This is a genomic window from Variovorax sp. KBS0712 (genome assembly GCF_006323185.2).
Classification (GTDB): domain Bacteria; phylum Pseudomonadota; class Gammaproteobacteria; order Burkholderiales; family Burkholderiaceae_C; genus Variovorax; species Variovorax boronicumulans.
This window is the reverse complement of sequence record NZ_VCCD02000001.1, coordinates 1,128,571-1,240,031: the sequence shown is the minus strand read 5'-3', so window position 1 is coordinate 1,240,031 and position 111,461 is coordinate 1,128,571. Positions and strand designations below refer to the sequence as shown.

The window sequence follows — 111,461 nt, the reverse complement described above, 5'->3', positions numbered from 1 at the left end:
TGATGCCGATGATGATGCCCAGCATGGTCAGCGCCGTGCGCATGCGGTGCGCCATCATCGAGCGCCAGGCCATGCGGAAGGCTTCGGAGAAACGCGCCCATCCGGTGCTGAAGCGCGCGATGCCCAGCGTGGGGCGCGTCATCGCGGGCGGCGTGGGGGTGTCGTCGCCGACCGTCTGCGCGGGCGCGGCCACGGTCGGCACGTTCGGCCGGTCGCCCACGATCACGCCGTCGGCGATCTCGATGATGCGTTCGGTGCAGCGTGCCACCTGCATGTCGTGCGTCACGATGATGATCGTGTGCCCCTGCGCATGCAGCTCGCGCAGGATGCCGATGACCTCCTGGCCGCTCTTGCTGTCGAGCGCGCCGGTGGGCTCGTCGGCCAGGATGACCTGGCCGCCGTTCATCAGCGCGCGCGCGATGCTCACGCGCTGCTGCTGGCCGCCCGAGAGCTGGCTCGGCCGGTGCTCGGTGCGGTCTTCCAGGCCCAGGCGCGCGAGCAGTTGCCGCGCCCGCGCGTCGCGCGCCGAGCCCTCGGTGCCGGCATAGACGGCGGGCACCTCGACGTTGCCGGTAGCCGTCAGGTGCTGCATGAGGTGGTAGCGCTGGAAGATGAAGCCGAAGTGCTCGCGCCGCAGCGCAGCGAGCGCGTCGCTGTCGAGCGTGCCGACGTCCTGGCCCGACACGGTGTAGGTGCCGGTGCTCGGCCGGTCGAGGCAGCCGAGGATGTTCATGAGCGTCGACTTGCCCGAGCCCGAGGCGCCGACGATGGCCAGCATTTCGCCGTGGCCGATGTCCAGGTTGACGTCTTTCAGCACCTGGACTTCCTGCTCGCCCGAGGGAAAGCTGCGGCCGATGCCGCGCAGGGTCAGCAGCGGCTGCGTCACTGGCGCGGCCTCCGGCTGCCGCTGTCATTGCCGTCGGTCTTCTCCAGCGCCGAAGCGTCGCCGGTGATGACGCTGTCGCCCTCCTTCAGGCCTTCGAGCACCTGCGCCTGGAAGTTGTTGCTGATGCCCACGCGCACCTGCCGCTTTTCCACGCGCTGGTCGGGCAGGAGCACGCGCACTTCGTGGCGGCCATCCTTGTCGCGCGTGCCGAGCGCGGTGAGCGGCACGGTCAGCGCCTGCTTGGCCTCGCCCAGCAGGATGGCGACCTGCGCCGTCATGTCGACGCGCAGCGTGCGCTCGGGGTTGGGCACGTCGAACAGTGCGTTGAAGAACACGGCGTTGTTGATCTTCTCGGGCGACGGCTGCACCGCGCGCAGCGTGCCGTGGTAGCGCGTGTCGGGGTCGCCCAGGATGGTGAAGTACACCGGCTGGCCCGCCTTCACGCGCACCACGTCGGCCTCGGACACTTGCGCCTTCACGGTCATGGTCGACAGGTCGGCCAGCTTCATCAGCGTGGGCACCTGGAACGAGGCCACCACGGTCTGGCCTTCGAGCGTGCTGATGGACACCACGTCGCCGTCGATGGGCGCGACGATGCGGGTGTACGACAAGTTGGTCTGCGCCGAGGCCAGGGCCAGCTTCTGCTGGCGGATCTGCGCGTCGAGCGAGACGGCGTCGGCGCGCAGCGCGCGCAGCTCGGTGTCGGCGCCTTCCAGGTCCTGGCGCGCGGCGGCGTCCTGCGCCAACATCTCGCGCTGGCGCGCCCAGGTAAGCTCGGCCTGCTTCACGCGCACTTCCTTGGCGAGCTTCTGGGCTTGCAGGTTCTCCAGCTTGGCCTGCTCCTGTGCGAGCGTGTTCTGCGAGATGACGGGGTCGATCTCGGCCAGCCAGTCGCCCTTCTTCACCGTCTGGCCGAGCACCACCTTCAGCGACTTGAGCTGACCGGACACCTGCGCGCCCACCTCGACCTGCTTGAGAGCCTGCAGCACGCCGGTGGCGAGCACCGCGTTCTCCAGGTCGCTGCGCTGCACGGTGGCGGTCAGGTAGTCGCTTTTCTTCGGCGGGCTCAGCCAGAAGAAGGCCGCGATGGCCAGCACGACGAGCAAGGCCAGGCCGACAAGGAACTTGCGCGATCGTCGCGAAGGAGTGGTGGGCATGCAGTGAAGAAGTGGGATGAATCGGGCGGCAAGGCCCGGGAAGGGATGCGATTGATCCTAGCCCCGGTTGCTGAAGGGCTGCTAAAGCATGCGTTTCGGCGGGCTTTTTGCACGGGCCTGCGCAGCGCCCCATGAAAAACGGCGTGGCCCGCTGCCCTCGAAGGACAGCGGGCCACGCCGCAAGAACTACTGAAAAAGAACTCAGCGCGCCGTGCGCCGGCGCAAGAGCAAGGTGAGGAGCAACAGCGCCAGCACCGTGAACGCGATGAACGACCAGTTCGCCAGCGTCAGGCCGAACAGCGACCAGTCGATCTTGGAACAGTCGCCGCCGCCGCGGAAGATCATCGGCAGTGCGCGCTTGAGCGGGAAGGTCTCGATCATCCCGTACAGGTCACGCCCGCACGAGACGATCTCGGGCGGATACCACTGCAGCCAGCTCTGCTGCGCCGCCGTGTAGGCACCGCCCACCGCCGCCGCCAGCGCCAGCACCCCGCCCGTCACCTGCAGGCCGCGGCTGTTGAACAGCGCCGCCAGGCCGGTGAACAGCGCCACCAGCATCAGCGCATAGCGCTGCACGATGCACATCGGGCAGGGTTCGAGCCCGACCACGTGCTGCAGATACAGCCCGAAGGCCAGCATGAGGACACAGGCCAGGCAGATCAGCCCGAGCGCGCGGCGCGGCGCGCCGAAGTACCAATGGATCAAGGAGATACCCAATCTTCTTCTACGAACACCCTGGCCTTGCGGGGGTTGGCGACGACGGTGTCGCCTTCCTTCAAGCCCAGGTCGCGGAACTGTTGCGCAGGGAGTTGCGCTTCGATGATGGTTCCGGAGCCCGGATTATCTGGATTCGTTTCGGTGGGCTCAAGTTCCAGCCGCGCGATCGGTCCGACCACGATCGCGCGCGACAGGGTGGCGACGATGCCCGTGGCACCCGACACGTAGCGTGTCACATCGAGGTCATGCGGGCGCACGTAGGCCAGCGCCTTGGCGTCGCGCGCGCTGCTGTGCTCGGGCGAGTCGATGCGCATGCCGTCCAGTTGCACGGCGCCGTTGTCGGCCCGGCCGTGGAACAGGTTCACGTCGCCCAGGAAGCCGTACACGAACGGGCTCGCGGGCTTGTCCCACACGTCCTGCGGCGAGCCGACCTGTTCGATGCGGCCCTTGTTGATGACCACCACGCGGTCGGCCACTTCGAGTGCTTCTTCCTGGTCGTGCGTGACGAAGATCGAGGTGACGTGCAGCTCGTCGTGCAGCCGGCGCAGCCAGCGGCGCAGTTCCTTGCGCACCTTGGCGTCGAGTGCGCCGAAGGGTTCGTCCAGCAGCAGCACCTTGGGCTCCACCGCCAGCGCGCGGGCCAGCGCGATGCGCTGGCGCTGGCCGCCGGACAGCTGCGACGGGTAGCGGTCGGCCAGCCAGTCGAGCTGCACCAGCTTGAGCAGGTCGGTCACCTTGGCCTTGATCTGCGCGTCGCTCGGGCGCTCCTTGCGCGGCTTCACGCGCAGGCCGAAGGCCACGTTCTCGAACACGGTCATGTGGCGGAACAGCGCGTAGTGCTGGAACACGAAGCCGACCTGGCGTTCGCGCACGTGCACGTCGGTCGTGTCTTCGCCCGAGAAATGGATGCTGCCGGTGTCGGCCGCTTCCAGGCCCGCGATGATGCGCAGCAGCGTGGTCTTGCCGCAGCCCGAGGGGCCGAGCAGCGCGACCAGTTCGCCCGACTCGACGTCGAGGTTCACGTTGTTCAGCGCGCGGAAGTCGCCGAACTGCTTGCTGATGTTGCGGATTTCGATGCTCATGGTCTTGTTCTCTCGTCTTCTCAGGCCGCCGAAGGCTCGGGGGGACGCTCGGGCGGCAGCTCGGCGATGGCTTTCATTTCGCGCTCATGGCGCCACTCGATGACCGACTTGATCACCAGGGTGACCAGCGCCAGGATCGCCAGCAGCGAGGCCACCGCGAAGGCGGCCACCGACTGGTATTCGTTGTAGAGCACCTCGACGTGCAGCGGCATCGTGTTGGTCTGGCCGCGGATGTGGCCCGACACCACCGACACCGCGCCGAACTCGCCCATGGCGCGCGCATTGCACAGGATCACGCCGTACAGCAGGCCCCACTTGATGTTGGGCAAGGTCACGCGCCGGAAGGTCTGCCAGCCGGTCGCGCCGAGCACGATGGCGGCCTGCTCTTCGTCGGTGCCCTGCGCCTGCATCAGCGGAATGAGTTCGCGCGCAATGAAGGGAAAGGTCACGAACACGGTGGCCAGCACGATGCCGGGCACGGCGAAGATGATCTTGATGTCGTGCTCTGCCAGCCACGGACCGAACCAGCCCTGCGCGCCGAACACCAACACGTAGATCAGGCCCGCCACCACCGGCGACACCGCGAACGGCAGGTCGATCAGCGTGGTGAGAAAGGCCTTGCCGCGGAACTCGAACTTGGCAATGGCCCAGGCCGCGGCCACGCCGAACACGAGGTTCATCGGCACCGCGATGGCGGCGGTGATCAGCGTGAGGCGGATGGCGCTCCACGCATCGGGTTCCTTCAGCGCCTCGAGGTAGGCATTGAGGCCCTTGCGCAGCGCCTCGACCGCCACGGCCGCCAGCGGCAGCACGAGGAACAGGAACATGAACGCCAGGGCGATGCCGATCAGCGTCCAGCGGACCCAGGCCGACTCGGTGGTGCCGGCCTGCGCGCGGCGGATGATTTTCGAAGGTGCGCTCATGTCAGGCTCCTGCGCGCTTGCGTTGCCAGGCTTGCAGGCCGTTGATGACCAGCAGCAGGATGAACGACAGCACCAGCATCACCAGCGCGACCGCGGTGGCGCCCGTGTAGTCGTACTGCTCCAGCTTGCCGATGATGATGAGCGGCGTGATCTCGGAAATCATCGGCATGTTGCCGGCGATGAAGATCACGGAGCCGTACTCGCCGATGGCGCGTGCGAAGGCCATCGCAAAGCCCGTCAGCAACGCGGGCGCGATCGACGGAAAGATCACCTTGGTGAAGGTCTGCAGGCGCGTGGCGCCCAGCGAGGTGGCGGCTTCTTCGAGTTCCTTCTCGGCGTCCTCGAGCACCGGCTGCACCGTGCGCACCACGAAGGGCAGCCCGATGAAGATCAGCGCGATCACGATGCCCGCCGGCGTGAACGCCAGCTTGATGCCGTGCGGCTCGAGCAGCTGCCCGATCCAGCCGTTGCCCGCGAGCAGCGCCGTGAGCGAGATGCCGGCCACGGCCGTGGGCAGCGCGAACGGCAGGTCGACCAGCGCATCGACGATGCGCTTGCCCGGGAACTTGTAGCGCACCAGCACCCAAGCCACGAGCAGGCCGAACACCGCGTTCACCATGGCGGCGATCAGCGAAGCGCCGAAGGTCAGGCGGTACGAGGCCATCACGCGCGGCGCGGTCACCGACACCCAGAAGTGCTCCCAGGTCATCGTGAAGGTCTTGAAGACCAGCGCCGACAACGGGATCAGCACGATCAGGCACAGATAGAAGACCGTGAAGCCGAGCGTGATGTGGAAACCGGGCAGCACGCGCTTGGCGCCCCCTGCCCGGTTGGCACGTGAAAAAGGCGCTCCCGCTGCCGGGAGCGCCGAAGAAGCAGCGCCGCTCATTTACTTCGCGCCAGGGGTGTACAGCTTGTCGAACTGGCCGCCGTCATTGAAGTGCACCTTCTGCGCTTCGCTCAGGCTGCCGAACAGTTCCTGCACCGTGAACAGCTGCAGCGGCTTGAAGGTCGAGGCGTACTTCTTGAGCACGGTCTGCGAACGCGGGCGCAGCGCATGCTTGGCGGCGATTTCCTGCGCTTCTTCGGAGTACAGCCAGTCGAGGTAGGCCTTGGCCAGCTCGCCCGTGCCCTTCTTCTTGACGGTGCGCTCGACGATGGCGACCGGGTTCTCGGCCACGATGGAGATCGACGGGTAGACCGAGTCGACCTTGCCGGTACCGAATTCGCGGTCGATCGAGACCACTTCGGATTCGAAGGTGATCAGCGCATCGCCGATGTTGCGTTGCAGGAAGGCGGTGGTCGCGTCGCGGCCGCCGCGTGCCAGCACCGGCACGTTCTTGAACAGCTTGCCGACGAACTCGGCAGCCTGGGCGTCGGTGCCGCCCTTCTTCTTGATGTAGCCCCAGGCGGCCAGGTAGGCGTAGCGGCCGTTGCCGCCGGTCTTGGGGTTGACGATCACGACCTGCACGCCAGGCTTGACCAGGTCGTCCCAGTCCTTGATGCCCTTGGGGTTGCCGTTGCGCACCAGCAGCAGCATGGTCGAGGTGGTGGGCGATGCGTTCTCGGGGAACTTCTTGTTCCAGTCCTTGGCGACCACGCCGGCGTTGGCCAGGAAGTCGATGTCGGTCGAGGTGTTCATGGTCACCACGTCGGCATCGAGGCCGTCGGCCACGGCGCGCGCCTGGGCGCTGGAGCCGCCGTGCGACTGGTCGATCTTGACGTCCTTGCCCGTGGCCTTCTTGTAGTTCGCCACGAAGGCCGCGTTGTAGTCCTTGTAGAACTCGCGTGCCACGTCGTACGAGGCGTTCAGCAGCCCCGTGCCTTGTGCGAAGGCGGTGCTGCCGGCGAGTGCGGAGGACGCCAGCGCGAGCACGGCGACGAAGGTCTTGATTCTGGAAGTCATGTGGTTGCCAGGTTTTCTGAAAATTCACGTCCCGCCGACCAGGCGGCGGGTTCGTCGGTCAACGATTGCAGCAGGGCCAGGCCGAGCGGCCAGTCTCCGTGCCCCGAATCGATGTTGATGTGCCCCGCATTCTGCATGCGCACGAACTCGCTGCCCCAGGCGCGCGAATAGGCGCCCGCCAGGCGGATCGGGCAATAGGGATCGTTGCTGCTCGCCACCACGATGCTGCGGTACGGCAGCGCCGCGTAGGGCACGGGTGCGAAGTCGGACAGCACCGCGCGGCGCTCGGGGTCGGCCGGCGCCACCAGCAGCGCGCCCTGGATGCGGGCGGCGGCCTCGGGCGGCAGGTGGGCCGTGGCGATGCAGCCCAGGCTGTGCGCCGCGATGACCACGGGGCCTTCGCTTTCGAGCACCAGCTTGGCCAGCGCAGGCACCCAGGCATCGCGCTTGGGCGAGGCCCAGTCGTCCTGCGCCACCCGCGCCGCGCCCGGAATGCGTTCTTCCCACAGGCTCTGCCAATGGCCGGGCCCGGAGTCGCGCCAACCGGGCACGATGACGACACGAGTCTGCATGACGGCGCGGTCCTGCGGCTTCTTACTTGTTGGGCTGCGGCGTGATGCGCAGGTAAGGCTTGACGGCCTTGAAGCCCTTGGGGAAGCGCTCGGCCAGCTCGGCCGGGTCCTGGATGCTCGGCACGATGACGACGTCGTCGCCGTCCTTCCAGTTCACGGGCGTGGCGACCTTGTGGCTGTCGGTGAGCTGCAGCGAGTCGATCACGCGCAGGATCTCGTCGAAGTTGCGGCCGGTGGACGCCGGGTAGGTGATGGTGGTGCGGATGACCTTCTTGGGATCGATGATGTAGACGCTGCGCACCGTGGCCGTGGTCGAGGCGTTCGGGTGGATCAGGTCGTACAGGTCGGCCACCTTGCGGTCGGCGTCCGCAATGATCGGGAAGTTGACGGTGGTGTTCTGCGTCTCGTTGATGTCGCCGATCCACTCCTTGTGCTTGGTGGCCGGGTCGACGCTCAGTGCGATGGGCTTCACGCCGCGCTTGGCGAACTCGCCCGACAGCGCCGCCGTCTTGCCGAGTTCGGTGGTGCACACGGGCGTGAAATCGGCCGGGTGCGAGAAGAACACGATCCACGAATCGCCGGCCCACTGGTAGAAGTCGATCGGGCCTTCGCTGGAGTCCTGGGTGAAATTGGGGGCGGTGTCGCCGAGTCGCAGGGTTGCCATGGTCGCTCCAAGGAGGGGGTGAAGCCCTGGATTGTGCGAACCGCTGCTTCAATGGCAAACGAATATCTGTTTGTTTGGATATGACGTTTTTCGCATATAGAACCTGCGAAGACCCACTATGGCGCTATCTTTTAGATAGCAATCTGCCTCAAAACATCCGCATCTGCTCGCTTTGCAGGTGCTCGGACAGGAAGTCGATCAGCCGCCGCACCGCCGGCACCAGCGCCCGCCGCGCCGGAAACACCATGTGCGCCACCACCGGCGACGGCCCCCAGCCGGGCAGCACCCGCACCAGCCGGCCCGCCTCGATGTCGGCGCTGCACATGTAGTCGGGCAGCAGGGTCACGCCGACGCCGCCCAGCGCGCCGAACTGCAGCGTGGCCAGGTCGTCGGCCACGTAGCGCGGCGTGTGCACATGCACGTGGCTGCGGCCTTCCGGGCCTTCGAGCCGCCACTCCGAGCGCCCTTCCCCGTTGACCGACATGGCCGCCGTGGGCAGCTTCGCGAGGTCGGCGGGCGTGTCGACCGGGCCCTGGCTGGCCAGCAGCGCCGGGCTCGCGACCAGCACGCCGCGGCTGTGGCCGAAGGTCTTGGCCACCAGCACCGTGCTGTCCTCGATGGTCGGGCGCACGCGCAGCGCGATGTCGATGCCCTCCTCGATCAGGTCCACCGGCCGGTTGATGACGCGCATGTCGACGCGCACCGCCGGGTGGCGCGCCATGAACACCGGCATCAGCTGCGCCAGCCCGCTGTGCGAGATGGTGACCGGGCAGGTCAGCCGCACCAGCCCGCTCGGCTCGGTCTGCACCTGCGCCACCGCCTCGGCCGCCGCCTGGGCCGCGTCGCGCATCGCCGAGGCATGCCGCAGGTAGATCTCGCCGGCCGGCGTGAGCGACAGGCGGCGCGTGCTGCGCTGCATCAGCTGCACGCCCAGCCGTTCCTCGAGCTCGGCCACGCGGCGCGACAGCCGCGATTTGGGGATGCCCAGCGCCCGGCTGGCGGCGGCAAAGCCGCCCCGCTCGGCCACCTCGGCGAAGAACACCATGTCGTTGAGGTCTTGCATGGCTTTATTGTCCTACCAACAGAACGATCTGATCAAATTTTGGCTACTTATCAGTCACTCACATCAAAAATAGAATTCTCCCAACGCCGGCCACTTCTCAGCGCCGACACCTTGCACAGAAAGTGATTGACTGACATGAAGCTGCTCCACATCGACTCCAGCATCCTCGCCGCCGGCTCCACCTCGCGCCAGCTGACCGCCGAAACCGTCGCCGCCTGGCGCGCCGCCCACCCCGACACCCAGGTCGAGTACCTCGACCTCGCCGTGGACGCGCCCTCGCACTTCGGCGTCGACGCCCTCGGCATCAAGACCGGCGTGCAGGCCCAGCCGACCGAAGCGCAACTGCGCGAGAACGCCCTGTCGGAAAAGCTGGTGAGCCAGTTCCTGGCCGCCGACGTCGTCGTGATCGGCGCCCCGCTGTACAACTTCACCATCCCGACCCAGCTCAAGGCCTGGATCGACCGCCTCGCGCAAGCCGGCCGCACCTTCAAGTACACCGAGAAGGGCCCCGTCGGCCTGGCCGGCGGCAAGACGGTGATCGTGGCTTCGAGCCGCGGCGGCATCTACTCGACCTCCGAAGGCGGCCAGGCGGCCGAGCACCAGGAGAGCTACCTGAAGGTGATCTTCGGCTTCTTCGGCATCACCGACGTGCGCTTCGTGCGCGCCGAAGGCATCGCGATGGGTGACGCGCCCAAGGCCGCCGCCCTGGCCGCCGCCCGCGCCGACATCCTCGTGGCCACGACCGAAGCTGCGAACCAGAAGACCGTCGCGCAAGCCGCCTGAGCCTTCCGCCGCCGGAACGAAAAAGCCGCCCCGTGGGGCGGCCTTTTTCATGGGCGATTGCCTTGCGCTCAGGCTGCCGAGTGCGCCTTGACCCAAGCCACGTACTTGTCCATCCAGCCCTGCAGGAATTTCTGCGTGCCTTCGTTGCCGATGTGGCCCTTGTCGTCGAACAGGCCTTCCTTGGCCTGCAGGAAGACCTCGGGGCCGCCCATCGTGGGCGCGTCGAGATACGCCAGGATGTTGCGCAGGTGCTGCTGGGCCAGCGCTGTGCCGATGGCGCCCACCGAGATGCCGAGCACGCCGGTCGGCTTGCCGGCCCACACGCTCTGGCCGTAGGGTCGCGAGGCGTGGTCGATGGCGTTCTTCAGCACGCCGGGGATCGAGCGGTTGTATTCGGGCGTGACGAACAGCACGCCCTGCGCGGCGGCCACTTCGCTCTTGAGGCGCTTCACCTGGGCGGCCTGGTTGCCGTCGTCGTCCTGGTTGTACAGCGGCAGGTCGTCGATGCGCAGGGTCTCGAACGTGAAGTCCGACGGCGCGAGGTGCGCCAGGGCCAGGGCCAGCTTGTGGTTGAACGAATCCTTGCGCAGGCTGCCGACGATGACGGCGATCCGGGTCTGTGCCATGGGTGGAACTCCTTGAAATGGAAAAGGCTGTCGGAATGACCGGGACGATTATGCGAAGCGCTCAAGACCTTTTCCAGAAAAGTTCATGACAACCGGCGCACCCGCCTGCGCGCGGCGCACGACCCCGTGGGCCAGCCGGTCCAGCCCGGTGCACAGCAGCCAGTAGATCGCGCCCACCAGCACGAAGATCTCCGCCGGATAGACCATGGTGCGCGCGTTCACCTGCGAAGCCACGAACGACAGCTCGCCCACGCCCACCACGTAGGCCAGCGAGCTGTCCTTCACGAGCGTGACCCACTGGTTGACGAACGACGGCAGCATCATCCGCAGCGCCTGCGGCAACACGACGTGGCGCAGCGTGCCCCAGCGCGTGAGCCCGAGCGACAGCCCCGCCGCCCACTGCCCCGCGCCGATGCCGCGGATGCCCGCATGCACCGCGTGCGCCAGGTAGGCGCCGCCCACCAGCGACAGCGCGCACATCACCGACAGCACGCCCGGCACGCTCACGCCCAGCGCGAACGGCAGCAGGAAGTAGGTCCAGAAGATCAGCATCAGCACCGGTATCGCGCGCAGGAACGCCAGCCCCAGCGTCAGCACGTGCTTCAGCGGCCCCCGCGCCATGGCCAGCCCGATGCCCCACGCCAGCCCCAGCAGCGCCGACGCGATGCCCGAGCCGGCGCTGAGCAGCACCGTGAGCGCCGCACCGCCCAGTTCGCCCTGCGGAAAGGCGCCCCACAGCAGGTACGTCAGGCTGTCCCACAGCATGTGCAGCGCATCGCTCATGCCGTCGCCCTCCCCGGCAGCTGCGATTGCCGACGCGCGGCCCACGCAGCCAGCAGCTCGATCGCGCCGACGGTCACGATGTAGAGCAGCGTCGCCACGCCGAAGGCCTGGAAGGTCTTGAAGGTTTCCGCCTCGACCTGGCGCGAGGCGTACGACAGCTCGACCAGCCCCACGGCCATCGCGAGCGAGGTGTTCTTGACGATGTTCATGTACTGCCCCAGCAGCGGCGGCAACGCAATGCGCAGCGCCTGCGGCAGCACCACCTGCGCCAGCACCTGTGCGCGCGTGAAGCCCAGCGCCTGCGCCGCCAGCGTCTGCCCCACGGGCACGCCGCGGATGCCCGAGCGGATGTCCTCCCCCACGTAGGCCGCCGCATACAGCGTGAGCCCGAGCAGCGCCGACAGAAGCTCGAAGGAAATGAAGCGCCCCGCCAACAGCCCTTCGCGCAGCGCCTCGGGCAGCAGGCTGGGCGCGCCGAAGTACCAGAAGAAGAGCTGCACCAGCAGCGGCGTGTTGCGAAACAGCGAGACGTACGCGCCGCTCGCGCGCAGCCACGCGGGCCGGTTCGACGAGCGCCCCGCCGCCACGACGACACCGAGCAGCGTGGCGCCCGCCGCCACCAGCAGCGAAGCGCCCACGGTCACGAGCCAGCCGTCGAGCAGCCAGCCGAGGTAATGGGGCGCGAGCAGGTGCTTGCGCAGGAAATCGCTCAAGGCCGCATCGATCCGGTCGTTGCGTGCCTCATCAGTTGGCGGCCACGCGCTGGTCGCCGATCTTCAGCAGGCGCGGCAGCGGCGCCTTGCTGTTGGGGCCGAACCAGGTGTCGTAGATCGCCACGGCGCGGCCGTTCTTCTCGCTGTCGACCAGCCAGGCGTTGAGCGTCTCGAGCAGGCGCGTCTCGCCCTTGGCCACGGCCGCGCCGAGGTACTCCTTCGACACCGTGATCGCCGGGATCTCGTACTTCTCCTTGTCGGGAATCGCGTTCCACTGCGCCGTGAGCTTCACGCCGTCGTTGGTGATGGCCTGCACGTTGCCGTTGCGCAGCGCGGCCAGCGCAAAGGGCGAATCGTCGTAGAGCACGACCTTCGCGTCGGGATAGTTCTTGCGCAGGTTCGACTCCATGGTCGTGCCCTTCTCGGTGCCGATGCGGATGTCCTTGATCTGCGCGGCCTCCTTCAGCACGCCCTTCTTCGCCAGGAACTGCTGGCCTACCAAGAAGTACGGCGTGGTGAAGTCCACCGCCTTGGCGCGCTCGTCGGTGATGGTGAAGCTGGCGAACACCACGTCGGCCTTGCCCGAGGTGAGCAGTGGGATGCGGTTGGCCGGGTTGGTCGGCACCAGCTCGATCTTCACGCCCAGGCTCTTTGCGAACTCGGTCGCCAGGTCGATGTCGTGGCCCACCTGCTTCTTGCTGGCCGGGTCGATGTAGCCGAAGGGCGGGTTGCCGTCGAACGCGGCCACGCGCAGCACGCCGGCCTTGCGGATGTCGTCGAGCTTGTCGGCCCAGGCGATGTTGCCCAGGGTGGTGAAGGCGCCGAGGGCCAGGGCCAAGCTGGTCACGGTGAGATGTTTGATGTTGCGGGTCATGCCTGCGCTTCGCTGGAAGTGGAAAAAGAGAGCGCGACTCTAGGCAGCGCCGCGTGCGGCGCCAACGAAGCAATTTCCGCTTGCATATGCAGCGACGAGTTGCGCATGAACAAATGACAAAAGCTTCGTGGCGCGCGAAGCCATCGGTCCCTAGAGTGGCCAGCCTCTGCCTTCCGACTGACTGCTTTTTTCTTCTTCGGCCGCGCGACGCGGCCCCGCTCTTCCCATGCACTTCCCACGCTCTTCCTCGCCCGCCGTCTCCCGGCGCCTCCTGCTTCGCGCCGGCGTCGGCGCCGCCGCCGTGGCCGCCTCGGCCCCGCTGTTTGCCCAGACGCGCGCCCGCACGCTGCGCATCGGCTACCAGAAGTTCAACACGCTCAACATCCTCAAGGGCACGGGCCAGCTCGAGAAGGCGCTCGCGCCAGCCGGCGTGAGCGTCGAGTGGCGCGAGTTCCTCGGCGGCAGCCAGCTGTCGGAGGCGCTGGCGGCCGGTGCCATCGACTTCGGCCACGCCTCCGACGGCATCGGCGTGTTCCAGCAGGCCAGCGGCAAGGGCCTGGCCTACCTCGCGGCCGAAAGCCCCTACCCCGGCGGCGTCGGCTTCCTGGTGCCGCGCGACTCGCCGATCCGCAGCGTGCGCGACCTCAAGGGCAAGAAGGTCGTCACCGGCCGCGGCTACAACACGCAGTACGTGCTGATCCGCGCACTCGAGGCGGCCGGCCTACGCTACGAAGACATCGAGCCGGTCTACATCGTCACGGCCTCCGACACCGTGGCCGCCTACCAGTCGGGCAGCGTCGCGGCCATCGGCCTGTGGGACCCGTTCCTGGCCGGCGCGCAGGTGGCGACCGAATCGCGCCTGCTGTTCGACGGCACCGGCCTGAGCGGCAACCGCACCTACCACTTCGCGCAGCCCGCCTTCGCGCGCGCCAACGCCGACACGCTGCGCACCGTGTTCGCCGAACTGCGCAAGGCCAACGACTGGGCCCAGGCCCACCCCGGCGACGTGGTGGCCACACTCGCGCCGCAACTGAAGGTCGAGCCCAAGGTGCTGGCGCTGGCGACCGAACGGCGGCACTATGGCGTCGTGGCGCTCACGCCCGCCATCGCCCGCGAACAGCAGGGCCTGGCCGACGTGTTCGCGCAGCTGAAGCTCATTCCCCAGCCCATCGCGGTGAAGGATGCGTTTCTCGACCTGAACCTTGTGTGACGACGAAACCTCTCGCCTCGTGACCCGTTCTCCTACCCACTACGACGCAATCGTCATCGGCCTGGGCGCCCTCGGCGCGGCCTCCCTCTACCAACTCTCGCAACGCGGTGCGCGCGTGCTCGGCATCGACCAGTTCGCGCCGCCGCACGACCGCGGCTCCTCGCACGGCGATTCGCGCATCACGCGGCTGGCCGTCGGCGAAGGCGACGAGTACGTGCCGTTGGTGCACCGCTCGCACACCATCTGGCGCGAGCTCGAGGCGCGCACCGGCCGGCCGCTGATGACCACCACCGGCGGCCTCATCCTCGCGCCGCGCGACCGCGTGGCCGAACACCACGGCAAGTCCGACTTCGTGCGCCGCACCATCGCCTGCGCCGAGCGCTTCGACATCGCGCACGAGGTGCTCGACGCGGCCGGCATCCGCGCGCGCTACCCGCAGTTCCACCTGCAGGGCGACGAGATCGGCTACCTCGAACGCGACGCCGGCTTCGTGCGCCCCGAAGACGCCATCGCCGCCCAGCTCGCCGTGGCCCGCGCCGACGGCGCACAGACCCGCACCGGCGAGCGCGTGCTGGGCGTCGAGCCCGTGGGCAACGGCGACACCGTGCGCGTGCGCACCGAAACCGCGAGCTTCACCGCCGACCAGGTGGTGGTCGCGGCCGGCGCCTGGCTGCCCGCATTCCTCGGCCGGCAGGCGCGCACCGACTGGCAGGCCCACTTCTCGGTGCACCGCCAGGTGATGCACTGGTTCGATACCGGCCCCGCCGCCGCGGCCGACTTCGCGCCCGGGCGTTTTCCCATCTTCATCTGGATGTTCGGCGACGCGCAGGAAGACTACATGTACGGTTTTCCGGCCTCCGATGCGTCGCAGCCCGCGCTGAAGGTCGCCACCGAGCAGTACGTCGACGCCACCACGCCCGACGCGCTCGACCGCGAGGTGAGCGCCGAAGAAACCACCGCCATGTACCGCGACCGCGTGGCCGGTCGCTTTCCGCAGATCGCGGGGCACGCGCTCAAGGCCCGCGCCTGCATGTACACCGTCACGCCCGACCGCCGCTTCGTGATCGACGCGCTCGACGGCCTGCCGAATGTGCTGATCGTCTCGGCCTGCTCCGGCCACGGCTTCAAGCACTCGGCCGGGCTGGGCGACGCCATCGCCGACCGCGTGCTGGGCCGCGAGAGCGCGCACGGCCTCGACCTGCGGCCCTTCGCCCGCGAACGGCTGGCGACCTCGCAACACCCCTGAGGCGCCCGCGCGCGATCCGGGGCATCATCGCTTCCGATCTTCAGTTTCTTCGGAGGCAGCGCGCGATGCGATTCCTGATGGTGGGTGCGGGAGCACTCGGTGGTTACTTCGGCGCACGCCTGCTCGCGGCAGGCCGCGATGTGACCTTTCTACTGCGTCCCGGCCGCGCGGCCCGGCTGGCCACGACCGGACTCGTGGTGCGCAGCCCCTTCGGCGACCTCGACCTGCCCACGCCGAAGCATGTGCTGGCCGAGCAGATCGGCGGCCCGTACGACGTAGTCGTGGTCGGCTGCAAGGCCTACGACCTCGACGCCACCATGGATTCGTTCGCGCCCGCCGTCGGACCCGACACCGTCATCCTTCCGCTGCTCAACGGCCTGGGCCACATCGACCGGCTGGTTGCGCGCTTCGGCGAGGCGCGCGTGCTCGGCGGCCTGTGCATGATCTCCGCCACCCTCGACGACGAGGGCCGCGTGCAGCACCTGAACGACATGCACAGCCTGAGCTACGGCGAACGCGCGGGCGGGCGCTCGCCGCGCATCGACGCCATCGCGGCCCAGTTCGCCGGCGCGAACTTCAACGCCACCGCGAGCGAGACCATCGCGCAGGACATGTGGGAGAAGTGGGTCTTCATCGCCTCGGCCGCGGGCCTCACGAGCCTCATGCACGCCTCCATCGGCGACATCGTGGCGGCAGGCGGCGAAGACGTGGCGCTCGCGATCTTCGACGAGTGCTGCGCCATCGCCGCCCACAACGGCTTTGCCCCGCGGCCCGGCGCCATCACGCGCGGCCGCGCGGTGGTCACGACCGCCGGCTCGCCCATGACCGCCTCCATGTACAAGGACATGGCCCGCGGCGCGCGCGTCGAGGCCGACCACATCCTGGGCGACCTGCTGGCCCGCGCACCGCGCACCGCCTCGGCCACGCCCTCGGTGCTGCGCACGGCCTACGTGCACCTGAAGGCCTACGAGTTCCGGCGCGCCCGCGAGGCCGGTTGAACGGCAGCCACGTCATGGCCGACACGCTCGCCTTCCTCCATACCACGCAGGTGCATGTGCAGACCTTCGGCAGCCTGGCCCGCGAGATCGCCCCCGAGCTGCGCGTGCAGCACCTGGTGATGGAAGAGCTGCTCGCCGATGCGCGCACCCTGGGCGTCGACCACGCCGGCCTGGTGGCGCGCGTCCACGAAGCCATGCGCGACGCCGCCTCGGACGGCGCCTCCGTGGTCGTGTGCACCTGCTCGACCATCGGCGGCATCGCCGAAAAGACCGCCACCGGCGGCGCCTTCGCCGCCCTGCGCATCGACCGCGCCATGGCCGACCGCGCCGTGCGCAACGGCCCGCGCGTGCTGATCGTCGGCGCCGTCGAAAGCACCATCGACCCGACGCTGTCGCTCGTGCTCTCCGCTGCCCGGCAGGCCGGCGTCGGCATCCGCGCCAGCACGCTGCTCGTCGAGGATGCCTGGGTGCATTTTCAGTCCGGCGACATCGCGCGCTACGTGGCCACGCTGGCCGAATCGATCCGCGCCGCAGCCGACGGCACCGACGTGATCGTGCTGGCGCAGGCGTCGATGGCGCCGGTGACGGGGTTGCTGGCGGACCTCAAGGTTGATGTGCTCAGCAGCCCGCAGTTGGGGGTTGCACATGCGGTGGCGACGTTGCGCGCGTCGAACACCGCGTGGGCATCCGCCCGTACCGGCCTGACGGGCTGGTAGCCCTGCGGCGCGAACCCGCCTCTGGGCGCGCCTAGTCCGACTTGAGGATCGTCTCCCCCTTCAACGCCCCCATGTCGCGAATGTTGAAGCGGTGGCGCTTCCAGCCCGCCCAGGTGCGGCGGAAGTTGGCGAGGGAGATGCCGTAGTACAGCACCTTGAACATGCGCAGCGCGCCCCACATCGGCGTGCCCTTGTAGATGTCGCCGGCCAGCAGCGACATCAGCGCCTCCTTCACCCGGAACGGGTTGCCGGGGTACATGAACATGTCGCGGATGGTCGGGTTGGTCACGCGGTAGATGAACCACGAGTACTCGCGCGGCCCCTTGCGCATCATGGCCTCGAAGCCTTCGCGGGCGCGGGCCAGCTCGGCCGGCTGGTCGAGCGCGGTGGCCACCAACTCGGCGCCGTCGAAGGCGCTGTGCATCGCCAGGTACACGCCCGAGGAGAACATCGGGTCGATGAAGGTGAAGGCGTCGCCCAGCAGCAGGTAGTTGTCGCCGGTGGCGTGCGTGCTCGAGTACGAGAAGTTGCCCGTGGCGTGCACGGCGTCGTCGACCAGGGTGGCGTTCTTCAGGCGGTCGGCCAGCACGGGGCACAGCGCGATGGTGTCGTAGAAGAATTCCTTCAGCGATTTTTCGCGCGTCTTCAGGTAGTAGGGCCAGCACACCGCGCCCACGCTGGTCGTGCCGTCGGCCAGCGGAATGAACCAGAACCAGCCGTGCGGAAACCAGCAGATGCTGATGTTGCCTTCCTTCTTGCCCTCGAGCCGCTCGGCATTGGTGAAGTGGCCGAACAGCGCGGTGCTGTTGTGGTCGGGGTTCTTCTGCTTGCAGCGGAATTTGTTGGCCAGCAGCGTGTCGCGGCCCGTGGCGTCGATCACGAAGCGCGCGCACCAGCTGCGCTTGGCACCGTCGTCCATCACGGCCTGCACGGTGGCGCCGTCGGCGTCGAAGGCCACGTCGCGCACCTTGCAGCCTTCGAAGGCCTGGGCGCCGCGCGTGGCGGCGTTGCGGAACAGCAGCTCGTCGAGCTCGGAGCGGCGCACCTGCCAGGCGGAGTCGAGCGACTTGTCCCAGCCTTCGGCGAACTCGACGTAGCTGCGGTGCTCATGCTCGGGCGAGACGAACTCGATGCCGAACTTCGGCATGCCGATCTTCTCGACCTGGTCGCGCACGCCGAGCCTGTCGAACAGCTCGACGTTCGCAGGCAGCAGCGATTCGCCGATGTGAAAACGCGGGTGGTGCTCTTTCTCGACCAGCACCACCCTGCGCCCCTGCTGCGCCAGCAGCGCCGCGACGGTCGAACCCGCGGGGCCGCCGCCGATCACGAACACATCGCAGGCATCGCTGACAGAAGAAGGGGCACCGGAAGAAGAAACCTGAGGCTGGGACATGCGAAGACAAGCAGCGTGATGGACAGCGACAGAGCATAGCGCGCCCGCATCGCACGACGCAAAACGGGCTGGCGGCGCGGGGCCGGAGGCGGCACACTGGCGGCCCGTTCAGCCCTCGACCCCTCGCGCACCATGACCCTGCATCGCCTTGCCCTGCTCGCCGCCCTCTGTGTGTCTGCCGCATGGAGCCATGCGGCGGGCTTCAGCTTCGTCGAAGTGCCGGCCGACAAGGATGGGCCGGCCTTGGGCGGTGCGGTGTGGACGCCTTGCGAGGCGGCACCCGGCGAGATCGCGTTCGGCCTGATCGCCGTTTCGGCCACCAAGGACTGCCCCGTCGCCGGCACGGGCCTGCCGCTGGTGCTGATGTCGCACGGCTCGGGCGGCTCGTTCCTCGGGCACCACGACACGGCGGCGGCGCTGGCCGACGCGGGCTTCGTGGTCGCCGCCATCAACCATCCGAACGACAACTTCCAGGACATGGAACGCCGGGGCCATCTCTCGACATTTGCCGCGCGGCCCGTCGACATGCGGCGGCTGGCGGATCACATGCTGAACGCCTGGCCCGGACGCGCGAAGATCGCCACGGAGCAGGTCGGCTTCTTCGGCTTCTCCCGCGGCGGCTACACCGGCCTCGTCGCAACGGGCGCGGTGCCCGACTTCAAGCGGGGCCTGCGCTTTTGCACGCCGGCATCGACGATTCCGTTCTGCGGCCAGATCCAGCGCCAGGAACTGCCCGCGCCGCCGGTGCGCGATGCGCGCATCAAGGCGGCGGTGATCGTCGATCCGTTGAGCTTTTTCGATGCCGAGGGGCTGAAGCAGGTCACGGTGCCCGTCCAGCTCTGGGCCTCCGCGCGCGGCGGCGACGGGGTGACGCTGGACGACGTCGAAGCGGTTCGCCGCAACCTGCCTTCAGCGCCGGCCTGGTATGTGCCCGCGAACACCGCGCACTTCGCCTTCCTGGCGCCCTGCGCGCCAGCCATGGCCAAGGCCTTGCCGGAGATCTGCAGCGATGCGGGCGGCTTCGACCGCGTCGCCTTCCACGCCGACTTCAATGCCAAGGTGCTCGCCTTCTTCAGGCAGCACCTGGCATCGAAACCCTGACCCGGCTCAGCGCGTGCGCCGCTGGCCGGCGAGCCGCCGCACCACCGTCACCAGCCGATCGACCTCGTCGAAGGTGTTGTAGAACGCCAGCGACGGCCGCACCGTGGTCTCGACGCCGAAGCGCCGCAGGATCGGCTGCGCGCAGTGGTGCCCCGTGCGCACCGCGATGCCTTCGTCGTTGAGCGCGTGGCCCACCTCTTCGGTGGTGTAGCCGTCGAGCACGAAGGACATCACGCTCGCCTTGTCGGCCGCCGTGCCGATCAGCCGCACGCCGGGGATCGCGCCCAATTGCGCCATGCCGTACACCAGCAGGTCGTGCTCGTAGCGCGCGATGTTCTCGATGCCGACCTTGTTCACGTAGTCGATGGCCGCGCCCAGGCCCACGGCATCGGCGATGTTGCCGGTGCCGGCCTCGAACTTGTTCGGGATCGGCTGGAACACGGTCTTCTCGAAGGTCACGTCGGCAATCATGTTGCCGCCGCCCTGCCACGGGGGCATGTCTTCGAGCACCTCGCGCTTGCCCCAGACCACGCCGATGCCGGTCGGGCCGAACACCTTGTGGCCGGAGAACACGAAGAAGTCGGCGCCGATGTCCTGCACGTCGACGCGCATGTGCGAGACCGATTGCGCGCCGTCGACCAGCGCCTTCGCGCCCGCGCGGTGCGCCAGTTCGACGATCTCCTTCACCGGCACCACGGTGCCCAGCGCGTTCGAGACCTGCGTGACCGCAACGATCTTCGTGCGGTCGTTCAGCAGCTTGCGGTACTCGTCGAGCAGCACCTGGCCCGAGTCGTCCACCGGGATCACGCGCAGCTTCGCGCCCTTGGCGGCGGCGAGCTGCTGCCACGGCACGATGTTGGCGTGGTGCTCCAGGTTCGACACGATGATCTCGTCGCCCTCGCCCACGTGCTGGCCGCCCCAGCTCTTGGCCACGAGGTTGATGGCCTCGGTGGTGCCGCGCACGAAGATCACCTCTTCGACTTCGGGCGCGTTGATGAACTTGCGCACGCGCTCGCGTGCGCCTTCGTACGCATCGGTGGCACGCGCAGCGAGTTCGTGCGCCGCGCGATGGATGTTCGAGTTCTCGTGCTCGTAGAAGTACGCGATGCGATCGATGACCGACTGCGGCTTGTGCGTGGTGGCCGCGTTGTCAAACCACACGAGCTGCTTGCCGTTCACGCGCTCCTGCAGGATCGGAAAGTCGCGGCGCACGGCGTGCACGTCGAACGGCGGATGCTGGCCGCTACCGGCCAGCGGCACCGCGTCGGGGCCGCGCGGATCGGGCTTGGCTGGCGTGACGAAGCCGTTGGGCAGGCGCACCGCATCGACGAAGTAGAACTGCGCGTCGCGTCCGGCCGGCGCCGAAGGTGGGCTCGGTGGCAATGCAGGCTGTGCCGTCGGCGCGGCAAGACCCGCGAACGGATCGTGGATCGCGAAGCCATCGCTGGCGCTGGCCGTCGGATGCCCGTAGCTGTGGTTCAGAAAGTAGAACGGCGATGCGGAGGCTGCCTGCGGCGACGCAGGCGCCCCCACCTGCTGCGGCACGCCCTGCACCACGCCGCCCGAGCGCGGCTCGAAGGCCGGCGCCACCGACAGAACCGTGTCCGGCACGCCGTTGCCCGCCACCGCATGCGGCAGCAGCGCCGGCGCGCGGTTCGCGAGCGACGGCAGCTGCGTGGGCGATGCAGGCAGCACATTGGCGCCCGGAATCTGCCCCTGCGGGATCGGCGTGCCCGGCACGCTCGGCCCGAAGCCCGCGGGGCTCACCAGCGGCGAGCCCGGCGGTGCAACGTTGGCGGGAAACTGCGCGCCCGGCGGCGCGGAGAACATGGCGCTGGCCATGCGCGCGAGAACGGCCGGATCGAACGGCGCCTCGCCCGGGAACGTGGGTGTGCTGCTCACCGCGGCTTACTTGTAGGTGTCGGGATAGTCGTGGTACTTGCCGATCTCGACGTCGTCGAGCACAGCCAGCGCGTCGGTGGTCAGCACCGCCAGCGAGCAGTACAGCGAGATCAGGTACGACGCGATCGCGTGGTTGTTGATGCCCATGAAGCGCACCGACAGCCCCGGGCTCTGCTCGCCCGACAGGCCCGGCTGGAACAGGCCCACCACGCCCTGGCGCTTGTCGCCCACGCGCAGCAGCAGGATCTTGCTCTTGCCGTCGGCCACGGGCACCTTGTTCGACGGAATCAGCGGAATGCCGCGCCAGGTGATGAACTGCGAACCGAACAGGCTCACCGTGGGCGGTGGCGTGCCGCGGCGCGTGGCTTCACGCCCGAACGCAGCAATGGCCAGCGGGTGCGTGAGGAAGAACGCGGGCTCCTTCCACACCTTGGTCAGCAGCTCGTCCAGGTCGTCGGGCGTGGGCGCGCCGGTCAGCGGAAAGATGCGCTGCTCTTCGCTCACCTGCGCCAGCAGGCCGTAGTCGGGGTTGTTGATGAGCTCGCTCTCCTGGTTCTCCTTGATCGTCTCGATCGTCAGGCGCAGCTGCTCCTTGATCTGGTCGTGCGGGCTGCTGTACAGGTCGGAGATGCGGGTGTGCACGTCGAGCACGGTGCTCACGGCATTGAGGTAGTGCTCGCGCGGGTTTTCTTCGTAATCGACGAAGGTGCGCGGCAGCTGGTTCTCTTCTTCGCGCGAGGTGCAGGTGACCTTGATCGACTCGGGGTTCTTGACCTTGTTGACGCGGTAGATGCCCGCTTCCACCGGCACCCATTGCAGCAGGTGCGTCAGCCAGCGCGGGCTGATGGTCTCGAGTTGGGGAACGGTCTTGGTGGCGTTGGCTAGCTGGCGGGCGGCGTTGTCGCCAAGGGCGGTGGTACCACCGACTGTTGCACTCATGGATCAAGGCTCCGTGGGTTGAGGAAAAAGTGATCGCCAGTGTCTGGCGACCACGGGTTTCCCCTCAACAGGCTATAGCCGCCAAGTTGATCCGCCGTGCAAGGCGCGACTGCTCCAGTTGCTCGCAACGCGCGAGCAGGTTGACGATGTTGATGCCCAGCGCGGTGGCCAGCTTCTGTGCCGTGACGATCGACGGGATCACGCGCCCGCGCTCGATTTCGCCCACGTACGAGCGGTTCAGATCGGAACGCTCGGCCAGCTCTTCCTGCGACCAGCCCTGCCCTTCGCGCAGCTGGCGCACGGTGACGCCGAAGTCTTCGACGAAGGCTTTCATACGCCGCCCGCCTTCGGTGCGCTGTTGTTCTGCAGGCTGGCCTGCGTGACGCTGGCACCGGGCTTCACGTCGTCGGTGATCCACACGTTGCCGCCGATGACCGCGCCCTTGCCCAGCGTTACGCGACCCAGGATGGTGGCGCCGGCATAGATGACCACGTCGTCCTCCACCACCGGGTGGCGCGGCAGGCCCTTCTGCAGGTTGCCTTCGGCGTCGGTGGGGAAGCGCTTGGCGCCGAGCGTGACGGCCTGGTACAGCCGCACGCGCTTGCCGATGACGGCCGTCTCGCCGATCACGACGCCGGTGCCGTGGTCCATGAAGAAGCCCGCATCGATGGTCGCGCCCGGGTGGATGTCGATGCCGGTCTGCGCATGCGCCAGCTCGGCCACGATGCGCGCGAGCAGCGGCAGGCCGAGTTCGTAGAGCCGGTGCGCGAGGCGGTGATGGATCATCGCGAGCACGCCCGGATAGCACAGCAGCACCTCGTCGACGCTGCGCGCCGCGGGGTCGCCCTGGTAGGCCGCGAGCACGTCGCTGTCGAGCAGCCGGCGCAGGCCCGGCAGCGCGTTCGCGAACTGGCGCACGGCTTCGGTCGCCGCAGCGTCGATCTCGCTCGCGGGGCGTGGTGCCAGTCGTGCGTTGAAGTTCAGCTCGAGCCGCGCCTGCACCAGCAGCGCCTGCAAGGCGGCGTCGAGCGTGTGGCCCACGTAGAAATCCTCGCTCTCGTGGCGCAGGTCCGGTGGGCCCAGCCGCATCGGAAAGAGCGCGCCCTTGAGCGATTCGACGATCTGCGCCAGCGCATCGCGCGACGGAAACTCGCGCGCACCGGGCTCGCGCGAACGGCGCTGCGAATCGCGCCACTCGTCGCGCACCTCGTGCAGTGCGCGCACGATGTCACTCACTTCGAATTGAGCCATGTGTTTTTTCCTCCCTTGTGTTTCTATCGATGGGGTTCAGTCCTGCACCCACGGCAGGCCATGGAAGCGCCAGCCGTCGGAACCGCCGCGATGCTGCCGTGCATCGATCTCGCCCTCGAAGCCTTCGAGCACGTTGAACACCTGCGTGAAGCCGGCCTTGGCCGCGGCCTCGGCCGCCAGCGCCGAGCGCTTGCCGCTGCGGCACAGCAGCAGCACCACGGCCTCCTTGCCGCCGTCCTTGGCCAGCTTGGCTTCGAGCTCGCGCACGAAGCGCGGGTTGCGGGTGAGCGCGGTGCCCGTGGCCCAGGCCACATGCAGGCTGTCGGGCACGTGGCCGACGAACTTGCGCTCTTCGCCGGAGCGCACGTCCACGAGCAGGGCCTGGCCGTCCTGCACCAGCTGCCAGGCCACGGGGGGCGTCACGCCGCCGGCGTAGGGCCAGTTCTTTTCGATGGCTTGCGCGCGCGCCTGTTCGAGGGCGGGCGGCAAGGCGATCACATCTTCAACTTCCACGGACATGCGGTTCGGCTCCTGTTGTACGTTGGTCATTCCATCTTCCTTGATGGCGATAACCACCACTGTAGGAGTGCGAAGGCCAAGGTCAAACGACTCAAAAGTCGATTCTTAACAACCTTGTGATCTATGGGGTGCTGGGTCTGGGTGCTTCAGGGCGCGCTCACGCCGACGGGGTACCTTGCTCCGCGAATGTCCTCCGGGCTTCGCCCTCCCCCTTGATTTCGCTGCGCAAGGCACCCCATCGACGTGAGCGTGTTCAGTGCGGTGGTTGATCGACTGCACACCACCGCCGCGTCCCGTGCGCAGGACACCGGGTGCTTCCCGCAGCGAAATCAAGGGGGAGGCCGCAGGCCGGAGGACATTCGCGGAGGGAAGTACCCGGTGGCCTGCGCACACGCCCCGAACCAGCAGCGCTGAAACGAAAAACCCCGGCACCAAAACAGCACCGGGGAATCGCAAAGCCCGAGGGTCCGTCAGAGCTTGGCGATCGAAACTTCGGTCGACTTCACGAGTGCGACCACGTCGGAACCCACCTTCAGCTGCAGCTCGTCAACCGAGCGCGTGGTGATGACGGAGGTGACGATGCCCCAGGCGGTTTCGACATCGACTTCGGAGACGACGTCGCCGCGGATGATCTCGCGGACCTTGCCCTTGAACTGGTTGCGGACGTTGATGGCTTGGATGGACATGGTGATTTCTCTTTCAGGGTTGACAGGGGTTGTGAGTGAGAACGGTCGGCGCTCAGACGATCTCGGCCACGTCGTCGAACGCCAGCCGGGGCCCGCGTTCGAAGGTGCCGGCGTGGTCGGCCACGCCGAGGTTGACGAGGAAGTTCGCGCGATAGCGGCCGTCGGGGAAGAAGGCCTTGTCGACGAGGTCGGCGTTGAAGCCCGACTGCGGCCCCGCGTCGAGCCCGAGCGAACGCGCCGCCAGGATCAGGTAGGCGCCCTGCAGGCTGCTGTTGCGAAAGGCCGTGGCCTGCGCGGCTTCGGCGCTCTTCTCGAAGAAGGGCTTGGCGTCGTAGGCCGGGAACTGCGTGGGCAGGTGCTCGTAGAAGCGCGTGTCGTGCGCCACGATCACCGTCACGCCGGCCTGCAGCGTCTGCGCGGTGTTACCCGCCGACACGGCCGGCTTCAGCTTCGCCTTGGCTTCTTCGCTGCGCACGAACACGTAGCGCGCGGGCTGGGCGTTGTAGGCGGTCGGGCCCCACTTCACGAGGTCATACAGCTGATGGATCAGCACGTCGGTCACGGGCACCGGCTTGAAGGCGTGCACGGTGCGCGCCTTGCGAAACAGCTGGTCCAGCGCGGCGTCGGGGATGGCTTGCAATGTGGTCATGTCTTGGAACGCTGTGTCAGTTCGAAGCGGCGGCCAGCGCCTGGTCGAGGTCGGCAATCAGGTCGTCGATGTGCTCGATGCCCACCGACAGGCGCACCGTGTCTTCCGTGACGCCGGCCCGGGCCAGCTCTTCGGGCGACAGCTGCCGGTGCGTGGTCGATGCGGGGTGCGTGGCCAGCGAGCGCACGTCGCCGATGTTCACCAGGCGCGTGAAGAGCTTCAGCGCATCGAGGAACTTCGCCCCGCCCTCGCGGCCCGCGCCGATGCCGAAGGTCAGCACGCCACTGGACTTGCCGCCGAAGTACTTCTTCGCCAACGGGTAGTCGGCATGGTCTTCGAGCGCGGCGTAGTTCACCCAGTTGACGGCCTTGCTCTGCTTCAGGTGCTGCGCCACCGCCAGCGCATTGCTGCTGATGCGGTCCATGCGCAGCGCCAGCGTCTCGATGCCCTGCAGGATCAGGAAAGCGTTGAACGGCGAGATGGCCGCGCCCGTGTTGCGCAGCGGCACCACGCGCGCACGGCCGATGTAGGCGGCCGGGCCCAGTGCCTCGGTGTAGACCACGCCGTGGTAGCTCACGTCGGGCTCGTTCAGGCGCTTGAAGCGCTCCTTGTGCTCGGCCCACGGGAACTTGCCCGAATCGACGATGGCGCCACCGATGCTGGTGCCGTGGCCGCCCAGGTACTTGGTGAGCGAGTGCACCACGATGTCGGCGCCGTGCTCGATGGGCCGGCTCAGGTACGGCGAGGGCACGGTGTTGTCGACGATGAGCGGCACGCCGTGGCGGTGCGCAATTTCAGCAATGGCTGCAATGTCGGTCACGTTGCCCGCCGGGTTGCCCAGCGACTCGACGAACACCGCCTTGGTGCGCTCGTCGAACAGCTTCTCGAAACTGCTCGGGTCGCGGTGGTCCGCGAAGCGCGTCGTGATGCCGAACTGCGGCAGCGTGTGGGCGAACAGGTTGTAGGTGCCGCCGTACAGCGCCGTGCTGCTGATGATGTTGTCACCGGCCTCGGCGATGGTCTGGATCGCGTAGGTCACCGCCGACTGCCCCGAGGCCAGTGCCAGCGCGGCAATGCCGCCTTCGAGCGCGGCCACGCGCTGCTCCAGCACGTCCTGCGTCGGGTTGTTGATGCGGGTGTAGATGTTGCCCGGCACCTTCAGGTCGAACAGGTCCGCGCCGTGCTGCGCGCTGTCGAAGGCGTAGGCGACGGTCTGGTAGATCGGCGGCGCGACCGCACGGGTGGTGGGCTCGGGCGAGTAGCCGGCGTGGACCGACAGGGTTTCGAATTTCCAGTTCTGCGACATGCGACTGCCTTTCAAAGGGGAATGGATGAAACGACTCAGATCGCCCAGCGCAGGGCGTGGGCTTGAGGCGTGAGCCAGCTGGCATCGGTGCTTTCCACATCGGTCTCTTCGGACTTCTGCAGCACCCGGTCGAGGATTCGTTTTTCGATCGCGGCAAAGGCCGGGTCGCCCTGCGAGCGCGGGCGCGCCAGCGCGATGTTCTCGTCGAGCGCGATGCGACCGTCCTCGATGAGGATCACGCGGTCAGCCAGCGCCACGGCTTCCTGCACGTCGTGCGTCACCAGCAGCGCGGTGAAGCGGTGGCGTTGCCACAGGTTCTCGATGAGGCGGTGCATCTCGATGCGCGTGAGCGCGTCGAGCGCGCCCAGCGGCTCGTCGAGCAGCAGCAGGCGCGGGTGGTGCACCAGCGCACGCGCCAGGGCCACGCGCTGGCGCTGTCCGCCCGACAGGCGCGCCGGCCATTCGTTCTCGCGGTCGGCCAGGCCAACCTGCGCGAGCACTTCCTTGCCGCGCGCCTTGGCGTCGTTCGGCAGGCCCAGCGTCACGTTGTCGAGCACGCGGCGCCAGGGCAACAGGCGCGCCTCCTGGAACATGATGCGCGTGTCGTCGTGCAAGCCGCTCACGGCCTTGCCGTCGGTGTAGAGGCCGCCAGAGGTGGCTTCTTCGAGGCCCGCGATGAGCCGCAGCAGCGTGCTCTTGCCGCAGCCGCTGCGCCCGACGATGGCGATGAACTGGCCCGGCTCGATGTTCAGCTGCGTGTTGCGCAGCACCTCGCGCGCGCCATAACGCTTGTGCAGGCCGCGCGCCTCGAGGCGCACGCCACCGGCGATGGCTTGGGGTTGGATGTCTTTGAGAACGGCACTCATGAATTCAGGCCCCGGGGTTGAACAGCGCCACGTTCAGCGCATCGATTTTTCTGGGCAGCAGCTTCTCGGCGAAGAAGGCATCGGCGATGCGCTGCTGTTCGGCCAGCCCGCCGGGCACCACCGGCCGCACGGCGTAGCTGCGGCGGCTGTTGGCCTGCTCGATGGTCGGGGCGTCGAGCCCCCACACGGGCGCGAGCAGGGCCGCGGCCTCCTTCGGGTGCTGCTTGACCCACTTGCCGGTCTTCTCCAGCTCGGCGTAGACCACGCGCAGCACGTCGGGCCGCGCCTTCGCGAACTTGGTGCTCGCCAGGTAGTAGCGCTGGTACGACGCGATGCCCGCGCCGTCGGCCAGGATGCGCACCTTCGACTGGCGCTGGGCGGCGGCCAGGAACGGGTCCCACACCACCCAGGCGTCGATGGCGCCCTTCTCGAAGGCGGCACGGCCGTCGGCGGGCGTGAGGTACGCAGGCTCGATGTCCTTGAACGACAGGCCGGCCTTCTCCAGTGCGGCGATCAGCAGGTAGTGCGCACCGGCCGCTTTCGCGAAACCGACCTTCTTGCCCTTGAGATCGGCCACGGTCTTGAGCGGCGACTCGTCGCGCACGACGATGGCCTGCGCGGCCGGCGACGGTGCTTCCTGCGCCAGAAAGGTCAGGTCGGCGCCGGCCGCTTGTGCGAACACGGGCACGGTGTCGGCGACGTCGGCGCTGATGTCCAGGTTGTCGAGGTTCAGCGCCTCGAGCAGCGGCAGGCCGCTGGTGAACTCGTGCCAACTCAGCGAAACGTTGAGCGGCGCGAGCTGCTTCTCGAGCGTGCCCTGCACCTTCAACAATGCGATCAGCGTGGATGATTTCTGGTAGCCGAAGCGCACGGTAGCGGGCCGTTGCTGCTGTGCCAGCACGGCACCCGCACTCAGCGCGCCCAGCGTCGCCAGGGCGGTACGTCGATTGATGAGGTGGTTCATGTGCCCTGCCCTCACTTCGCCGACTTCTTCTGGTAACCGGGGTGCCAGCGCAGCCACCATTGCTCCAGGCCGCGTGCGAACAGGTCAGCCAGCTTGCCGAGCAGCGCGTACAGCAGGATGCCCACGAGCACGATGTCAGTCTGCAGGAACTCGCGGGCGTTCATCGTGAGGTAGCCGATGCCGGCCTGCGCCGAGATGGTCTCGGCCACGATGAGGATCACCCACATCAGGCCCAGCGAGAAACGCAGCCCCACCAGGATCGACGACAGCGCGCCCGGCAGGATCACCTCGCGGTACAGCTGCCAGCGCGACAGGCCGTAGGTGCGCCCCATCTCGATGAGCTGCGGATCGACGTTGCGGATACCGTGGAAGGTGTTCAGGTAGATCGGGAAGAACACCGACACCGAGATCAGGAAGAGCTTGGCCGATTCGTCGATGCCGAACCACAAAATCACCAGCGGAATGAGCGCCAGCGCCGGGATGTTGCGCACCATCTGGATGGTGGAGTCGAGCAGCGTCTCGAAGAACTTCACCGAGCCCGTGAGCAGGCCCAGCGCCAGCCCTGCGCCACCGCCAATGGCGAGGCCCGCGAGCGCGCGGCCCGCGCTCACCTTCACGTGCGTCCAGAGCTCACCGGACACGGTGAGCGACCACGCGGCCTTGACCACGTCCAGCGGTGCCGGCAGCACGCGCGTCGAGAGCCAGCCCAGCGACGAGGCGATCTGCCAGACGACGATCAGCCCCACCGGCACCAGCCACGGAATGAGCCGCTTCGCGACGTTGAGGCCGAAGCCTCGCAATGCGTCCCCTGCGGTGTTCGACGCCGGCGCCACCGCCGGCAGTTCTTGTACTTGTTCGGTCATGCGTGTCCTCAGCTTTGGGAGACGAGGCGCGAGGGCGCGTCGAGGTTGGCGACGACTTCGCCGAAGGGGCCGCTCAGCGAGCCGCCCGCGAGCTGCGTCTTGGCCTTGCGCGAGAGCAGCGGGAACACCAGCTCGGCGAAGCGGTAGGCCTCTTCGAGGTGCGGGTAGCCCGAGAAGATGAACTTGTCGATGCCCAGTGCCGCGTACTCCTCGATGCGCGCCGCCACGGTCTTGGCGTCGCCGACCAGCGCCGTGCCCGCGCCACCGCGCACCAGGCCCACGCCGGCCCACAGGTTGGGCGCGATCTCCAGGTCGGCACGCCCGCGCTTGGCGCCGCCGGCGTGCAGCGCGGCCATGCGGCGCTGGCCTTCGGAGTCCATGCGCGCAAAGGCGGCCTGGGCGCGTACGACGGTCTCGTCGTCGACACGGCTGATGAGTTCTTCGGCGGCTTTCCAGGCCGCGTCCTCGGTCTCGCGCACGATCACGTGCAGGCGGATGCCGAACTGCACGCTGCGGCCCTGGCGCTTGGCGCGGGCGCGCACGTCGGCGATCTTCTTGGACACCTCCGCGGGCGGTTCGCCCCAGGTCAGGTAGGCATCGACCTGCTCGGCCGCGAGGTCATGCGCCGCCGCAGAAGAGCCGCCGAACCACACGGGCGGATAGGGCTTCTGTACCGGCGGAAACAGCAGCCGCGCGCCCTTCACGCTCAGGTGCTTGCCTTCGTAGTCGTAGGCGCCGGTCTCGTGGCTGCGCGCGATGATCTCGCGCCAGATGCGGATGAACTCGGCCGACTGCTCGTAGCGCGCCGCATGGTCGAGGTACACGCCGTCGCCTTCCAGCTCGGCCTGGTCGCCGCCGGTGACGAGGTTCACGAGCAGGCGCCCGCCCGAGAGCCGGTCGAAGGTCGCAGCCATGCGCGCGGCCAGGCTGGGCTGGTGCAGGCCCGGGCGCACCGCCACCAGGAACTTGAGCTTCTTCGTCGCGCCGATGAGGCTGGAGGCGATCACCCACGGGTCTTCGCAGGAGCGGCCGGTGGGAATCAGCACGCCTTCGTAGCCGAGGTGATCGGCCGCGCCGGCGATCTGTTGCAGGTACGGCAGGTCGACGGCGCGCGCGCCTTCGCTCGTGCCGAGGTAACGGCTGTCGCCGTGCGTGGGGAGGAACCAGAAGATCTGCATCGGAAACTCTCGATCGTTCGTTGGCTTGCCCGTTCAGACGGCAAGCAGGAAAGGAAGGCGGCGCGCCGCGGACACGACACCCCAGGCGCGCGCCGTGATGGCCAGCACCTGGCCGGCGCGTTCGTGCAGCGCAGTCGACACGGCGGCCATCACGCGATCCCCGCGCCGGCGGCTTCGAGCACGTTGATCTTTTTGGGGATCAGCTTGAGCGCGAAGAAGGTGTCGGCGATCTGCTGCTGCTCGGCCAGGATGGCCTTGGTGATCGGGCCGGTGCCATAGGCGGTGCGGCCTTGCGACAGGTCGGCCACGGCCTTGGGCAGGCCCCAGATCGCCGACAGCTCGGTCGCCAGCTCGTTGCGATGGGCGGCGCCCCACTGGTCGATCTTGTTGACCTCTTCGATCGCAACGGCCAGCACGTCGGCGTTCTTCGCCACGTAGTCGAGCGACGAGAAGTAGTAGGCGCGGTTGCCGACCACGCCCACGGCGTCGGCCAGGATGCGCGCGTCGAGCGACTGCTGCGCGGCGGCCAGGAACGGGTCCCAGATCACCCAGGCGTCGACCGAGCCTTTTTCGAAGGCGGCGCGCGCATCGGCCGGCGGCAGGTAGACCAGGTTCAGGTCGCTGTACGCCAGGCCGTGCTTCTCGAACAGCTTGACGATGAAGTAGTGGACGTTGGAGCCCTTGTTGAGCGCGATCTTCTTGCCCTTGAGGTCGGCCACGGTCTGGATGGCGGAGCCCTTGGGCACCAGCACCGCCTCGGTTTTCGGACGCGGCACCGTGGCACCCACGTAGGCCAGCGGCGCGCCGGCGGCCTGCGCGAAGATGGGCGGCGCTTCGCCCACGTCGCCGAAGTCGATCGAGCCGACGTTCAGCGCCTCGAGCTGCACCGGGCCGGCCGTGAACTCGGTCCACTTCACGGTGGCGCCCAGGGGCGCGAGCCGCTTCTCGAGCGTGCCGCGGGCCTTGAGCACGCTCAGGTAGCCCTTCTGGTGACCGATGCGCAACTGGCGCGCGGGGCTCTGCGCCAGGGCGGCGAACGACGACGGCAGCGCGAGGGCGGCGGCCGCGCCCTGGAGCAGACGGCGGCGGGGAATGGCAATGCGGGTCATGGAATGAGGTCCTTCGAAACTGTTCAGGGCTGGGCCGTGACGACCGCGTCGCTGACCTTGATGGGCTTGGGAATGAGCTTCAGCGCGTAGAAGGTGTCGGCGATCTGCTGCTGGTCGGCCGCGACGGCGGCGGTGATCGGCTTCACGTTGAACTCGTAGCGGCGCAGCGCCAGCTCGACCACGTCCACGGGCAAGCCCTGCAGCGGCGCGATCAGCTCGGCGGCCTGGCGCAGGTTCTTCTTGAGCCAGATGCCCTGCTCCACCGAATCGGCGAACAGCGCGTCGATCACCTGCGGGTGCTTCTTCACGAAGCCGCGCTCGCCCAGGTAGTACTGATAGTTGTTGACCACGTCCGGTGCGCCATCGGCCAGCACGCGGGCGCCGGTGGCTTTCTCGGCGGCGGCCTGGAACGGGTCCCAGATCACCCAGGCGTCGACGTTCTTGCCTTCGAAGGCGGCACGGCCGTCGGCGGGTGCGAGGTACACGGGCTGGATGTCGGACAGCTTCAGGCCGTTTTTCTCCAGCTGCTTCACGAGCAGGTAGTGCACGTTGCTGCCCTTGTTGAGCGCGACCTTCTTGCCCTTGAGGTCGGCCACGGAGCGGATGGGCGAATCCTTGGTGACGAGGATGGCCTCGGCGCGCGGTGCGGCCGGGTCGTAGCCGAAGTAGACGAACTTCGCCCCCGCGGCCTGCGCGAAGATGGGCGGCGCCTCGCCGACATAGCCCACGTCGACCGCGCCGACGTTCAGTCCTTCGAGCAGCTGGGGGCCGGCCGGGAACTCGACCCACTTCACGCCGAAGCCCAGTGGCGAGAGCTTCTTCTCGAGCGTGCCCTGTGCCTTCTGCAGCACGAACAGGCTGGCCGACTTCTGGTAGCCGATGCGCAGCTCGCCCCTGGGCTTGCCTTGCGCATGCGCCGAAGCGGCGGAGATGAAGCTCACGATGAGCGCGATGGCGGTGACGACGATGGCGCTGATGGCCAGGTCGCGCAGCGCCTGCCAGAAGGAGCGCGGCGCGACTTCGAACACGGAGTCTTCGGGAGCGACGGGGTTCATGCGGAATTCCTTGGTGCAAAAACGTGAGGCAAAGCGATCCCCCGGCCGCACACAGGCGGCTTCGAAAAACGGGGAACGGAAAAAGGTCTGGCCGGGGCCGGGTTCAGCGGGGAACCCGGTCGTCAGACGCTACATCGCACACGGGAAAAGGGAACCGGCTCGAAGCCATGGGTCGCCGGCAGCTTCAGGCCTTCGGTCGCGAGCACCTCGACGGCCTCGTTCAGGCGCTCCGCCAGGTCGTGGTGCACCTGGTAGGCGTTCTCGGGCGTCAGCGCGATCTGCGAATCGCTCGCGTAGACGCCCGGCAGGATGTGGCGCGCCGACAGCGACTGCAGCACGGGCCGCAGTGCGTAGTCGAGCGCGAGCATGTGGTGCGGGCTGCCGCCGGTGGCCAGCGGCAGCACCGTCTTGCCCTTGAGCGCGTTCTGCGAGAGCAGGTCGAGAAAGACCTTCAGCACGCCGCTGTAGGCCGCCTTGTAGACCGGCGTGGCCACCACGATCACGCGGGCCGCCGCCACCTGGGCAATGGCACGCTCGATGGCCGGATGCGCCCACTCGGCCAGCAGCAGCGCCTGCGCCGGCAGGTCGCGGATCGCGAGCCGCTCGATGCGCGCATGGCGTTGGGCCAGCCGCTCGCCCACCGCGTCGAGCAAGGCGGTGGAACGGGACGGGGCCGAAGGGCTGCCGGCAATCAGGAGAACGGACACGAGAAACTTTCGTTGGGCTTCAGGAGAAATTCAGGGCGAAGCGATCCCCGGCGCCCTCCCACGGGGTGCCACCAGCGATCGATCCGGAACAGCTGCGCTTATTTCTGCTTGGGCGCGTAAATCTGGTCGAAGGAGCCGCCATCGGCGAAGTGCTCCTTGTCCGCCTTCGCCCAGCCGCCGAAGGCCTGGTCGATGGTCACCAGCGTGAGCTTGGGGAATTGCTTGTCGTACTTGGCCTTGGCCTTGTCCGAGGTCGGGCGGTAGAAGTTGCGGCCCGCGATGTCCTGGCCTTCGTCGGAGTACAGGTACTTCAGGTACTCCTCGGCCACGGCGCGCGTGCCCTTCTTGTCGACCACCTTGTCGACCACCGCCACGCTGGGCTCGGCCAGGATGGAGATCGACGGCACGACGATTTCGAACTTCTCGGGGCCGAATTCCTTCAGCGCCAGGAAGGCTTCGTTTTCCCAGGCCAGCAGCACGTCGCCCACGCCGCGCTGCACGAAGGTGATGGTCGAGCCGCGCGCGCCGGTGTCGAGCACGGGCACGTTCTTGTACAGGTTGCCGACGAATTCCTTGGCCTTGGCGTCACCGCCGTACTTGCGCTTGGCGAATTCCCAGGCGGCCAGGTAGTTCCAGCGGGCGCCGCCCGAGGTCTTGGGGTTGGGGGTGATCACCTGCACGCCGGGCTTGACCAGGTCGTCCCAGTCCTTCAGGCCCTTGGGGTTGCCCTTCTTCACCAGGAACACGATGGTCGAGGTGTAGGGGGCGGAGTTGTGCGGCAGGCGCTTTTGCCAGTCGGCCTTGACGAGGCCGCCGTGCGTGGCCAGCGCGTCGATGTCGCCGCCCAGCGCCAGCGTGGCCACGTCGGAATCGATGCCGTCGATGATCGAACGGGCCTGCTTGCCCGAGCCGCCGTGCGACTGCTTGACGCTCACGTCCTGGCCGGTCTTGGCCTTCCAGTACTTGGCGAAGGCCTGGTTGTAGTCCACGTACAGCTCGCGGGTCGGGTCGTACGACACGTTCAGCAGCGTCACGGGGCCCTTGGCCCCCGCCGCGCCCTGCGAAAACGACGGCAATGCCGACAGGGCCAAGGCACCGGCCACGCCGGCACCCAGGGAAAGCTTGATAAAGTCGCGGCGAAGGCTCATGGTGTCTTGCTCTTAAAAAGGCATATCAATGAAGCCACGTATTCTGAATACGACATATAGGAACTGGAACGACCAAGTTTTCAGTTCTTAATAGCCAAATCAACTAAGCAACCGCTTTCCCCCACAAGAGGCAATCAAATGGCACGCATGGTTCAGTGCATCAAGCTCGGCAAAGAGGCCGAAGGACTCGACTTTCCGCCGTACCCCGGCGACCTGGGCAAGCGCCTGTGGGAAAACGTCAGCAAGGAAGCCTGGGCCGCCTGGCTCAAGCAACAGACCATGCTGGTCAATGAAAACCGGCTGAACCTGGCCGACCTGCGCGCCCGCCAGTACTTGGCACGCCAGATGGAAAAGCACTTCTTCGGCGAAGGCGCCGACGTGGCGCAAGGCTACGTTCCCCCTCCTGCAGCCTGAGTCCGGCGTGGCCGCCGACGGCACCCCGCTCGGCGCGCGCTCCGGCGACACCCCTCCCCTCGACAACGACACACCGGCGCTTTCGCGCCGTGTGTTTTTGGACGGCTGCGGCCTGCCCGCCGCCTGGTCCGGGCGCCCGCAATGGCGGATTCTCGAAACCGGCTTCGGGCCGGGCCTTCATTTCCTGACAGCCTGGCAGGCCTGGCGCGCCGACTCGCAGCGGCCGCGCCTGCTGCATTACGTCGCGGTCGACGCCCATCCGGCGCCGGCCAGCGATCTGCTGCGCGCGGCTGAAGCCGACCCGGCCCTGGCACCGCTCGCCGAGGAGCTGGCCCGCCAATGGACCGGGCTGCTGCCGGGCTTTCACCGGCTGGCCTTCGACGACGGCCGCGTGCTGCTCACGCTGTGCGTGGGCGAGCTGCAGCCGATGCTGCGCGCGCAACGCTTCGAGGCCGACAGCCTCTTCCTCGACGGCTTCGGCCCAGCGATGGCCTCGCCCGACACGCTCAAGGCGGTATCGCGCTTCGCCCGCCAGGGCACCGGCCTCGCAGCCCGCACCGACGACGATGGGGTGCGCCATGCGCTGGCGCAGAACGGCTTCCAACTCGACCCGAGCCCCGGCAGCCTGCGCGGCGTGTTCGCGCCCGCCTGGACCGTCCGACGCCGCCAGCCGGTGCGCGAAGGCGTCGACGCGCCCGGCCATTGCGCGGTCATCGGCGCGGGCCTCGCAGGCGCGGCCGTGGCGGCCAGCCTTGCGCGGCGCGGCTGGCGGGTTACGGTGCTCGATGCGGCCGACATGCCGGCCTCCGGCGCGTCAGGCCTGCCGGTCGGGCTGCTGGCGCCGCATGTGTCGTCCGACGACGCCTTGCTGTCGCGGCTCACACGCGCCGGCATCCGCGCGACATGGGCCGAACTGGCACTGCGGCTCGACGCCGGCCGCGACTGGGGCGCACACGGCTCGCTCGAACGCCGCCCCGACGGCGACGTGCGCGTGCCGCCCGACTGGAGCGCTCAGGGCCCGAACGAATCCTGGCCCGCACAGCCCGACCGGCTCGCCGCGGCCGGCCTGCCGCCCGACACGCCTGCGCTCTGGCATGCGCGCGCGGCCTGGGTGCGACCGCACCGGCTGATCGCCGCGTGGCTGGGCCAACCGGGTGTCGAATTCCGCGGCAACAGCCACGTGGCGCGCCTCACACGCACGGACGGCGGCTGGCAGCTGCTCGACGATGCCGGCGCCTTGCTCGCCGAAGCCGACCGCGTCGTCGTGGCCGCGGGCTTCGCATCCCGCCACTTCGCACCCAACCTGCCGCTGCAACCCGTGCGCGGCCAGGTCGCCTGGGGCCGCGCGGACCCCGCCGCCCTGCCCGTCACCCCCATCAACGGCGACGGCCACCTGATCGCCGGCGTGCCCGACGGCCAGGCGCCGCAGCCGCTCTGGCTGATCGGCGCCACCTTCGACCGCGACAGCACCGACCTCGCCCCCAACGACGCCGACCGCCTCGCCAACCGCGAACGGCTCGCGCGCCTGCACCCGGGCGCCGCCACCGCGCTGGCCCCCGCCTTCGAACACGGAGACGCCCACGCCTGGGTCGGCGTGCGCTGCGCCTCGGGCGACCGCCGGCCGCTGGTCGGCCCGCTGGCCCCGGGCGCCGACAACGGCCTCTGGGCCTGCACCGCGCTGGGCTCGCGCGGCTTGAGCTTTGCCACCCTGTGCGCCGAGTTGCTGGCGGCGCAGTGGCATGGCGAGCCGCTGCCCTTGCCCGCGACGCTTGCCAAGGCGCTGGGCACGCAGCGGCTCTGGCCCGGATCGGACTGAATCGGCGCGTTCTGGCTTTCCCGTCACCCGAGGTCACGCGCGCACCGCACAATGCGCGCCATGGCCATCCAGTACGACATCACCCACACCACCGTCTACCGCTACAACAAGCCGGTGACCTTCGGCTTGCACCGCGTGATGTTCCGTCCGCGCGACAGCCACGACCTGCGGGTGCTCGCCACCGACCTGCAGGTGAGCCCGCAGGCCCTCACGCGGCTCATTCAAGACCCGTACTCGAACTCCGTCGCGCTGGTGCAGCCGCTGGGCGAGGCGACCGAGCTGCGCATCGTCTGCTCGTTCACCATCGAGCACGTGCCGCCGTCGCAGCGCGACCTGCTCACGCTCGACCCGTCGGCCGAGTTCCTGCCCTTTGCCTATTCGGTGCAGGAGCGCCTGGACCTGGAGCACTACCTGCGCCCGCACCACAACGACGACGCCAACGGCACGCTGATCCGCTGGGCGCACCAGTTCCTGCACACCGACCAGCCCAACAGCACGCGCGACGTACTCACGCGCATGAACGCGCACATCGGCCAGAGCTTCGAATACAAGGCGCGCGACGAGGAAGGCACGCAGACGCCGCTGGAGACGCTGGCGCTGGGCAGCGGCAGCTGCCGCGACTACGCCCTGCTGATGATGGAAGCCACGCGCCGTCTCGGCATCGCGACGCGCTTCGTCTCGGGCTACCTCTACGACGCGTCGCTGGACAACGACGCCACCGGGCAGGCGCCCGGCGAATCGGTCACCGGCGCCGGCAGCACGCACGCCTGGCTGCAGGCCTACCTGCCAGGCGCGGGCTGGCTGGCCTTCGACCCGACCAACAACCTCATGGGCAGCGGCCAGCTGATCCGCGTGGGCGTGGCGCGCGACCCCGCGCTGGCGGCGCCCATCTCGGGCAGCTGGTACGGCGACGCCGAGGCCTACGAAGGCCTCGAGGCCACGGTGGTCGTGAAGCGCCGCAAGGGCGGCTGAGCGCCCTCTTCCTTTTCAGATTCGACTCGCTTATTTCGGCTGCGCCGCGCGGTACGCCTTCACCGCGGGCACGGCCGTGGCCGCGCTGTCGGCAAAGAAGCCGTCGATGCCCGCATCGAGGAACGCCTTGATCTCGCCGGCGGTGTCGCCGTACACGGTCGGGTCGGTCTTCGGCGCCTTCTTCAGGCTGTCGGGCAGGAAGTTGTTCTCGGGCCGCACCGTGAAGATGTGGACCAGCAGCTTCTTGTCGTGCGCGTCCTTCACGAGCGTGGTGGGCGCGCCGAGCTTGCCGTCGACCACCGGGATCACGCGCGCCTTGGCCGGGCCGATGCCGTTCGCATAGGTCGCGATCTCGGCCAGGCCTTCGGGCTTCACGAGGTCGGCGTAGGTGCGCTTGTCGTTCAGCGCCACGAGGTCATAGGGCGCGCCCTGCCCGTCGATGAGCTGGACGATCTTCACCGTGCTCTTCAGGCGGATGTCCTTCAGGTTGCCGGTTTCAAAGGACTGCACGAACACCGGCGCGTCGGCCTTGTCGAGGTCGTACTTGTGCAGCGTGTCGAGCAGCTTTTTCTCGAGCGGCAGGCCGATCGAGCGGAAGTAGGTCGGGTGCTTGGTCTCGGGGTAGATGCCGATCACGCGGCCCTTGATGACCGACTGCGCCTTGGCGAGCTGGATCACTTCGTCGAGCGTGGGCACCTGGAACTGGTCGTTGAACGATACGTTGGCCGGGCGCAGCGCCGGGATGCGTTCGCGCGCCTTCAGCTCCTTGAGCTCGGCCAGCGTGAAGTCTTCGGTGAACCAGCCAGTGACCTGGCGGCCGTCGATGACCTTGGTGGCCTTGCGGTCGGCGAACTTGGGCAGGTCGACCACGTTCGTCGTGGCCTCGAGCACCTTGCCCGCGGCATCGACGATGGCGATGGCGTTCTCGTGGCGCGCGACCAGCTCGCCGTCCTTGGTGGGCACGAGGTCGGGCTCGATGAAGTCGGCGCCGTCGTCGATGGCCTGCTGGTACGAGGCCAGCGTGTGCTCGGGCCGCAGCGCGGGCGCGCCACGGTGGCCGATGACGAGCACGGGGGCGGCTTCGGCGGGTGCGGGCGCCGGGGCGGGCGCAGGCGCGGGGGCCGGGGGCGAGACCGGCACGATGGGCCACATCGGCACGCCACCGCCGCCATTGCCGCCACCGCAAGCGGCCATGAATGCGCAGGCACAGGCCGCGAGGGCCGTGCGCGAGAAATTGAACAACTGCATTGAAATCCTCCCCTTTTGTATCCATCGAAATGGATGCGCCATCTTTCCGCCGTCAACGTGACGGGCGGCAGGCGCGGCGGATCATCAAGGGGAGATATGTCTGTCGCGTGACATGCGGGCAGACACGCTGTCGCGCGACGTCACACGAGCGCACGCTCAACCGCGCGCAGCCAACTTCGCTTCGAGCTCGGCGATGCGCGCCCTCGCCTCGTCGCCTTCAGGAATCGGCCGGCCGCTGTCGCGCCACTGCACCGCGCTCTTGAAGCCTTCGGCCTCGGCCTGGCGGCGGAACCACATGCCTTCGGGGTTGTGGCGCGTGATGCCGTCGAACACGGTGGCGAACATCTGGGTCTGCTCCAGCCCCATCGAATGCCAGACCTGGTTGACGACCAACTTGTGCATCATGAGGTGCGAACTGGGCACGCCCGCGATGCGCTGCGCGAGTGCCAGCGTGGCCTCGTCGAGTTGCGCCGCTGGCACCGCGAAGTTGGCCAAGCCCCAGTCGGCCGCCTGCGTGCCGGTGATGGTGTCGCCGGTGAACATGAGCTGCTTGGCGCGCAAGGCGCCGAGGCGGTAGGTCCACATCGCGGTGGTCGGGCAACCCCACACACGCGTGGGCATGTAGCCGATGCGCGCGTCGTCGGCCATGGTGAGCAGGTCGCAGCACAGCGCGATGTCGGAGCCGCCCGCCACCGCGTAGCCGTGCACCTTGGCGATGGTTGGCTTGCGGCAGCGCCACAGCGACATGAAGTCTTCGGTGTTGCGCTTCATGGCGGCGTAGTCGAGCATCGGGTCCCACGGCGTTTTCTCCTGCCGGCAGGGATGGTCGGCCTGGCCTTCGCGGCCGTGGCCTTCGGCGTAATCGCCCAGGTCGTAGCCGGCGCAGAAGGCGCGGCCGGCGCCTTCGACCACGATCACATGCACCTCGTCGTCGGCCTCGGCCCATTCGACCGCGCGGCGGATGTCGGTCGGCGTGCTGTCGCCGATGGCATTGAGCTTCTCGGGGCGGTTGAGCACGAGGCGCGCGATGCGCGGGTGCTGCGGGTCCTTGTCGATCAGGACGGTCTCGAAAGCGGGCATGGTCGGTGGTCTCCTTCGGTTCTTTTGGGGGATGCCGCTTCGCTTGTAGCATCGCCCGCCGCCCGCTGGCAAACCCGCCCCTCGCCGGCCTCAACGCCTTCAGCGCGCTGTGGCGCCCCCGAGCCGGAACAGAAACACCGCACCCTTGCCCGGCTGCGGCACGAGCCGGATGTCGCTACCGTGCAGCTGCAGGATGCGCTGCACGATCATCAGCCCCAGCCCGCCGCCGCGCGCACCGCCGTCGGCAAAGGCCGGCCGCGTGAACAGGCCCTTCTGCAGCTCGCCCGGAATGCCCGGGCCGGTGTCGCTCACCTGCACCGCCACGCCAGCATCTGACGGGCGCAGGCGCACCTCGATCTCGCCGCCGGCCGGCGTGTGGCGGATGGCGTTGTCCAGCAGGTTGGTCAGCACGCGCTCGATCATGCCGAGGTCGGCCGACACCACGGGCAGGTTCGGCGCGATGTCGGGCTTGAGCTGCTGGCGCCGCGCCTCGGCCGCGAGCTCGAACTTCTGGAACACGTCCTGCACGAGGTCGGCGAGCGCGAAGTTCTCTTTCTCGGGCTTGACCACGCCGTACTCGAGCCGCGCCAGCTCGAACACCTCCTGCGCGAGCCGGCCGACCTTGCGGCTCTGGCCGAGCGCGATCTCCAGGTAGCGACGACGCTCTTCCTCGCTGAGCGTGCCGGCCTTGAGCAGCAGCGTCTCGAGGTAGCCGTGCAGCGAAGTGAGCGGCGTGCGCAGGTCGTGCGAGATGTTGGCGAAGAGTTCGCGCCGCTGGCGGTCCTGCAGGCTGAGTTCGCGCCACTGCTCGGCGATGCGGCGCGTCATCTGCGCGAAGGCCTGCTGCAGCTGCGCGATCTCGTCGTCGGCGTGGCGCGGCGGTGCGGGCATGGGCGCCTCGCGCTCCAGCGCCGCGATGCCCTCGGCCTCGAAGCGGCGCACGGCCGCCGTCAGCTCGCGCAGCGGCCGCGTGATGAGGCGGAACGCCACCAGCCCGGCGATGAGCCCCAGCAGTGCCACCAATGCCATCGACCACAGCGTGGTGCGCAGCACGGTGTCGGCCGAGAGGTTGGCGGCCAGCGCGTCGTGCTCCTCGCCTTGCAGCACCACGTACACATAGCCGGCATCGCGCCCACCCATGCGCAGCGGCGCGGCGCTGAACACTTTGGCGCCGTCGGGGCTGCGCGGGTCGTCGCCCGCGATGGGCAGCCGCTCGCCGGCCAGCAACCGGCGGATGGGACCGAGCGCCACCTTGTCGCGCTTGAGGTGGCCGGGCGGCGCGGCCTGGGCCTCGATGCGGCCGTCGAGCCCCAGCACGTAGACCTCGACGCTGGGGTTGACGGTCATGAGTTTGTCGAACAGGTCTTTCACCGCCACCGGGTCGAGCCCGCCGGGCTTCATGAGCTCGGTGTTCTGCGCGATGTGGGCCGCGAGCCCCAGCGACAGCCGCTGCGTCACCTCTTGCGCGTGCTGCGCGCCGGCGCGCATCTGCAGCCACGCCGAGGCGCCGCAGCAGGCCAGCAGCAGCACCGCGAAGGCGATCGACAGGCGCCGCGACAGCGTGGCCCAGGCCATCGTCATTGAAGCACCCTTGGCGCTTCGCGCCTTCCCGCCAGGCGGGAGCGAGCTTGCTTGGGGCGGCCCGGCGCGGCGCTCATACGTCGCCCTGCGGTGCGGCGTCGTCCGCCGCAAGCTTGTAGCCGCGCCCCCACACCGTGAGGATGCGCCGCGGCGCGGCCGGGTCGGCCTCGACCTTGGTGCGCAGCCGGTTGATGTGCGTGTTGACCGTGTGCTCGTAGCCGTCGTGCTGGTAGCCCCAGACCTGGTTGAGCAGGTCGAGCCGCGAGAACACCTTGCCGGGATGGCGCGCAAAGAAATACAGCAGGTCGAACTCGCGTGGCGTGAGCTCGATGGGCTTGCCGTCGACGCGCACCTCGCGCGCCAGCGGCTCGATGTCGAGGTTGCCCAGCGTGAGGCTGCCCGACTCCAGCCGCGCGTTGCGCGCCAGCGCATCGGTGCGCCGCAGCAGCGCCTTCACGCGCGCCACCAGCTCCAGCACCGAAAAGGGCTTGGCCAGGTAGTCGTCGGCGCCCAGCTCCAGCCCGAGGATGCGGTGCACCTCGCTGGAGCGCGCACTCACGATGATGATGGGCGTGTAGCGTGCCATCGCGCGGGCGCGGCGGCAGATTTCGAGGCCGTCGATGCCGGGCAGCATGAGGTCGAGCACCAGCGCGTCCCACTGGCCGCGCTCCAGCGCGCGCAGGCCGGCGTTGCCGTCGGCGGCGTGCTCGACCGCGTAGCCCTCGTCGCGCAGGTGCATGCGCAGCAGCTCGGCAATGTGGGCGTCGTCCTCGACGATCAGCACGCGTTTGGCGGTGTCCATGACCGCGATTGTCCCGCGAGACGCCCCTCGGAGTTATCACGAATCTTTGAACTTTGCGTGATGAATCGGCGAGGGGGTGCGCCCAACAATCCGGCCCATGCAGACACGCGCCGCCCCTGACCACCGACCGATCCACCCGCTGTGGATGCGCGTCACGCACTGGCTCAATGCGCTGGCCGTGCTGGTGCTGGTGACCAGCGGCTGGCGCATCTACAACGCGGCGCCCTTCCTTGCCTTTCGCTTCCCGGCCTCGATCACGCTGGGCGGCTGGCTCGGCGGCGCGCTGCAGTGGCACTTCGCGGCGATGTGGCTGCTGGTGTTCAACGGGCTCGTCTACCTGGTGCTGAACCTTGCCAGCGGGCGCTTCGCGCGCAAGTTCTTCCCGCTCACGTCGGCCGGCCTCTGGCGCGATGCGCGGGCCGCGCTCGGCGGCAGGCTCTCGCACGCCGACCCGCGCCACTACAACCATGTGCAGAAGCTGGCCTACCTGTTCGTGATCGTCGACCTGGTCGCGATTGTGCTGTCGGGGCTGGTGCTGTGGAAGTCGGTGCAGTTTCCGATGCTGCGCGAGCTGCTGGGCGGCTACGAAGCCGCGCGCCGCGTCCACTTCGTGGCGATGGCCGCCCTGGTGGCTTTCGTTGCCGTGCACCTCGTGATGGTGGCGCTCGTGCCCCGCACCCTGCTCACCATGCTGCGCGGTCGCGCGCCCCACACCCCATGAGCCTCTTTTTCAAACGCCCTCCCCTGGTCGGTGTCGACGGCGACGCCGTGGTGCGCGAAGCCCGTACCCTCATCGAGCGCCGGCTCGACGCCCCTTCGCGCCGCCTGTTCCTGCGCCGTTCGCTGACGCTGGGCGGCCTGTCGATGCTCACCGGCTGCAGCATCAGCGACGACAGCCACGTGGAGGCCGCACTGACCAAAGTCTCGCGCTTCAACGACGAGGTGCAAGGCTGGCTCTTCAGCCCGACGCGGCTGGCGCCGACCTACACCGAGGCCGAGATCACACGCCCCTTTCCGTTCAACGCCTACTACGGCGAGGACGAGGTCCGCGAGGTCGACGAAGCCACCTACCGCCTCGAAGTGAGCGGCATGGTCGCCGACAAGCGCCGCTGGACGCTCGCCGAGCTGCGCACCCTGCCGCAGCAGGACCAGATCACGCGCCACATCTGCGTGGAAGGCTGGAGCGCCATCGGCAAATGGGGCGGCGTGCGCTTTGCCGACTTCCTGCGCCACATCGGCGCGGACCTGAGCGCGAAGTACGTCGGCTTCCAGTGCGCGGACGACTACCACACCAGCATCGACATGCCGACCGCGCTGCACCCGCAGACGCTGCTGACGCTGAGCTACGACGGCCAGCCCCTGCCGCCGAAGTACGGCTTCCCGATGAAGCTGCGCATGCCGACCAAGCTTGGCTACAAGAACCCCAAGCACATCCAGGCGATGTACGTGACGAACACCTATCCCGGTGGCTACTGGGAAGACCAGGGCTACAACTGGTTCGGAGGGAGCTGAGGGGCTGCCACAGCCGCTCGACTGCCGAAGAAAGCGCGAGGCCGAACTCCGACAGGGAACCAGGCCGATCTCGACAACAAGACCCAACCTCAACTCAGGAAGACCGACATGAACAAGCTCACCGCCACCCTTCTCGCCACCTGCATGGCCTTCGCCGGCGCCTCGGCCTTGGCCGCGGACGACATGGCCAAGGACGGCATGAAGAAGGACAGCATGGCCAAGGACGGGATGAAGAAAGACGCCATGGGCAAGGACGCCATGAAGAAGGACGGCATGACCAAAGACGGCATGAAGAAAGATGCCATGGGCAAAGACGAAATGAAGAAGGACGCGATGGGCAAGGACGAGATGAAGAAGTAAGCCGCCGTCTCCCCGGCCCCGCCGCCATTGACGGCCGGCGGGATCGGGATCACTGTTCTCTCATCTGCGCTCCCTACGAAAGACCGCCATGAAATCCTTCGCCATCGCCGCCGGCGCGCTCGCCGCCGCCGCCTTCGCCTGGCACGCAGCCCCTTCCTTTGCCGAGACCGCACGCCGCGTGCCCGCGCCCACGGTCGACCTCACCGCACCCGCAGGCGCCACCACCGCCACCGCCGTGTTCGCGGGCGGCTGCTTCTGGGGTGTGCAGGGCGTGTTCCAGCGCGTCGAGGGCGTGAGCAATGCGCTCTCGGGCTACGCGGGCGGCGAGGCCCGCACCGCGCGCTACAACGAGGTCGGCTCCGGGCGCACCGGCCATGCCGAAGCGGTGCGCATCAGCTACGACCCGCGCAAGGTCAGCTACGGCAAGCTGCTGCAAATTTATTTCTCGGTGGCGCACGACCCGACCCAACTCAACCGCCAGGGCCCCGACACCGGCCCGCAGTACCGCTCCACCGTGTTCGCCGAAAACGCGGAGCAGGCCCGCATCGCCAACGCCTACATCGCCCAGCTGAACCAGGCCAGGATCTTCGGCAACAAGCCGCTGGCGACCACGGTCGAGGTGTCCAAGCCCTTCTATGCGGCCGAGGACTACCACCAGGACTACCTCACGCTGCACCCGAACCAGCCCTACATCGCGATCCACGATCTGCCGAAGATCGACGACCTGAAGAAGCTGTTCCCCGAGAGCTACAAGGCCACGCCATCGCTGGTGCGCGCGACCAAGGCCAGCTGATCAGCGATTGACGACCAGCGCGTTGCAGCGCGCGGTGACGACCTTGCAGTCCTTCGCATGCGCGGAGCACTCCGCCATCGCTTCCGCCTGCGCCGCGCTTTGCAGCTTGTTGGCCTTCATCGACAGCACGTTGCGGCCCATCACGACCACGCCGCATCCTTCCTGCCAGGTCAGCGTCATGCTGCGGCAGCCGGTGGCGGTACCGCCGTTGCCCACGCACTGGGCGATGGCGTTGTTTTCGGCATCGGCCTGGGTCGCCCGGTTGTCGACCCCGCCGAAGGCCCCCTTCGACTTGTCGATGATGTACGCGCCCCACTTGTACGAGAAGGTGGGGTCGGGCGGCGGCGGCGCCAGGTACTCGTCGGGGTCGCTGTAGCGGCCCGTGCCGCCGGGCAGTATGGGCACGGTGTCCCGGGGTGGCGGCCGGCTGTTGTGTGGCCAGCCCGGCGCGTTCGGTGGCGGGCATCCCGGCTGGCCCGGCCCGCTGCAGGCAAACGCCTGGCCGGACAGCACGCAGGCCGCGCCCAGCAGGAAGATGTGTCGCAACGAGATGCTCATCGCAGCGAATGTAGCCGTCGCCCGGACCGCACAGGAGTGCCCTAAGTCACGCCCTGCCCCCTACGAAACTCAAAGCAGTTTGGCTTGCTTCGCCTGCTCCGTCAGCTCTGCGCGGAAGTTCGGGTGCGCAATGGCGATCAGCTCCTGCGCCCGTTGCTTTGCCGACTTGCCGCGCAGCTGCGCCACACCGTGTTCGGTGACGACATAGTTGATGTCGTTCTTGCTCGTGCTCACGTGCGTGCCCGGCGAGAGCGAAGGCACGATGCGCGAGATGGTGTCGTCCTTGGCCGTCGAAGGCAGCACGATGAAGGCCTTGCCGCCGCGCGAGCGGTTGGCCGCGCGCACGAAGTCCGACTGCCCGCCCGTGCCCGAGTACGGCGCATGGCCCAGGCTCTCGGAGCCGCACTGGCCCAGCAGGTCGATCTGCATGGTGGCGTTGATGGCGATGAGGTTGTCGTTCAGCCCCGCCAGCGCCGGGTCGTTGGTGAAGTTCACCGGGTGCATCTCCAGCCCCGGGTTGCGGTCCATGAAGCGGTACAGCTTGCTGGAGCCCAGCGCGAAGGTCGCGACCGACTTGCCCGGCAGGTAGTTCTTGCGGCGGTTGGTGACCGCGCCGCTTTCCACCAGCGTGAGGATGCCGTCGCCGATCATCTCGGTGTGGATGCCCAGGTCGCGCTTGCCCGTGAGCTGCATCACCACCGCATCGGGAATGCCCCCGTAGCCGATCTGCAAGGTGGCACCGTCGTCGATCAGGTCGGCCACGTGCTTGCCGATGGCTTCCTGCACCGGGCCGATCTTGGGCAAACCGACTTCCATCACCGACTCGCTGCTCTCGACCAGCGCCGCCACCTGCGAGATGTGCACGTGGCAGTTGCCGTGTGCGTAGGGCACGTTGGGGTTCACCTCGAGCACGACCGCGCGCGCCTTCGCCACGGCGGCCATCGTGTAGTCGGGTCCCAGGCTCAGCGCGAAGTAGCCGTGCGCGTCCATCGGCGAGGCCATGCTGAACACCACGTCGGCCGCGATCTGCTCGCGCTCGATCTGCGCCGGGATTTCGGAGAAGTAGTTGGGAATGAAATCGATCCAGCCGGCCTGCCCGCCCGCGCGCGTGGCACCGCCGAAGAACAGCGCGACGTGGCGCACATGCTCGACCGTCTCGGGGTCGATGTAGGCGTACTTGCGCATCGCCAGGATCTGCGCCACCTTCACGTCGCGGAAGTCGCGGCGCTGCTCCGACAAGGTGGTGAGCAGCGAGGGCGGCTCGCCGACGCCGGTGGGCACGATGATCATGTCGCCGTTGCGCACCTGGCGCACGGCATCGGCGGCGGACACGCGCTTTTGCGCGTACAGGGTCTGGGCAGTCATGCCTGCCACTATGCCTTCTTTTCGCCGCCGCCGAACTCGCGGTGCACCCAGTCGCGCAGCACGGCCGTCGCGGGGCGGGTGGCGGCGCGCGGGCTGTAGACCAGGTCGTAGCGGTAGCTCTCCACCGACAGTTCGAAGGGCTGCACCAAGAGGCCCGACGCCAGCTCGTCGGCCACGAGCGCCAGGCTCAGCAGGCCGACGCCCTGCCCCGCGACCGTGGCCTGCACCGCGTGGATCTCTTCGGTGAACGACAGGCCGGCCTGCGCATCGACATCGGTGCGGCCCGCGCGCGCGAGCCAGGTGCGCCACACGGGCGCCAGCGTTTCGTCGCGCCCCGCCCGCCCCCATTCGAAATGGATCAGCGAGACGGCCTTCAGGTCCTGCCGCGCCGCGACCGCCAGCGCGGGGCTGCAGACCGGCGCGTAGTGATCCTGGAACAGCGGCTCCACGACCAGGTCGGCGTAGCGGCCGTTGCCGTAGCGAATCGCAGCATCGGCCTCGGTGTCGAGGTCGACGACCTGGTTGGTGGCGTCCAGCCGCAGTGTCCATTCGGGATGCAGGTCGCGGAAGGAGCCCGCGCGCGGCGCCAGCCGGCGGGCCATGAACCCGACCGTGGACGACAGCGTGGCAATGCGCGTGCCCTTCAGGCGGCGCACGCCGTCGACGGCGCGCTCGAAGCTGTCGAAGCCGTCGCGCAGCGCGGGAAACAGCTGGTGGCCGGCGGCCGTCAGGTGCACCTGCCGCGTGCCGCGTTCGAACAGGCGCACCTCGAGCGTTTCCTCGAGCTGCTTGATCTGGTGGCTGACGGCGGTGGGCGTGACGTGCAGTTCGTCGGCGGCGGCCTTGAAGCTCAACCGGCGGGCCGCGGCCTCGAACACGCGCAGTGCGCCCAGGGGAGGAAGTCTTCGCATGCGGACAGATTAGCTCAACTCATCCATTGGCTGAAAAATCAGCCTTTGTCGGGCGCCCTCTTCATCCCTAAATTTCAGTTGTCGCGGGAAGAAATCACTTCCACGGCTGATCTGAAATTCACCATCAAAGGCACCTGTCATGCAACTCCAACCCAAGCAGATCCACACCCAACCCGACCCCTACGCCCCCTTCCTGCTGTCGCAGGCCATCCAGCTCGGCAACCTGGTCTTCGTGTCCGGCCAGGCCGCGATCGGCGACGACGGCGAAATCGTCGGCAAGGGCGACTTCGACCGCCAGGCCGAGCAGGCCTTCAAGAACCTCGACCGCGTGCTGCGGGCCGCCGGCACGGGCCTAGGCAACGTGGTCAAGGTGACGATCTTCCTGACCTCCATGACGAACTTTCCGAAGATCGTCGAGTTGCGCCGTCAATGGTTCTCGGCGCCCTACCCGGCCGACACCATCGTCGAGGTCTCGGGCCTTTACTCGCCCGCCGCAATGATCGAGATCGAAGCCATCGCCGTCGCGCCCGGAGACGCCCGATGAGCACGCCGCTGCTCGCGCCGGCGAAGCTGCACGGCCTGCAGCTGCCCAACCGGCTCGCCGTGGCGCCGATGACGCGCGTCAGCGCCTCGCCTGAGGGCCACGCCAACGGCACCATGGCCCGCTACTACGAGCGCTTTGCGCGGGGCGGCTTCGGGCTCGTCATCACCGAAGGCATCTACACCGACACGGCGTATGCGCAAGGTTATTTCCGCCAGCCCGGCCTGAGCGATGGCGAACAGGCCCGCGCGTGGCGCCCGGTGGTGAAGGCGATCCAGGACGCGGGCGGGCGCGCCGTCGCGCAGCTCATGCATGCGGGCGCGCTGTCGCAGTTCAACCGCTTTCGCGACCACACGGCGGGGCCGTCGGCCGTTCGCCCACTGGGCACGCAGATGACGGCCTACCGCGGCGAAGGCGAGTACCCGGTGCCCCGCGCGATGACCGATGCCGACATCGCCGAAGCGATTCGCGGCTTCGCCCGGGCCGCGCTGCTGGCGATGGAAGTGGCGGGCTTCGACGGCGTGGAGATCCACGGCGCGAACGGCTACCTGCTCGACCAGTTCCTGACCGGCCACACCAACACGCGCACCGACCGCTGGGGCGGCGCCCTCGCGCAGCGCGTGCAGCTGACGGCCGAGGTGGTGCGTGCCGTGCGGCAGATGCTGGGCGCGTCGGCGCCGGTCGGCGTGCGCATCTCGCAAGGCAAGGTCAACGACTTCGGCCACAAGTGGCCGGAAGCCGAAGCCGGCGCGGCGACGGTGGTCGGGGCCCTGGCGCACAGCGGCATCGACTACCTGCACGTCACCGAGTTCGAAGCCTGGCGACCGGCCTTCGGCGATGCAGGACCGAGCCTGCTGCAACTCGCGCGCCGCCACGCGCCCGGCCTTGCGATCGTCGCCAATGGCAGCCTGCACGACCCGGGGCGCGCCGAAGCGGCGCTCGCGGGCGGTGCCGACTTCGTGGCGCTGGGACGCGGCGCGCTGTCGAACCCCGACTGGCCGAAGCGGTTGAAGGAAGGCCGCGCGCTCGCCGCCTTCGACCCAGCATTGCTGTCGCCCGTGGGGGACATCAAGCCGGCGGAGCAGCACAGCTAGATGATGTTCTTCTCGCGCAGCGGCCGGTTCTCGAGGATGCGCGCGAACGACAGCGGCGACAGGTCGAGGCTGCGGTAGCCGCCGAAGCGGATCAGCTCCGCGATGCCGCGCCCCGCCGCCGGGCATTGCTGCAGCCCGTGGCCCGAGAAGCCGTTCGCGAAGTAGAGGTTGTCGCAGTCCGGGTGCAGGCCGAGGATCGCGTTGTGGTCGAACACGTTCATCTCGTAGTAGCCGGCCCAGGCGCCCGTCATGCGGACGGCTTCGAAGGCAGGGATGCGTTCGGCCAGTGCCGGCCAGATGAAGCTTTCGAAGGCCTCGTGGTCGACTTCGAGCGGCGCGTCGTCGGGGTCCCGGTCTTCGGGCGGCGCAAAGCCGCAGATGAACTGGCGACCTTCGGGCCGCAGCCAGATGCCCGAGGTGTCGATCACCAGCGGGCAACCCGGCAAGGTGCTCGGGCATGAAAAGCTGAACACGCTGCGGCGTCGCCCGTGCACGGGCAGCGCGATGCCGGCCCACTGCGCGACCGGCGCCGCCCACGCGCCCGCCGCGTTGACGACGATGTCCGCATGCAGCGTGTCGCCGCCGTCGAGCTGCACGCCGGTGACGCGGCGCCCCTCGCGCCGCAGGCCCGTCGCCTGCGCCTGCACATAGCGCACGCCTTGCGACACCGCTTTCTTGCGAAAGGCCTGCAGCAGGCTGTAGCCGTCGTACCAGCCCTCGCCCGAAAGGCCGAGCGATGCGAGCGCGATGCCCTCGGTCGAGAGCCACGGGAAGCGCGCCTTCAGTTCATCGGGCGTCAACAGCGCCACGTCCACCGCATGCGCCTTCTGCGTCGCGTGGTTCTCTCGCAGCACGTCGACGCCTGCCGGCGAGGCCAGGTACAGGTAGCCGGGTTCCGTCAGTCCGATGTCCGGCATGTCGTCGCCCACGCGCAAGGTCTCGCCCAGCGTGCGGAAAAACTCGATGCCGTAGAGCGACATCTCGATGTTGATGGCGGTGGAAAACTGCTGGCGGATCGAGCTGGCCGACAGCGCCGACGAGGCCTGCCGGTACGAGAAGTCGCGCTCCACCACCGTGATGTCGAAGGCCTCGCCCGTCGGGTCGGCGCCCAGGAAGTACGCGATGGCCGAGCCGATGGCCCCGCCGCCGATGATCGCCACACGCCGCATGTGATGCCTTTCCGTGTCTTCGATGTGCGGGCCCGGGCCGTTGCCCGGGCCGCGCAAGCTCCCGCCAGAATAGCGCGATGAGAAAAGACATTCCCAACCTCGGCGCGCTGCAGGCCTTCGAAGCCTCGGCGCGCCTGGGGAGCTTCACCCGCGCGGCGACCGAGCTGGCGCTCACGCAAAGCGCGGTCGGGCGCCAGGTGGCGATGCTGGAGCAGCGCCTGGGCGTGCCGCTGTTCTCGCGCGTGCGCAAACGGCTCACGCTCACCGACGTGGGTCGCGAGTACGCCGCGCGCATCCGCCGCCACCTCGACCAGATCCGCCGCGACACGCTGGAGATCAGCGCCGGCCACGAGATGGGCTTCGTGCTCGAACTGGCCGTGGTGCCGACCTTCGCCACGCAATGGCTCATTCCGCGGCTGCCCGATTTCAGCCGGCTGCACCCGAACATCACGGTGAACCTGTCGGCGCGCTCGCAGCCCTTCTCGTTCCAGGAAAACGCGTACGACGCGGCGATCTACTTCGGCGACCAGTTCTGGCCGAACACGCGCGGCGGGCTGATCTTTTCCGAAGGCGAGATGGTGCCCATCTGCAGCCCCGCGTTTCGCGACGCGCAGGCCCGGTGGGACGAGGCCGGCTTCGAGCGCTGCCGCCACGTGCACCTGAGCACGCGCGCCCACGCCTGGCGCGACTGGTACGCGCAGCAGGAATGGGAATACACGGTGCATGCCTCGCGCGGGCCGCGCTACGAGCTGTTCACCATGGTGGTGGCCGCCGCGGCGGCGGGCATGGGCGTGGGGCTGGCGCCGCGCATCCTGGTCGAGCAGGAACTGCGCACCGGCGAACTCGTGATCCCGGTGGACCGGCACCTGGACGTGCACCAGGGCTACTACTTCGCCTACCCCGAAGGCCGGCCGGCCTCCGGGGCGCTGGAGCAGTTCAAGCAGTGGGTGCTGGGGCTGACACCCGACTGAACACGGTCAGACCGGGTTCGGGTTGCGTTCCTTGAAGCCCTGCTGGTGCCAGTACGGGTAGGTGCGCGTCGTCGCGCTGGCCGCGTCGAGCTCGGCCACCTGCGCGGGCGTGAGGTTCCAGCCCACCGCACCGAGGTTCTGGCGCAGCTGCGCCTCGTCGCGCGCGCCGACCACCACGCTGGACACCGTCGGGCGTTGCAGCAGCCAGTTGAGCGCGACCTGCGGCACCGTCTTGCCGACTTCGGCGCCGACTTTTTCGAGTGCCTCGACCACGCGGTACAGCAGCTCGTCGGGCACCGGCGGGCCCATGTCGGCCGTCACGTGCAGGCGGCTGTTGGCGGGCAGCGGCTGGCCGCGGCGGATCTTGCCCGTGAGCCGGCCCCAGCCCAGCGGGCTCCAGACCACCGCGCCCACGCCCTGGTCTTGCGCCAGCGGCATCAGCTCCCACTCGTACTCGCGCCCGACCAGCGAGTAGTAGGCCTGGTGCGCCACGTAGCGCGCATAGCCGCGCTGCTCGGACACCGCCAAAGACTTCATCAGGTGCCAGCCCGAGAAGTTCGACGCGCCCACATAGCGCAGCTTGCCCGCGCGCACGAGGTCGTCGAGCGTGGAGAGCGTTTCTTCCACCGGCGTGCTGGCGTCGAAGCCGTGCAGCTGGAACAGGTCGATGTAGTCGGTGCCCAGCCGTTTCAGCGACGCATCGACCGCCTGCACGAGGTGGTGACGCGACGAGCCCACGTCGTTCGGCCCTTCGCCGCTGCGGAAGGTGGCCTTCGTCGAAATCAGCAGCCGGTCGCGCGGCCGGCCCTTGATCGCCTCGCCCAGCACCGATTCGGCGGCGCCGCCCGAGTAGATGTCGGCGCTGTCGAACATGTTCACGCCGGCGTCCATGCAGATGTCGATCAGCGTGCGCGCCTCGGCCACGTCGGTGCTGCCCCACGCGCTGAAAAACGCGCCCTTGCCGCCGAAGGTGCCAGTGCCGAAGCTCAACACGGGGACCTTGAGGCCTGATTTGCCCAGATGACGGTATTCCAAAGTTCTACTCCTTGAATCGAACGAACAGACGAACAAGATGAATGACGCGGCCATTGTTGGCCGCCGCGCAGAACCCCGTCGCGCGTCGGGCTTTGCAGCGCTTCGGCTCGCTACGATCGAACGATGCAGATCTCGATCGAAAACCCGAACCAGCCCGACGTCATCCAGCTCATCGACGACCTCGATGCGTACCAAAAGCCGCTGTACCCGCCCGAGAGCCACTACGGCATCGACATCGACGCGCTGTCGGCGGCCCATGTGCTGTTCGCCGTCGCGCGCGATGCGGCCGGCACGGCCATCGGCTGCGGTGCCGTCGTCATGAACCCCGGCTACGGCGAACTCAAGCGCATGTACGTGCGCCCGCAGAACCGCGGGCAAGGCGTCGCGGCGAAGGTGCTGGGCTTTCTCGAAGCCGAAGCGGCGACGCGCGGATGCGCGATGTTCCAGCTGGAGACGGGCGTGAGCCAGCCCGAGGCGCTGGCCTTCTATGCGCGTGCGGGGTATGCGCGGCGCGAGCGCTTCGGGGACTACCCGGACGATCCGTTGAGTGTGTTCATGCAGAAGACGGCGGCACCCCCTACCCCCTAAGATCGCCCCAGCTTCCGCCACCGCGGTTCTCACCAACAAGGAACACCACATGCAGACAAGAGGGATTCTTCGCCGGCTCATGTTCACAGCAGGCTGCGCCCTGCTGCTGGGGTTGTCAGGTTGCGGCGGCGGAGGGGGTGGTGGAGGCGGCGGAGGCGGTGTGGCGATGCTGCCGCTGCCACCGGCCGGCGGCACGCCGACACCACCGCCCGCGGACACCGGGCGCGGCCGGGTGGTCAGCAGCTCGATGAAGTCGACCGCCACGGACGCGACCTACCCGATCCAGGTCTACCTGCCGGCCGGCTACGACGGCGCCACCGCGAGCTACCCCACGGTCTACATCACCGACGGCGACGCGGTCTACAACCAGAGCGTGACGCGCTTCCAGAATTTCACCGACACCCTCGAGAAGGCCGGCAAGAAAGCCATCGTGGTCGGCATCGGCGGCACCTCGCGCCGCAACACCGACTACCTGATGCCGGGCGCCAAGGCGTACCACGAGTTCCTCACCGGCCAGTTGGTGCCGCATGTCGAATCGAACTACCGGGCCAACCCGGCCAGGCGCATGCTCTCGGGCCTGTCGAACGGCGGCGTCTTCACGCTCATCGCCTTCTTCACCGAAGGCGCGGCGGGCACGTTCACCTTCCAGCATTTCTTCGCGTCGGATCCGCCCGCCGCCGGCGCGCGCGGCCAGCTCGATCCGCTCGAAAGCCAGATGTACGCCAACAGCAGCACGCGCGACATTCCCGTGACCCTGCTGCTGGGCTATGCCATCGGCAACGTCGGCGGTCCGGAGATCACCGCGCTGCGCGACCAGATCGCCGCGCGCAACTACAAGGGGCTGCAGCTGAGCCTGAAGGGCTACGAAGGCGGCCACACGCAGATGGACTTGCCGTCGTTCCAGGACATCGTGGCGCGGTTCATCGATTGAGGCGCGGGGTGCGGGCTCAGGGTTTGTCCTGATCCTGCACCTGTCGAATCGCAGCGGGCTCATCCGACGTCAGCATAGAGGGTCGTCCTCTGTACTTCATCAGGAGAAAGCAACCATGGCCACCAACACCGTTCGTCTGCACCGCGTGCTGCGCACCACCCCCGACAAGCTCTACCGTGCCTTCGTGGAGCCCGGCGCCTTCGAGCGCTGGCTGCCGCCCTTCGGCTTCACCGGCAAGGTCCACACCATGGAGCCGGTGGTGGGCGGCGCGTGGCGCATGTCCTTCACCAACTTCGGCACCGGCCACAGCCATTCGTTCGGCGGCAAGTACCAGGAACTCGTGCCCGGCCAGCGCATTGCCTACGACGCGAGCTTCGACGACCCCCACCTGCCGGGCACGATGAAGACCACCGTGACCCTGACCGCGGTGTCCTGCGGCACGGACATGGCCGTCGTGCAGGAAGGCATCCCCGAGGTGATTCCCGTCGAGATGTGCTACCTGGGCTGGCAGGAATCGCTGGTCGCGCTGGCGCAGCTGGTCGAGCCGAACATTCCGGGCTGAGGATCGGCTTCAGGCTCGCCGCGCTTCACAGCCGGCGAATCCCTTGAGCCCGGCCAGTTCATCGAGGATCGGGCATTCCGGGCGCTCGTCACCTTCGCAGCAGTGGGCCAGGCGCTCCAGCAGACGCTTCATGTGCGCGAGCTCTTCGATGCGCTGGGCCAGGTCGTCGGCACGTTCGAGCGCGACGCGCTTCACGTCGAAGCTTGCGCGCCGTCCGTCCTGCCACAGGGCGTGCAGCTCGACGACTTCCTGTGTGTCGAAACCCAGCGTGTGTGCGCGCCGCACGAAGCGCAGCGTCGACACGGCGCGCTCGTCGTAGCGGCCGGCGTGCGCCGTGTCGTCGAGCAGCCCGAGCGATTCGCAATCGCTCAGCAGCCGCGCAGACGCACCGGAGCGCGCAACGACATCGGCTAGAGACAAGCGCGCCGCAGCAGCCGGCGCCGTGGGATGTTCCATGAGGTTCTCCTTCGAGCCAAAGCGCGAAGTCTCAACCTTCACACCATGAGAGAGTCAAACGCAAACGGCGCATGACCTTGGCACGCCAGGGGTCAGGCACTCGACGCGCTTGACCTTCACACGATGCCAAGCTTGACACTGCGAGTCACTCTTTTGAAAGGACTCACCCCATGCAAGCGTTTGAAATCCAGTCGATGACCTGCGGCAGCTGCGCCGGCCGCATCACCCGGGCCGTCAAGGACCTGGACCCGCAGGCCAGGATCGAGGTGGACTTGAAGAGCAGAACGGTGCGCATCGACACCACGGAGGACAGCCCTTCCGTGGTGGCCGTGCTGACAGAGGCCGGCTACCCGCCCAAACCGCTCTCGGCATGAGAACACCGCCCGCGAACCCCGGGCGTCGGGTTCGCGGCGCGGCCATGGCCGCCTACTTGTAGATTCGCACCACCGCGTCTTCGAACGCCAAGACATCCGCGCCGACGTGCGTGGCGTTGAACTCCGTACTGAGCAGCTGCAGCCCCACATAGCCTCGCGCCGCCATCCGTTGGTACAGCGCCCTCACGTACTGTTGATTGCAGCCACTTATGCAACTTGCAAGTATCAACGTGACTGGCAGCGGCCTGCCCGCCAACGCGTCGAACATCTTCTTTTCGAGATCGTTGTTCTGGGCCTCCTGCTGCCAGAAAGCGCCCTCGATCGACACAAAGGAAGAAAACACCAGGTTGTCCGGCGCTTCGAGAAAGAGCGCCGTGGCCGCCAGGTTGCCACTGGTCGACAGGCCCGTGAGCATCCGGTTCTTGGGATTGGTCCGGTACTTCGAATCGATGAAGGGAATCAACTCCTTCGCGAGGAAGTCGTGGTACTTGAAGGCCCCGGGAAAGTTGTAGTCCTCCTGGCGTCGCCCGGTGTTCCCGATGCCGACGAGGATAGCTTTCGTTCCGCGCTTCACCAGGACATCCATGAGATTCGCGAACCGTGTCTGCGGCAAGCCGTTGGTGGCATCGCCGTCGAGGGCATAGATGACGGGGTAGGCATCGGAGCCCTGGTCGTACCCGGCGGGCAGGTAGACGGAAAGAGGGTAAGGCGCGCCGGTGAACCCCGACTGAATGGATTCGGACACCACTCGGTTGGTGGGCGTCGGTGTCGGCGCTGGTGCCGGCTGCTGGGGCACGGGCCCTGCGGTCGGCGGGAGGATCGGCAGGCCACCGCCGCCCCCACCACCGCCCCCACCGCCACCGCAGGCGGACATGCCCGCGAACATCACACAGCAGCCCATCACCGCGAGCGCGCGGCGAAGCCATTCCAGTCTCATGTTGGTTCCTCGTTCCCCGGCGCAAGACGCGCCGCTCGGGATACTCAGGGCTGGCCCCCGCGCCGTCAATGTCGCTATGCAACCCCGTCCTCGCAGTTAATTCGTTCGTTTCCAAAGCCCCCGATCCCCCGCCCGTGGGGATGAAACGACAGCATCAGGGAAATCCCTGAAGACCGCACCCCAACGGCCCGGAACACGCCGCCCCACGAGGGAAACACGCCCTTTCCGCCCCTCGCCAAAACCCCTCGCGGCTGGCCCGCTACTTGCGATATCGCTCGGGAATGACAGAAAATTTTCATAACTGACATATATTTGTAAACCGATTTACATCACTCGCACCCTTCCCGGTGCATCGCCAGCCCCATGAGCACCAACGTCGACACCCCAGGCACCACCGTGGCCCAGCGCATTGCGCAGGCGCTGCCGCGGCTGACGCGTTCGCACCGGCAGGTGGCCGATTTCGTGCTCGGGCATCCGCTGCAGGTCGCGACGCTGCCCATCGACGAGCTCGCCGCCGCGGCCGGCGTGTCGGTGGCCACGGCCAACCGCTTTGCGCGCGCGCTGGACTTCGACGGCTACGCCGCCTTTCGCGCCGAGCTCGTGCGCGGCTTCGAGCCGCTGGTGGCGCCGGTCGAGCGGCTGCGCGGCAACCTGGAGCACCCGACCACGGTGGCCGAGGTGTTCGCCACCGCGCTCGACGAAAGCCGCCGCAACATCGAAGCCACGCGCCAGTCGCTGGACTACGCCGCCTGCGAGGCCGCGGTGCAGCGCATCCTGAAGGCCCGCTCGATCTACATCGGCGGCTTCGGCGCCAGCGCCTGGCTCGCCGGGCTGTTGCAGCACGGGCTCGACGGTTCCTGCAGCGACGTGCGCATGCTCTCCAGCGTGAGCGGCGTGACGCACTCGGCGCGCACGCTGATGCATGCGGGGCCGCAGGACCTGTTCATCGGCCTGACCTTTCCGCGCTACCTCACCGACACGGTGGCGCTGGCGCAGATCGCGCGCGGCCAGGGCTGCGCGGTGCTCGCGCTGACCGACCGACCCAGCTCCCCCATCGCGCCGCTGGCCGACGTGGTGCTGTACGGCCAGACCGAAACCAGCTACCGCCCCAACTGCGAGACCAGCGTGCTCGCGCTGATCGAGGCACTGACCAGCGCGGTCGCCCTGCGCGCGCCCGGCGCGGCGCAGTCGGCCGGCCGCATCCTGCAGGCGGTGCGTCCGTGGCTGCACGGCGGGCTGGGCCAGGGCCATGCGCGCGGCGAAGTCTCCATGCCCTCCCTCCCCGCCGCCGTCGCTTCCGACGCCGGCAAGAAAAAGAAGAAAGCTTCCCGATGAAGAACGTCACGCCCGTCATCGCCATCCACGGCGGCGCCGGCACCATCAGCGCCTCGACGACCAACCCCGAGCAGGCGCAGGCCTACCACGACGCGCTGCAGGCCATCGTGCGCGCCGCGCAGGCCGCGCTGCTCAAGGGCATGTCCGCGCTCGACGCCACCTGCCTGGCGGTCGAGATGCTCGAAGACTGCCCGCTCTTCAATGCCGGCTACGGCGCGGTGTTCACGCACGAAGAAACACACGAGCTCGACGCCGCAGTGATGGACGGCGCCACGCTCGCGGCCGGCGCCATCGCCGGCGTGAGCCACGTGCGCCGCCCGGTGCGCGCCGCGCGCGCCGTGCTCGAGGACGGCGCCCACGTGCTGCTGGCCGGCGCGGGCGCCGAGGCCTTCGCGCGCGACCGCGGGCTGGAGATGGTCGAGCCCTTCTTCTTCTCGACCGACGCACGCCGCCAGCAGCTGTACCGCGTGCGCGACACGGGCCGCGTGGTCACCGACCACGAAGGCGCTGCCATGACCAAGCCGCCGCTGGACGAAGACAAGAAGTTCGGCACCGTCGGCGCCGTGGCGCTCGACATCCACGGCCACCTGGCCGCCGCCACCTCGACCGGCGGCATGACCAACAAGCGCGTGGGCCGCGTCGGCGACACGCCGCTCATCGGCTCCGGCACCTACGCCGACGACCGCACCGCCGCCATCTCGTGCACTGGCAGCGGCGAATGTTCATCCGCGTCGCAGCCGCGTACGACATCTGCGCGCGCATGGCCTACGGCGGCGCCACGCTCGAAGCGGCTACGCACGCCGTGGTGCACGAGTCGCTGCCCGCCATCAGCGGCACCGGCGGCCTGATCGCCGTCGACCGCCACGGCAACCTGAGCCTGGCCTTCAACACCGAAGGCATGTACCGCGGCCACGCGCGCGGCGACGAAGCCCCGGTCACCGCCATCTTCGCCTGACGCACACGCCCTACTTTTCTCCCGCATCCGCCATGTCCTCCCCTGCCCTGAATCTGCCCGACGGCCGCGTCCTCGCCGTCGACGACCTCACCGTGCGCTTCTCGACCTCCGAGCGCACGGTCGATGCCGTCAAGAAGCTGTCCTTCCACGTCGACCACGGCGAAACACTCGCTGTGGTGGGTGAATCGGGGTCGGGCAAGTCGGTCACCTCGCTCGCGCTGATGCGGCTGGTGGAGCACGGCGGCGGCCGCATCCTCGGCGGCAACATGGCCTTCCGCCGGCGCAACGGCGAGGTGCTCGACCTGGCGCAGGCGCGCGACGGCACGATGCGCGGCATCCGCGGCGCGGACATCGCGATGATCTTCCAGGAGCCGATGACCTCGCTGAACCCCGTGTTCACCGCCGGCGACCAGATCGCCGAGGCCATCCGCATCCACCAGGGCAAGAGCAACGCGGCGGCGCGCGCCGAGGCGCTGCGCATGCTTGAACTCGTGCGCATTCCTGAAGCGCGCAACGTGCTCGACCGCTTTCCGCACCAGCTGTCGGGCGGCATGCGCCAGCGCGTGATGATCGCGATGGCGCTGTCGTGCAAGCCGCAGCTGCTGATTGCCGACGAGCCCACCACTGCGCTCGACGTGACGATCCAGGCGCAGATCCTCCAGCTCATCCGCGAGCTGCAGAAAGAGATGCGCATGGGCGTGCTCTTCATCACGCACGACATGGGCGTGGTGGCCGAAATCGCCGACCGCGTGCTCGTGATGTACCGCGGCGACAAGGTCGAAGCGGGCAGCTCCGACACCGTGTTCGCCGCGCCGCAGCATCCCTACACCCGGGCGCTGCTGTCGGCCGTGCCCAAGCTCGGCGCGATGCAGGGCACCGACCTGCCGGCCAAGTTCGAACTGCTGCGCACCGAAGACAGCACCGAGACCGTGCCCTGCACCGACACCACGCCGCAGACCACCGTGCGCGAAGACGCTGGCCCGATCCTGCGCGTGCGCGACCTCGTGACGCGCTTCGACGTGCGCAGCGGCATCTTCGGACGCGTGAAGCGCCGCGTGCATGCGGTGGAAAAGATCAGCTTCGACCTCTACCCCGGCGAGACGCTGGCGCTGGTCGGCGAATCGGGCTGCGGCAAGTCGACCACGGGCCGCTCGCTGCTGCGCCTGGTCGAGAGCCAAAGCGGCGCGATCGAGTTCGGCGGCAAGAACATCCGCGAGCTGCCCACGCGCGAGCTGCAGGCGCTGCGCCGCAACATCCAGTTCATCTTCCAGGACCCGTTCGCTTCGCTCGATCCGCGCGTGACGGTGGGCTTCTCGATCATGGAGCCGCTGCTCATCCACGGCATCGCCAAGGGCGCCGAGGCGCAGCAGCGCGTCGACTGGCTGCTGCAGAAAGTGGGCCTGCCGCCCGAGGTGGCACAGCGCTATCCGCACGAGTTCTCGGGCGGCCAGCGCCAGCGCATCGCGATCGCGCGTGCGCTCGCGCTCAACCCGAAGGTGGTGGTGGCCGACGAATCGGTGTCGGCGCTGGACGTGTCCATCCAGGCGCAGATCGTCAACCTCATGCTCGACCTGCAGCGCGAGCTGGGCGTGGCGTTCCTGTTCATCTCGCACGACATGGCCGTGGTCGAGCGCATCAGCCACCGCGTGGCCGTGATGTACCTGGGCCAGATCGTCGAGATCGGCCCGCGCCGCGCCGTGTTCGAGGCGCCGCAGCACCCCTACACCCGCAAGTTGATGGCGGCCGTGCCGGTGGCCGACCCTTCGCGCCGCCACAAGCCGCGCGCGCTGCTCGAAGGCGAGATTCCCAGCCCGATCCGCGCCGTGGGCGACGAGCCCGACGTGCCGCCGCTGGTGCAGGTTGCGCCGGGCCACTTCGTTGCACGCCACGCCATCGGCGGCGCCTTCTGAGTCCGAACCGTTTTTTCACCCGCAGGCCCCCTGCATTTTTTCCACGAACCGACTGGAGTTCTTCCATGAAGCAATCTTCTTCCTCCCTGCGCTGGGCATCCGCATTGCTGGGCCTGGCCGCGCTCGCCGCCTCGGGCTCGGCACTGGCTGCCAAAGACGTGGTGCTGGCCATCGGCTACCAGCCGGAAACGCTGGACCCGTACAACACCAACACGACCATCACCACGGCCGTGACCAAGACCTTCTATGAAGGCCTGTTCCAGTTCGACAAGGACCTGAAGGTGCAGAACGTGCTCGCCGAGAGCTACGACGTGTCCAAGGACGGCCTGGTCTACACCATCAAGCTGCGCAGCGGCGTCAAGTTCCACGACGGCACCGACTTCAACGCCGAAGCCGTGAAGGTCATGCTCGACCGCGTGCTGAACCAGGACAACAAGCTGCTGCGCTACAACCAGTTCAACCGCGTGGGCAAGGTCGAGGCCGTGAACCCGACCACCGTGCGCATCACGCTGAAGGAGCCCTTCGGCCCCTTCATCAACTCGCTGGCCCACGCCTCGGCCGCCATGATCTCGCCCACCGCGCTGAAGAAGTGGGGCAACAAGGACATCGCTTTCCACCCCGTGGGCACCGGCCCCTTCGAGTTCGTCGAGTGGAAGCAGACCGACGCCGTGAAGGCCAAGAAGTTCGACGGCTACTGGAAGAAGGGCTACCCGAAGGTCGACAACCTGCAATGGAAGCCGGTGCTCGAGAACAACACGCGCGCCGCGATGCTGCAGACCGGCGAAGCCGACTTTGCCTTCCCCATTCCCTACGAGCAGGCCGAGCTGCTGAAGAAGAGCGACAAGCTCGAAGTGGTGGCCTCGCCCTCGATCATCACGCGCTTCCTGGCCTTCAACATGCTGCAGAAGCCGTATGACAACCCGAAGGTGCGCGAAGCCATCGGCTACGCCATCAACAAGGAAGCGCTGTCCAAGGTAGCCTTCGGCGGCTATGCCTTCCCCGCACAGGGCGTGATGCCCCAGGGCGTGAAGTTCGCCGAGAAGATGGCGCCCATTCCCTACGACGTGAAGAAGGCCAAGGCCCTGCTGGCCGAGGCCGGCTATCCCAACGGCTTCGAGTCGGTGCTGTGGAGCGCCTACAACAACACGACCAGCCAGAAGACGATCCAGTTCGTGCAGCAGCAGCTCGCACAGGTGGGCATCAAGCTGCAGGTGCAGGCGCTCGAAGTGGGCCAGCGCACCGAGCAGGTCGATGCCTGGCCCGATCCGAAGACGGCCAAGGTCCGCATGTACTACACGGGCTGGTCGTCGTCGACCGGTGAAGCCGATTGGGGCCTGCGTCCGCTGTTCGCTTCTGAGTCGTGGGCGCCCAAGCTCAACAACATGTCGTTCTACAAGAGCGACGTGGTCGACGCCGCGATCGCCAAGGCGCTCGTGACGGTGGACGACAAGGAAAAGGCCGCGCTGTACAAGACCGCGCAGGAAGAGATCCGCAAGGACCTGCCGCGCGTGCCGCTGGTCACCGAGCAGAACCTGTCGGCGCACGCCAAGCGCCTGTCGGGTGTGTTCGTGATGCCCGACGCCAATATCAACATCGACGCGATGTCGGTGTCGAACTGATCGCAGCTCCTTCGTTTTCCTGACTGACTGTCCGGCGGGCGGTGGCACCGTGCCATCGCCCGTTCGCGACAACCGTATCCCATGCTGAATTACTTCCTCAAACGACTGTTGGGCCTGATCCCCACGCTGCTCATCGTGGCAGTGCTGGTGTTCCTGTTCGTCCACATGCTCCCCGGCGACCCGGCGCGCCTTGCCGCCGGCCAGGATGCCGACGAGCAGACCGTGGCCATGGTGCGCTCGGAGCTCGGGCTGGACAGGCCGCTGCCCCAGCAGTTCGTGAGCTTCTTCACCCACATGGTGCAAGGCGACTTCGGCACCTCGATCCGCACGCGGCGGCCGGTGTCGACGGAGATTGCCGAGCGCTTTTTCCCGACGGTGATGCTGACCATCACCAGCATGGTGTGGGCGGTGATCTTCGGCATGGGGATCGGCATCGTGTCGGCGGTGTACCGCAACAAATGGCCCGACCGCATCGGCATGACGCTGGCGGTGTCGGGCATCTCATTCCCCGCATTTGCATTGGGCATGCTGCTCATGCAGATCTTCTCGGTGCAGCTCGGCTGGCTGCCCACGGTGGGCGCCGCGACCTGGCAGCACTACATCCTGCCGTCGATCACGCTGGGCGCAGCCGTGGCCGCCGTGATGGCCCGCTTCACGCGCGCTTCCTTCGTCGAAGTGATCCAGGAAGACTTCGTGCGCACCGCGCGTGCCAAGGGCGTGCACGAAACCAGCGTGGTGTTCAAGCACACACTGCGCAACGCGCTGATTCCGGTGGTCACGATGATGGGCCTGCAGTTCGGCTTCCTGCTGGGCGGCTCCATTCTTGTGGAGGCGGTGTTCAACTGGCCCGGCCTGGGCCGCCTGCTGGTCGATGCCGTGCAGATGCGCGACTACCCCGTGATCCAGACGCTGGTGCTGCTGTTCTCGCTCGAATTCATCCTGATCAACCTCGTGGTCGATGTGCTGTATGGCTACATCAACCCGACCATCCGCTACAAGTGAGCACGCAGCCATGACGCAAGCTACCGGCGTGTCTGCCGAATCCATCGTTCCACTGTCCCCCGTTGCCGTTGCGCTGACCGCCGGCAAGGTCCGCACGCCCTGGGGCGAATGCTGGCGCCGTTTCAAGAAGCAGCCCGTGGGCATCGTCGCGGCGGTGTTCGTGCTGCTGCTGGTGGTGATCGCGGTGTTCGCACCGTGGATCGTGCCCTTCGATCCCGAGAACTTCTTCGACTACGACATGCTGAACAGCGGGCCCTCGGCCACGCACTGGTTCGGCGTCGATCCGCTGGGTCGCGACATCTTCAGCCGCATCCTGGCGGGCACACGCATCTCGCTGGCGGCCGGCTTCCTGTCGGTGCTGGTGGGCGGCATCATCGGCACGGCCTTCGGCCTGCTGGCCGGCTACTACGAAGGCTGGTGGGACCGCATCGTGATGCGCATCTCGGACGTGCTGTTCGCCTTCCCCGGCATCCTGCTGGCGCTGGGCGTGGTGGCCATCCTGGGCAGCAGCATGACCAACGTGGTGGTGGCGGTGTCGGTGTTCAGCGTGCCGGCCTTTGCGCGCCTGGTGCGCGGCAACACGCTGGTGCTCAAGCAGCAGACCTACATCGAGGCCGAGCGCAGCATCGGCGCGTCCGACTGGACCATCATCGTGCGGCACATCCTGCCGGGCACGATCTCGTCGATCGTCGTGTACTTCTCGATGCGCGTGGGCACCTCGATCATCACGGCGGCCAGCCTCTCGTTCCTGGGCATGGGCGCGCAGCCGCCGACGCCCGAGTGGGGCGCGATGCTCAACGAAGCCCGCGCCGACATGGTCACGTCGCCGCACGTGGCGCTGTTCCCCAGCCTGGCCATCTTCTTCACCGTGCTGGCCTTCAACCTGCTGGGCGATGCGCTGCGCGACGCGCTCGATCCGAAGATCGACCGCCAGTAAGCCCGTTCTTCTCTTTCTCTCTTCATGGCCTCGACGACCTCCCTGCCCTTCATCGGCACCCTGCCTGCGGGCACGCGCGACGCCATCACCGACGTCGCGGGCGTCACGGTCGGCCACCGCACGCTGGCCGACGGCCCGGTGCAGACCGGCGTGACCGTGATCCGCCCGCACGCCGGCGACCCGTTCCGCGACAAGGTGCCGGCCGCGGCCGTGGTGCTCAACGGCTTCGGCAAGAGCGTGGGGCTGGTGCAGCTGGCCGAGCTCGGCGTGCTGGAAACGCCGATCGCGCTGACCAACACCTTCTCGGTCGGCACTGTGGCGACGGCGCAGATCCGCCACTGCGCGGCAGCCAACCCTGAGACCGGCCGCGCGCTGCCCACGGTGAACCCACTGGTCTTCGAGTGCAACGACGGTTTTCTCAACGACATCCAGCGGCTGGCCGTGACCGAGGCCGACTACCTGCAGGCGCTCGACGCCGCCGATGCCGACTTTGAACAGGGCTCGGTCGGCGCGGGGCGCGGCATGTCGAGCTTCCAGCTCAAGGGCGGCATCGGCAGCGCGTCGCGCCGCGTGGCGATGGCCGACGACACGACCCACACGGTGGGCACGCTGGTGCTGGCGAACTACGGACGCCAGCCGCAGCTGGTGCTGGCCGGGCACGCGGTGGGCGAACGGCTCGCGGCGCTGCAGGCAGCGAAGGAAGCGGCGGAGCCCGAGAAGGGCTCGATCATCATCGTCGTCGCCACCGACGCCCCGCTCGACGCGCGCCAGCTGCGCCGCCTGGCGCTGCGCGCGGGCGCGGGGCTGGCCCGCACCGGCTCGGTCTACGGCCACGGCAGCGGCGACCTGGTGCTGGCCTTCTCGACCGCCTACACGATCCCCGACCGCGCGGACCGGCCCATGCCGGCCGTGGCGATGCTGCACGACACGCGGCTCGACGGGCTGTTCCAGGCCGCGGCCGACAGCACCGAGCAGGCCATACTTCATGCGCTGTGGCGCGCCACGCCGGTCACAGGCCGCGACGGCAACCACCGCGCCGCGCTCGGCGAACTGCTGCCGGCGTCTTCCCTTTCACATCTCGCCTGAAACACACGTCCATGAAAGTCCTGATCTCCACCGACATCGAAGGCGTTGCGGGCGTCTACCACCACGAGCAGGCACGCCAGGGCAACCCCGAGTACGAACGCGCCCGCGTGCTGATGGCGCAGGAGGCCAACGCCGCGATTGCCGGCGCCTTCGACGCCGGCGCCACCGAGGTGCTGGTGAACGACTCGCACGGCGGCTTTCGCAACATGCCGCCCGATGTGCTCGACGCCCGCGCCCGCGTGGTGCAGGGCAAGCCGCGCTACCTGAGCATGGTGGCGGGTGTGGAAGAAGACGGCGTGGAAGCGGTCTGCATGGTCGGCTACCACTCACGTGCCCAAGGGCGCGGCATCCTCGCGCACACGATCAACGGCTTTGCCTTTGCAGGCATCCGGCTTGGCGACCAGGAACTCGGCGAAGCCGGAATCTACGGCGCACTGGCCGGCGAATACGGCGTGCCCGTGGTGATGGCCAGCGGCGACGACGTGTTCATCTCCGAGAACCGGGCGCTCTTTCCGCATGCGAGCTTCGTGCAGACCAAGAAGGCGACCGGCTTCAACAGCGGCGTGTCGCTGTCGCCGGAGCAATCGCGCCAGGCGATCCGCGCCGGCGTGATCGAAGGGCTGGCCGCGCGTGCCCACGCACGTCCGCTGGTCTTCCAGGGCCCGCAGGTGGTCACGCTGCGCACCCAGTCGCCGATGATGGCCGACCTGTTCTGCCAGTGGCCGAGCTTCGAGCGCGTCGACGGCGTGACGCTGCGCTTCACCGCTGAAACAGTGGAGTCGGCGGTGCGCATGCTGAACTGTTGCTCGGCGATGTCGGCGATGCTGCGCTGAAGCTGCGCGCCTTCAAGGCACTTCAAGGCAACGCGAGGCTGAAGCGCACGTGACCGTCCTGCCCGGCGCTGTCGAGCCGGGCCTGGCCCTGGTGCAGCTCGGCGATCTGGTGCACGAGGTACAGGCCCAGCCCGGCGCCCGGTGAGCGCGCCGCCTGGCGGCCGCGGAAGTACTTCTCGAACAGCCGCGGCACCTCGTCGTGCGGAATCGCGTCGCCGGGGTTGCTCACGCGGATGTCCAGGCCGCCCGCTTCCGCTGGCACCACGTCCAGCACGATGGCGTGGCCGGCCGGCGTGTGGCGGTCGGCGTTGGCCAGCAGGTTGCGTAGCGCCACGCGCAGCAGGCCGGGGTCGCACACCAGCTGCGGCGGCAGGTGGCTGCCCTGCCACACGACGCGGCCGTCGGGCCAGTCGGCCACCAGGTCCTCGAACAGTTCCAGCAGCTCGTCGCGCTCGCAAGGGCGCGGCTGGAACGGCGTCTGGCCGGCCTCCATGCGATCGGACGTCAGGTACTCGTCGACCAGCGCCGTCATGCGCTGTGCGGCGGCACGCAGGTTGAGGCAGCGCGCCAGCGTCTTCTCGCGCGCGGCGTCGAGGTTCTTGGCAATCTGCTGCGCCGTGGTGTGGATGATCGCCAGCGGCGTGCGGAACTCGTGCGACACCATGGCGACGAAATCCACCTGCGACTGCTTGGCGCGGCGCTCGGTCTCCAGCGCGGCGCGCAGGTCGACCTCGAGGCGCTGGCGCTGCTCGATCTCGCCGCGCAGGTCGGCCGTGCGCTTGCGCACCTCGTCTTCCAGCCGGTCGTTCTGGCGCCCGACCACGTGCACCAGGCGCGCCTGCGCGGCCTCCTTTTCGCGGCGCAGCTGGTCGTAGCGGCGGTTCAGCCGCATGCTCATGAGCAGCAGGTGCAGCAGCGTGCCCACGGCGGTCGCGTTGTCGGTCCAGGCGCCGGCCGGCAGCCAGCCCTGGTTGCGCAGGAAGCTCACCATCACGCCCACGTAGTAGATGCCGAAGATGATGAGAAAAGCCCGCGCCTGGCCCTGATCGCGCGGCAGCAGCCACAGCGCGGCGCCGATCAGGTAGACGATGCACAGCATCGCCGTCCCCTGCACCGCCTGCATGGCCAGGCCGTTGGCGCCGGCCAGCACCAGCGCCACCGCGATGGCACTCACGAGGCCCACCACGCGCACCGCCACGCGGGTGAAGCGCGGCCACTGCAGGTCGGTGCCCAACTGCATGCCGGCGAACCGGATGCCGATGGCCACGCCGGCGCAGATCGACAGGCTCAGCAGCATGTCGAACAGCCGCGCGGGCATGGCCAGAAGCTGCTGCGGCAGCCCGGCCGTCAGGAACTCGACCAGCAGCGCGTTCGCCACGTAGACCAGGTACCAGGCGCTCAGGCGCTCGCGCGTCATCTGCCAGAACAGCGTGTGAAAGGCGAGCAGCATCAGGCCGAATCCGAAGCCCAGGCCGTAGAAGAGGTACTCGCGCCGCGCGGTGCCCGCGTAGACCTCGGGCGCGGCGAAGCCGATGGTGGTCGACATGGCATTGCGCGACTGCAGGCGCAGCAGCAGCGGCGTGGGTTCGGTGCTCTCCAGCGTGAGCGGCAGCTGCACGTTGCGCGCGTCCACCGGCCAGTGCTCGCGGCCGATGTCTTCGCCGGACTGCACGGCCAGTTGCCAGCGGCCGGTGTCGTCCCGACGGTACAGCCGCACGTCGTCGAGCAGCGCGTTCCTGAACTGCGCCAGCCACCGCTGCTGCGGCGCGTCGGCCGGGCGCTGCACCTCGAGCTTGATCCACACGGCGTCGCGCGTGAAGCCCGCATTCACGGCCCCGGGCAAGGCCTTCCAGCCCGGGGCGGCGGCGGCTTCGTCAGCGCTGAGGCGCCCTTCGGGGTCTCGCAGCATCGACAACTGGCCGTGGCTGTCGACGCTCGCCAACGGGTTCAGCCGGAGCACCCCGGCTGTGGCCGAGGCAGAAAAGAGAAGGCCCAGCACGGCAAGGCAACCGCACCGCCACAGGCACCGAGCAAGGCGTTTCATGGGCGCGGATTATCGAGGCCACACCTAAAATCTGCGCGCCCTTCGCCCCGCTTAGAAACGCTCAGATTCCCTCGGCCACCAGCCCCTACCCTGTTCCCATGCGTGATGTGATCCTGCTGGAAGATGAAGCCGTGCTGCGCGAAGAGTTGAGCGAGTTCCTGGCCGGCAGCGGCTACCGGGTCGATGCCGAGGCGTCGCTCGAAGGCTTCCACCGCACCTACGACCCGGCCCGCCACGGCATCGCGCTGGTCGACCTCGGGCTGCCCGACGGCGACGGCCTGTCGCTGATCCGCGAGCTGCGCGAACGCGGCGAGCGCCTGGGCATCGTCGTGCTGACGGCGCGCGGCGGCGCCCGCGACCGCGTGACGGGGCTGGACATCGGCGCCGACTACTACCTGTCGAAGACCACCGACCTCGATGAACTGGCGGCCACGCTGGCGGCGCTGTCGCGGCGCCTGGGCGATTCGCCCGCCGCGCTGCCGGCCGACGCCTGGGTGCTGGAACTGGGCCCGCGCCGGCTGTCGCCGCCGGGCTTCGCGCCCATTGCGCTGTCGGAGCAGGACCTCACGGTGCTGCACGAGCTGATGCGCAGCGCCGGCGAGATCGCCAGCCGCCAGCAGATCGTGCAGGCCCTGGGCGAGCACTACCTGAGCTACGACCAGCGCCGTCTCGACACCCAGATCCGCCGCCTGCGGCGCAAGGTCAGCGAGGCCACGGGCCTGGTGCTGCCGATCAACACGGCGCGCAACGCCGGCTACCGCTTCCACGCCAAGACGCTCATCCGGCGCTAGCCCGGCGCTGTCCGGGTGCCGCTGCGGCGCTCAGAAACGCTCAGTTTCATTTCGATACCCGCCGCTAATCTGCGGCACAGGCAGCGACTTGAGGCACGGATGAAGGCATGAGCGATCTCGCCAGGACAACTTCTTATGTGGTCCCCTACGTGGTCCACGTCAAAGGCCAGAACTTCACCTTGAAGGATGTCATGGTGGCCGCGGACATCTACCGGCTGCGGATCGAGGAGCAGATCGGCGATCCGCTGCGGGTGGTGAAGTGCTTCCAGGCCTGGTCGAAGGAGCGCCACCACGGCATCGAGCACCTGAACCGGACCGAAGCCCGGCTGGCCCGGGAATGGCTCAATGCGCAACATCAGGCCGACAAGGCCGCCCGGCAGCTGCTGAGCTCGCCGCAGACCCTCGGCTTCGACTTCAAGCTGCGATAGGCGCCCTGCGCGGGTGCCCCCGGGTTCCTAGAATCCAGCGTCCGGCGACCCCGCGCCGGCCTTCGCGCCTTATCCGGAATAAGCAACCAACCGCCTCGCAACCCGCATGGATGCTGGTGAATAAGCTTATCCGCATAAGACGTGAACCAAAAAATAGTTTGTTTCCATAAGGCGGGCTTTCAGAATCCGGGGCTTCTTGCTGGGGCGCTGGACGCACCGCACTTCAAGACACATACGCACGATGTACCAATACACAGAATTCGACCGCCAGTTCGTTCACCAACGCGCTGCCCAGTTCCGAGACCAGCTCGAGCGCTGGCAAAAGGGCCGCCTGCACGAGGACGAGTTCCGCCCCCTGCGCCTGCAAAACGGCTGGTACGTGCAGCGCTACGCGCCGATGCTTCGCGTGGCCGTGCCGTACGGCGAGCTGTCGAGCAAGCAGCTGCGCGTGCTGGCCCGCATCGCCCGCGAATACGACGAGCCCGAGGCCGAGGTCTACCGCAAGGCCATCGAGACCCAGGGCCTGCTCGGCAGCCACAAGCTGCCCACCCACTACGCCCACTTCACGACGCGCCAGAACGTCCAGTACAACTGGATTCCGCTGGCCAAGTCGGCCGACGTGATGGACCTGCTGGCTTCGGTCGACATGCACGGCATCCAGACCAGCGGCAACTGCATCCGCAACATCACGAGCGACGAGCGCGCCGGCATCGCCGTCGACGAGATCGCCGACCCGCGCCCCTTCGCGGAAATCATGCGCCAGTGGAGCACGCTGCACCCCGAGTTCGCCTTTTTGCCGCGCAAGTTCAAGATCGCCATCACCGGCGCCACCGAAGACCGCGCCGCCACCGGCTGGCACGACGTGGGCCTGCACGTGGTGAAGAACGAAGCGGGCGACATCGGCTTTCGCGTGCAGGTGGGTGGCGGCATGGGCCGCACCCCCATCATCGGCACCGTGCTGCGCGAGTTCCTGCCCTGGCAGCAGATCATGAATTACCTCGAAGCGGTGATTCGTGTCTACAACCGCTACGGCCGCCGCGACAACATCTACAAGGCGCGCATCAAGATCCTGGTGAAGGCCGAAGGCCAGCGCTACATCGACGACGTCGAGGCCGAGTACAAGCAGATCCTCGAGCACGACGGCGCACCGCACACCATCACGCAGGAAGAGTACGACCGCGTGGCCGCCTCCTTCGTGCCGCCGACGCTGGCCACCCGCGTGCTGCAAAGCGCCGAGAAGACCGACGCCGAGCTGCGCGCCCACGCCGCCGACGACGTCATGTTCGCGCGCTGGCTCGCCCGCAACGTCGACGCCCACAAGAACCCCGCGCTGCGCGCCGTGACGCTGTCGTTCAAGCGCCTGAAGCAGGCGCCCGGCGACGCCTCGGGCGACCAGCTCGACACCATCGCCGAGCTGGCCGACCGCTTCTCGGCCGGTGAAGCCCGCGTGACGCACGACCAGAACGTGGTGCTGCCCTGGGTGCACGCCGAAGACCTGCACGCGCTGTGGCTCGCCGCCCGCGCCGCCGGCTTCGCCAGCGCCAACGTGCAACTGCTGACCGACATGATCGCCTGCCCCGGCGGCGACTTCTGCGCGCTGGCCAACGCCCGCTCCATTCCTATCGCCGAAGCCATCACCGAGCGCTACCAGGACCTCGACGAGCTCGACGACCTGGGCGAGATCGACCTGCACATCAGCGGCTGCATCAACTCGTGCGGCCACCACCACAGCGGCCACATCGGCATCCTGGGCGTCGACAAGGACGGCAAGGAGTGGTACCAGGTCACCCTCGGCGGCTCCGACGGCTCCGCGCTCAGCGGCGCGCCGCAGGCCGGCAAGGTGGTCGGCCCCTCGTTCTCGGCGGCCGAAGTGCCGGGCGTGATCGAGGCCGTGCTCATCACGTACCGCGACACCCGCGCCAACGGCGAGACCTTCATCGACACCCTGCGCCGCGTGGGCCACGACCCGTTCAAGGCCGCAGCCAACGGTGCGCGATTCAAGGTGGAGGAAGCAGCATGAAAAAGACTCTGAACATCCTTTCGGCCGAAGAACACATCGACGACGGCGACCCGAAGGTCCTGCAACTGGCCAACGACGCCGACCCGCTCGCCATCGAGGTGTGCCTGGCCGACATCGAGCGCATCGACCTGAACTTTCCGAAGTTCACCGACGGCCGCGCCTACAGCCAGGCCTTCCTGCTGCGCCGCCGCCTGGGCTTCACGGGCGACATCCGCGCCACGGGCGATGTGCTGATCGACCAGCTGGTGCAGATGGAACGCACCGGCTTCTCCAGCGCCGTGCTCAAGGAAGGCGTGGACGCCTCCGACGCACAACGCCAGTTCGACCGCTTCGCCACGTTCTACCAGGGCGACGCAGTGAAGACCGCGCCGCACTTCGTGGCCGGCGCCTGAGCAGACAAGAGAGCCCCATGAGCATCGCCACCGACATCGACTTTGCACGCATCAACACCGAACTCGGCCGCAACGCCGAGGGCCTGGTGGACTGGGCCGTCGGCCTGGGCCAGCCCGCGATCATCACCACCAACTTCCGCCCCTTCGAGGCCGTGATCCTGCACATGGTCACGCGCGCCAAGCGGGACGTGCCGGTGGTCTGGATGGACAACGGCTACAACACCGAGGCCACCTACCGTTTTGCCGACGAGGTGACGAAGCTCCTGGGCCTGGACTTGCACATCTACCTGCCGCGCCGCTCGCGCGCGCACCGCGAAGCGGTCGAAGGTGCCACGCCGGCGCTGGACGATCCGCGCCACGCCGCCTTCACCGAAGAAGTGAAGCTGGAGCCCTTTGCCCGCGCGCTGCGCGAAACCGCGCCCAAGGTGTGGTTCACCGCGCTGCGGGCCACCGACACGGCCGTGCGCGCGCAGATGGACCCGGTCAGCGTCAACCCGGACGGCCTGATCAAGGTCGCGCCGCTGCTGCACTGGTCGTCCAAGGACCTGTACGAATACTGCGAAGCCAACGGCCTGCCCAACAACTTCGACTACGTGGACCCGACCAAGGGCGAGGACAACCGCGAATGCGGCTTGCATCTGTCGCACTGAACGATCGCTCCCCGCCTCCAGGACCCCATCCGATGAACGCCCGTACCGAAGCCGACCTGCTGCAGCCGCCCATGCATTCACCCGCGAACCTGTCCAACACGCACCTCGACGCGCTGGAAGAAGAAACCATTTTCATCCTGCGCGAAGTGGCCGCCGCCTTCGAGCGCCCCACCCTGCTGTTCTCGGGCGGCAAGGACTCGCTGGTGCTGCTCAAGTGCGCCGAGAAAGCCTTCGGCGTCGGCCGCATTCCCTACCCGCTGCTGATGATCGACACGGGCCACAACTTCCCCGAAGTGACGGCCTACCGCGACCAGCGCGCGAAGGAACTGGGCGCCGAACTCATCGTGCGCAGCGTCGAAGACTCGATGAAGCGCGGCACCGTGCGCCTGGCCCATCCGGGCGAATCGCGCAACGCGCACCAGTCGGTGACGCTGCTCGAAGCGATCGAAGAATTCCGCTTCGACGCGCTGATCGGCGGCGCCCGCCGCGACGAGGAAAAGGCCCGCGCCAAGGAGCGCATCTTTTCGCACCGCGACAGCTTCGGCCAGTGGCAGCCCAAGGACCAGCGCCCCGAACTGTGGACGCTGTTCAACACGCGCCTGGCTCCCGGCGAGCACTTCCGCGTGTTCCCGATCTCGAACTGGACCGAGCTCGACGTGTGGCAATACATCGAGCGCGAGAACGTCGGCCTGCCGTCGATCTACTACACGCACAAGCGTGAAGTGGTCGAGCGCCGCGGCCTGCTGGTGCCCGTGACCGAACTCACGCCGCCGCGCGACGGCGAGACCGTGCAGGTGCGCGACGTGCGCTTTCGCACCGTGGGCGACATCACGACCACCTGCCCGGTCGAGAGCCTGGCCGCAGGCGCGGGCGACGTGGTGCTGGAGACGCTGTCGGTCGACGTCAGCGAGCGCGGCGCCACGCGCATGGACGACATGACGTCCGAAGCTTCGATGGAAAAACGCAAGAAAGACGGTTACTTCTGATGAGCGCAACGATCGCACCCCCCGCCACGACCGACGTCCACGGCGACACCGGCACCGCCCTGCGCTTCATCACCTGCGGCTCGGTCGATGACGGCAAGAGCACGCTCATCGGCCGCCTGCTGGTCGACAGCAAGACCGTGCTGCAAGACCAGCTGGCCGGCGTGCAGCGCGGCGGCGAAACCGACCTGGCCCTGCTGACCGACGGCCTCTCGGCCGAGCGCGAGCAAGGCATCACGATCGACGTGGCCTACCGCTACTTCTCGACCGCCAAGCGCAAGTTCATCATCGGCGACGCGCCGGGCCACGAGCAGTACACGCGCAACATGGTCACGGCCGTCTCGGCCGCCGACGCGGCCGTGGTGCTGGTCGATGCCACCAAGCTGGCCTGGGCCGCCGAGGTCGAAGACGGCACCGTGGTCAAGCGCGAGCTGCTGCCGCAGACGCGCCGCCACACGCTGCTGGCCCACCTGCTGCGCGTGCAGTCGATCGTGTTCGCGGTCAACAAGCTCGACGCCATCGACGACGCCGCGCTCGCCTTCGAACGCATCTCGACCGCGCTGAACGCCTTTGCCGAAGCGGCCGGCGTGAAGGTCGCGGCCATCGTGCCGATCTCGGCCCTCAAGGGCTGGAACGTGGCCACGCGCCATGCCGACTGGGTCGGCTACGAAGGCCCGAGCCTGCTCGAGCTGCTCGAAGAACTGCCGGTCACCGAACAGGACGAGGCCGTGCCCTTCGCCTTCCCGGTGCAGTGGGTCGAGAAGTTCTCGGCCTCGGCCGACACCTCGCAGGGCCGCCGCGTGTTCTGGGGCCGCGTGGCCTCGGGCCATGTGGAGCCCGGCCAGCGCGTGACCGTGCTGCCGAGCAACCAGACCGCCACCGTCGCCCAGGTGCTGAGCCACACGCGCCAGCCGAAGACGGTGCATGCGGGTCACAGCGCCGGCATCGTGCTCGACCGCGAACTCGACGTGTCGCGCGGCGACTGGCTGCTGGCACCCGAGGCCTTCGAGCCCGTGCGCGAGATCACCGCCACCGTGGCCTGGCTCGACGACGAGCCGCTGGTCGCGGGCCGCGTGTACTGGGCGCTGCAGGGCCACCGCTGGGTCAAGGCCAAGGTGGCGCGCATCGTCGATCGCGTGAACATCACCACCCTCGAATCCGAGCCGGCGACCCAGCTGGAGGCCAATTCCATCGGCGATGTGGTGCTCGCGCTGCAGCAGCCGCTGGCCGTGCTGCCCTTCGCCCAATCGCGTGCGCTGGGGTCGCTGGTGCTGGTCGATACGGCCTCCCATCGCACCTCCGCCGCCGTGCTCGTGCAGACGCCCGCCGCAAAGGCCTAAAATCTAGGGTTTTCCAGCCCCTTCTCCTGACGCTAAAAGACAAATGACCCACGTCGTCTCCGAAGCCTGCATCCGTTGCAAATACACCGACTGCGTGGACGTTTGCCCCGTCGACTGTTTCCGCGAAGGTCCCAACATGCTGGTGATCGACCCGGATGAATGCATCGACTGCGCCGTCTGCATCCCTGAATGCCCGGTCAATGCGATCTACGCCGAGGAAGACCTGCCGGCCGACCAGATCGCCTTCATCAAGCTGAACGCCGAGCTGGCCCTGGCCGACGGCTGGAAGAGCATCACCAAGCGCAAGCCCGCCCTGCCCGAAGCCGAGGAGTGGAAGGACAAGACGGGCAAGATCTCGGAGCTGGTGCGCTGAGCCAGGCGCCCGCACCGATCGAGACCGACGCGCTGATCATCGGCGCCGGTCCGGTCGGCCTGTTCCAGGCCTTCCAGCTGGGCCTGCTCGAGATTTCCTGCCACATCGTCGATGCGCTGCCCGCCGCCGGCGGCCAGTGCGTGGCGTTGTACGGCCACAAGCCGATCTACGACATTCCCGGCACCCCGGTCACCAGCGGGCGCGATCTGGCGCAGTCGCTGCTGCAGCAGGTGGCGCCGTTCAAGCCGCAATTCCACTTCGGCGAGCAGGTTTCTACGCTTGCCCGCCAGGCCGACGACCGTCTGCTGCTGACCACCTCGGCCGGCACCGCCTTCCTTGCGAAGACCGTGTTCATCGCGGCGGGTGTCGGCGCCTTCGTGCCCAAGCGCATCGCCGTCGACGGCATCGGGCAGTTCGAAGGCTCGACGCTGTTCTATCACCCCGATTCGCTCGACCGCTTCGCCGGCCAGACGGTGGTGGTGAACGGTGGCGACGACATCGCGCTGGAAACCGCCATCGCCCTCACGGCCATCGCCAGGCAGGTGACGCTGGTCCACCGCCGCGACGGCTTCCAGGCCGACGAGGCGAACGTGGCCGCCATGCGCGCCCTCGTGGCCGACGGCAAGCTGGCCTTCCGGGTCGGCCAGCCGAGCGCCTTCGACGGCAAGCAGCTGCAGATCACCACGCCCGACGCCACCACGGTCAACCTGCCGCTCGACGCGCTGGTCGCCTGCCTGGGCATTTCGCCGCGCCTGGGCCCCATCGCCGACTGGGGCCTCGAGCTGGAACGCAAGCAGGTGCCGGTCGACACCGAGAAGTACGAAACCCGCGAGCCCGGCGTGTTCGCGGTGGGCGACATCAACACCTACCCGGGCAAGAAGAAGCTCATCGTCTGCGGCTTCCACGAGGCCACGCTGGCCGCCTGGGGCGCCGCGGCGCGGGTGTTCCCCGGCAAGGCGATCCCGCTGCAGTACACGACCACCAGCACGCGCCTGCACGAGCTGCTGGGCGTGGCGGGCACTACCCCGCGCTGAGCAGCAGCGGCCGGTAGGCCTCGATGAAGCTGCCCACGGCGGCGACGTAGCGGTCGATATCCTGCGCCGACAACGGCAGCGAGAGCACGACGAATCCGCGCGGCGAGGTGTAGATCCCCTCGCTCAGCAGGTGGAAGAACAGCAGCTGCCGCAAGCGCCCGTTCACCGCCGCCAGGTCGGCCACGCGCCGCACCTCGCCCCGCAGGAAATGCGCATTCATGAGCGAGCCCACGCCGGTGAACTGCATCGCGACGCCTTCGCGCTCGCACAGCGCATTGAGCCGTGACCGCATCGCCTCGCCGCGCTCGGCCAATGCTGCTGCCGCCTCGGGCGTGAACAGCTGCGTGAGGCCCGCATAGCCGGCCGCCATCGTCATCACGTTGTTGTTGAAAGTGCCCGAGTGCGCAAGCGCCCCGGTGCGTGGGTCGAACTGCGCCATCACGTCCGCCCGCCCACCGAAGGCGCCGAAGGACATGCCGCCACCGATGTACTTGCCCAGCGTCGTCAGGTCGGCTCGAATGCCCAACCCGTTCGCCAGCCCGTGCGGCCCCAACCGCGAGGTCATCACCTCGTCGAAGACCAGCAGCGCCCCGACCCGCGTAGCCCCGTCACGCAATGCCTGCAGGAAATCGCGCCCGCCCGGAATGCAGCCGCTCGCGCCCTGCATCGGTTCGACCAGGATGGCGGCGATGTCCGCACCGTGTTCGTCGATCTGCGCGCGCGCCGTGTCCGCGTCGTTGTAGGGCAGCACGAGGAAGTCGAAGGGCACGGTCGTCGATGACGGCTGGTCGCCGAAGCCGAGCACGCCGCCGTGGTAGCCGCCCGAGAACACGACGATCTTGCGCCGCCCCGTGAAGCGCAGCGCGGCCGTGAGCGCCATCAGGTTCGCCTCGGTGCCCGAGTTGGTGAAGCGCAGCTGCTCGACCTGCGGAAAGCGCTCGCAGATCGTCTGCGCGAGCCGGCCTTCGAGCAGGTTGTGGCCCGTGAGGTTGATGCCGCCCTGCATCGCCTCGATGACCGCCTCGCGGATCTCAGGCGCCGAGTGGCCATAGACGCCAGCCGTGTACTCGGCGATGAAGTCGGTGTAGCGATGGCCGTCCGCGTCCCAGAGCGCCGCGCCTTCGCCCTTGGCGATGGTGAGCGGGAACGGCGCGTAGAACAGCACCGAACGGCTGTTGGCGCCGGGCATGTAACGCGTCTGCGCCTCGAAGCGGCGCAGGCTTTCGGGGTTGCCGTCGGTGAAGCGTTGATGGGCCTGGGCCAGGGCCTGGTCGATGGCGGTCGTCATGGAAGACATCCTTTGGGAGTGGAACGTACCGGGAGCGCCCGGCCCGCTTAATTGATCAATGCTCAATTAATAATATTTATACAATCAATTCACCCGCTGCACAATGGCCGCATCCATGAAGAAAAAAGTCCCCGAGCCTCGCCCCCGGACGGCCGGCCGCCCTGCCGGCGGTGCGGCGCTGTCGAAGCAGCGCATCGCCGAAGCCGCGCTGGCGCACATCGACGCCTTCGGCCTCGGCGCCTTCAGCATGCGAGAGATCGCGGCGCAGCTCGGCGTGTACCCGGCCACGGTGCACTGGCATGTCAGCACGCGCGAGGCCCTGCTGGCCGAAGTCGCCGCCACGGTCATGGCGCAGGTCACGCCGCCCAAGGGCACGCTCGCCTGGCAGGACTGGATCGCCGAGTTGTTCCACCGCTGCCGCACCGCGGTGCGGCAGCACCCGAACGTGGCGCAGCTGCTCGGGGCGCAGCTGGTGTCGAACGGCAGCCTGCCGACCGAACTGGTCGAAGGCGTGCTGGCGGCGCTGACCGAGGCCGGCTTCGACGGCGAGCCGCTGCGCGAGGCCTACAACTGCGTGATCGCCGCGATGCTGGGCTTCCTGACAATGGAGTTTTCGCCCCTGCCCGCCGACAACACGCAGGCCTGGGCCGAAGAGCTGCGCGAGCGCGTCCACACGATCCGCCCGCTCGACCATCCCGTGCTCGCTCGCCACCTGCCGCAGCTGGCCAACAAGGCCTTCATCCTGCGCTGGGACAACGGCACCACCGTGCCGCTCGACAGCAGTTTCGAGCGGCACATCCAGATCACGATCGACGGGTTGGAAGCTTTCGCGCGCAGGCTCAAGCCGGCGCAGTGAGCGCGATGCGCAGCAGCGCGTCTTTCAGCCACAGCACGCCCGCATCCGAATTCGAGCGCCGGTTCCAGCAGACGACCGAGCGGTAGCCCGGCAACTCGAAGGGCAGCGGGTGCACCGCGAGACGATCGCGAAAGCGCTCGGCCACGCGCAGCGGCAGCACGGCCACATGGTCGGTCTGCGCCAGCAGGTCGACGATCTGGCCGAAGCTGGTCATCGCCACGCGCATGCTGCGCGTGCGCCCTTGCCGCGCCAGCACCTGGTCGATGAGGTCGTCCAGCGCCGAGCTGCCGTAGCCCAGGAACACGTGCGGCGCGTCGCAGAAGGCATCCAGCGTGGCCGCCTCGCCCAGCGTCGGGTGGCCGCGGCGCACCGCGACCACGTAGCGGTCTTCGTACAGCAGCGCCGATTCGCAATCGCTCGGCGGCTGCAGGCGCGGCAGCACGGCCACGTCGAAGTCGCCCTTGCGCAGGCGCTCGGTGAGCGTGAGGAACGAGCTCGTCTCCCAGTGCAGGCGGATGCGCGACCCGCAGGCCACGAGTTCGTTGGCGAGTGTCGGCAGCAGCAGGTGGCTCGCGTAGTCACTGCCCGAGATGCGAAAGATGCGCTGCGACACCGCCGGCTCGAAGCCCTCGCCGGGCTCCAGCATCGCGGACAGGTCGGCCAGCACGCGCTCGACCTGACCGGCCAGCGCATGGGCGCGCGCCGTGGGCTCCACGCCATGCGCCGTGCGCGTGAACAGCGGATCGCCGAAGGTGTCGCGCAGCCGGTTGAGCGAGGCACTCACCGCCGGCTGGCTCAGGAAGAGCCGGGTCGCCGCGCGCGACACGCTGCGTTCGCGCATCAGAGCATCGAAGGTCCGCAGCATGCCGACATCGAGGCTGCGGATATCACGTTGGGCCATATCTCATATTCAAAGCTTCGAATTGCCCGCGGGGCAGGCTGTCCGTATCGTCCAGCGCACAAGTACAACACGACTGGAGACACGATGAATCGGTTCAGACCCTCGCCGCCCGAAGCACACGCGGCGGACAAGACATGCACTGCGCGCCGCCATGCACTCGGTGTGCTCGGTGCCGGCATCGCGGCCCTCGCCGCCGGCCCCGCCTTCGCACAGCCCGCGCCCTTTCCCAACCGCGTGGTGCGCATCGTGCCCTTCGGCTCGCCCGGCGGGCCGATGGACGCCATCGCCCGCGTCTATGCCGAGAAGCTCAAGGCGCGCTGGAACCAGCCGGTGATCGTCGAGGCCCGTCCCGGCGCCAGCGGCACCATCGCGGCCGACGCCGTCGCCAAGGCCGCGCCCGACGGCTACACCGTGCTGCTCACGCTGCCGCTCACGCACATCAACAACGTGGTGTTGCAACCCAGGCTGCCCTACGACCCGGTGAAAGACTTCGAGCCGCTGTCGCAACTGGCCACCGGCGGCCCGATGCTGATCGCCCGCGCCTCGGCGCCCTTCTCCACCGTGCGCGAGTTCGTGGCCTACGCCAAGGCGCATCCCGGCGTCTCGTACGGCACCTGGGGCAACGGCTCCAACGCACACCTGTTCGGCGAACTGCTGGCGCGCCAGAACCACATCGACCTGGTGCACGTGCCCTACAAAGCCGAGGCCGCCGCGCACAACGACATGTTCGGCGAAGCGCTGGGCGTGGCCTGGGCCAACCCCGCGACCGCGCGCGGCCTCGCACAGGCCGGGCGCATCAAGGTGCTGGGCATCACGGGCCGCCAGCGCGTGCGCTCGATGCCCAACGTGCCGACCTTCACCGAACAGGGCTTTGCAGGCTTCGACCTCGACAGCTGGATCGGCGTGTATGCGCCCGCGCGCACGCCGCAGCCCGTGCTCGACGAATGGTCGCTCGCGCTGCGTGAGATCACGAAGCTGCCCGACATCCAGGAGCGGCTGGCCGGCTACGGCTTCGAGCCGCTGGGCAGCACGCCCGCCGAATTCCGTGCCGGCTACAAGGCCGACTTTCCCCGCGTGGCGGACCTGATCAAGGCCGCAGGAGTCACCCCCGAATGAGCGCCGTCGCCCCCCCTTCCGCCACGTCCGAGTGGCAACCCATCGCCTTCGACACCGGTACCGCCTACGGCCGCAAGGCGCCGAGCCACAAACCCGAGCTGACCGAGGTCGGCGCCGGCACGCCCATGGGCGAGCTGCTGCGCCGCTACTGGCACCCCATCGGCCTGGCCGCCGACGCCACCGACACGCCGCGCCAGGTGCGCGTGCTGGGCGAAGACCTCATCCTGTTCCGCGACAAGAAAGGCCGCGCGGGCCTCGTGCACTGGCGCTGCGCGCACCGCGGAGCGTCGCTCTACTACGGGCGCGTGGAAGAAGAAGGCATCCGCTGCTGCTACCACGGCTGGATGTTCGACGTGCAGGGCCACTGCGTCGACCAGCCCTGCGAACCCGATGGCGGCGCGCGCAGCCGCGGCCGCGTGCGCCAGCCCTGGTACCCGGTGCAGGAGCAGTACGGCCTGGTCTGGGCCTACCTCGGCCCGGCCGAGAAGAAGCCCGTGCTGCCACGCTACGACTGTCTCGAAACCATGGACGACGGCGAGACCCTGGAAGCCGACGGCAACAGCATCGGCGGCGGCGGGCCGCAGGTCATTCCCTGCAACTGGCTGCAGCACTACGAGAACGTGGCCGACCCGTTTCACGTGCCCGTGCTGCACGGCAGCTTCAGCGGCACGCAGTTCGTGGCACTCATGGGTCAGATGCCCGACGTGAGCTTCGAGAGCACCGAGACCGGCGTGACGATCACCTCGATCCGCACGCTCGAAGACGGCAGCACCTTCCGCCGCGTGGCCGGCCCCGTGCTGCCGACGCTGCGCGTGGTGCCCAACCCGCGCGTGGCCGCCTACGGGCGCGTCGAGTCGATCGGCTGGGTGCTGCCGATCGACGACCACAGCTTTCGCATTTACACCGTCGGCCGGGTGAAAAACCCCGGCGACCTTGCCCGCGTGCGCTCGCGCCTGAACGGCAAGCTGTGGGAAGAGCTGAGCGAGGCCGAGCACCGCGCCTTCCCCGGCGACTACGAGGCGCAGGTGAGCCAGGGCGCCATCACCGCGCATTCGGAAGAGCACCTGGCCTCGTCCGACCGCGGCATCGTGATGCTGCGCCGGCTGCTGCAACGCCAGCTCGACGCGCTGCGCGAAGGCCGCGACCCGGCCGGCGTGAGCTTCGACCCCGCGGCCCCGCCCGTGCAGTTCGAGGCCGGCAACTTCCTCGTGCCGAAGGAATGAATGGCGTGTCGGGCGGCGCAGGCATCGCGGTGCGGGTGGCACGCAAGACGGTCGAGGCCGAAGGCGTGGCCGGCTTCAGGCTGGTACCCGCCGATGGCGAGCGCTTGCCGGCCTTCACGCCGGGCGCGCACATCGACGTCGCATTGCCAGGCGGGCTGGTGCGCCAGTATTCGCTGTGCAACGCATCGGCCCCTGACGGCGAGGGGCACTACGAAATCGGCGTGTTGCGCGACGCCGCCTCGCGCGGCGGCTCGCGGGCGATGCACGACGCCGTCCATGAGGGCTCGGTGTTGCAGATCGGCCCGCCGCGCAACCTCTTCGCGCTCGACGAAAACGCAACGCACAGCCTGCTGCTGGCCGGCGGCATCGGCGTGACGCCGCTGCTGTCGATGGCGCAGCGGCTGGCCGCGCTGGGGGCCGACTTCGCGCTGCACTGCTGCAGCCGCTCGGCGGCGCGCGCGCCCTACCGGCGCCGGCTCGAAGACAGCGCGTTCGCGCACAAGGTGTTCTTTCACCACGACGACGGCCCGCCCGCGCAGCACATCGACCTCGCCACCACCCTCGGCAGTCCGGCTCCGGGCCGACACGTCTATGTCTGCGGCCCCTCGGGCTTTCTCGAGGCCGTTCGCACGACCGCGCGCGCCCTGCATTGGGCGGACGCGCAGGTGCACTTCGAGTCGTTCTCGGGCGCCGCACCGCCGGCCGATGGACAAGGCTGCTTCGAGGTCGAACTGCACCGCTCCCGCCGCGTCGTCCACATCCCCGCGACGATGACTGTGCTGGACGCGCTCGCCGCCGAGGGCATCGAGATCCCGGTCTCGTGCGCGCAAGGCGTCTGCGGCACCTGCCTCACGCGGGTGCTCGCAGGCGAGGTCGCGCACCACGACCTCTACCTGACACCCGCCGAGCAGGCGGCCAACGACTGCTTCCTGCCCTGCTGCTCGCGGGCCCGCTCACCGAGGCTGGTGCTCGACCTCTAGGAGTTCGTAGAGCACCATCCGCGTCTGCCGCCCGCGCAGCTCGATCTGCTCCTCGATGCGCCGCGTGGCCAGACGCCCGCCCAGCCCTTCGAAGGTCGCCTCGGACATCAGCGTGCGCGTGCCCAGCTGCTTGTTGGTGCCTTCGATGCGGCTGGCCGCGTTGATCACGTCGCCCAGCGCCGTGTACGACAGCCGGTCGCTCGAGCCGAGCACCCCGGCGATCACGATGCCGGTGTGCATGCCGATGCGCGTGCGAAAAGGCTGCAGGCCCTCGGCCTGCCAGCGACGGTTGAGCTCGGTCATCTCGGCGTGCAGTTCGAGCGAGGCCGCGCAGGCGTGGTACTCCGCGTCGGGCAGGTCGGTGGGCGCGCCCCACAACACCATGATGCCGTCGCCCATGAACTTGTCGATCACGCCGCCGTGGCGCGCGAACACGCGGGTCGCGAGGTTAAAGTAGTCGGTCAGCTGCCGCATCAGCACGTCGGCCGGCATCGATTCCGCGATGGCCGTGAATCCTTCCACGTCGGTGAACATCGCGGTGATGCGGCGCGGCGAACCGTTGGGCTCTAGGGCATGGCCTTCGGCGATGAGCTGGCGGATCACGTCCACCGGCACGAACTTGCGAAAGGCCTGCAGGCTGCGCGCGGATTCGTCCAGCGCCTGGTTCAGGTGCTGGATCTCGAGCACGCGGCTCGACTCGCGCGGCAGGTCGTCGAGCTCGAGCCGCCCGATGCGCCGCGCCGTGCGCGAGAGACTTTCGATGGGCGCGGTCACCAGCTTCGACAGGCGCAGCGAAATGAAGAGCGCGATCGCCAGGAACGCCAGCACCAGCAGCAGCGACCACAGCACATTGCGGTGCAGCGCACCCAGCAGCGCCTCTTCGGGCTCCCAGCTGACCAGATGCCAGTCGGTGGCCGCAATGCGCGAAGTCTGCACCTGGTAGTGCTGGCCTTCGTGCACGAGCCCGAAGGCCATGTCCTCGGTCCAGCCGCGGCTGCCGTTGGCCAGCATGTGGGCGTGCAGCGCGCCGAGCACGCCGTCGTCGGGGTCTTCGAGCTTGCGCACCGAATGCGGGTTGTCGCTGCGCGCGATCACGTGGTGGTCGGCACTCAACAGCGCGCTGTGGCCGTGGCCCGTGCCGCCGAACAGGCGCACGAGGTTCGAGAGATGCCCCAGCGACACGCTGGCGACCGCCACAATCGTCTGCGCGACGCCCTCCTCGTCCTGCCGCCGGCTCGGCCGGGCATGGCTCACGCCCAGTTCCTTCATCGACGGCAGAACGAAGGGCGCGGTCCACACGGCGCGCTGCGCCTTCTCGGCCTGCGTGAACCAGTCCTGGTGCACCGGGTCGTCCTCGCTGCGAAAGGCCTCGATGCGCGTGGTCTCGTAGCGCCGCCGCGGGTCTTCGTCGCCGTCACTGTCGGGCGGCGACTTGTACTCCCAGGTCTCGGTGGTGAAGTCTTTCTCGCGCAGCACCTGCCGCACCACCGACACGGGGTGGCGCATGGCCATCAAGAAATGGCCATCGTCGCTGCCCACGCCGATGCTGTCGATTTCGGGTGTCTGTTCCAGCGCGGCCCAGAGCAGCTCGGCGGTCTGCTCGCCGTCGTGGCCCGCCGGGTGCAGGTCGGGCGTGTGGGCGATGGCGCGCACCAGCCCTTCGGTCTTCGCGAGGAAGGCGAGGACGTTGTCTTCGACCCGGTCGTGGTTGACCTTGTGCGCCGACTCGCCCACCTTCGACACCAGCTGCTCCGCCCCCCAGTAGCCGAAGGCCACCAGCAGCAGCGACTGCAGCAGCGCGACCGCGCAGATGATGGTGCCGACGTCGACCCGGAAGCGCCGCAGGCGGGTGCGCGGCGCGTTCGCGGGTGGCGCCGGTGGCGGTCCCGGCTGCTTGAATTCGTCTGCCATGTGTCGTGGTTCCCCAGGGCATGTGAAACCGCCCTCGCGACGCGGATTTTCATGCGTCTGCGACGTTCTGCGGCGCGGGGATAAAATCCGCCCCGCGCCGCAGTTCGCTGGGGCGCATCGCTAGGGGTGTCGAGCCGGATTGTTCCGGGGCTGACTGAGAGAGTCCCTTTGAACCTGACTGAGGTAATCCTCGCGCAGGGAAGCTGGTCCGGTGGCCTGTCGCGTTGTCTCGCGCGACGGCCGCGCCACTGGAGCCTCGCCCACCTGCCAAACCTTTTGCACTGGAGCAAAACGGATGGCACACGACCACGACAACGACAGTTCCGCTTCCGGCAACGAAGCGCTCACGCCCCTGCCCGCCTCCCGGCGCGTCTTCGGCTGGCACGACCACGCCTCGCTGTGGTTCAGCCTCGGCGTGGGGCTGCTGGTGATGCAGATCGGCGCCTACCTGGTGCCGGCCGTGGGCACGCGCGACGCGGCACTGGCGATCGTGCTGGGCTCGCTGCTCGGCGCCGGGCTGCTGGCCTGGACCGCGCGGCTGGGCTGCGAAACCGGGCTGGCCAGCGCCGGCCTGATGCACGCCACCTACGGCAGCGCCTTCGCGCGGCTGCCGGTGCTGCTCAACATCGTGCAGCTGGTGGGCTGGACCACCTTCGAGCTCGTGATCATGCGAGAAGGCACGCAGGCCATCGGGCAACAGGCCTTCGGCCCCGCGCTGGGCACGGCCTGGGGCGGCGTGCTGACCACGCTGCTGTGGGGCGCGGTGCTGCTGGCCCTGCTCGCGGGTTCGATGGTGAAGCTGGTGCGCCGCTTCGTGAGCCGCTTCGGCCTACCGCTGGTGGTGCTGTCGCTGCTGTGGCTCAGCTGGCAGTTCGCGACGCGGCTGCACGCCAAGGGCCTGGACGCCTTCTGGGCCCGGCCGGGCGACGGCAGCATGGGCATGTTCAGCGCGCTCGACCTGGTGATCGCGATGCCGGTGTCGTGGCTGCCGCTGGTGGCCGACTACGCGCGCCACGGCAAGCGCAGTGCCGCCGGTGGTTTGGGCAGCGCGTTCAGCGGCACCTGGATCGGCTACGCGCTCGCCAACATCTGGTGCTACGCACTGGGCGTGATGGTGGTGAGCGTGGCCGAGCCGGGCACCAGCCTCGTCACGGCGCTGCTGCTGGCGCAGGGCGGCCTGGTGGCGCTGGGCCTGATCCTCATCGACGAACTCGACAACGCCTATGGCGACGTGTACTCGGGCTCGGTGTCCACGCACAGCCTGCTGCCCCGCTGGAGCGTGAAGCGCTGGGGCCTGCTGCTGGCAGTGCTGTGCATCGGCCTGGCGCTGGTGCTGCCGATGCACACGCTCGAACCCTTCCTGCTGCTGCTGAGTTCGGTGTTCGTTCCGCTGTACGGCGTGATCCTCGGGCGGCTGGGCAGCGGAAGCGCCGTGTCGGCAAGCGGCACGCGCACCATCGACTGGGGCGCGGCGCTGATCTGGCTCGCGGGCATCGCGGCCTACCACGCGCTCGCCAAGTGGGCGCCGCAGTTCGGCTCGGCGCTGCCGACGCTGGCGGCGACCTTCGTGCTGGCCTGGCTCAGCCGGCCGACAGCGGCAAGCGGTGGGTCGGCACTGGCGCAAAGCCGTGGTTGAGCGGACCGTGGCCCGCACCGACCTGCACATTCGCACCGGCGCTCATCGCGCCGAGGATGTACGTGCGTGCGCGCTCGACCGCCTCGGGCAGCGCCAGGCCCAGTGCCAGGTGCGCGGCGATGGCCGACGAGAGCGTGCAGCCGGTGCCGTGCAGGTTGCGGCTGGCGATGCGTTGCGACGCGAGTCGCTTGCGCGCGCCGCTGCGCTCCAGCAGCACGTCGACCACCTCGTCGCCCGGCAGGTGGCCGCCCTTGAGCAGCACCGCCTTCGCGCCGAGCGCGAGCAATTCGTCGGCCGCGCCGTCGAGCGCGTCGATGCCGCCGATGGCATGACCGACCAGCAAGGCGGCTTCGTCGAGGTTGGGCGTGACCACCACGGCGCGCGGGAACAGCTCGCGCACCAGCACCTGCACGGTCTCGGCCGCGATCAGGCGGTCGCCGCTGGTGGCGATCATCACGGGGTCGAGCACCACGTTCTTCAGCTGGTAGCGGTCGATGGCCCAGGCCACCACCTCGACCACCTCGGGCGCGTGCAGCATGCCGAGCTTGACGGCGTCGACGCCGATGTCTTCCACCACGGCCTGGATCTGCGCCTTCAGGAAGTCGGGCGGCACGCCGTGGATGCCCGAGACGCCCACCGTGTTCTGCGCGGTGAGCGCGGTGATGGCCGTCATGCCGTAGCAGCCGAGCGCCGCGAAGGTCTTGAGGTCGGCCTGGATGCCGGCGCCGCCGCCGCTGTCCGAGCCGGCGATGGAGAGCACGCGTGCATAGCGCTGGGTGGGTGCTTGGGTCATGGCGAAAATTATCGGCGAGCCGACGGAGGTGCCGCATGAGCACACCGCATCCCCTGCCTTTCGGCTCGGCGGCGATCCTCGGCGCGGGCCTGATGGGCCGGCTGCTCGCGGTCGAGCTGGCACGCGCGGGCTGCCGCATCGACCTGTACGAAGCCGGCAGCCCCGAGGCCGAAGGCGCGGCCGCGCGCGTGGCCGCGGCCATGCTCGCGCCGCTGGCCGAATCGGCCGTCGCGCCGGTGTCGGTCGTGCGCATGGGCCAGCACGCGCTGTCGCGCTGGCCCGAGCTGCTAGCGCCGCTGGCACAACCCGTGTTCTTCCAGCGCGAAGGCACGCTGGTGCTGTGGCACCGGCAGGACGCCGCCGAGGCCACGCGGCTCGCGGGCGTGCTGGCGCGCACCGGTGCGCAGGTGCCCGAGCTGGCACCGATGCAGGCGCTCGACACCCCCGCCGCCATCGCCGCGCTGGAGCCCTCGCTGGGCACGCGCGCTTCGCGCGCGGCCTGTACCTGCCGGGCGAAGGCCAGCTCGACAACCGTGCGCTGCTGGCGTCGCTGCGTGCCACGCTGGAGGCTGATGCCCGCGTGACGCTGCACTGGCAATCGCCGCGTGCGCCCTCCGACTTTTCGCCCGGCACGGCAGGCCAGCCCGACTGGGTGATCGACTGCCGCGGCCTCGGTGCCAAGCCGCAATGGAATGCACTGCGCGGCGTACGCGGCGAGGTGATCCGCGTGCATGCGCCCGAGGTCACGCTGCAGCGGCCCACGCGGCTCGTGCATCCGCGCTACCCGCTGTACATCGCGCCCAAGCCCGACCATCTGTTCGTGATCGGCGCGACCGAGATCGAGTCGGACGACCTGTCGCCCGCCAGCGTGCGCTCCACGCTCGAGCTGCTGAGCGCGGCCTACGCGGTGCACAGCGGTTTTGCCGAGGCGCGCATCGTCGAGATCGCGACGCAATGCCGGCCCACGCTGCCCGACAACCTTCCCGCCATTCGCCAGCCCCAGCCGCGCGTGCTGCAGATCAACGGCCTGTACCGCCACGGTTTCATGATCGCGCCCGCCCTGCTCGACGCGGCGATGGAACTGCTGGCGCACGGCCGTTCCACGCTCGCACGCGGCTTCGGCATGGACGTGCCCGACGCATGACCACAACATCGACGATGAACATCCTGATCAACGACAAGCCCTGCACGCTGCCCGAGGGCGCGCTGCTCGCCGACGCGCTGGCCGTGCTGCAGGCCGTGCCGCCTTTCGCGGTGGCGGTGAACCGCGAGTTCGTGCCGCGCTCGGCCTATGCCACGCACCCACTGCACGCCGACGACCGCGTCGAGGTGATCCGCCCGGTGACCGGCGGCTGACCGAACGCACCAGAGACAAGACGATGGAGACGACAACCATGACCAATCCCGATCCCCTGGTCCTCTACGGCCAGACATTCCAAAGCCGCCTGCTGCTGGGCACCGCGCGCTACCCCTCGCCCGACGTGCTCGAAGCCGCCGTGCAGCGCGCGAAGCCCGCGATGCTGACCGCCTCGCTGCGCCGCCAGACCGCCAGCCAGGGCTCCGGCAACAGCGACCTCGGCAACGGCTTCTGGGAGCTGCTGCGCAAACTGGCCGTTCCGGTGCTGCCCAACACCGCCGGCTGCCACAGCGTGCAGGAAGTGATCGCCACCGCGCAGATGGCGCGCGAGCTGTTCGACACGCCGTGGATCAAGCTCGAGCTCATCGGCGACGACTACACGCTGCAGCCCGACACGCTGAACCTCGTCGATGCGGCGTCGCAGCTGATCCGCGACGGCTTCCACGTGCTGCCGTACTGCACCGAAGACCTCGTGCTGTGCCAGCGCCTCGTCGATGTCGGCTGCCAGGCCGTGATGCCGTGGGCCGCGCCCATCGGCACCGGGCGCGGGCCGGTCAACCCGTATGCGCTGCGCCTGCTGCGCGAGCGGCTGAAGGTGCCGATGCTGGTCGACGCGGGCCTCGGCCTGCCCTCGCATGCGTGCCAGGTGATGGAGTGGGGCTACGACGGCGTGCTGCTCAATACCGCCGTCGCGCTCGCACAGGAACCCGTCGCCATGGCCGGCGCGTTCGCCGATGCAGTGCAGGCCGGCCGCGCCGCCTACCGCGCCGGCGCGATGGCCGCACAGGACGCCGCGCAGCCCAGCACGCCCGTGCTCGGCACGCCCTTCTGGCACCACGCACCATGAACACCATCGACACCACCAACGCCCGCGCCGTGGCGCAAGCCATCGTCGCGGCCCACGGCCTGCGCTTCGGCGCCGCCACGGCCACGGCCGTGAGCGGCGCGCCGCACTTTACCTCCGACGACGCCATCTATCGGGGCGCCAAACAGGCCTGCACCGCGCTCGGCTTCATCGAGATCGACGCCGAATGCCTCGCCCATGCGTGGCGCGCGCAGACCGAACGGCTCAGCCAGTTCGACGCGTCGGCATGGCCCGATGCGCCAGTCGATTTCGGCATGGGACCCTTTCCACCGACCGCGCGTGCCGACGCCTTTCCGCCCTGCCCCGAACGGCTCGGCCTCTACGCCGTGCTGCCCGACGCGGCATGGGTCGGCCGCATGGCGCGCGCCGGTGTACCGACGGTGCAGCTGCGCTTCAAGTCGGACGACACCGAGGCCGTCGCGCGCGAAGTGCAGGCCGCCGTCGAAGCCGTGCGCGGCACCGGTGCGCTGCTCTTCATCAACGACCACTGGCAGGTCGCCATCGCGGCCGGCGCCTACGGCATCCACCTCGGGCAGGAAGACCTCGACACGCTATCGCCCGATGAGCTTCAACAACTGCGCGCTTCCGGCCTGCGGCTGGGCGTGAGCACCCATGGCTACGCCGAGATGGTGCGCGCCGACGCGGTGAGCCCGAGCTACATCGCGATGGGCGCCATCTACCCGACCACGCTCAAGAAGATGGCGACCGCGCCGCAGGGCGTGGCACGGCTCGCAGCCTACGCGCGGCTGCTGCGCGGCTACCCGCAGGTGGGCATCGGCGGCGTCGATGCCGTGCGGCTGCCCGAGGTGCTCGCCACCGGCGTCGGCTCGGTCGCCGTGGTGCGCGCACTGGTGGCCGCCGACGACCCCGAGGCCACGGCCGCTCAATGGATGACGGCGATGCACGCCGCCCCCGGTTCCCCTGAACGCACAGAATGAACGCTCGACTTTTCTCGCACTCCCCGCTTTCGCGCGCGCTTGCCGCCGCCCTCCTCGCTTTCGGTGCTTGCGGCGCGCATGCGCAATCGCAGTCGCAAGCACTGCCCGAAGTCACCGTGAACGACGGCGCCGCCGCGCCGCAGGCCGAGATCAGCGGCTTCGGCGACGTGCCGCTGCGCGAGCTGCCGCTGTCGGCCACGGTGATCGACAGCCAGCAGTTGCGCAGCAGCGGCGCACGCCGCCTCGCCGACCTGACCCAGTTCGACGCCTCGGTCACCGACGCCTACAACTCCGCCGGCTACTGGGACTACCTCACGGTGCGCGGCTTCGTGCTCGACAACCGCTTCAACTACCGTCGCGAAGGCCTGCCGATCAGCGCCGAGACGGCGATCCCGCTGGACAACAAGGAGCGCATCGAGATCCTGCGCGGCACCAGCGGCATCCAGGCCGGCACCAGTGCGCCGGGCGGGCTCGTCAACTACGTGGTCAAGCGCCCGACCGAGCAGGACCTGCGCACGGTCCGCCTCGAAACCACGAGCCGCGGCAGCGTGCTCGGCGCGATCGACGTCGGCGGGCGCTTCGGCGAGAACCGCCAGTTCGGCTACCGGCTCAACCTGGCCGGCGAAAAGCTCAAGCCGCTCACGCACAACCTGGACGGCAGCCGCCGCCTCTTCTCGCTCGCGGCCGACTGGCGCATCACGCGCGATTCGGTGCTCGAGTTCGAGGTGGAGCAAAGCCACAAGCAGCAGCCGAGCCAGAACGGCTACAGCCTGCTGGGCAACACGCTGCCCCGACCGGTCGATCCGCGCATCAACCTCAACAACCAGCCGTGGTCGCAGCCCTCGGTGTTCAAGGCGCTGACCGGCACGGTGCGCTTCAGCCAGGCACTGAATGCCGACTGGCGCTGGAGCGCGCAGATCGGCCAGCAGCGCCTGAAGACCGACGACCGGCTGGCCTACGCCTTCGGTTGCGGCGCCGAAGGCAACTACGACCGCTACTGTTCCGACGGCACCTTCGACGTGTACGACTTCCGCAGCGAGAACGAGCGCCGCACGCAGACCGCGGGCAGCCTGAACCTCAAGGGCAACGTGATGACGGGCAGCGTGCGCCACGAGCTGGGCTTCGGCCTGCTGCAAAGCCGCGTGCGCAACCGCTTCCAGGACCAGGCCTACAACTACGTCGGCACCGGCAACATCTGGGCCACCGCGATGACGCCGGCCGACCCGCGCCTGACCGACGCCAACACCAACCGCAACGAGCGCTCGACCGAGCTGTCGGTGCAGGACGCAATCCGCTGGAACGACCGCTTCACGACCTGGATCGGCGCGCGGCACACGCGGCTGTCGCGCGACAGCATCCGCACCGACGGCTCGCGCCCCACCGGCTACAGCGACAGCATCACCACGCCGTGGATCGCGGCCAGCTACACGATCCAGCCCGGGCTCCTCGCCTATGCGAGCTGGGGCAAGGGCGTCGAATCGCAGGTCGTGCCGAACAAGAGCTCGCAGTACGCGAACGCGGGCGAGGCGCTGCCCGCGCTGCAATCGCGCCAGTGGGAACTGGGCCTGAAGGGCGGCGACGCGGCGTTCAACTGGCAGCTCGCGTGGTTCGACATCTCGCGCCCGATGACCAACCTCGACCTGTGCGGCGCGTCATGCACGGTGCGCAACGATGGTCGCGCGGTGCATCGCGGCCTCGAAGCCGGCGCGCAATGGACCGGCGGCCCGTGGCGCCTGGGCGGCAGCGTGGCGCTCATCGACGCCAAACGGCGCGGCAGCACGGCCGCGCCCGAGCTCAACGGACAGGCGCCCACCAACGTGCCCAAGCAGGTGCTGCGCGCGCAGGCCGCGTATCGTTTCGCGTCGGTGCCGGGCCTCGAACTCGCGGGACAGCTGTCGTACGAAGGCCGCCGCAACGTGCTGCCCGACGGCTCGATCCGGCTGCCGTCGTGGACGCGCCTGGATGCAGTGCTGCGCTACGACACCAAGCTGGCCGGCATGGCCACGAGCTGGACGCTGGCTGTCGACAACCTGTTCGATCGCCGCTACTGGAAGGAATCGCCCTACCAGTTCAGCCACGTCTACCTGTTCCCAGGTGCGCCGCGCACGCTGCGCCTGGGCTTGAGCATCGCGATGTGACGACATGAGCGGGGCGCTTCGTCTTCGTCATCGCGGCGTCGTCGCCACGAATTCGTTGCGCCGGCGCCGCGTTGTTTTGGAAGCCCCAAAAATCACGCTATAATCTAAGGCTTGTTCCTCGATAGCTCAGTTGGTAGAGCGCCGGACTGTTAATCCGTAGGTCCCTGGTTCGAGCCCAGGTCGAGGAGCCACAATAAAGCCGCAAGGCCTCTGGAAGGCCCGCTACTCACAAGGTAGCGGGCCTTTTCATTTGTGAGACGACCGTCGAACGAAGACGTGTGCCAAGCGATGGAAAGAAATCGCCCCGCACACTTCGATTGGCAAAAATTGAGGGTCGCCGTTCAGAACGGCGATTCCATTGAATATAATTGAAGGCTTGTTCCTCGATAGCTCAGTTGGTAGAGCGCCGGACTGTTAATCCGTAGGTCCCTGGTTCGAGCCCAGGTCGAGGAGCCACCATTTGCTGAAGGCCCGTTACTCACAAGGTAACGGGCCTTTTCGCTTTGCGGGGGCCTTTTCGCTTTGCGGCCCTTTTGCTTTGGCGCCACACATCGGCCGCCGCCAACCCGCTCGCGGGCCTGTCCGACACGCAGGCCCCGCCCTGCGTGCAAAACTCCCTCTTTGTTAATGACTTGTGCTGCCCTGCCCCGGGCAAACCCGTGCACGCGACGCGCCGCTCAGGCGTTGTTTGGGCTCAGTCATTCACAAATAACAACCATCAAGGGCATCACGATGAAACTCACAAGAATTCTCCTGGCCGCCGCCGTGGCCGCCGCCACCTTGCCCGCCGTGGCGCAGGTGTCCGTCAACATCAACGTGCCCGGCCTCATCCAGGTCGCGCCACCCGCACCGCGCTACGAACCCGCGCCACGGCCGCGCAGCGGCCAGGTCTGGGTGCCCGGCCATTGGCAGTGGAACGACCGCGCCTACGCATGGCGTCCCGGCTACTACGTGGCAGCCCGCCCCGACTACGCCTACGCCCCGGGCGGCTGGGTGCGCGCCGACGGCGGCTGGCGCTGGCGCGAAGGCGACTGGCGCCGCGCCGAGCGCCGTGAGGAACGCCGCGAAGACCGCCACCACCGCCGCCATGACCACGACCGCTACGACCATGACGACGACCACCGCGGCGGCGGCCACTGCCCGCCCGGCCAGGCGAAAAAGGGACGCTGCTGATAGCAGCAGCTTGCGCGCCTGCTGACGCGCAAGTCGTCAGTTCACCGTCACCGTGAACCGCACGTTGCCCGTGCCGCCGGGCGCGAGTTGTCCGGTGAACTTCCAGTCCAGCGGACCCGTTCCGCCCGGCGCCTGGGCGGCTGCACACGCCACGGCCGGCGCAGGCAATGCATTGGCCGGTGTGCGCTTCGTGCATGCGGTCAGCGTCGCCGGGGTCGCGCCTTCCTGCGAGGCGACGAAGCTGGTGTAGACCGGCGTGACGTCGCTCACCGTCAGGCCGCTGATCGGCGTCGCGCCGTTGTTGGTGTAGGTGATGCGGTACTCGAGCGTCTCGCCCGACTTGGCTTCGTTGTTGAGCCCGAAGTCGCCGTTCTTCGTCAGGTTGCGCACTTCCTTCTTGAGCTCCAGCGCCGTGCTCGACACGGTCGTGGTATCGAGCACGAGGTAGCTCGCGCTCAACGCGGGTGATGCGTTCGTGAACACGAAGCTCGCCTGCACCGAACGCTTGTCGTTGTAGCCGGCGAGCGCGCCGGCCGGAATGAACTCCTGCACCACCACGCAAAGGTTCTGCCCCGTCATTACGGGCCGGGGCACCGCCGGCGGATAGAGCACCGTAGCGCCGGCCTGCAAGGCACCGGTGCAGCCCGGGTCTTCGTAGATTTTTGCGCTCCAGCCGTCGATCGGCGGCGTGGCCACCGCGCCGGCCACACCGAAGCTCACCGTCCCGCCGGTCTGCGCCACGAAGGTGTGCGCGTGGCTCACGCTGCTGCCGGGCGAGCCGGTGCGGGCGCTGTCGGCGCCGAAGCGGTTGAGAGCCACGTCGCCGAAGTTCAGCTCGCCGGCCCGGGCATCGTTCCATGCAAAGGCGATGTGGTCCGGCGCCCCTGCGGCGGTGCGCGCGTAGGTGTAGGTCCGCCCGCCCACGGCCACGCCCGTGCCGGAAGGCAGCGGCGTGGCACCGACCGACGCCCCCGTGGACAGATGACCCGCCGGCGTCACCTCCTCGACGCACACCGGATCGCCCTCGGACGGCGACGAAGGCTGCGACGGCAGCTCCAGGCGGTAGTGGCCCGAGCCGTCGGTCACGGCCGTGGACCACACGCCCGCCGCACAGTTGGTGAGCCGCATCCGCACGCCCGCGAGCCCCGCTTCGCCACCGTTGGCCACACCGTCGTTCGGCACGCCCGCGCCGCGGCCGTTGTCGATGAAGACGCGGCCGGTGACGGCATGCGCATCGCTGTTGACGAAGGTGCATTCAAGGTCCGCACCGGCCACCATCCACTCGGCAGGAATCTTCAGCGCATTGCCGGCCAGCACCACCGGCGGCGCCGACGCGGCCGCTGCGGCCGGGCTCGAACCCGACACCCCGCGAATGGGCGACGGCGCGATGACGTCCTTCAGGTCGCGGCAGCTGGCGCTCACCGGGTTCACGGGCCAGCCGGCAGGCGACGTTTCGGTGATGGTGACCGGCACGCCCACCTTGCCGGTGATCGTCTGCGCACCGATACCCCGGCCCGGCGCGCTGACCGTGATGGTGTCGCGGGCCACGCTCAGGCCCGACAGCGCAAAGTCGAAGCGATGGGTGCCGGAACCGCTGATCACTTCCTTGACGATGCGAAGTTTCGGAGGCAGGAGGACCGCGACCGGCCCCGTCGAGTCATCGCAGAGCGCTTCGTTCGGCAAGGTGGTGCAAAGCGGATCCCCACCACCGCTCAGGTTGATGGAGTTCGTACCACCCAGCGGCCCGACGGCCGTGGCGTCGACGTGCACAGGAATCTCGACAGAGAAGCTACCGGGCATGACACCCGCAGCCACGCTGCAGCGGACGACCACGGAGCCGGCGGGGGAACAACCGCTCAGGACACCCGTGGTATTGATCGCGACCAGCACGGGCGGTCCAGCCAGTGTGATGCCCTTGGGCAAGACGTCCTCGAGCACGAGCGGCGCTGTGGTCGGAGCAAAATCCACAACGACGTCGACCAGGTAGAGCTGCCCCGGCGCCCCGACAATCAATGGGTGGGGCCTCGAATACTTGAATCCCCGGATGCGCGTCCCAGCAACCGGTGTGATTGTCGTGCTCGCGCATGGACCGACACCGTTGCACGCGGGGTCCCCGCCCCCCCACGGCCGTTGCCGCGTTGATCACGCGCGGCATCGCAGCCGCCAGAGGCGTCACCGGAATGACGAACGACGCGGACGTTGCCATGCCCGCAGGCACCGTGCACGTCACGACCTGCCCGACCCTGCTGCACCCCGAAGGCAGCTTGCCGATCGTCAAGGAGACTGGGAAGGTGTCAGTGATGACAGTGTTCGCCGTCGTCATCCCGGCATTGGTGCTGCTCAGTTTCAGCGTGTAGCTGGCCGGCAGGCCGACAAGAAACTCCGACGCATCGGCCATCTTTTCGAGCTTCAGCGTCGCCTGTGGTACCACGCGCGTGGGCGGCGTGGTCGCATCGCACGCCTGTCCTGGCGCCGTCGTGCAGGCGGCGTCGCCACCGCCGCTGAGGTTCACCGTGTTCGTGCCGCCGTTGGGGCCCACGGCCGATGCGGCGACGTTCACAGGAATCCGTATTTCGAAAGTGCCGGGCGCGATGCCCGCCGCCACGCTGCAGTTGGTCGTGTTCGATCCCGAGGTCGGGCAACCACTCAGCACGCCGGTGGTGGTTCCCGCCACCAATGTCGGGGCCCCGCGCAGGGTGACACCCGGCGGCAAGGTGTCCATCACCGAGATCGGCGCCGTGGTCGTGCCGTTGGCCACGGTAACGAGCACAGCGTAGAACTGGTTGGGCGCCCCCACCCCCAGCGGGCTGGCGCTGACCGTCTTGGTCGAGGTGATGACGGGCGGAGGCGTAGGGACCACCGGCGTGGTCACCGTGCTCGTGCACGCCCCCATGTCGTTGCACATGGCGTCTCCCCCCCTCGATACCGTGGCCGTGTTGGTCACGCTGGGCACGGCAGAAGGCAGGGGCGTCACCGGAATGACGAAGGACACGGACGATGTGAGCCCTGCGGGCACCAGGCAACTGACGGCCTGGGCCGCTCGGCTGCACCACGGGGGAAGGTCGCCGATGGTCAGCGAAGACGGCACGTTGTCGGTCACCACCATTTCGGAAGTGGTCGCGGTGCCACTCGAGTTCGTCAGCGTGAGTGTGTAGCTGGCGGGCTGGCCGACGACCCATGGGGCCGCGCTGGCTTCCTTCTTGAGCGCCAATGGGGGAACTGGGAGGTTTTCCACGAAGAAGCACACCAGGTTGTCCGACCCATTCGGCTGACCGTAGAGTGGCTCGTGCGAGAGCGTCACGGAAGACACGGATGTTCTCGAAATAAGGGCCCATGCAGAGGCCCCACGACCGAACGAGGTGGCGAGGTCCGCCCCCTCAAGATTGCCGTCTGCGTCGATTTTTACCGGCGCAAGGGCCCTAAACTCTGTGGCCGATAGATCGGAGATAGGCGTCGTGACCTCCGCCGCAGTGAACGGATAGTGGTTTCCGTTGACGGACACCGCCATCTTCTCGCACCCAATTGCTGGGTCGCAGTCGAGCACGTAAGTTCGAATGCTCAGGTTCTTCACCGGCACAGAAAAATTGAACGTGCATGCTTCCCACGAGTTGAACTTTCCCAGCGTGAGATAAGTACCCCATGCGCGCTTGTCCTCCACCCTGCATGCACCCTCCGTGGTGACAGCGACTTCCCCGTAGGTTCCGCTCTTCCATATACATAGCTCCGCAGCCGTGGCCTGCGTGCCGATCAGGAGCGAGGTCAGTGCCAGAAAGGCGACGCCGCGCAAGGCATGAAAGAAGTGCGCCACGCCTTTTGCAAGCGCCATCGCACGCGTCCGCACGGGTAGGCAGCGAAGCGCCGTCGCGCAGCGCATCGAATCAGTTTTTTGCATTTTCATTGGCCATTCCTCCGCGACTTCATCGATCGGTCCGCTCGTCTTTCACGGGGGCTGCTGCGCCCGCCGACGCGGCACCCAGCGCCGTCTCGTCGAACTTGAAACGCAGCCGGATGTACGCGCCCTTGCTCGTGTAGTCGTTGGCCGCCAGGTCGCGGTCTTTCAGGCCCACGAAGTTGTAGCCCGCCGACACCCACAGGTCCTTCATGACCTGGTAGCCGACTTCGATGCCCAAGGTCTTCTGCAGGCCGCCGCCCTTGCCGCGCAGCAGGCCGGCCTGCACGCCCAGGTCCCAGCTGTCGTTGAGGTCTTGCGTGTAGCGCGCCTGCAGCAGGTGCGCCCAGTAGGTGCTGCGCAGCAGGCCGTCGTCGGCGCGCGACCACTTGGCGGCGTAGCGCCCGTTGATGACGGTGCCGGGGCGCGGGTTGTAGTTGAGGTGGGCCGAGACGATGTCGGCGCTGGTGCGCCCGGGCAGCGCTGCGCTGCCGTTGCCCGCACCGAAGACGCTCGCGCCGTCGAGCGCACCGGTCGAACTGCCGGTGCCGGTGACGCGCTCGGAACCGCGTTCATAGCGCATGAGCGCGTTCCAGCTGTCGGTGTCCACCGGACGGTAGGCCAGGCCGATCTGGTGGCGCGCGAGGTGGTGCGCGTTGCCGGCGTTGGCGCCCTGCCCTTCGCTGGCGCTCATCACGCTGCGCGCCAGCAGGCTCCATGACGGATCGATCTTGAAGCCGAAGCCCGCGCTGAACAGGCGCGTGTCCGCGTCGTCGCCGTGGCGGCCTTCGAGGATGCCGCTGGCCTTGATGCGCGCGTCGGTGTATTCCACGCCGCCGGTGATGGCGGTGGAGTCGCCCGCCAGGCCGCTGGCGTGGCCGGTGCCGTTGTTGCCGCTGTTGCGCAGCCCGCCGATCTGGCGCGTGTGCTCGATGCCGCCGGTCAGGCGCCAGTGGTCGTCGACCCTGAAGGTGTTGCGCACGCCCGTGGCGGCCTGTGCCGCGCGCCCGTCGAGGCTGTCGGCCAGGCGGTACTCGCTGTACACGCGCCCGCCCTCCATGTAGGCGCTCTCGATGCCCAGGATGCCCACGTTGTTCGACTGCCCCGCGTTCAGCTCGTACGGCCCGTAGAGGCTGGAGACGAGTTCGTAGCGGCCGTACAGGCGCGTCTTGTCGGTGACGGCGTAGTTGCCGCCCACGGCGAGCACGTGGCGGTCGGACTTGCGGATGTCCTGCTCGCCCTCGACGAACACGTTGGCTTGCGGCACGCCCGGCACCTGCGCCGACAGGCGGGCGCGCACGGTGGTCAGGTCGTCGTCGTTGGCATTGGCCTGGGTGCCGGCGTTGACCGCCGCACCGAGCGCGGTGACGTTGTTGGCGGCCACGCCGCTGCCGAGGTTGCCGCTGTAGGTGGAGACCTGGCCGTAGTCGAAGCCCGAGCCGCTGCCCAGGCCGGTGCCGTTGTGGCCGTGGCGCAGGCCGAACTCGCCCACGAGCTGCTCGCCGAACTTTCTCTGCACGCTGGCGGTGATGCCGCGGCGGGTGCCCTCGCGCAGGGCGTCCTGGCCGTAGAGCAGTTCGCCGCGCAGCGCGGTGGCGGCGTCGAGCCGGTACTCGGCGCGCGCCGAGGCTTCGGTGCGCCCGGCCGAGAAGCTCGCGCCGGGGTTGTCGAAGCCGGTGCTGGTCTTGCTCGCGAGCGCGGCCACGGCCAGGTCTTCGCCCTGGTGGCGCAGCTCGACGCGGGCGCCGCTGCCCTTGCCGTTGCGGTCGGAGTCGGTCTGCACCCATTCGCCGGCGACGGTGGTGTGATCACCCAGGCGCGCCAGGGCGGTGACGGCACCGAGCTTGCGGCGGTTCTCGGGGTTCTCGTCGATGGCCGCGACCACGCCGACCTGCAGGTTCTTGGCCACCTTGAGCTGCACGTCGGCACCGGCCACGGTGAACTTGGGGCCGCCCGCATCGACCTCGTAGGTGACGCGGATGGACTGCGGGTTGAGGTTCGCATCGACCGACGCGATGGCGCGCGTGAACAGCAGGCGGCGCGTGAGCGGCTCGACGGTGTAGTCGACGAAGCGCGTCACGGTCGAGCGCTGCAGCACGAGGTCGGGCTGGTTGCGGTCGCGCACGACGATCTCGACCTGCTCGCTGTTCTCGACGAACTCGCCGCCCCTGGCGCCCAGGTAGTACGGGCCCGAGGTGCCGACGGCGCGGAACTCCTCGACCTGCTGGGTCTGCGCGGTGCGCGAGGCATACGTGGTGGTGCGCACCTCGCCGTCGTCGTAGACGTGCTTGAGGCCGGTGAGCGAGCGGCTGACCTGGCTCAGGCTGCGCACTTCGGTGCTGCTGGCGGTGCTGAAGTCGCCGTACAGCAGGTAGGAGCGGTTCTTGTCGATGCGCACGTAGAGCTTCTGCGTGCTCTGGGCGTCGAAGCCCTTCGCGGACGAGTCGCCGTACACGGGGTAGAACTCGTCGGGGCGGATGTCGCGGAACAGGCGGTCCTTGCGGGTCTTGTCGGAATCGTAGGCGGCGGTGAGCAGGTAGTCGCCCTTGACGGCGCCCTTGAAGAAGAAGGCAGCGCGCGCAGCGGCACGGCGCTTGTCGTTGCCCTCGTCGGCCAGGCCGGACAGCTCGGCTTCGAAGGCCGCGCCCGCGGGCATCGCGCCCAGCGGCACCTGGCCGCGCTTCGTGAAGTCGAGCACGCCTTCGACGATGCCCACGCCGATCATGGGGCGCAGCTCGGGCAGCAGCGCCAGGCGCGCCTCGCTCGTGAAGCTCGCGGCCGTCACGCGCAGGCGAGCATCGCCGGGTTCGCCGGGCGGCAGCAGGCGGAAGTCGGCCACGCCACCGTCCATGAAGACCTGGGTGCCGGGCTCGGCGGGGTTCAAGTCTTCGTCGAGCCAGCGGCCGCGGTCGGTCTCGAGCGTGAGCTGCGTGCGCGCGGTCACGGGCACGCCGGCCGCGTCGGTCAGGCGCACCTTCACGACGACGGGCGTGCGCAGATCGGCCTGCGCCGAGGCAGGCACGTCGATGTGGATGGCGCCGAGCTTGTCGGGCGCGGTGACGCTGATCTGCTGCGCTGCGCCGCGCACGTTGCCGAACGGATCGACAGCTTCGAGCACGAGGCGGTTGACGCCGGGCCGCAGCACGATGCCGATGTATTCCCAGGCGCCGATCCGGCGGCTGGCCTGCTCGGTCTTCTTGCCGACGCGGCGCTCCTCGACGCCCTGGCCGTTGACGCTCAGGCGCAGCGCCAGGCCGGCTTCGCCCTTGACGCGCACGTTGAGCGAGGTCGAGGGCAAGGTGTCGCCATCGCGCAGGTCGATGAAGCCCAGGGCGTTGCTTTCGATGCGGGGCAGCAGGGCTTCGAGATCGATGGGGTTGGGGACGGCTTGCGGCAGCGCCACCGCGGCGGTCGGCTGCGCAATACCGCGGGACACGCGCATGCCGGAGAAAAGACTGCCCACGGGGGATGCGCCATCCGCCGCGGCGCCGCCGGTCGCCGCGCCGAGCGTGCTGCCCTGGCTGCCCGACGCGCCGCCGATGAAGCTGCTGGGCGATGCGGGTGCGGCGGGCATCGCGATCAGTGGCGCCGAGCTGGCCTGCGTGGTGCTGGTGCCAGTGCTGCCGCCCGCGCGTACTTCGCCACTGGCAGGCAGCGCGCGCCGGTCGCCCACGGGGACGATCCGGCCTTCGGGGTCCAGGCGCATGCGCACCTGGGCGTCGGCCTCGGTGTCGGGCACGGCGGCGATGGCCTCGCGCCGCGCGATGACCTCGCTCATCACCGTCGGCGCGTCGCAGTTGGCGACGACGAAGTTGGCCTTGTGGAATTCGCCCTTCTTGAGATCGACGAAGCGGCTTTCGGGGCGCCCGGCATTGCGGTTGTCGAGCGCGTCGAGCCGCGCACCGACGGGCAGCGTGGTGGCATCGAGCCGCAGCACGTGAGTGACGGGCTTGAGGCCGTACAGGCTCCACTTGCCTTCGACGTCGGTGATGACGTGCGTGCCGTCTTCCATGTACAGGCGCACGCCGGGCACGCCGATTTCGTCGGTGCCCTGCTGGCGGCCGTCGCGCCGGCAGTCCATGTAGACCTTGCCGAAGAGGAAGGCGTCGTCGGAGAACACGCCGCCGGTGACGCGCACGGTCCATTGGGCGAGGTTCGACTGCATGGGGCCGGAACTGGCGCGGGCACGGTTGACGGCGTCGCCGTTCGTCGGTGCGCCGACGCCGACGCGCACGCGGTAGCGCACCGTGGCGGACTGGTCGACCCCGAGCGCGAGGCTTGGCTGGTTGAAGACCAGCCGGGGGCCGGCCCCGCCCACGGGATCGGCCGTGGCCGTGCCGTTGAGCCGCGCGCTGCCGGCCACGTAGGCGAAGCCCGGCGGCAACTGGTCGGAGAGGCTGAGGCCGGTGACGGGAAAGCCGGTCTTGTTGGTGACGACGAGTGCGTAGTCGAGGAAGTCGCCGAACTCGACCTGGCGCTTGCTGCCTTCCTTGCGCAGCACGAGGCCAAGCACGTTGCCCGGGTCGAGCGGGATGTGGTTGTGCAGCACGTCGCAGGCCGCGCCCGAGGGCTCGAAGCCGGCCTTGAGCGAGAAGTGGTGCGTGGTGGGCTCCGCCCCCTGCGGCGACGCAGCGTTCGGGACGATGGCGCCGCAGCGCTCGAAGGTGCCGGGCATGGCCGGGATGAGCTGCGAAGGCGCCGCGTAGGCACTGCCCGCGGGCGGCGTCACGCCCAGCGCATAGGTGCAGCTGCCGGTGACCGGCGGCGACAGGAAATAGAACTGGTAGCCGCCGTCGGCGCCGGTGGTCATTGAAAGGCTGCCGTCGGCGTTGGCGCGGTAGACGCCGCTGTCGCCGCCGAACACTTCGGCCAGGGCCATCGGCCGGGCGGCGCCGTCGCTGCACGACTGGCGGGCGAAGGTGACGACGGCGCCGGCCACCGGTTGGCGGGTGACGGCGTTGTAGACCACGCCCTGCGGGTCGGCCAGCATGGAGGACGCGCTGCTGGCGCTCGCGGTGACGAGCGCGGCCGACGACGCAGGGGCGGTGTTCTGCTCGAACGCAGCGGCCCAGGCCTTGTTGGTGAACGGCACGCGGGCACCGTTGCTCGAAGGCTTGCGGGTGACGCGCACGGTGAATTCGATGTCCTCGCTCTGGCCGGGTGCGAGAGCGCGGCTGCCGTCGGTGAGGCCGAGTGCCGCCTGCATCGGCAGCTTGAAGGGATCGGCGCTGGCGGCGGCCTCGCGGTCGCAGGCGGCGCGGCCGGTGAAGCCGGATGCGATCTGCAGCACGCCGTGGCGCACCTTGGGCGCGCCAACGAGTTCCCAGGCGGCGACGAGGCCCTCGGGCTTGTCCATGTCGAAGGTGCAGTCGAGGTTGTCGATCACCCGCACGTTCGGGGCCGGGGCGGCGCCGGTGTTGCCGACCTTGAAGCGGTAGTCGAGTTCGTAGACGCCCTCTCCCACGCGGCGCGGCTGCGAGACGCTTTTCACGAGCGAGAGCACGGGCTGCTGCAGCTGCACCGGCGTGGGCGAGGTGTCGTTGCCGGGGTTGCCGTCGCCGTCGGCATCGGGGTTGCTGCCGTTGACGGAGTCGTCGAAGACGGTAGGCGGGCCACCGGCGGCGAGCGCGGCCTGTGCGCGCACGGTGTTGAGCAGCGTGCCCGCGCGACCCGACACGTGGAAACGCACGTCGAAACGCACCGTGAACTGGCCGCCCACGGGCAGCACCGCGCCGGGCGCGAGCAGGTCCTGCGCGGAGACCGTGCCGTTGAACGCGGCGTTGACCGCCGCCACCGTGCCCGCCACGCCGTTGCCCGGACCGCCGACGATGGACAAGGTTCCGGGCACCACGGCGTACTGGCGCGCGCCCGGCACCGCGGCGGTCGTGCGGGTGCCGAACTGCGCGGCGCCCTGCCCTTCGAGCACGTCGGCCAGCTGCACGCCGTGCAGCGCGGTCGTGCCGTAGTTGCGCACGTGGACGTCGAAGGTGACGGTGGCCGTGCCGTCGGGTTGGCCGTCCGCGCCGCGGTGCATGCGCGGCGTGGAGGCGGCCTTGGCGACGCCGATGCGGCCCTGGCCTTGCGGCGGCGCCATCGCGATCACCACCGTGTTCGACGGCGACGCGGCGGGCGCGACGCCGTCGTTGTACTGGCTGTGCGCGGTGTTGCGGATATCGCCGGTGTGATCGGCCTTGACCTGCACCGCGAACTGCATGGCGATGGAGGCATTGCGCGCGAGGGCTGTGGGCACGCCGATGGCCACTTCGATCGCCGCGCCGTCTTCGGCGGTGCGGTAGCTGAAGTCGGCGTCGCCGGGCATGCGGAACAGGCGCACCGCGCCGGCCGCCGTGCTCTGCAGGCTGCCAGGCAGGTAGCGCGTGCCGGTGGGCACGAGGTCGCGCAGCAGCAGCAGGCTGCGCGGGCTGCCGTTGACCAGCACCTGCGTGCCGGTGGGCGCGGCCGCGCCGCCGGGCTGCGCGTCGCGCGCGCCGGTGTTGGTGCCCGAGATGCTGAAGTCGATGCGCGTGCTGCCGGGCACGACGGCCCCCGCATGGCTGGCCGACTTGACCAGCGCGAGCACGGCGACGCTGCCCACGTCCACCGTGTCGCGATTGCTCGCGCTCGCGCCCTGCAGGGCGGTGGTCGCGCTCAGCACCACGCAGGCACTGCCGCTGGCCGCGGCGGGAATGGTGCCCTGCACCAGCAGTTCGGCCGTCTGGCCCGGCTCCAGCGCGAGCGTGCTGGCGGCACCGGGCAGCAGCACGAGATCGGAGGCGTCGACGACGCCGTTGTGGTTGGCGTCGCGCGCCACGCGCAACACTGACAGGTCGAGCCCGTCGGCCGGGCACCCCGCGCCGTCGTTGACGAGCCCCAGGGTGTAGCGCGAAGCCACGTTGCCGGTGTTGGTGAGCAGGTGGCTCAGCGTGACGACGGTGCCGGGCGGGCGGTTCACGCGCTGGTCCTGCGTGAGCGACAGCGCCTCCACGGGCAGCACGCTGGCGGTCACGGCATTGGAGATGGCCGTCTCGCTGTGCCCGAGGCCGGCAGGGACGTAGGTGCCCGTCGCGATGCTGCGGATCACGACGCCGCCGGGAGCGGGCGCCGCTTGCGCGACCGGTGCGAACAACATGGCGAATGCAAGTGCGAGGCCGAAGACTGCCATCGCGCTGCGCGCAGGCGCCGCGCAGCCCCACCACCGAGGCAAGCCGGCACGCGAAGAAGAAAGAAGAAATGGCACGCGGTGAACCTTCCCTCGCACCTCCCGCTGCGGGAGACACGTCAAACAGTCGAAGAACTCTTTCCTCTGCCGCCTCGAAGGCCGGCAAGGCACGGCTTGCATGCAGCGATGTGCGTGAAAGCGGCAGGGGAAACAGGCGAGGCACCGGGGATGAACCCGGGCCTCGCGGGAAACAGCCGACGGCCCTGACGGGACCGTCGGCGGCGCCGATGTCAGATCAGGGGTTGATCTGCACGGCGAAGGTCAGCGTGACCTTTCCACCCGGGGCCACGGTGTTGGCCGTGCTGCCGCAGCTCACCGCGGTGGCGGTCGATGCAAAGGCCGGCGCCGTACCGCCAATGCCTGGGGCTTCGCACTGCAATGCAGGCTGCTTCGCGCTCAGGACGGTGTATGCCGGCAGTGCGTCGTTGATGGCGATGTTGGTCACTGGCACGACGCCTTCGTTGGTGGCAACGACCTGGTAGACGATGCACTGACCAGGCTTCAACTGCAGCGAATCTGCCTTGAAGACCGTGTCCGCCACGCCGTCACAGGTCGCGTCGGCCGCCTGCGTCTTGAGGACGCGAATCTGGCCGGTGATCACGGCCGTGATGTCGGTGGCCGAGGGCGCACCGCAGTTGGGGGCCGGATCGGTGAAGGTCGCCGTCACAGTCGTGGTGTTGCTGACACCCGCACTCACGCCACCCGGCGCGAACACGCGCACCAGCAGCTTCTGCGCCGCACGGGCCGGCAGGCTTGCCTGCGGGCCGTTCACCGGCGTGTCACCCGCATCGATCTGTCCGTCGCCGTTGACGTCGAGGTAGACCGTGGTGGTCCAGCCTTGCGCCTCATCTGCCGCAGGCACCTTGGCTGTCAGCGTGTACGCGCCGCAGCTCTGGGCGCCGATGTTGGTCAGCGTGTGGGCATACACCACGGTGCCGCCGGGTGCGACCTGGCCGTTGTTGTTCGGCGTGAGCGAAGCGCCCAGCTGGAGGGCCGTCGAGGTCACCGTCACGGCGTCGGTCTTGACGTCGGACGCGATGCCGCCGGTCGAGGCCACCGCAGTGGATTGCACCTTGAAGTAGATCTTCACCGCAGTGACGGCGGCTTGCGAGGAAGGCGGCGTGACGCAGGCCGCGATCTCGCTTTGCCCGCCAGCGATGACCGCGACGCTCGGGATGGTCGGCGATGCACAGGTGCCGCCCGCCGCCACGAACTTGACCGTCCAGCCTGCCGGCAGCGTGCCCGGGAAACCGGTCGTCTGGCTGGCGGCAAGGTTGTAGGTCGCGTCGATCACGTCATGGTTCTTCACCCACAGCGTGAAGACGGTGCCGGTGCCGGCACCTGTGTCGTGGACCTGCGTTGGCAACGGGCTGGGGCCCGCGCCGAGGTCACCGTTGGCGACGCCGCCGGTGCCTGTACCAATCTTTGTATTGGTCAGGTCGACCAGGGTCTCGATCACACGCTCAAGGCGGTCTTCGGTCGCATCGACCTTCGTGTTGTCGTTCACGGAGCGTCCGAGCACCGTGGCCACGTAGGCACCGCCCACCGTGCCCGGCGGCAGTTGCGCCTGCGTCACGATGTTGAGGCTCACGCCGGCCGGAATCGGGCCTGTGTCGGGCACGCCGTCGCCGTTCGTGTCGGGCAGCGGTGCGCCGCTGTCGGCCGCGAAGAACTGGAAGCTCGTACCGGCCGGGAAGGTGCTGGCGGAGATCGACAGATTCACGGCATCCGAGGCGCCGCCCGTGTTGAACACGGTTTGCGGGAAACGGACACTGCCGCCCGTAACAGCCAGCGTCTTCGTGGTCAGGTCCTGGCCGGCGGGGTTCGGCGTGCCGGGTGTCGCGTCGAGTGCCGTTGCAGCCGTGGACGGGTTGGAACCCACCACGATGCCGAAACGCGCCAGGACGGTGTATGCCGGGGTTGGAGGTCGAGCCGACCGTGCCGATCAACGCTGCGGTCACGCCGGCCGGCGCGGTCGCGGGGTTGTAGCGGGCCACGTTGGTGGTGGTGGACGTGCCGACCGCCGCGGTGCTGTTCACCAGCACCACGAAGCTCAGCGTCTGCGTCACGTTCGGACTCAGCGAAGCCACCACGGCATTCAGCGTGTTGCCGGTCACTTGGAAGTCGATGCCCGACGGATCACCGCCCGCACCGTCACCCAGCGCCGTACCCGACGCACCGCTCCACACGGCCGAACCGGTGACGTAGGTCAAACCTGCAGGCAACACGTCGGACAGCGCGAACTTGCCCGGTGCGCCGCCCGTGTTGTTGAACGTGAGGGTATAGACCGAGTACTGGCAGTTCGCGTTCGACGCGAGACCGGCTGCCCAGCTCGTGGCCGTGCAGGCAGCGGAAGAGCTCGGCCCACTGGCCGGCGCGGTCGGCCAGACGCCGTTGCCCGGCGCTGCGACCGACGGAGTGCCGATGACCTTGGTGAGGTTGAACACCGCATCGGTGGCCAGCTTGACCTCGTCCTTGTCGGCCGCCGAGGTGTTCGGCGCGGTGTACAGCGCCGGGGTGCCCGGGGTGGCGGTGATCGTTGCGGCATCGAAATTGCCGGCGCCGGTGGCCGAGCCCGGGATCGTGTAGGCCACGACGAAACGGAACGCGCCGTTGTTGCCGGGCACGCTCTGCGCCGGGGTCACCGTGCAGACGTCCGTGCCAGCTGCCGAGCAGAGCGCCGTCGTGCTGTCGGGCAGCCCGTTGCCGTCGGCATCGGCGAAGACCTCGACGCGCGAGAACTTGCCCGCATCGGCCTTGACTGTGAGGCCGAAGGTGTCGACGCCATTGCCGGTGTTGGTCAGCACGTGAGGCGCATAGACCGTGGCACCGGCCGCGCCGGACTTGGTGTTGACGATGGTCGTCGTGACCTGGTTGACGCTGTCGAGCGTGAACGAGCCCACCTGGAGAACAGTGGTCTGCACCAAGTTGGAGGTAGCGACCTGGGTCGTCCCGGCGGCGTCCGAATAGCTGGCGGACGCCTGGTTGCCGATGACGGTGTTGGCAGGCGGCGACGCGGCAAATGCAGCCGGGCTTCCGAAAAGGAAGCCCAGCGTCAACGCTGCGGCGCCTGCCCAGGGCGCGCACGGCTTGCAGCCGCTGGCGCGTTGGGTTGGCTGGGTGGGAATCACGTAGTTTTCTCCTCTGTTGTCGATGAACGGGAACACGAAAGAACCTGGCCGGTACGTTTCGATGGGCGAACGCGTACCTGCCGACTGGCACTCAGAAACAAGAGATCGATGGAAAAGGCGGGCGCCCTCGCCTCGCGCAGCGCGCGAGAGCCGGCGCGGCCTTTACTTGCCGCGCGGAGGCGGCGTGGCGGGCGTGGGAGGCACAGCCGTTGGCGGCGCGACGGTTTCGACCTTGGCGCGCGCGCTCACGGCGAGGCTGCCGTTTGCCGGCAACTGGCCCAGGCTCCAGCGCAGCATGCGGTACTCGCTGTAGGGAACGGGTTCGGTCTTGCCGCCGGGCAGTTTGCGAACGAGCGGCTCGGGCTCGAAGACGGCGGTCTTGGTGGCGGCCTTCACGAGGCTGGCGCCCGGCTTCGCGCTGCGCGGCAGGTATTCCAGCCCCTCGGGGATCGGCAGATCCGCCACCAGCCCCTTGACCGGTTTGCCCGTGTTGTTGGTGTAGGTGGCCTTGTATTCGATGACGTCACCCGGCTTGATGGTGGCCGCGTCCTGGAACTGTTCATTGCCGTCGGGCCCCCTGACCACCTTCGACTGGGCGAGGACGACGGTCACGGCCTGCGCCGCGACAGGTGCGCGCGGCGCCTCCAGCGAAGCGGTGGGTTGCGCGAACGCGACGGTCGCGGCGCCTGCGGCAAGCAGGACCAGGCCTGCGCGGATCAGCGGGTGGACCGCCCCTGCGCGGCCTCGCGACGACGACAAGAACAAGTCCCATGTGGATGCTGTCATTCAAACCCCAATTAACAATATTTGAAATTCACGTCGCAAAATTTGCAATCAACCTCTTATTGCAACCAAATAGCCAACATTGCTTGCAATTGAAGGCAAGCGGCCGCTTAGATTTTTGCGTACTGAATTCTTATGTCTCGGGGCTTTTATGGCAATCAAACAAAAGAACAGAGGATGCGCAAATGAGACATATTGAACAAACAAAATGCATCCACCATTTCGCTCGACCTGAAGCCTCCCCAATTGAAGCTTTCAAGCTTCTGGGAGAGTCAAAACAATTGAGATCGAATGACAACAACAGCAACCTCAGGCGTACCCCTTATGCGCCAAATAATATTCTCAATGAATTCGAACCCATAAGATTAATTTGAAATCACTCATTCGATGCGGCACAAGAAATTATTCATCGATGAATTACAGAGAAATCCCGGTGGTCAGGAAAATACCGAACTCGCAAAGAATCCGGTAAATATGAGCGCTTGCCCACCCTTTTCCCATCACTCATTCACGTCGTCTCGAATCAAAGGCTTTTGATTTCAATTCGGGCGTTCTACTGATTGAATCCAGAGATTTCACGGCAATTCCTCGCTGCACCCGTAGGGCCATAATTGGCCAATCTGGCCAGAATCCCCTACACTCGCGGCCCATGGCTCTCCTCTCGCCCCGTCGATACCCTGCGCGCGCAGCCCTGCCCATGGCAGCGGCCGGTCGTCGTGTGGGCGCCGTCGTCGCGGCGGCCACGTCGGTCCTCCGACGCACGTCCGCACATTCCTGAGCCCGGCGGTCCGCTACCTTCTTCTTGATGCGCACACCTCGACCGCCGGGCACCACACCGCGCGGTAGCGACCCTGTCTGTTGGAAAGGCGGGTTGCGTTCATCTGGAGTGCTTCATGCTTTCAACCGTTCACGGGGAGCGCACGCTCACCGAACTCGATTACGTCCGTCTCAGCAAATTCGCGGACACGCCTCTTCCCCCGGCCCTGGTCGATCTGCTCGACACGGCCGACATCCTTCCGTCACGGGAAATGCCCTCGGACATCGTGACGATGTACACCCAGGTGGAAATCGAAGACCTGCCCGCCGGACAGCGGCAGAAGATCGTGATCTGCTATCCCGCCGACGCGAACCCGACCACGGGCTTCATCTCGGTGTTCTCGCCCGTCGGCATCGGCCTGCTCGGCCAGAAGACCGGTGCGGTCGCGCGCTGGAAGCGCCCGGCGGCGGCGAACACAGCGCGCGCGTGATCGCCGTGCTGTTCCAGCCGGAAGCCAGCGGCGACTACACGACCTGAAAGTGCGCCGGTTCAGGCCGGAGGCCGGCGCCCCGCCGGCCGGTCAGTGCTGCAGCACGCCGGCGACGCCGGGGCCCCTGCTCTTCGCACTGTCGATGGTCGCGCTGACGGAACTCGTGTTGACCGCCAACGCCACCAGCACCGCCCCCACGAACGACGGATCGGCGCTGCCGCTGTAGCCCGACGCCCCGGCAATGGCCAGGGCCTGCGCCACCTGCTGCGTCGTCAGTTCGACGGCGGCTTCTCCCACGATATTCCTCTTCTTTGTGGCCATCTGAAAACTCCTGCGAATGGAGTTCGGACTGTAACCAAGCCCCAACAAGCGCCACAAATGTTCCTGACCGTGTGACTTTCGACACTGGCCCGCGCATCGGGCGGCCCGTATCGTCGCGCGGGCGCGGCGCCCGCCGGTGGGGCGGACGCCACATTGTTTTCATTTGACGGACAGGGACATGCCTTTTTCCAAACTCTCTCTCGCCAGCGCACTCGCGGGCCTGCTCGCGCTTTCCGGTTGCCAGACCATGGACATGCAGATGGGCGCTCCGGCGGCCAAGACCACGGCCACGGGCAGCGCAGCCGGCGGCGCCACCTCGGGCGAGAGCAGCCAGCTCGAGCGCTGCGAATCGCCGCTCGGTACCGTCTCGCTGATCGAGAACGTCAATGCCGGCTGGTACACGATCCTCACCGGTGAATACCGCCTGCCGCCCACGGCCAACCTGCTGCGCCTGCTGGTGCAGCAGTCGAACTGCTTCGTGGTGGTGGAGCGCGGCGCGGCCGGCATGAACGCCATGACGCGCGAACGCGCGCTGATGCAATCGGGCGAGATGCGCGGCGGCAGCAACTTCGGCCGCGGCCAGATGGTGGCCTCCGACTACGGCCTGTCGCCCGAGATCGTGTTCAGCAACAACGACGCTGGCGGCATCGGCGGCGCACTCGGCGGCCTCGTGGGCGGCGGCCGTGGCCGCGCCATTGCAGCCGTCGGCGCCAGCCTGCAGACCAAGGAAGCCAGCGCGCTGCTGACGCTCATCGACAACCGCTCGGGCGTGCAGGTGGCTGCCGCCGAAGGCAGCGCCTCCAAGACTGACTTCGCGGGCTTCGGCGGCCTCGGTGGCCGCAGCGGTGCCGGCGGCATCGGCGGCTACACCAACACCGCGCAGGGCAAGGTGATCGCGGCGGCCTTCATGGACGCCTTCAACCAGATGGTCCGTTCGCTGCGCAACTACAAGGCGCAGACGGTGCGCGGTCAGGGCCTGGGCGGCGGCGGCCGGCTGGGCGTGGACGGCGGCGCTGCCCCGTCGCAGACCTCGGCGCCGGGCGCCGCCCGCCCGCGCCGCAAGTAAGCGCGGCCGTCCATCGTCTTCGAAGTGACCCGGTCCGGATATCGACCGGGTTCACAATTCACCCTCTGGAGGTGAAACACGATGGATGGTTTGGAAGAGTCGGCGGAAGCAGCCAAGGGCAGGCTCGTTTATCCCTTTGCGGAACTTCCGCCACGCGGCAAGTCGATCGAGGTCGCCGACGGGGTCCACTGGATCCGCATGCCGCTGCCCTATTCGCTCGACCACATCAACCTGTGGGCGCTGGACGACGGCGACGGCTGGGCCGTGGTCGAC

At 68.5% G+C, this 111,461-nt stretch carries 104 protein-coding genes, 2 tRNA genes, 2 pseudogenes and 1 riboswitch (2 of these 109 only partly in view); of the genes and pseudogenes, 54 read left to right on the top strand and 54 right to left on the bottom strand.

Features of this window, described 5'->3' with window-relative positions:
• The 10 genes from macB to FFI97_RS05540 form a co-directional block, all read right to left on the bottom strand.
• A protein-coding gene (gene macB, locus FFI97_RS05585) for a macrolide ABC transporter ATP-binding protein/permease MacB (protein WP_139704206.1) crosses the window boundary here: on the bottom strand, positions 1-886 show its 5' end (the start). It extends 1,097 nt beyond the left edge of the window; only the first 886 of its 1,983 coding nucleotides appear in the window; its start codon is at positions 884-886; the stop codon falls past the left edge of the window.
• Complete coding sequence (gene macA / locus FFI97_RS05580) at positions 883-2,043, bottom strand: macrolide transporter subunit MacA (protein ID WP_139704209.1); 1,161 nt, start codon at positions 2,041-2,043, stop codon at positions 883-885. Before macA ends, macB begins: the two co-directional genes overlap by 4 nt.
• A 201-nt stretch (positions 2,044-2,244) precedes the next feature.
• Positions 2,245-2,748: a disulfide bond formation protein B gene (locus FFI97_RS05575; protein WP_139704211.1), complete on the bottom strand. Its 504-nt coding sequence runs from the start codon at positions 2,746-2,748 to the stop codon at positions 2,245-2,247.
• On the bottom strand, positions 2,745-3,842 hold the full coding sequence (locus tag FFI97_RS05570) for a sulfate/molybdate ABC transporter ATP-binding protein (protein WP_139704214.1): 1,098 nt from the start codon (positions 3,840-3,842) through the stop codon (positions 2,745-2,747). The genes FFI97_RS05575 and FFI97_RS05570 overlap by 4 nt, the downstream gene beginning before the upstream one ends.
• 20 nt (positions 3,843-3,862) lie before the next feature.
• Complete coding sequence (gene cysW / locus FFI97_RS05565; RefSeq protein WP_062470078.1) at positions 3,863-4,765, bottom strand: sulfate ABC transporter permease subunit CysW; 903 nt, start codon at positions 4,763-4,765, stop codon at positions 3,863-3,865.
• 1 nt (position 4,766) lies between these two features.
• Positions 4,767-5,654 (bottom strand): sulfate ABC transporter permease subunit CysT, encoded by an 888-nt coding sequence (gene cysT / locus FFI97_RS05560; protein WP_062470075.1) that lies wholly within the window; start codon positions 5,652-5,654, stop codon positions 4,767-4,769.
• Positions 5,655-6,671 carry a sulfate ABC transporter substrate-binding protein gene (locus tag FFI97_RS05555; protein WP_062470072.1) on the bottom strand — a complete coding sequence of 339 codons (1,017 nt, stop codon included), beginning with the start codon at positions 6,669-6,671 and terminating at the stop codon, positions 5,655-5,657.
• Positions 6,668-7,243 (bottom strand): RBBP9/YdeN family alpha/beta hydrolase, encoded by a 576-nt coding sequence (locus tag FFI97_RS05550; protein ID WP_056580397.1) that lies wholly within the window; start codon positions 7,241-7,243, stop codon positions 6,668-6,670. The genes FFI97_RS05555 and FFI97_RS05550 overlap by 4 nt, the downstream gene beginning before the upstream one ends.
• A gap of 22 nt (positions 7,244-7,265) precedes the next feature.
• Positions 7,266-7,907, bottom strand: a complete 642-nt coding sequence (locus FFI97_RS05545; protein WP_062470070.1) for a peroxiredoxin — start codon at positions 7,905-7,907, stop codon at positions 7,266-7,268.
• Positions 7,908-8,055: 148 nt separating this feature from the next.
• Positions 8,056-8,970: a LysR family transcriptional regulator gene (locus FFI97_RS05540; protein ID WP_070060824.1), complete on the bottom strand. Its 915-nt coding sequence runs from the start codon at positions 8,968-8,970 to the stop codon at positions 8,056-8,058.
• Between the two features lie 135 nt (positions 8,971-9,105).
• Here FFI97_RS05540 and FFI97_RS05535 point away from each other — a divergent pair, with 135 nt between their 5' ends.
• On the top strand, positions 9,106-9,753 hold the full coding sequence (locus tag FFI97_RS05535) for an FMN-dependent NADH-azoreductase (protein ID WP_139704216.1): 648 nt from the start codon (positions 9,106-9,108) through the stop codon (positions 9,751-9,753).
• A gap of 68 nt (positions 9,754-9,821) precedes the next feature.
• Here the strand turns inward: FFI97_RS05535 and FFI97_RS05530 are convergent, their stop codons facing one another.
• From FFI97_RS05530 to FFI97_RS05515, 4 genes are read right to left on the bottom strand one after another with little or no spacing between them, the layout of a single operon-like run.
• Positions 9,822-10,379, bottom strand: coding sequence for an NADPH-dependent FMN reductase (locus FFI97_RS05530; protein ID WP_062470062.1), 558 nt, complete (start codon positions 10,377-10,379; stop codon positions 9,822-9,824).
• 48 nt (positions 10,380-10,427) lie between these two features.
• Positions 10,428-11,162 (bottom strand): amino acid ABC transporter permease, encoded by a 735-nt coding sequence (locus FFI97_RS05525; RefSeq protein WP_139704218.1) that lies wholly within the window; start codon positions 11,160-11,162, stop codon positions 10,428-10,430.
• A complete protein-coding gene (locus tag FFI97_RS05520; protein ID WP_221937664.1) occupies positions 11,159-11,875 on the bottom strand; it encodes an amino acid ABC transporter permease in 717 nt (238 codons plus the stop codon). The genes FFI97_RS05525 and FFI97_RS05520 overlap by 4 nt, the downstream gene beginning before the upstream one ends.
• Positions 11,876-11,906: 31 nt before the next feature.
• The gene (locus FFI97_RS05515; RefSeq protein WP_139704221.1) at positions 11,907-12,749 is read right to left on the bottom strand and encodes a transporter substrate-binding domain-containing protein; all 843 of its coding nucleotides are present in this window, start codon (positions 12,747-12,749) and stop codon (positions 11,907-11,909) included.
• Between the two features lie 226 nt (positions 12,750-12,975).
• On the opposite strand from FFI97_RS05515, the gene FFI97_RS05510 reads away from it, so the two are divergent.
• From FFI97_RS05510 to FFI97_RS05495, 4 genes are all read left to right on the top strand, one after another.
• A complete protein-coding gene (locus tag FFI97_RS05510) occupies positions 12,976-13,959 on the top strand; it encodes an aliphatic sulfonate ABC transporter substrate-binding protein (RefSeq protein ID WP_139704223.1) in 984 nt (327 codons plus the stop codon).
• Between the two features lie 19 nt (positions 13,960-13,978).
• Entirely contained in the window at positions 13,979-15,205 is a 1,227-nt protein-coding gene (solA, locus tag FFI97_RS05505; protein WP_139704224.1) for an N-methyl-L-tryptophan oxidase, read from the top strand.
• 65 nt (positions 15,206-15,270) lie between these two features.
• Positions 15,271-16,203: a 2-dehydropantoate 2-reductase gene (gene panE / locus FFI97_RS05500; RefSeq protein WP_139704226.1), complete on the top strand. Its 933-nt coding sequence runs from the start codon at positions 15,271-15,273 to the stop codon at positions 16,201-16,203.
• A gap of 14 nt (positions 16,204-16,217) precedes the next feature.
• Positions 16,218-16,919 (top strand): aspartate/glutamate racemase family protein, encoded by a 702-nt coding sequence (locus tag FFI97_RS05495; RefSeq protein WP_139704228.1) that lies wholly within the window; start codon positions 16,218-16,220, stop codon positions 16,917-16,919.
• Positions 16,920-16,950: 31 nt separating this feature from the next.
• On the opposite strand, the gene FFI97_RS05490 is transcribed toward FFI97_RS05495, so the two are convergent.
• Entirely contained in the window at positions 16,951-18,312 is a 1,362-nt protein-coding gene (locus tag FFI97_RS05490) for an NAD(P)/FAD-dependent oxidoreductase (protein WP_139704230.1), read from the bottom strand.
• Positions 18,313-18,444: 132 nt separating this feature from the next.
• On the opposite strand from FFI97_RS05490, the gene FFI97_RS05485 reads away from it, so the two are divergent.
• The gene (locus tag FFI97_RS05485) at positions 18,445-19,413 is read left to right on the top strand and encodes an alpha/beta hydrolase family protein (RefSeq protein ID WP_139704232.1); all 969 of its coding nucleotides are present in this window, start codon (positions 18,445-18,447) and stop codon (positions 19,411-19,413) included.
• A gap of 6 nt (positions 19,414-19,419) precedes the next feature.
• Here FFI97_RS05485 and FFI97_RS05480 read toward each other — a convergent pair whose 3' ends face one another.
• The 16 genes from FFI97_RS05480 to FFI97_RS05405 all read right to left on the bottom strand — a co-directional run bounded on the left by FFI97_RS05480 (position 19,420) and on the right by FFI97_RS05405 (position 34,555).
• Positions 19,420-21,255 carry a family 2A encapsulin nanocompartment cargo protein cysteine desulfurase gene (locus FFI97_RS05480; protein ID WP_139704305.1) on the bottom strand — a complete coding sequence of 612 codons (1,836 nt, stop codon included), beginning with the start codon at positions 21,253-21,255 and terminating at the stop codon, positions 19,420-19,422.
• 66 nt (positions 21,256-21,321) lie between these two features.
• Complete coding sequence (locus tag FFI97_RS05475) at positions 21,322-22,254, bottom strand: family 2A encapsulin nanocompartment shell protein (RefSeq protein ID WP_042579703.1); 933 nt, start codon at positions 22,252-22,254, stop codon at positions 21,322-21,324.
• 64 nt (positions 22,255-22,318) lie between these two features.
• Positions 22,319-22,588: a helix-turn-helix domain-containing protein gene (locus FFI97_RS05470; RefSeq protein ID WP_062470032.1), complete on the bottom strand. Its 270-nt coding sequence runs from the start codon at positions 22,586-22,588 to the stop codon at positions 22,319-22,321.
• On the bottom strand, positions 22,585-23,505 hold the full coding sequence (gene epsC / locus FFI97_RS05465) for a serine O-acetyltransferase EpsC (protein WP_070060834.1): 921 nt from the start codon (positions 23,503-23,505) through the stop codon (positions 22,585-22,587). The genes FFI97_RS05470 and epsC overlap by 4 nt, the downstream gene beginning before the upstream one ends.
• Positions 23,506-23,541: 36 nt before the next feature.
• Positions 23,542-24,024, bottom strand: coding sequence for a rhodanese-like domain-containing protein (locus tag FFI97_RS05460; RefSeq protein WP_139704307.1), 483 nt, complete (start codon positions 24,022-24,024; stop codon positions 23,542-23,544).
• Between the two features lie 470 nt (positions 24,025-24,494).
• The gene (locus tag FFI97_RS05455) at positions 24,495-24,710 is read right to left on the bottom strand and encodes a molybdopterin-binding protein (RefSeq protein WP_007829250.1); all 216 of its coding nucleotides are present in this window, start codon (positions 24,708-24,710) and stop codon (positions 24,495-24,497) included.
• 52 nt (positions 24,711-24,762) lie between these two features.
• Positions 24,763-25,359, bottom strand: a complete 597-nt coding sequence (locus FFI97_RS05450) for a malonic semialdehyde reductase (protein WP_139705954.1) — start codon at positions 25,357-25,359, stop codon at positions 24,763-24,765.
• A 16-nt stretch (positions 25,360-25,375) separates the two neighbouring features.
• On the bottom strand, positions 25,376-26,665 hold the full coding sequence (locus FFI97_RS05445; RefSeq protein ID WP_139705952.1) for an O-acetylhomoserine aminocarboxypropyltransferase/cysteine synthase family protein: 1,290 nt from the start codon (positions 26,663-26,665) through the stop codon (positions 25,376-25,378).
• Between the two features lie 35 nt (positions 26,666-26,700).
• Complete coding sequence (locus FFI97_RS05440; protein ID WP_139705950.1) at positions 26,701-27,531, bottom strand: ATP-binding cassette domain-containing protein; 831 nt, start codon at positions 27,529-27,531, stop codon at positions 26,701-26,703.
• 4 nt (positions 27,532-27,535) lie between these two features.
• Positions 27,536-28,495, bottom strand: a complete 960-nt coding sequence (locus tag FFI97_RS05435) for an aliphatic sulfonate ABC transporter substrate-binding protein (protein WP_139705948.1) — start codon at positions 28,493-28,495, stop codon at positions 27,536-27,538.
• Positions 28,496-28,506: 11 nt separating this feature from the next.
• Positions 28,507-29,358: an aliphatic sulfonate ABC transporter permease SsuC gene (gene ssuC / locus FFI97_RS05430; protein ID WP_139705945.1), complete on the bottom strand. Its 852-nt coding sequence runs from the start codon at positions 29,356-29,358 to the stop codon at positions 28,507-28,509.
• Between the two features lie 8 nt (positions 29,359-29,366).
• Positions 29,367-30,536, bottom strand: a complete 1,170-nt coding sequence (gene ssuD, locus FFI97_RS05425; protein ID WP_139705942.1) for an FMNH2-dependent alkanesulfonate monooxygenase — start codon at positions 30,534-30,536, stop codon at positions 29,367-29,369.
• 149 nt (positions 30,537-30,685) lie between these two features.
• Entirely contained in the window at positions 30,686-31,645 is a 960-nt protein-coding gene (locus FFI97_RS05420) for a sulfonate ABC transporter substrate-binding protein (RefSeq protein WP_095745461.1), read from the bottom strand.
• Between the two features lie 23 nt (positions 31,646-31,668).
• The gene (locus FFI97_RS05415) at positions 31,669-32,700 is read right to left on the bottom strand and encodes a sulfonate ABC transporter substrate-binding protein (protein WP_139705940.1); all 1,032 of its coding nucleotides are present in this window, start codon (positions 32,698-32,700) and stop codon (positions 31,669-31,671) included.
• 122 nt (positions 32,701-32,822) lie between these two features.
• Positions 32,823-33,407: an NADPH-dependent FMN reductase gene (ssuE, locus tag FFI97_RS05410; RefSeq protein WP_070060842.1), complete on the bottom strand. Its 585-nt coding sequence runs from the start codon at positions 33,405-33,407 to the stop codon at positions 32,823-32,825.
• Positions 33,408-33,505: 98 nt separating this feature from the next.
• Positions 33,506-34,555 carry a sulfate ABC transporter substrate-binding protein gene (locus FFI97_RS05405; RefSeq protein ID WP_070060843.1) on the bottom strand — a complete coding sequence of 350 codons (1,050 nt, stop codon included), beginning with the start codon at positions 34,553-34,555 and terminating at the stop codon, positions 33,506-33,508.
• 138 nt (positions 34,556-34,693) lie between these two features.
• On the opposite strand from FFI97_RS05405, the gene FFI97_RS05400 reads away from it, so the two are divergent.
• Genes FFI97_RS05400 through FFI97_RS05390 form a run of 3 tightly spaced genes read left to right on the top strand, consistent with a single transcriptional unit; the run spans position 34,694 to position 37,757 of the window.
• Complete coding sequence (locus FFI97_RS05400) at positions 34,694-34,969, top strand: oxidative damage protection protein (protein WP_013541095.1); 276 nt, start codon at positions 34,694-34,696, stop codon at positions 34,967-34,969.
• Positions 34,970-34,976: 7 nt separating this feature from the next.
• A complete protein-coding gene (gene mnmC, locus FFI97_RS05395; RefSeq protein ID WP_260684911.1) occupies positions 34,977-36,785 on the top strand; it encodes an FAD-dependent 5-carboxymethylaminomethyl-2-thiouridine(34) oxidoreductase MnmC in 1,809 nt (602 codons plus the stop codon).
• Between the two features lie 60 nt (positions 36,786-36,845).
• Complete coding sequence (locus FFI97_RS05390; RefSeq protein ID WP_223301327.1) at positions 36,846-37,757, top strand: transglutaminase N-terminal domain-containing protein; 912 nt, start codon at positions 36,846-36,848, stop codon at positions 37,755-37,757.
• Positions 37,758-37,787: 30 nt separating this feature from the next.
• Here FFI97_RS05390 and FFI97_RS05385 read toward each other — a convergent pair whose 3' ends face one another.
• The 4 genes from FFI97_RS05385 to FFI97_RS05370 form a co-directional block, all read right to left on the bottom strand.
• Positions 37,788-39,005, bottom strand: coding sequence for a glycerophosphodiester phosphodiesterase (locus FFI97_RS05385; RefSeq protein WP_260684910.1), 1,218 nt, complete (start codon positions 39,003-39,005; stop codon positions 37,788-37,790).
• 156 nt (positions 39,006-39,161) lie between these two features.
• Entirely contained in the window at positions 39,162-40,085 is a 924-nt protein-coding gene (locus tag FFI97_RS05380; RefSeq protein ID WP_139705936.1) for a crotonase/enoyl-CoA hydratase family protein, read from the bottom strand.
• Positions 40,086-40,184: 99 nt separating this feature from the next.
• Complete coding sequence (locus FFI97_RS05375; RefSeq protein WP_409574627.1) at positions 40,185-41,660, bottom strand: ATP-binding protein; 1,476 nt, start codon at positions 41,658-41,660, stop codon at positions 40,185-40,187.
• Positions 41,661-41,739: 79 nt separating this feature from the next.
• Positions 41,740-42,468, bottom strand: coding sequence for a response regulator transcription factor (locus tag FFI97_RS05370; RefSeq protein ID WP_139705932.1), 729 nt, complete (start codon positions 42,466-42,468; stop codon positions 41,740-41,742).
• Positions 42,469-42,565: 97 nt separating this feature from the next.
• On the opposite strand from FFI97_RS05370, the gene FFI97_RS05365 reads away from it, so the two are divergent.
• From FFI97_RS05365 to msrA, 4 genes are all read left to right on the top strand, one after another.
• Positions 42,566-43,189 carry a cytochrome b/b6 domain-containing protein gene (locus FFI97_RS05365; RefSeq protein WP_139705931.1) on the top strand — a complete coding sequence of 208 codons (624 nt, stop codon included), beginning with the start codon at positions 42,566-42,568 and terminating at the stop codon, positions 43,187-43,189.
• A complete protein-coding gene (locus FFI97_RS05360) occupies positions 43,186-43,980 on the top strand; it encodes a molybdopterin-dependent oxidoreductase (RefSeq protein WP_139705929.1) in 795 nt (264 codons plus the stop codon). Before FFI97_RS05365 ends, FFI97_RS05360 begins: the two co-directional genes overlap by 4 nt.
• A 108-nt stretch (positions 43,981-44,088) precedes the next feature.
• A complete protein-coding gene (locus tag FFI97_RS05355) occupies positions 44,089-44,340 on the top strand; it encodes a pentapeptide MXKDX repeat protein (protein ID WP_139705927.1) in 252 nt (83 codons plus the stop codon).
• An 88-nt stretch (positions 44,341-44,428) separates the two neighbouring features.
• Positions 44,429-45,133 carry a peptide-methionine (S)-S-oxide reductase MsrA gene (gene msrA / locus FFI97_RS05350; RefSeq protein ID WP_139705926.1) on the top strand — a complete coding sequence of 235 codons (705 nt, stop codon included), beginning with the start codon at positions 44,429-44,431 and terminating at the stop codon, positions 45,131-45,133.
• Here the strand turns inward: msrA and FFI97_RS05345 are convergent, their stop codons facing one another.
• The 3 genes from FFI97_RS05345 to FFI97_RS05335 form a co-directional block, all read right to left on the bottom strand.
• Positions 45,134-45,691, bottom strand: a complete 558-nt coding sequence (locus tag FFI97_RS05345) for a DUF4189 domain-containing protein (RefSeq protein WP_139705924.1) — start codon at positions 45,689-45,691, stop codon at positions 45,134-45,136.
• A 69-nt stretch (positions 45,692-45,760) separates the two neighbouring features.
• Positions 45,761-47,056 (bottom strand): acetyl-CoA hydrolase/transferase family protein, encoded by a 1,296-nt coding sequence (locus FFI97_RS05340; RefSeq protein ID WP_139705922.1) that lies wholly within the window; start codon positions 47,054-47,056, stop codon positions 45,761-45,763.
• Between the two features lie 8 nt (positions 47,057-47,064).
• Positions 47,065-47,967 (bottom strand): LysR substrate-binding domain-containing protein, encoded by a 903-nt coding sequence (locus FFI97_RS05335; RefSeq protein WP_139705921.1) that lies wholly within the window; start codon positions 47,965-47,967, stop codon positions 47,065-47,067.
• Positions 47,968-48,106: 139 nt separating this feature from the next.
• Between FFI97_RS05335 and FFI97_RS05330 the strand changes: the two genes are divergently transcribed.
• Entirely contained in the window at positions 48,107-48,511 is a 405-nt protein-coding gene (locus FFI97_RS05330) for a RidA family protein (protein ID WP_139705920.1), read from the top strand.
• Complete coding sequence (locus FFI97_RS05325; protein WP_139705919.1) at positions 48,508-49,602, top strand: NADH:flavin oxidoreductase; 1,095 nt, start codon at positions 48,508-48,510, stop codon at positions 49,600-49,602. The genes FFI97_RS05330 and FFI97_RS05325 overlap by 4 nt, the downstream gene beginning before the upstream one ends.
• Here the strand turns inward: FFI97_RS05325 and FFI97_RS05320 are convergent.
• A complete protein-coding gene (locus FFI97_RS05320; RefSeq protein WP_139705918.1) occupies positions 49,599-50,771 on the bottom strand; it encodes an NAD(P)/FAD-dependent oxidoreductase in 1,173 nt (390 codons plus the stop codon). The genes FFI97_RS05325 and FFI97_RS05320 overlap by 4 nt on opposite strands.
• A gap of 77 nt (positions 50,772-50,848) precedes the next feature.
• On the opposite strand from FFI97_RS05320, the gene FFI97_RS05315 reads away from it, so the two are divergent.
• Entirely contained in the window at positions 50,849-51,742 is an 894-nt protein-coding gene (locus FFI97_RS05315; RefSeq protein ID WP_070060857.1) for a LysR substrate-binding domain-containing protein, read from the top strand.
• Positions 51,743-51,748: 6 nt separating this feature from the next.
• On the opposite strand, the gene FFI97_RS05310 is transcribed toward FFI97_RS05315, so the two are convergent.
• Positions 51,749-52,777, bottom strand: a complete 1,029-nt coding sequence (locus FFI97_RS05310) for an aldo/keto reductase (RefSeq protein ID WP_139705917.1) — start codon at positions 52,775-52,777, stop codon at positions 51,749-51,751.
• 123 nt (positions 52,778-52,900) lie between these two features.
• Between FFI97_RS05310 and FFI97_RS05305 the strand changes: the two genes are divergently transcribed.
• The 3 genes from FFI97_RS05305 to FFI97_RS05295 all read left to right on the top strand — a co-directional run bounded on the left by FFI97_RS05305 (position 52,901) and on the right by FFI97_RS05295 (position 54,858).
• On the top strand, positions 52,901-53,365 hold the full coding sequence (locus FFI97_RS05305; RefSeq protein WP_139705916.1) for a GNAT family N-acetyltransferase: 465 nt from the start codon (positions 52,901-52,903) through the stop codon (positions 53,363-53,365).
• Between the two features lie 49 nt (positions 53,366-53,414).
• The gene (locus tag FFI97_RS05300; protein WP_139705915.1) at positions 53,415-54,296 is read left to right on the top strand and encodes an alpha/beta hydrolase; all 882 of its coding nucleotides are present in this window, start codon (positions 53,415-53,417) and stop codon (positions 54,294-54,296) included.
• Positions 54,297-54,411: 115 nt separating this feature from the next.
• Positions 54,412-54,858, top strand: a complete 447-nt coding sequence (locus FFI97_RS05295; protein WP_139705913.1) for an SRPBCC family protein — start codon at positions 54,412-54,414, stop codon at positions 54,856-54,858.
• Positions 54,859-54,867: 9 nt separating this feature from the next.
• On the opposite strand, the gene FFI97_RS05290 is transcribed toward FFI97_RS05295, so the two are convergent.
• Positions 54,868-55,314 carry a MerR family DNA-binding protein gene (locus tag FFI97_RS05290; protein ID WP_139705911.1) on the bottom strand — a complete coding sequence of 149 codons (447 nt, stop codon included), beginning with the start codon at positions 55,312-55,314 and terminating at the stop codon, positions 54,868-54,870.
• A 170-nt stretch (positions 55,315-55,484) separates the two neighbouring features.
• Here FFI97_RS05290 and FFI97_RS05285 point away from each other — a divergent pair, with 170 nt between their 5' ends.
• Positions 55,485-55,688 (top strand): heavy-metal-associated domain-containing protein, encoded by a 204-nt coding sequence (locus tag FFI97_RS05285; RefSeq protein ID WP_095745482.1) that lies wholly within the window; start codon positions 55,485-55,487, stop codon positions 55,686-55,688.
• A gap of 52 nt (positions 55,689-55,740) precedes the next feature.
• On the opposite strand, the gene FFI97_RS05280 is transcribed toward FFI97_RS05285, so the two are convergent.
• On the bottom strand, positions 55,741-56,625 hold the full coding sequence (locus tag FFI97_RS05280) for an alpha/beta hydrolase (protein ID WP_139705909.1): 885 nt from the start codon (positions 56,623-56,625) through the stop codon (positions 55,741-55,743).
• Positions 56,626-56,988: 363 nt separating this feature from the next.
• Between FFI97_RS05280 and FFI97_RS05275 the strand changes: the two genes are divergently transcribed.
• The 8 genes and pseudogenes from FFI97_RS05275 (at position 56,989) to FFI97_RS05240 (ending at position 66,302) form a co-directional block, all read left to right on the top strand.
• Positions 56,989-57,960 carry a MurR/RpiR family transcriptional regulator gene (locus FFI97_RS05275; RefSeq protein WP_062472523.1) on the top strand — a complete coding sequence of 324 codons (972 nt, stop codon included), beginning with the start codon at positions 56,989-56,991 and terminating at the stop codon, positions 57,958-57,960.
• Positions 57,957-58,915 (top strand): annotated as a pseudogene (locus tag FFI97_RS05270) (isoaspartyl peptidase/L-asparaginase family protein). The gene FFI97_RS05275 and the pseudogene FFI97_RS05270 overlap by 4 nt, the downstream one beginning before the upstream one ends.
• 32 nt (positions 58,916-58,947) lie before the next feature.
• On the top strand, positions 58,948-60,825 hold the full coding sequence (locus FFI97_RS05265) for a dipeptide ABC transporter ATP-binding protein (protein WP_139705904.1): 1,878 nt from the start codon (positions 58,948-58,950) through the stop codon (positions 60,823-60,825).
• Between the two features lie 65 nt (positions 60,826-60,890).
• Entirely contained in the window at positions 60,891-62,444 is a 1,554-nt protein-coding gene (gene gsiB / locus FFI97_RS05260; protein WP_139705902.1) for a glutathione ABC transporter substrate-binding protein GsiB, read from the top strand.
• A gap of 81 nt (positions 62,445-62,525) precedes the next feature.
• Positions 62,526-63,446 carry a glutathione ABC transporter permease GsiC gene (gene gsiC, locus FFI97_RS05255; RefSeq protein ID WP_139705900.1) on the top strand — a complete coding sequence of 307 codons (921 nt, stop codon included), beginning with the start codon at positions 62,526-62,528 and terminating at the stop codon, positions 63,444-63,446.
• 10 nt (positions 63,447-63,456) lie between these two features.
• Entirely contained in the window at positions 63,457-64,383 is a 927-nt protein-coding gene (gsiD, locus tag FFI97_RS05250; RefSeq protein WP_062472514.1) for a glutathione ABC transporter permease GsiD, read from the top strand.
• A gap of 24 nt (positions 64,384-64,407) precedes the next feature.
• A complete protein-coding gene (locus tag FFI97_RS05245; RefSeq protein ID WP_139705898.1) occupies positions 64,408-65,469 on the top strand; it encodes a P1 family peptidase in 1,062 nt (353 codons plus the stop codon).
• Positions 65,470-65,480: 11 nt separating this feature from the next.
• Positions 65,481-66,302, top strand: a complete 822-nt coding sequence (locus tag FFI97_RS05240; protein WP_139705896.1) for a M55 family metallopeptidase — start codon at positions 65,481-65,483, stop codon at positions 66,300-66,302.
• Positions 66,303-66,324: 22 nt separating this feature from the next.
• Here the strand turns inward: FFI97_RS05240 and FFI97_RS05235 are convergent, their stop codons facing one another.
• On the bottom strand, positions 66,325-68,244 hold the full coding sequence (locus FFI97_RS05235) for a sensor histidine kinase (protein ID WP_185993561.1): 1,920 nt from the start codon (positions 68,242-68,244) through the stop codon (positions 66,325-66,327).
• 200 nt (positions 68,245-68,444) lie between these two features.
• Between FFI97_RS05235 and FFI97_RS05230 the strand changes: the two genes are divergently transcribed.
• The 9 genes from FFI97_RS05230 (at position 68,445) to FFI97_RS05190 (ending at position 76,357) form a co-directional block, all read left to right on the top strand.
• Positions 68,445-69,137, top strand: a complete 693-nt coding sequence (locus FFI97_RS05230; protein ID WP_139705891.1) for a response regulator transcription factor — start codon at positions 68,445-68,447, stop codon at positions 69,135-69,137.
• Between the two features lie 107 nt (positions 69,138-69,244).
• Positions 69,245-69,565: a hypothetical protein gene (locus tag FFI97_RS05225; protein WP_139705889.1), complete on the top strand. Its 321-nt coding sequence runs from the start codon at positions 69,245-69,247 to the stop codon at positions 69,563-69,565.
• A gap of 241 nt (positions 69,566-69,806) precedes the next feature.
• Positions 69,807-71,585 (top strand): nitrite/sulfite reductase, encoded by a 1,779-nt coding sequence (locus tag FFI97_RS05220; RefSeq protein ID WP_144004376.1) that lies wholly within the window; start codon positions 69,807-69,809, stop codon positions 71,583-71,585.
• Entirely contained in the window at positions 71,582-71,977 is a 396-nt protein-coding gene (locus tag FFI97_RS05215; RefSeq protein ID WP_062472499.1) for a DUF934 domain-containing protein, read from the top strand. The genes FFI97_RS05220 and FFI97_RS05215 overlap by 4 nt, the downstream gene beginning before the upstream one ends.
• Positions 71,978-71,994: 17 nt before the next feature.
• The gene (locus FFI97_RS05210; protein WP_139706772.1) at positions 71,995-72,627 is read left to right on the top strand and encodes a phosphoadenosine phosphosulfate reductase family protein; all 633 of its coding nucleotides are present in this window, start codon (positions 71,995-71,997) and stop codon (positions 72,625-72,627) included.
• Between the two features lie 32 nt (positions 72,628-72,659).
• A complete protein-coding gene (cysD, locus tag FFI97_RS05205) occupies positions 72,660-73,613 on the top strand; it encodes a sulfate adenylyltransferase subunit CysD (protein ID WP_062472495.1) in 954 nt (317 codons plus the stop codon).
• Complete coding sequence (locus FFI97_RS05200; RefSeq protein ID WP_139706774.1) at positions 73,613-74,950, top strand: sulfate adenylyltransferase subunit 1; 1,338 nt, start codon at positions 73,613-73,615, stop codon at positions 74,948-74,950. Before cysD ends, FFI97_RS05200 begins: the two co-directional genes overlap by 1 nt.
• Before the next feature lie 43 nt (positions 74,951-74,993).
• Entirely contained in the window at positions 74,994-75,323 is a 330-nt protein-coding gene (gene fdxA, locus FFI97_RS05195) for a ferredoxin FdxA (RefSeq protein ID WP_062472491.1), read from the top strand.
• Complete coding sequence (locus FFI97_RS05190) at positions 75,281-76,357, top strand: NAD(P)/FAD-dependent oxidoreductase (protein ID WP_139706776.1); 1,077 nt, start codon at positions 75,281-75,283, stop codon at positions 76,355-76,357. Before fdxA ends, FFI97_RS05190 begins: the two co-directional genes overlap by 43 nt.
• Here FFI97_RS05190 and FFI97_RS05185 read toward each other — a convergent pair.
• The gene (locus tag FFI97_RS05185; protein WP_139706778.1) at positions 76,344-77,645 is read right to left on the bottom strand and encodes an aspartate aminotransferase family protein; all 1,302 of its coding nucleotides are present in this window, start codon (positions 77,643-77,645) and stop codon (positions 76,344-76,346) included. The genes FFI97_RS05190 and FFI97_RS05185 overlap by 14 nt on opposite strands.
• Before the next feature lie 115 nt (positions 77,646-77,760).
• On the opposite strand from FFI97_RS05185, the gene FFI97_RS05180 reads away from it, so the two are divergent.
• Complete coding sequence (locus tag FFI97_RS05180) at positions 77,761-78,501, top strand: TetR/AcrR family transcriptional regulator (protein ID WP_139706780.1); 741 nt, start codon at positions 77,761-77,763, stop codon at positions 78,499-78,501.
• Here FFI97_RS05180 and FFI97_RS05175 read toward each other — a convergent pair.
• Entirely contained in the window at positions 78,485-79,402 is a 918-nt protein-coding gene (locus tag FFI97_RS05175) for a LysR family transcriptional regulator (RefSeq protein WP_139706782.1), read from the bottom strand. The two genes, FFI97_RS05180 and FFI97_RS05175, sit on opposite strands and share 17 nt — an antisense overlap.
• Before the next feature lie 84 nt (positions 79,403-79,486).
• On the opposite strand from FFI97_RS05175, the gene FFI97_RS05170 reads away from it, so the two are divergent.
• The 3 genes from FFI97_RS05170 to FFI97_RS05160 are packed head-to-tail and all read left to right on the top strand — an operon-like array spanning position 79,487 to position 82,721.
• The gene (locus FFI97_RS05170) at positions 79,487-80,518 is read left to right on the top strand and encodes a Bug family tripartite tricarboxylate transporter substrate binding protein (protein WP_139706784.1); all 1,032 of its coding nucleotides are present in this window, start codon (positions 79,487-79,489) and stop codon (positions 80,516-80,518) included.
• Complete coding sequence (locus FFI97_RS05165; protein ID WP_139706786.1) at positions 80,515-81,741, top strand: aromatic ring-hydroxylating dioxygenase subunit alpha; 1,227 nt, start codon at positions 80,515-80,517, stop codon at positions 81,739-81,741. The genes FFI97_RS05170 and FFI97_RS05165 overlap by 4 nt, the downstream gene beginning before the upstream one ends.
• Before the next feature lie 5 nt (positions 81,742-81,746).
• Complete coding sequence (locus FFI97_RS05160) at positions 81,747-82,721, top strand: PDR/VanB family oxidoreductase (RefSeq protein WP_260684905.1); 975 nt, start codon at positions 81,747-81,749, stop codon at positions 82,719-82,721.
• Here the strand turns inward: FFI97_RS05160 and FFI97_RS34400 are convergent.
• Positions 82,695-83,255 carry an adenylate/guanylate cyclase domain-containing protein gene (locus FFI97_RS34400; RefSeq protein ID WP_409574626.1) on the bottom strand — a complete coding sequence of 187 codons (561 nt, stop codon included), beginning with the start codon at positions 83,253-83,255 and terminating at the stop codon, positions 82,695-82,697. The genes FFI97_RS05160 and FFI97_RS34400 overlap by 27 nt on opposite strands.
• 1,489 nt (positions 83,256-84,744) lie before the next feature.
• Positions 84,745-84,850, top strand: a riboswitch (TPP riboswitch).
• 77 nt (positions 84,851-84,927) lie between these two features.
• Here FFI97_RS34400 and FFI97_RS05150 point away from each other — a divergent pair.
• Positions 84,928-86,268: a purine-cytosine permease family protein gene (locus FFI97_RS05150; RefSeq protein ID WP_139704188.1), complete on the top strand. Its 1,341-nt coding sequence runs from the start codon at positions 84,928-84,930 to the stop codon at positions 86,266-86,268.
• Here FFI97_RS05150 and thiD read toward each other — a convergent pair.
• The gene (gene thiD, locus FFI97_RS05145; RefSeq protein ID WP_095745499.1) at positions 86,213-87,061 is read right to left on the bottom strand and encodes a bifunctional hydroxymethylpyrimidine kinase/phosphomethylpyrimidine kinase; all 849 of its coding nucleotides are present in this window, start codon (positions 87,059-87,061) and stop codon (positions 86,213-86,215) included. The two genes, FFI97_RS05150 and thiD, sit on opposite strands and share 56 nt — an antisense overlap.
• 35 nt (positions 87,062-87,096) lie before the next feature.
• Here thiD and FFI97_RS05140 point away from each other — a divergent pair.
• The 8 genes and pseudogenes from FFI97_RS05140 to FFI97_RS05105 all read left to right on the top strand — a co-directional run bounded on the left by FFI97_RS05140 (position 87,097) and on the right by FFI97_RS05105 (position 93,532).
• A pseudogene (locus FFI97_RS05140) lies at positions 87,097-88,205 on the top strand (FAD-dependent oxidoreductase).
• Between the two features lie 14 nt (positions 88,206-88,219).
• Positions 88,220-88,417 carry a sulfur carrier protein ThiS gene (gene thiS / locus FFI97_RS05135; protein ID WP_062472460.1) on the top strand — a complete coding sequence of 66 codons (198 nt, stop codon included), beginning with the start codon at positions 88,220-88,222 and terminating at the stop codon, positions 88,415-88,417.
• A 38-nt stretch (positions 88,418-88,455) separates the two neighbouring features.
• On the top strand, positions 88,456-89,265 hold the full coding sequence (locus tag FFI97_RS05130) for a thiazole synthase (protein ID WP_139704184.1): 810 nt from the start codon (positions 88,456-88,458) through the stop codon (positions 89,263-89,265).
• A complete protein-coding gene (thiE, locus tag FFI97_RS05125) occupies positions 89,262-90,221 on the top strand; it encodes a thiamine phosphate synthase (protein WP_139704181.1) in 960 nt (319 codons plus the stop codon). Before FFI97_RS05130 ends, thiE begins: the two co-directional genes overlap by 4 nt.
• The gene (locus tag FFI97_RS05120) at positions 90,218-92,359 is read left to right on the top strand and encodes a TonB-dependent siderophore receptor (protein WP_139704178.1); all 2,142 of its coding nucleotides are present in this window, start codon (positions 90,218-90,220) and stop codon (positions 92,357-92,359) included. Before thiE ends, FFI97_RS05120 begins: the two co-directional genes overlap by 4 nt.
• Before the next feature lie 115 nt (positions 92,360-92,474).
• Positions 92,475-92,550: transfer RNA gene (locus FFI97_RS05115), tRNA-Asn, on the top strand.
• A gap of 189 nt (positions 92,551-92,739) precedes the next feature.
• A tRNA-Asn gene (locus FFI97_RS05110) sits at positions 92,740-92,815 on the top strand.
• A gap of 276 nt (positions 92,816-93,091) precedes the next feature.
• Complete coding sequence (locus FFI97_RS05105; RefSeq protein ID WP_062472450.1) at positions 93,092-93,532, top strand: YXWGXW repeat-containing protein; 441 nt, start codon at positions 93,092-93,094, stop codon at positions 93,530-93,532.
• Positions 93,533-93,568: 36 nt separating this feature from the next.
• On the opposite strand, the gene FFI97_RS05100 is transcribed toward FFI97_RS05105, so the two are convergent.
• The 6 genes from FFI97_RS05100 to FFI97_RS05080 all read right to left on the bottom strand — a co-directional run bounded on the left by FFI97_RS05100 (position 93,569) and on the right by FFI97_RS05080 (position 108,557).
• Positions 93,569-95,332 (bottom strand): DUF11 domain-containing protein, encoded by a 1,764-nt coding sequence (locus tag FFI97_RS05100; RefSeq protein WP_139704176.1) that lies wholly within the window; start codon positions 95,330-95,332, stop codon positions 93,569-93,571.
• Entirely contained in the window at positions 95,322-97,430 is a 2,109-nt protein-coding gene (locus tag FFI97_RS05095) for a DUF11 domain-containing protein (RefSeq protein WP_139704173.1), read from the bottom strand. The genes FFI97_RS05100 and FFI97_RS05095 overlap by 11 nt, the downstream gene beginning before the upstream one ends.
• 19 nt (positions 97,431-97,449) lie before the next feature.
• Positions 97,450-104,550, bottom strand: a complete 7,101-nt coding sequence (locus FFI97_RS05090) for a DUF11 domain-containing protein (protein ID WP_260684904.1) — start codon at positions 104,548-104,550, stop codon at positions 97,450-97,452.
• Positions 104,551-104,875: 325 nt separating this feature from the next.
• Positions 104,876-105,181: a hypothetical protein gene (locus tag FFI97_RS33870; RefSeq protein ID WP_260685019.1), complete on the bottom strand. Its 306-nt coding sequence runs from the start codon at positions 105,179-105,181 to the stop codon at positions 104,876-104,878.
• A gap of 922 nt (positions 105,182-106,103) precedes the next feature.
• Entirely contained in the window at positions 106,104-107,807 is a 1,704-nt protein-coding gene (locus FFI97_RS33865) for a hypothetical protein (RefSeq protein WP_260684903.1), read from the bottom strand.
• A 126-nt stretch (positions 107,808-107,933) separates the two neighbouring features.
• Complete coding sequence (locus FFI97_RS05080; RefSeq protein ID WP_139704170.1) at positions 107,934-108,557, bottom strand: DUF11 domain-containing protein; 624 nt, start codon at positions 108,555-108,557, stop codon at positions 107,934-107,936.
• Between FFI97_RS05080 and FFI97_RS05075 the strand changes: the two genes are divergently transcribed.
• Complete coding sequence (locus FFI97_RS05075; RefSeq protein WP_139704169.1) at positions 108,542-108,928, top strand: hypothetical protein; 387 nt, start codon at positions 108,542-108,544, stop codon at positions 108,926-108,928. The genes FFI97_RS05080 and FFI97_RS05075 overlap by 16 nt on opposite strands.
• 519 nt (positions 108,929-109,447) lie before the next feature.
• Positions 109,448-109,801, top strand: a complete 354-nt coding sequence (locus FFI97_RS05070) for a GreA/GreB family elongation factor (RefSeq protein ID WP_313906253.1) — start codon at positions 109,448-109,450, stop codon at positions 109,799-109,801.
• Positions 109,802-109,891: 90 nt separating this feature from the next.
• On the opposite strand, the gene FFI97_RS05065 is transcribed toward FFI97_RS05070, so the two are convergent.
• Complete coding sequence (locus FFI97_RS05065; protein ID WP_062472430.1) at positions 109,892-110,122, bottom strand: hypothetical protein; 231 nt, start codon at positions 110,120-110,122, stop codon at positions 109,892-109,894.
• A 178-nt stretch (positions 110,123-110,300) separates the two neighbouring features.
• On the opposite strand from FFI97_RS05065, the gene FFI97_RS05060 reads away from it, so the two are divergent.
• Positions 110,301-111,188 carry a CsgG/HfaB family protein gene (locus FFI97_RS05060; RefSeq protein WP_139704166.1) on the top strand — a complete coding sequence of 296 codons (888 nt, stop codon included), beginning with the start codon at positions 110,301-110,303 and terminating at the stop codon, positions 111,186-111,188.
• Positions 111,189-111,269: 81 nt separating this feature from the next.
• On the top strand, positions 111,270-111,461 hold the beginning of the coding sequence (locus FFI97_RS05055) for an MBL fold metallo-hydrolase (protein WP_139704164.1). 885 nt of this gene lie beyond the right edge of the window; only the first 192 of its 1,077 coding nucleotides appear in the window; it begins with the start codon at positions 111,270-111,272; its stop codon lies off the right edge, out of view.

What these genes read in the sequence shown, in the direction of transcription:
- macA (WP_139704209.1), bottom strand. Translation starts at nt 2,043, where the DNA reads ATGCCCACCACTCCTTCGCGACGATCGCGCAAGTTCCTTGTCGGCCTG.
- FFI97_RS05570 (WP_139704214.1), bottom strand. Translation starts at nt 3,842, where the DNA reads ATGAGCATCGAAATCCGCAACATCAGCAAGCAGTTCGGCGACTTCCGC.
- cysW (WP_062470078.1), bottom strand. Translation starts at nt 4,765, where the DNA reads ATGAGCGCACCTTCGAAAATCATCCGCCGCGCGCAGGCCGGCACCACC.
- cysT (WP_062470075.1), bottom strand. Translation starts at nt 5,654, where the DNA reads ATGAGCGGCGCTGCTTCTTCGGCGCTCCCGGCAGCGGGAGCGCCTTTT.
- FFI97_RS05555 (WP_062470072.1), bottom strand. Translation starts at nt 6,671, where the DNA reads ATGACTTCCAGAATCAAGACCTTCGTCGCCGTGCTCGCGCTGGCGTCC.
- FFI97_RS05550 (WP_056580397.1), bottom strand. Translation starts at nt 7,243, where the DNA reads ATGCAGACTCGTGTCGTCATCGTGCCCGGTTGGCGCGACTCCGGGCCC.
- FFI97_RS05545 (WP_062470070.1), bottom strand. Translation starts at nt 7,907, where the DNA reads ATGGCAACCCTGCGACTCGGCGACACCGCCCCCAATTTCACCCAGGAC.
- FFI97_RS05540 (WP_070060824.1), bottom strand. Translation starts at nt 8,970, where the DNA reads ATGCAAGACCTCAACGACATGGTGTTCTTCGCCGAGGTGGCCGAGCGG.
- FFI97_RS05535 (WP_139704216.1), top strand. Translation starts at nt 9,106, where the DNA reads ATGAAGCTGCTCCACATCGACTCCAGCATCCTCGCCGCCGGCTCCACC.
- FFI97_RS05530 (WP_062470062.1), bottom strand. Translation starts at nt 10,379, where the DNA reads ATGGCACAGACCCGGATCGCCGTCATCGTCGGCAGCCTGCGCAAGGAT.
- FFI97_RS05525 (WP_139704218.1), bottom strand. Translation starts at nt 11,162, where the DNA reads ATGAGCGATGCGCTGCACATGCTGTGGGACAGCCTGACGTACCTGCTG.
- FFI97_RS05515 (WP_139704221.1), bottom strand. Translation starts at nt 12,749, where the DNA reads ATGACCCGCAACATCAAACATCTCACCGTGACCAGCTTGGCCCTGGCC.
- FFI97_RS05510 (WP_139704223.1), top strand. Translation starts at nt 12,976, where the DNA reads ATGCACTTCCCACGCTCTTCCTCGCCCGCCGTCTCCCGGCGCCTCCTG.
- panE (WP_139704226.1), top strand. Translation starts at nt 15,271, where the DNA reads ATGCGATTCCTGATGGTGGGTGCGGGAGCACTCGGTGGTTACTTCGGC.
- FFI97_RS05495 (WP_139704228.1), top strand. Translation starts at nt 16,218, where the DNA reads ATGGCCGACACGCTCGCCTTCCTCCATACCACGCAGGTGCATGTGCAG.
- FFI97_RS05490 (WP_139704230.1), bottom strand. Translation starts at nt 18,312, where the DNA reads ATGTCCCAGCCTCAGGTTTCTTCTTCCGGTGCCCCTTCTTCTGTCAGC.
- FFI97_RS05485 (WP_139704232.1), top strand. Translation starts at nt 18,445, where the DNA reads ATGACCCTGCATCGCCTTGCCCTGCTCGCCGCCCTCTGTGTGTCTGCC.
- FFI97_RS05480 (WP_139704305.1), bottom strand. Translation starts at nt 21,255, where the DNA reads ATGGCCAGCGCCATGTTCTCCGCGCCGCCGGGCGCGCAGTTTCCCGCC.
- FFI97_RS05475 (WP_042579703.1), bottom strand. Translation starts at nt 22,254, where the DNA reads ATGAGTGCAACAGTCGGTGGTACCACCGCCCTTGGCGACAACGCCGCC.
- FFI97_RS05470 (WP_062470032.1), bottom strand. Translation starts at nt 22,588, where the DNA reads ATGAAAGCCTTCGTCGAAGACTTCGGCGTCACCGTGCGCCAGCTGCGC.
- epsC (WP_070060834.1), bottom strand. Translation starts at nt 23,505, where the DNA reads ATGGCTCAATTCGAAGTGAGTGACATCGTGCGCGCACTGCACGAGGTG.
- FFI97_RS05460 (WP_139704307.1), bottom strand. Translation starts at nt 24,024, where the DNA reads ATGTCCGTGGAAGTTGAAGATGTGATCGCCTTGCCGCCCGCCCTCGAA.
- FFI97_RS05455 (WP_007829250.1), bottom strand. Translation starts at nt 24,710, where the DNA reads ATGTCCATCCAAGCCATCAACGTCCGCAACCAGTTCAAGGGCAAGGTC.
- FFI97_RS05450 (WP_139705954.1), bottom strand. Translation starts at nt 25,359, where the DNA reads ATGACCACATTGCAAGCCATCCCCGACGCCGCGCTGGACCAGCTGTTT.
- FFI97_RS05445 (WP_139705952.1), bottom strand. Translation starts at nt 26,665, where the DNA reads ATGTCGCAGAACTGGAAATTCGAAACCCTGTCGGTCCACGCCGGCTAC.
- FFI97_RS05440 (WP_139705950.1), bottom strand. Translation starts at nt 27,531, where the DNA reads ATGAGTGCCGTTCTCAAAGACATCCAACCCCAAGCCATCGCCGGTGGC.
- FFI97_RS05435 (WP_139705948.1), bottom strand. Translation starts at nt 28,495, where the DNA reads ATGAACCACCTCATCAATCGACGTACCGCCCTGGCGACGCTGGGCGCG.
- ssuC (WP_139705945.1), bottom strand. Translation starts at nt 29,358, where the DNA reads ATGACCGAACAAGTACAAGAACTGCCGGCGGTGGCGCCGGCGTCGAAC.
- ssuD (WP_139705942.1), bottom strand. Translation starts at nt 30,536, where the DNA reads ATGCAGATCTTCTGGTTCCTCCCCACGCACGGCGACAGCCGTTACCTC.
- FFI97_RS05420 (WP_095745461.1), bottom strand. Translation starts at nt 31,645, where the DNA reads ATGACCCGCATTGCCATTCCCCGCCGCCGTCTGCTCCAGGGCGCGGCC.
- FFI97_RS05415 (WP_139705940.1), bottom strand. Translation starts at nt 32,700, where the DNA reads ATGAACCCCGTCGCTCCCGAAGACTCCGTGTTCGAAGTCGCGCCGCGC.
- FFI97_RS05405 (WP_070060843.1), bottom strand. Translation starts at nt 34,555, where the DNA reads ATGAGCCTTCGCCGCGACTTTATCAAGCTTTCCCTGGGTGCCGGCGTG.
- FFI97_RS05400 (WP_013541095.1), top strand. Translation starts at nt 34,694, where the DNA reads ATGGCACGCATGGTTCAGTGCATCAAGCTCGGCAAAGAGGCCGAAGGA.
- FFI97_RS05390 (WP_223301327.1), top strand. Translation starts at nt 36,846, where the DNA reads ATGGCCATCCAGTACGACATCACCCACACCACCGTCTACCGCTACAAC.
- FFI97_RS05385 (WP_260684910.1), bottom strand. Translation starts at nt 39,005, where the DNA reads ATGCAGTTGTTCAATTTCTCGCGCACGGCCCTCGCGGCCTGTGCCTGC.
- FFI97_RS05380 (WP_139705936.1), bottom strand. Translation starts at nt 40,085, where the DNA reads ATGCCCGCTTTCGAGACCGTCCTGATCGACAAGGACCCGCAGCACCCG.
- FFI97_RS05375 (WP_409574627.1), bottom strand. Translation starts at nt 41,660, where the DNA reads ATGGCCTGGGCCACGCTGTCGCGGCGCCTGTCGATCGCCTTCGCGGTG.
- FFI97_RS05370 (WP_139705932.1), bottom strand. Translation starts at nt 42,468, where the DNA reads ATGGACACCGCCAAACGCGTGCTGATCGTCGAGGACGACGCCCACATT.
- FFI97_RS05365 (WP_139705931.1), top strand. Translation starts at nt 42,566, where the DNA reads ATGCAGACACGCGCCGCCCCTGACCACCGACCGATCCACCCGCTGTGG.
- FFI97_RS05360 (WP_139705929.1), top strand. Translation starts at nt 43,186, where the DNA reads ATGAGCCTCTTTTTCAAACGCCCTCCCCTGGTCGGTGTCGACGGCGAC.
- FFI97_RS05355 (WP_139705927.1), top strand. Translation starts at nt 44,089, where the DNA reads ATGAACAAGCTCACCGCCACCCTTCTCGCCACCTGCATGGCCTTCGCC.
- msrA (WP_139705926.1), top strand. Translation starts at nt 44,429, where the DNA reads ATGAAATCCTTCGCCATCGCCGCCGGCGCGCTCGCCGCCGCCGCCTTC.
- FFI97_RS05345 (WP_139705924.1), bottom strand. Translation starts at nt 45,691, where the DNA reads ATGAGCATCTCGTTGCGACACATCTTCCTGCTGGGCGCGGCCTGCGTG.
- FFI97_RS05340 (WP_139705922.1), bottom strand. Translation starts at nt 47,056, where the DNA reads ATGACTGCCCAGACCCTGTACGCGCAAAAGCGCGTGTCCGCCGCCGAT.
- FFI97_RS05335 (WP_139705921.1), bottom strand. Translation starts at nt 47,967, where the DNA reads ATGCGAAGACTTCCTCCCCTGGGCGCACTGCGCGTGTTCGAGGCCGCG.
- FFI97_RS05330 (WP_139705920.1), top strand. Translation starts at nt 48,107, where the DNA reads ATGCAACTCCAACCCAAGCAGATCCACACCCAACCCGACCCCTACGCC.
- FFI97_RS05325 (WP_139705919.1), top strand. Translation starts at nt 48,508, where the DNA reads ATGAGCACGCCGCTGCTCGCGCCGGCGAAGCTGCACGGCCTGCAGCTG.
- FFI97_RS05320 (WP_139705918.1), bottom strand. Translation starts at nt 50,771, where the DNA reads ATGCGGCGTGTGGCGATCATCGGCGGCGGGGCCATCGGCTCGGCCATC.
- FFI97_RS05315 (WP_070060857.1), top strand. Translation starts at nt 50,849, where the DNA reads ATGAGAAAAGACATTCCCAACCTCGGCGCGCTGCAGGCCTTCGAAGCC.
- FFI97_RS05305 (WP_139705916.1), top strand. Translation starts at nt 52,901, where the DNA reads ATGCAGATCTCGATCGAAAACCCGAACCAGCCCGACGTCATCCAGCTC.
- FFI97_RS05300 (WP_139705915.1), top strand. Translation starts at nt 53,415, where the DNA reads ATGCAGACAAGAGGGATTCTTCGCCGGCTCATGTTCACAGCAGGCTGC.
- FFI97_RS05295 (WP_139705913.1), top strand. Translation starts at nt 54,412, where the DNA reads ATGGCCACCAACACCGTTCGTCTGCACCGCGTGCTGCGCACCACCCCC.
- FFI97_RS05290 (WP_139705911.1), bottom strand. Translation starts at nt 55,314, where the DNA reads ATGGAACATCCCACGGCGCCGGCTGCTGCGGCGCGCTTGTCTCTAGCC.
- FFI97_RS05285 (WP_095745482.1), top strand. Translation starts at nt 55,485, where the DNA reads ATGCAAGCGTTTGAAATCCAGTCGATGACCTGCGGCAGCTGCGCCGGC.
- FFI97_RS05280 (WP_139705909.1), bottom strand. Translation starts at nt 56,625, where the DNA reads ATGAGACTGGAATGGCTTCGCCGCGCGCTCGCGGTGATGGGCTGCTGT.
- FFI97_RS05275 (WP_062472523.1), top strand. Translation starts at nt 56,989, where the DNA reads ATGAGCACCAACGTCGACACCCCAGGCACCACCGTGGCCCAGCGCATT.
- FFI97_RS05265 (WP_139705904.1), top strand. Translation starts at nt 58,948, where the DNA reads ATGTCCTCCCCTGCCCTGAATCTGCCCGACGGCCGCGTCCTCGCCGTC.
- gsiB (WP_139705902.1), top strand. Translation starts at nt 60,891, where the DNA reads ATGAAGCAATCTTCTTCCTCCCTGCGCTGGGCATCCGCATTGCTGGGC.
- gsiC (WP_139705900.1), top strand. Translation starts at nt 62,526, where the DNA reads ATGCTGAATTACTTCCTCAAACGACTGTTGGGCCTGATCCCCACGCTG.
- gsiD (WP_062472514.1), top strand. Translation starts at nt 63,457, where the DNA reads ATGACGCAAGCTACCGGCGTGTCTGCCGAATCCATCGTTCCACTGTCC.
- FFI97_RS05245 (WP_139705898.1), top strand. Translation starts at nt 64,408, where the DNA reads ATGGCCTCGACGACCTCCCTGCCCTTCATCGGCACCCTGCCTGCGGGC.
- FFI97_RS05240 (WP_139705896.1), top strand. Translation starts at nt 65,481, where the DNA reads ATGAAAGTCCTGATCTCCACCGACATCGAAGGCGTTGCGGGCGTCTAC.
- FFI97_RS05230 (WP_139705891.1), top strand. Translation starts at nt 68,445, where the DNA reads ATGCGTGATGTGATCCTGCTGGAAGATGAAGCCGTGCTGCGCGAAGAG.
- FFI97_RS05225 (WP_139705889.1), top strand. Translation starts at nt 69,245, where the DNA reads ATGAGCGATCTCGCCAGGACAACTTCTTATGTGGTCCCCTACGTGGTC.
- FFI97_RS05220 (WP_144004376.1), top strand. Translation starts at nt 69,807, where the DNA reads ATGTACCAATACACAGAATTCGACCGCCAGTTCGTTCACCAACGCGCT.
- FFI97_RS05215 (WP_062472499.1), top strand. Translation starts at nt 71,582, where the DNA reads ATGAAAAAGACTCTGAACATCCTTTCGGCCGAAGAACACATCGACGAC.
- FFI97_RS05210 (WP_139706772.1), top strand. Translation starts at nt 71,995, where the DNA reads ATGAGCATCGCCACCGACATCGACTTTGCACGCATCAACACCGAACTC.
- cysD (WP_062472495.1), top strand. Translation starts at nt 72,660, where the DNA reads ATGAACGCCCGTACCGAAGCCGACCTGCTGCAGCCGCCCATGCATTCA.
- FFI97_RS05200 (WP_139706774.1), top strand. Translation starts at nt 73,613, where the DNA reads ATGAGCGCAACGATCGCACCCCCCGCCACGACCGACGTCCACGGCGAC.
- fdxA (WP_062472491.1), top strand. Translation starts at nt 74,994, where the DNA reads ATGACCCACGTCGTCTCCGAAGCCTGCATCCGTTGCAAATACACCGAC.
- FFI97_RS05185 (WP_139706778.1), bottom strand. Translation starts at nt 77,645, where the DNA reads ATGACGACCGCCATCGACCAGGCCCTGGCCCAGGCCCATCAACGCTTC.
- FFI97_RS05180 (WP_139706780.1), top strand. Translation starts at nt 77,761, where the DNA reads ATGAAGAAAAAAGTCCCCGAGCCTCGCCCCCGGACGGCCGGCCGCCCT.
- FFI97_RS05175 (WP_139706782.1), bottom strand. Translation starts at nt 79,402, where the DNA reads ATGGCCCAACGTGATATCCGCAGCCTCGATGTCGGCATGCTGCGGACC.
- FFI97_RS05170 (WP_139706784.1), top strand. Translation starts at nt 79,487, where the DNA reads ATGAATCGGTTCAGACCCTCGCCGCCCGAAGCACACGCGGCGGACAAG.
- FFI97_RS05165 (WP_139706786.1), top strand. Translation starts at nt 80,515, where the DNA reads ATGAGCGCCGTCGCCCCCCCTTCCGCCACGTCCGAGTGGCAACCCATC.
- FFI97_RS34400 (WP_409574626.1), bottom strand. Translation starts at nt 83,255, where the DNA reads ATGTTCACCGACGTGGAAGGATTCACGGCCATCGCGGAATCGATGCCG.
- FFI97_RS05150 (WP_139704188.1), top strand. Translation starts at nt 84,928, where the DNA reads ATGGCACACGACCACGACAACGACAGTTCCGCTTCCGGCAACGAAGCG.
- thiD (WP_095745499.1), bottom strand. Translation starts at nt 87,061, where the DNA reads ATGACCCAAGCACCCACCCAGCGCTATGCACGCGTGCTCTCCATCGCC.
- thiS (WP_062472460.1), top strand. Translation starts at nt 88,220, where the DNA reads ATGAACATCCTGATCAACGACAAGCCCTGCACGCTGCCCGAGGGCGCG.
- FFI97_RS05130 (WP_139704184.1), top strand. Translation starts at nt 88,456, where the DNA reads ATGACCAATCCCGATCCCCTGGTCCTCTACGGCCAGACATTCCAAAGC.
- thiE (WP_139704181.1), top strand. Translation starts at nt 89,262, where the DNA reads ATGAACACCATCGACACCACCAACGCCCGCGCCGTGGCGCAAGCCATC.
- FFI97_RS05120 (WP_139704178.1), top strand. Translation starts at nt 90,218, where the DNA reads ATGAACGCTCGACTTTTCTCGCACTCCCCGCTTTCGCGCGCGCTTGCC.
- FFI97_RS05105 (WP_062472450.1), top strand. Translation starts at nt 93,092, where the DNA reads ATGAAACTCACAAGAATTCTCCTGGCCGCCGCCGTGGCCGCCGCCACC.
- FFI97_RS05100 (WP_139704176.1), bottom strand. Translation starts at nt 95,332, where the DNA reads ATGCCCGGTAGCTTCTCTGTCGAGATTCCTGTGCACGTCGACGCCACG.
- FFI97_RS05095 (WP_139704173.1), bottom strand. Translation starts at nt 97,430, where the DNA reads ATGAAAATGCAAAAAACTGATTCGATGCGCTGCGCGACGGCGCTTCGC.
- FFI97_RS05090 (WP_260684904.1), bottom strand. Translation starts at nt 104,550, where the DNA reads ATGTTGTTCGCACCGGTCGCGCAAGCGGCGCCCGCTCCCGGCGGCGTC.
- FFI97_RS05075 (WP_139704169.1), top strand. Translation starts at nt 108,542, where the DNA reads ATGTGGATGCTGTCATTCAAACCCCAATTAACAATATTTGAAATTCAC.
- FFI97_RS05080 (WP_139704170.1), bottom strand. Translation starts at nt 108,557, where the DNA reads ATGACAGCATCCACATGGGACTTGTTCTTGTCGTCGTCGCGAGGCCGC.
- FFI97_RS05070 (WP_313906253.1), top strand. Translation starts at nt 109,448, where the DNA reads ATGCTTTCAACCGTTCACGGGGAGCGCACGCTCACCGAACTCGATTAC.
- FFI97_RS05065 (WP_062472430.1), bottom strand. Translation starts at nt 110,122, where the DNA reads ATGGCCACAAAGAAGAGGAATATCGTGGGAGAAGCCGCCGTCGAACTG.
- FFI97_RS05060 (WP_139704166.1), top strand. Translation starts at nt 110,301, where the DNA reads ATGCCTTTTTCCAAACTCTCTCTCGCCAGCGCACTCGCGGGCCTGCTC.